We start from the raw sequence: 115,343 nt of genomic DNA, 5'->3' as shown, positions 1-115,343 counted from the left end.
GGGACTCAGGGTGCCCCCCGTCATCCAGACGAGCCCCACCACACTGCACGCGATGACCACGATGTGCAGATCCTCGATCCACCGCGCCCAGGGTTCGGGGAGCTCGGAGCTGAAGGCCGAGTAGCCCAGCAGCGACAGTGCCCAGACCAGACGGAATCCCAACGTCCAGGGACTGGAACCGCCCAGCAGCAGCACGTCCAGACCGTAGAAGCCCAGGATGAGGACGGCCAACACCCTGGCGGTCCGCTTGCTCCACATCCCCCTCGTCGCGGTCACTCCTCTCCTCCCAGCCACGGGATGTTAGCACTCCAAGGACTGTCGTCACGGGAGGAGCCCCCGGGCACGGACGAGGATGCCCAGGGAGAACAACTTGCTCGCCGAGGACAGGAGGAGGGCCCTCCTCGCACGCTCGCGCGGAACCCACACCCGGTTTGAGAGAGGCTTTCCACGGACAGTATGGGTTTTGACAGCGCACTCGAATTCGGAGTGCGGCGGATCACATCGCTCGTGAACCGGGATTGGCAGGCTTTGCGCCGCGCCTATGGGATGCGCTCGTAGACGCGGACATAGTCCACGTACACGCGATGCGGGAACAGGCTCATGTCCACGCCCTGGCCGCCTCCCCACGAACCACCGATGGCCAGGTTCAACAGGAGGTAGTGGGGCTTGTCGAAGGGCCACTTCGCGCTCGTTCCCTCGTTGAGGAAGGTGAAGTACTTCACCGAGTCCACGAAGAAGTCGATGCGATCCGGGAACCACTCGATGGCGTAGAGGTGATAGTCGAGCCAGGGAGAGGACGCCTGGGTATTGCCGCCCCGCGGGCCGGCGGCGGAGCCGTGATAGTAGAACGGCGTGTGGACGGTGCCGTGGATGGTGGTGGGCTGGTAGCCGACGTTCTCCATGATGTCGATCTCCCCGCACGCCGGCCAGCCGACCTGGTCGATGTTCGTGCCCAGCAACCAGAAGGCCGGCCACGTTCCCTTCCCGGTGGGCAGTTTGGCGAACACCTCGATGCGGCCCTGGAGGAAGCTCTTCTTGCCCTTGGTGATGAGACTGGCCGAGGTGATGTCGTGCCCATTCCAACCATCCTTGCGTGCCTCGAGGATGAGCTGGCCATTCTCGCGCCGGGCGTTCTCCAGGCGGCCCTGGGTGTAGTACTGGAGTTCGCTGTTGCGCACGTAGCCGACCTCGTAGCCCCAGCGCGTCGAATCCGGCGGGCCCGAGCCGTCGAACTCGTCCTGCCAGACCAGCCGCCAGTTCGAGGGCGGGGGCGTGCCCGTCTTCACCTCCACCAGGGTGGGCGCCTGCTCGTGCCATTGGCCATCGGCGCCCTGGTGGCTGGTGAAGACCTTCCAGATGCCTGCCTGGTCCAGCGTCCGCGTCGCGGTCAGCGTGACGGACTCCCCCGGCTGCAAGGTGCGCCCCTGGAGCGCGGGCGACAGGTCCGCCTGTGAGCCATCGGGCCGACGCGCCGCGATGACCAGCGTCTGGGTGGCGAAGGGGGTGGTGCCGGTATTCTGGTACGTCACCGTGCCCTGGAGGAGCTCGCCCACGAAGGGAGCGCTCTTGTTGAGCGCCAGGGGCCTGGTCACGCTCAGGCGGCTCGTGGCGGGTGCCAGGAGGGTGATGGTGCGCGGTGATTCCTCGTGCCAGGCACCGCTGCTGTCCTGCCAACTGGCGAAGAGCGTCCAGGTGCCCGGGGCGTCACTCGTGGAGAAGGTACGGCCGGCCGTCAGCGGGAGCGTCCGGCCGGGAGTCAGCGTCCGCGCCCCCGTACCGGGCGACAGGTCCGCGTGGCCCCCCGTGGGGGTCCGCATGGCGATGGCGAGGTTGGCGATGACGAGGTTCTGGCCCGTGGTGTTCTTGTAGGTGACGGAGCCTTCGACGCGCTCGCCCTGGAGGAAGGCGATCTTGTTGAGCGACAGCGGCGCGCTCACCTCGAAGCCCGCGAGCGACTGCTCGACCTGGACCAGGGCCTTCTCCTCCGCGCTGACTCCACAGCCTGCCGCCCACAAAACGGCGAGCATCCGGACCCACTGAAACCTCATGACTCGACTCCTCTCCATACGTACGGCTGGAGGCATCTCCAGGAATCCAGAGAATATCCTTCATCCAAGTAAAACATGGAAGCGGGGTCAGGGTCTGTCACCTTGGGGACGGCCCATCAGGAAGCCCGGTGCCACCACCACCGCACGAGCAAGAACCCGAGCGCTGCCCAGAGGGCGATGATGATGGTGCCAGCGATCCAGTTCGCCTTGCGCGGGTGCGCCTCTCGAAGGGCCTTCTCCCGGCATTCCGCGAGCACGGCCGGAGGGATGAGCCGGCGGACGAGCAGGAGGCCCAGCGGGAGGAGAATCAGGTCGTCGAGGTAGCCCAGGACGGGGATGAAGTCCGGGATGAGGTCCACGGGACTCAGGGCATACGCGACCACCGCCGCCGCCAGGAGCTTGGCGTACCACGGCACCGCGGGGTGTCGGACCGCGAGGAGCAGCGCCGCCACCTCCGCCTTGAGTGCCCGGGCCTTCTGCTTCCACCGCTCCAGGGATTTCATCTCGAATCAGCTCTCGGCGGCCCCGCGGCGCGACGGCTTCGTTGCCGCCGGGCCGCGTCGTTTTGGAGAGGAGGATGGGCGCTTTCTCACCGTCGTATCCGTCCAGCCGAGGACTCGTCCATCCGAGGACCGGAGTTCCAGCCTCTCGACAGGCCTGCCCGACTCATTGTCGACCAACAGGGAGTGCACCTCACCCGGTGCATAGAGATACCGCTCGCCCCATTGGCGCAAGCTCACCACGACGTGGAAGAGGGCACGTCCCTTCTCCGTCAGCAGATACTCCTGATACGCGCTGCCGTCGGAAGCCGGTGCAAGCCGCAGTATCTCCAAGGCGACCAGGTTGCGCAGGCGCGTCGTCAAGATACCCTTGGCCACGCCGAGACTCTTCTGGAACTCGCCAAAGCGTCGCATGCCGTCAAACGCATCGCGGATGATCAGCAGCGACCACCAATCGCCGATCGCATCCAACGACCGCGCCACCGGGCACTCCGCTCCACTCAAACCAGTCCGCTTCATCGGGATGACACTCCAACGGTCAGCACATCTGGTTCCAAGATAGGACTGGACAGCCCGTCGCGCAACTGGTCCTATAATAGAACCACGAACACGAATGGAGCCGCGGATGGGACTCGGACAAGAGGCAGGGCCGCGTGAAGAGAGCCACACCCAGACAGTGGATGGGGCAGGCGCCGAGTGCATCGAGGCGAGGTGTCCGCCAACGACCGGGCTGACTCCGGGCGCCCAGCTGCTCTTCGCGCTCGCGGCCGGGCTCAGCGTCGCGAATATTTATTACGCCCAGCCGCTCCTCGACGCGATGGCGCGCGACTTCTCCATCCGCCCCGCCTCCATCGGGCTCGTCGTGACCGTCACCCAGCTCGGCTACGCACTGGGACTGTTGTTCATCGTGCCGCTGGGCGATCTGGTCGATCGCCGCCGGCTGATCGCCGGCCAGGGCCTGTTGTCCGCGCTGGCATTGGTTGGCGTGGGCAGCGCCCCCACGGCGACCGTGCTGTTGGCGGGAATGATCATCGTTGGCCTGCTCGCCGTGGTCGTGCAGGTGCTCGTCGCCTTCGCCGCGACCCTGGCTTCCTCCGACGAACGAGGGAGCGTGGTCGGGACGGTCACGAGCGGGGTCGTCATCGGCATCCTGCTGGCCCGCTTCGTCTCCGGTCTGCTCGCGGACCTCGGCGGATGGCGTTCGGTCTATCTCACGTCGGCGGGCTTGACCCTGGTCATGGCGGCCTTGCTGTACGGGGTGCTCCCGCGCCACGAGAGGAGAAGCGCCGCCCCGCCCTATCCTGAACTCGTGCGCTCCGTTTTCGTGCTGTTCCGCGAGGAGCCGCTCCTGCGCGTTCGCGCCGTGCTCGCCCTGCTGATCTTCGCCACCTTCAGCGTGTTGTGGACTTCCATGGTCCTGCCACTCAGTGCGCCACCCATCTCGCTCTCCCACACCGGAGTCGGCTTGTTCGGCCTCGCCGGTGTGGCCGGAGCCATTGGCGCCGGACGGGCAGGCCGCCTCGCGGATCGCGGCTGGGGCCAATGGACGACGGGGGCGGCCCTCGCGCTGATGCTGGTGGCGTGGCTCCCCATCGCCTTCACCCACTCATCACTGTGGGCGCTGGCGGTCGGGGTCGTCCTCCTCGATCTGGCCATCCAGGCGGTCCACGTCACCAACCAGAGCATGCTCCTCGCCGTGCGCCCGGATGCCCGCAGCCGGCTCATCGGCGGCTACATGGTCTTCTATTCCATCGGCAGCGCCAGCGGCTCCATCACCTCGACCCTGGTCTATGCGTGGACAGGCTGGCCCGGCGTCTGCGCGCTGGGGGCCGCGATCAGCATGACGGCCCTGCTGTTCTGGGCGGCCACGCGACGTGTCACGTGAACAATCATTGCCGCTCCTCCGAGCGGGCCGAGGCGAGAAGAGGCCGGCCCGCCGCGGTTCCAGCCTTCACCTGTTGACACGGTGAGCCCATACGGGGTGTGCTGGAGTCCCAACCGCCGATGGTTGGCTCGATGGAGGCGTTCCATCACGAAGAAGAACGTGATGATGGTAGCCGTGTTGCTCGCTGGGGTGCTGGGTGGCGGGACGGCGGCGCTGGCGCTCTCGCGGTCCGACATGGCTCCCTGCCCGGTGGACTACACCTGTCGCGACAACAAGGGCCGTTGCATCCCCTGTCCGGAGTAGAAACACCCGCCCGCGAACCAACAAGGCAAGGCATCGCCTGGGTGCGCGGGCACTCTTCAACCCCGCGAACTCGAGAAAGACGCGCCTCCCCGCGGGCTCACATTCCTCCACCGAACTCTCCGTCCAAGAGGAGCCTGGGTCCTTCGGCTCAGGGGAGTTCATGTCGTCACGAGTCGAGGAGCAACTGCTGGCGTTGACCGCGGCCACGGCCTTTCAGCTCGTCTGGGAAGGACTCAAGGGTCTGGGCAAACGCATCGCCGACCATGACAGGGTTCGACGGGGGATGCATGCGTACGCCCGGAACTTCCTGGAGCGGTACGGGAACATCAAGGTCCTCAACATGGATCGGCCTGTTCCCTTGAGGGAAGTCTACGTGGCCGCCCAGGCGATTCCTCCGCGGGCCATGAAGAGCTTCAGCTCGGTGGAAGAGCTCCACAAGTTGTTCCTTCTGCGAGGCAAGCGCTTGTCCTGGCCAAAGGCACGTCCAGGCAGCAAGACAGACTGCCTGGAACATGCCAACAAGTCCCGCTTTCTCAACGTCCTCGGTTCCCCTGGGGCGGGCAAGTCCACCTTCCTCCGCCGGCTCGGCCTGGAGGCGCTCCTACCGCGGCGAACCTGGAGCGTCCCCTTGCTCGAATCGCTCGGCCGCGGACCCGACCTCGGTGCCATTGAACTCAGCCGCTACGAGCACGACTGCCTTCCCGTCCTGATCGAGCTGCGCCGCTTCCGCACGGATGCGATCGATCTCGCCCTGCTCATCCAGAACGAGCTGGCGATCTGTGGCCTGCCCGAGTCCGGCGAGTTGACCGGAACACTCCTGGAGGAAGGACGCCTGCTGATCCTCCTCGATGGCGTGGATGAAATTCCCGACTGTCAGCTCGACAAGGCCATCTCGCACATGAGTGACTTCGTGGACCGATACAGCGGCAATCGCTTCGTCATCTCGTGCCGAACCGCTTTCTACAAGGGATACTTCAGCCGCTTCCAGGATGTGCTGCTGTCCGACTTCGACGACCAGCAGATCGCCAGCTTCGTCCACAACTGGTTCCGCTCCGACACGGATCTCCAGTACCAGCTCGCCGAGGAGTTCTTGAAGACGCTCGGGGAACCCGCCCACGCCTCCGCCAAGGAGCTGGCCCACACGCCCCTGCTGCTGACGTTTCTCTGCCTCACCTACGATGACCGCCAGCGCCTGCCCGCCAACCGGAGCGAGCTCTACCGGCAGGCACTGGAGATTCTCATGGAGCGGTGGGCCGCCTCCAAGCGCATCCACCATGAGCCCGTCTACCGGGAGCTCCATGTCAGGATGGAAGTCCAGATGCTGGCCGAGATCGCCGCGTCAGCCTTTCGCGACGACCGCTACTTCTTCACCCGCCGGGAGCTGACCGACTCCATCACCCACTTCCTCCGCGAGGAGCTCAATGCACCCAAGCACCTGAATGGCGACCAGGTGCTGCAGGCCATCGAGGTCCAGCAAGGACTCATCGTTCAGCGGGCCCAGGACGCCTGGTCATTCTCGCACCTCACGCTTCAGGAGTACCTCACGGCCGTCTGGCATGACGACCCCCAGCGGCTCGTGGAGCTCGTCCGCACGCACCTGTTCGATGCGTGCTGGCGAGAGGTCTTCATCCTCCTGGCGGGAGCGGTCCGACAGGCGGATGAGCTGCTGCTGCGCATGCAGCAGACCGCCGAGAAGCACTTGGGGAATGCCGTCCGGCTCGTGCGCTGGGCGAGCAGCAAGCACGTGCCCCTGGACGATGCGGAGCAGACCGCGGCCCGACGTGCCTTCGCCATGGCCCTCGCCTTCGACATCAGCCAAGCGATAGACCTCGACCGCCTTCTCGTCGAGGAGTTCGACCCCGGGCTCAAGCGCGATTTCGCCGTCTCCCTCATCATCGGCCGGCTCGAGGCCCACGGCCTCGAGTTCGACTTCAATCTTGTTCGCGACCTCATCCGCGACCTCGGCGCCAGCCACGACCTCGTCTACGACTTCAACCTCGACTGCAGCTGCATCTGGGCTCAGTCCAATGGACGGGCTCGAGACTTCTTTGTCAGGCACGCACGGAGTCTGATCAACGCCTTCGCCGTGCTGGCTTCAACCCGGGTCCTCTCGGGAAGGTGGGATGAGGTGGGGCCGCGGGTACAAGCCTTACGTCATCGGCTGAGCTGGGAGGCTTCATTCCATGATGTACTCGAGACGTGGAGACAACTCCTGGGGCTCTTCGTCAAGACGCTGCAACTCCCCCCCGAGCCTCGCGAGCTGGTGGAAGGAAGAGCCAGGCTCGAAAAATACCTATCGGCGTGTCAGTTGATCATCCATTGCAAGAACGCGGCGATGCGCGTCAGCCGCTCGGCCTGGGAGGACATCTGCCAACGGATGCTCAACCCTCCGGCGTAGCTCCCGACTGGCTCCCGTTCCTGGGGGAACGTGTCGCGGTCGTGAGGCCAGTCAGAAGAGCGCGGGAATCGAATAGGGCGCCCAACGCTCCTTCCACGGGCGTGCCTGCTCGAGCTGGTACGCGAGGCCGAGCAGCAACGCATCGGCACCGGGCGCCGCGGCGAAGTGTGTGCCGATGGGAGGACCGTCCCCCGGAAAGTGAAGGGGCACGGACATCCCGGGGCAACCCGCGATGTTCTGGATGGGCGTGTAACCCAGGGCTCGTCCCGTGCGGCGCAGCAGTTCCTCACGCCCGTGAATCGGAGAGAGGTGCCCGATGCGCCACGGCTCGGTGGCGATCGTCGGCGTGAGCACCACGTCGTACCCTCGAGTCGCCTCGCCGTAGGCGCGCACCGCTCGCGCGAAGGCGGCACGCGCTCGTGGCAGCGCGTCCGGACCGCGCGCGAGGAAGGTCTCGACCAGCCCCCAGGTGAACGGCTCGAGCTCGTCGTGTTGCACGGGCTCGTCACGCGTCTGATCAATCCTCTCGACGACGTCCGCGACGGCCGCGCCCGAAACGAGGAAGAACGCGTCGCCCAGCTCGGGACCCTCGAAGAGGGGCGGAGTGATCGGCTCGACCTCGTGGCCGAGCTCGGAGAGCAGTGCCACCGCCTCATCGTAGGCGCGGCGCACCCTGGGCTCCGGCTCCTCGCCCATCGCCGTACGCGTCCAGGCCGCGATGCGCAGCCTGCGAGCAATTGGATCGCGCACGAAGCCGACGGGCGCAGCACTCGAGCGATCCTCGGTGAGCGAAAGGAGCAGCGCGCTGTCACGCACCGAGCGGCTGATGCAGTGATCGCTCGTCATGTCGCCGAAGTCCGAGCTGACGAAGCTCGCGGGCACCGTGCGCCCACGGCTCGGCTTGAAGCCGAAGAGACCGCATGCCGACGCGGGGATGCGAAGCGAACCGCCCCCGTCATTGGCGTGCGCGAGCGGAACGAGCCCCGCGGCGACGGCGACCGCGCTGCCACCGGACGAGCCCGTGGCCGAGCAGGCGAGCTCCCACGGATTGTGCGTCACGCCCTCGAGCAACGTCTCGGTGCTGGCGAGCAATCCGAACTCCGATGCCGCGCTCTTGCCGGCACACACGAGCCCCGACTCCTCGAGCCGTTTGCCATAGGGCGTCTGCCGCTGGGCGACATTGGCCGCGAACAACCGCGAGCCCATCGACCATCGCAGACCGGGCCAGGGCGTGGAGTCCTTCACCAGGAAGGGCACTCCGGAAAATGGCCCCGGACCCGCCGGGAGGGGGCGCTCGCGGGCGACCGTGACGACCGGACGCAACAGCGGGTTCAACGCGTCGATGCGAGCCAGGCACGCGTCGAACAACTCGGCCGCCGAGACCTCGCCCCGAGCACACAGCTCCGCCTGAGCCATGCCGTCGAGGCGAGCGAGCGACGCCAGTTCGTTCGTGTTCACCAGGACCTCCTCGTCTGGACGCTCACCGTCCGGAGAAGTCACGCACCAGCGCCACGACGCGGTCCACCTCGGCGGGCTGGATGTAGAAGTGGGGCGAGAGGCGGATGCGGCCCCGGCGCAGGGAGAAGCTCACGAGGTGCTCGGTGAGGTGCGCGGCGAGCGCCGTCACATCCCCCCGAGGCGGCAGGAAGGTGAGGATTCCCGCGCGGTGCTCGGGGGTGGGGCCGGTGGAGCACCCCAGGGCACGCAGCTCCGCGTCCGCGTGGACGAGCAGCTCGCGGATGCGCGCCGCGACGGCGTCCATCCCCACCTCCAGCAGCAGGCCCAGGGCGGCGTGGAGCGCGTAGATGCCCGCGTAGTTGTGGCTGCCCTCCTCGAACTTCCTGGCATCCGGGCGCAGCTCGAAGTGGGACCGGTTGAAGTTCCAGAGGTCGGTGGTGGAGCGCCAGCCGACGAGCACGGGCCGCACGCGCGGCAACACGTTCCGGTCCACGTAGAAGAAGCCGATGCCCGCCACGCCGATCATCCACTTGTGGCTGTCAGCGCTGAGGAAGTGGATGCGGCACTTCTTCACGTCCACGGGGATGCAACCCACGCTCTGGATGCCATCCACGCAGAAGAGGACGCCCGCGCGCTCGCACAACGCTCCAATGGCCTCCAGGTCCGTGCGGTGGCCCGAGGCGAACTGCACGGAGCTCACGGCGACGAGCCGGGTGCGGGGGGTCAGCGCGGCGGCCACGGCCTCGGGGGTCACCCCGCCCTCGCGCGCTTCGATCTCCCGCACGCTCACGCCGCGGTCGCGCAGGTGCAGCCAGGGATAGACGTTGGAGGGGTACTCGATGGACGCGGCGACGGCGACCTCGTCCCCGGGGCGCCAGTCGAGCCCCTCGGCGACGAGGCCGAGTCCATGGCCCGTGTTGCGCACGAAGGCGATCTCCTCGGGCTCGGCGCCGATGATGCGGGCGGCGAGCGCCCGGGTGGCCTCGGTGCGCGCCTCCCAACCCCGCTCGTAGCGCACGCCGTGCAGCAGCAGATCCTCCGACCACTCCCGGATGGCGGTGGCGGCCCGCTGGCTCGTGGGCGAGACGCCCGCGTGGTTGAAGGCGAGCTGCTCGCGCACGATGGGGAACTCGGAGCGGTAGGCGTCGAAATCAGGGGACGGAGCCATGGCCCGTCACCCTACCCCGCCCCGGCTCAGGCCGGAATGTCCGAGATGTCTCGGGGCTCCACGCGCGGGCGCACGTTCATCTCGTGCCGGAAGCGGGAGGAGGCCTCATAGGCCGTGCGCCGCACGCGCATGATGGAGCCCAGGGGGCGATGCGCCTCGATGCAATGCCAGGGGTTGAAGGACAGCACGTCATCGGCGTAGACGCGGCGCGCGGGGCTGTAGGCGTCCTGACGGGGCAGGGAGATCCTCGCGATGGGCTGGTGGGGCGACAGGCTCTCGGGCCACTCGACCGAGGCGTCCTCCACCGGCATGCGCTCCAGGTCCGTGCACAGCTGGGCCCTCAATTCGTACTCCGCCGGGTGCGCGTCGAAGAAGGCGGTGACGAGGTCGCGCACGCCCGAGGACGGCTCATCGATGTCGAGTTCCCTGCCCGTGAGCCGCCGGAGCTCCGGGGACAAGGGGGCGGCGCTGAGCTTCGCGAGGTAGTCCCCGAAGCGCAGCGCGGCCATGCTGTGGAACGTCTCCCCCAGCGGATGGGTGTTGCGCACCGCCAGAACCTTCACCGTCTCGTTGTGGACGCCGGCCAGCCCCAGCACCTTGTGGGCACCTCGCGCGAGCGTGGAGGTGAGCTGCTTGGAGAACTCGGAAGTGGAGCCACGGCTCTCGGCGAACTGCTGGGCCTTCCAATAGGCGGAGACATCCCCGAACGGGATGACCGGATGATTGACCAGCAGCCAGTCCTGGGTCTTCTCGTCCCGGTGCTCCGGCAGGACCTTGTTCCCCTCCACCCCCAGCATCTTGATGGCCATGCCCCGCAGGGTCGCGATGCGATCGCTCTGCAGCTCTCCCGGCGCCGAGGAGAAGCGCACCACGATGGGGTAGCTGCGCGGCTCGGCGAAGACCCCCTGGCGCAGGTGCTCCGGCAGACCGTCGAGCACGGTCAACGTGCCCACGAGCACCCCATGGCTCTTGGCGTGCGCGTCGCGCAGGGCATGACGGTGGTGCTCGAAGTGAGCGCGGTTCACCCGTCCCATCGACGTGACGATCTTCTGGATCAGCGCGTCCTCGTCCGCCTGGCGGACCTCCACGGAATCGGTGTAGCGAATGTAGTGCGTCATCTCGGGCATCCTTCCACTCCTCGGGCCAGATGGAAGAGTGGAGGAACCCGCGGCGGAACTCTGTCGCGGTGGCGACAGAGCCCCGAGAAAGCTACTTCGCGGCCTTCGCCTTGGGCGCCGGGTTCTTCGTCCACTGGTCCAACCAGCTCAGCACCTCCTCGTGCCACTGCAGGCTGTTGGCGGGCTTGACCACCCAGTGGTTCTCATCCGGGAAGTAGAGCAGCTTGGAGGGGATGCCCCGGCGCTGCAGCACGGTGAAGGTGGACAGGCCCTGCGTGTCCACCACGCGGAAGTCCTGCCCACCGTGGATGACCAGCATGGGCGTCTTCCACTTCGCCACGTGATCGATCGGGTTGTGCTTGGTGAAGCCCTCGGGCTTCTCCCACGGCGTGCCCCCGTGCTCCCACTCGGGGAACCACAGCTCCTCGGTGTTGAAGTACGCCATCTTCTCGTCGAGGTTGCCGTCATGATTCACCAGGCAGCGGAAGCGCTCGGGCTCCTGGCTCTCGAGCCAGTTGATCATGAAGCCGCCATAGCTGGCGCCCAGCGCGCACACCCGGCCGGCGTCCATGAAGGGGTAGCGGGCGAGCGCGGCCTCCAGCCCCTTGCGAAGATCCTCCAGGGGCTTGCCACCCCAGTCCCCGCTGATGGAGTCGGTGAAGGCCTGGCCGTAGCCCGTGGAGCCGTGGAAGTCGACCATCACCGCCACGTAGCCCCGGCCCGCGTACGCCTGCGGGTTCCACCGGTAGTGGAAGTGGTTGCCGAAGCTGCCCTGGGGACCGCCGTGGATGAGGAAGGCCACCGGGTACTTCTTCTTCGGCTCGAAGTCGACCGGCTTCACCACGAAGGCGTGCACCTTCTCGCCATTCCAACCCGGGAAGGAGAACTGCTCGAAGTCGCCGAAGCGGATGCGTGCCAGGGCGTCCGCGTTGACGCGCGTGAGCTGGCGCGGCTCGCTCCCATCCGCGCGCATCACGTACAGGTCCGCGGGTGACTTGAGATCATCGCGAAGGAAGACGACGCGGCCATCCGGCAGGGCGCGGGGATCCGAGCAGCTTCCCTGCCCCATGAGCGTGCGCACCTGACCGCTCGCCACATCCAGGGAGAAGACGGGCTGCTGCCCCGTGTCCGCCGCGGTGGCGAGCAACGACTTGCCGTCCGCGCTCCAGGTGAGCGCGCCCGCCGAGCGATCCCACGACTCGGCGAGGACGCGCTCCGGGCCCTCCGGCCACGCGCGCAGCACCACGCGCAGCCGGTCCGCCTCGAAGCCGGGGCGTGACATGGCGAGGTAGGCGAGCGTCTTGCCATCCGGGCTGAACACGGGCTGGGTGTCCGTGGCGCGGTTCTTCTCGGTGAGCTTGCGCGGCTTGCCGGGACGCTCCACGGAGGCGAGGAAGAGATCCAGGTCCGTGCTCCACGCCTCCGTGCGGCCCACGTCGCGCGCGGTGAAGACGAGCCCCTTGCCATCCGGAGTGAAGGTGAACTCCTCCGGGCCGCCGAAGGGCTTGCTGGGACCGTCCGCGTCCATGCCCGCCATCACGTCACGCGGGGCGGCGGAGCCATCCACCGGCAGCACGAAGAGGTGCGAGCGCCGGCCATCCGCCCAGGTGTCCCAGTGCCGGACGAAGAGCTGCTCATGGACGCGGCCCGTGCTCTTCTTCTGCGCCTGCTCCTTCTGGCGCTGGGGGGTGCACTCCAGCGTGGGGCAGTCGGGGTAGACCTCCAGGGCCACGGCGAGCATCCGGCCATCGCGCGACAGGCGGAAGGCGCTCACGTCCAGGGGCAGCTTCGTGACGGCGCGCGACTCCCCCCCGTCCAGGGGCAGGAGGAACACCTGGCTCGAGCCGCCCCGCGAGGAGAGGAAGAAGAGGCTCTGACCATCGGGGCTCCAGGTGGGCTGCCCCTCGCTCTCCGGAGTGAAGGTGAGCTGACGCGGGGAAGTCCCGTCCGTGTTGACGAGCCACAGATCGGTGCGGCCGCGGTTGGCCTCCAGGTCCGTGGTGCGCAGCACGAAGGCGATGCGCTTGCCATCCGGAGACACGCTCGGATCCTGGATCCGGCGCATCATCACCTGATCCTGGGCGGTGTACGGCTGAGGGGCGGTGGGCGCGGCGGTCAGGGCGAGCGCCGCGAAGAGGGAGAGGGTCAAAGAGGGTCCTCCGTACGGGTCAACCCGTCACGCCCCGGGAGCAGGCCGGGGCGCGCGGCGACGGGACGGTGCCCGGTTCGACTCCCGGTGTCCACCCTCTCGCGCTTACCCGCGGGCCGCGCGCGTGCGGCCCTTGTCCCCCCGTCCGGACCGGGCCTTGGACGCGCGCTTGCCCCCCACCTTCGAGGGCGCCTTCTTCGACGACTTCTTCTTCGAGGAAGAAGTCTTCTTCGAGGACTTCTTCGCGGATGCCTTCTTCTTGGGCTCCTCCTTCTTCAGGGGAGCGAGGATGGTGCCCCGGCAATTGGGAGCGCCACAGCGGCAGACGTAGAGCGCCTCCTCCTCGGGGCCCATGTCCTCGGTGCGCTCGTAGCCGTAGTCGTAGCTGAGCTCATCGCCCACGGCGATGTCGCGCAGGGCGTAGATGTAGATGCGCTCGTCCTCCAGGAAGGCCTGACAGTTGGGAGCGCACGAGTGGTTGATGAACCGGGCGTCGTTGCCCCCCCGCGCCGCGTCGATGACCGTGTCGTCGTCCACGCTGAAGAGGAAGGTGTGGTGGCGCGCCATGGCACTGTCGTCGTAGCGCTCGTCCGCCTCGTCCTGGGTGATGCGCTCGCCGAGGTACTCGATGATGCGATCGCCCTTCTTGATGGGGCGCGTGGCGAAGGCGCCCTGACCCTGGATGGACGAGGGCCGCAGCTCGAAGGGCTGGAGCGCGGGAGGAGAGGACTTACGGGAAGTGGGCTTCTTGGAGGAGGGAGCTGGCATCGGGAGAAAGTAGAGACGCGCTGGACTGGGCGCGGTAGGGTGCCTCGGTCGGACTTCTGAGGAAAGAAAGGCGCTCGACGATGCGTCTGTGGCTCATTCTCGGCGCGGCAAGCGCGTTCCTGTCTGTGGCGGCTGGAGCTTTCGGTGCACATGCCCTGCGCACGAGGCTCCCTCCGGACATGCAAACCATCTTCGAAACAGGCGCGCGTTACCACATGTATCACTCGCTGGGGCTCATCGCGGTCGGTCTGCTCGCGCACCTGCGGCCCAGCCCCCTGCTCAACGGCGCGGGATGGGCCCTGGTGGTGGGCATCGTGCTCTTCTCCGGCAGCCTGTACGCCCTGGCGCTCTCCGGCGTGCGCGTCCTGGGCGCCATCACTCCCCTGGGAGGCGTGGGCTTCCTCGTGGGCTGGGTGCTGTTCGCCCTCGCCGCCTGGCGGCAGGGCTGAGTCCGCCCCTCCTCCTATTTCCGGGGACCCGCACCGCAAGTCGGCCTGGTCCCCTCGCTCCGCTCCCCTGCCTGCTTTCCAGAGAGGTGCCAGGCAGGTGCATCCGCCCCGGGTGATCACCACCGTACAGATGGGAGGACGCACCATGGCGGACGAGCCCGAGCGGATGGAGGACGAGCTACGGCTGTTGCGCGAGCGGAGGCACCGGGCCCGGTGCACCCGCAGCTACTCGCTCTTCCTGGAGAAGCTCGGCGAGCGAAGCAGTCTGCCCAGGGAGCAGGCCCGGCGGGCACTCGTGTCGGTGTTGTGCGCGCTGGAACGACCCCTGCGTCACGTCACGGCGGATGATCCGCGGGCGTGGCTGCCCCTGAAGCTCCAGGAAGCCTTCCAAGGCTGTCCTCTCCAAGGAGACGACGTCCCCGGCCCCTCGGGGATGGAGGCGTTGCTCCAACGCGTGGAGGCGGACATCGGCGCGGACCGGGCCCGGGCGGAGAGTGTGACCCGGGCGGTCCTCGCCACCCTCCGCGCCTGTATCACCGAGGGTGAAGCCCAACAGGTGAGCGACGCACTGCCCGCGGACATGCGGGCACTCTGGGCGCGAGCCTGTTGACCTCCCCCCGCACAACCCCTGCGAAGGAGCCGTCGATCATGAAGACCCTCAAGGACGTGATGACGCGCGAAGAAGAAGTGCTCGAGCCCCGCGCCACCCTGCGCCAGGCCGCGGAGATGATGCGCCGGCTCGACGCCGACAGCCTCCCGGTCTGCGAGAACGGCAAGCTGGTGGGGCTGGTGACGGACCGGGATCTCGTGGTGCGCGGCGTCGCCATGGGACACGACGTGGATGCCTCCCGGGTGTCCTCCGTGATGAGCGAGGACGTCGAGGGACTCTCCCCCGACATCCCCGTGGAGGAGGCCATGCGGAGGATGGAGGACTCGGCCCTGGACAGACTGTGGGTCGTGGACGAGGAGCGCCACCTGCTCGGCCACGCGTCCCGGAGCGTGCTCTTCCCCGACGTGCCCCATGCCCCCACGCCGCGCGAGCTGGAGGAGTTCTTCGGCTCCGGGGCCTCGTGGCACTGAGCCCCCCGCGGCGGGAGCATGAGTCAGGTTTTCTTCCAGTGACTCCTCCCATCAGGTAGGGTCCCGCCACCCGAAGGGGAGGGCCCCGTCCAGGGATTCGGGTGCCCTTGTCCCACGTGGGAGCGCACCCCATGGACGAAACGCCACAGCCCGGTCTCGGCACCCGCCTGAGGATGGCCCGGACCCGATTGGATCTCACCCAGGAGCAGGTGGCCCACGCCGTGGGCTTCGTCCCCACCGTCTACGGGCGTATCGAGCGGGGGGACATGCTGCCGAGCGTCCCCAAGCTCCGCGAGTTGTGCGTCGTCCTGGGCGTCTCCGCCGACATGCTCCTCGCCCTTCCTCCTCCGCCTTCCGGTCCGGACGAGCAGGGGCAGGCCGAGGAAGAGCTCGAAACGCAGCCCGCCCTCCGTCGGCTCGCCATGCTCGTGCGCGCCCTTCCCCCACCCCGCTTCCGGCTGTTCCGGGTGGCGCTCCAGACGCTCCTCGAGCCTTCCGAGGCGGAAGAGCCCGGCGAGTCCTGAGAGTCCGGTGTATCCGGGGCCACGGACAAGCCCTCACCTTCCGTGACGCGGTGCTCGACTTGCCATCCGGGCAGGCTCGTCTGGACGTCTGGTCGTCATTCAGACGACAGAAAGAAGAACGACTGGCCTGGGTCTACGTCCCGATAAACGGTAAAAAAGCGACCGTGTCCGACCTGCCGGTTAGCCCGCCCTCCGTCGCCCCCTCGCCGTCTTCCACGCTCTCCCGAGTCGATGTGCTGGCCGTGGATGACACGCCCGCGAACCTTCGTGCGCTGGAGGTGCTGATGACGGATCTCGGCGCCAACGTCGTCACCGCCGCGTCGGGCGACGAGGCGCTGCGCCTGCTGCTCGAGCGGGAGTTCGCCCTCATCCTGCTGGACGTGCAGATGCCCGGAATGGATGGATACGACACCGCGTCACTCATTCGCATGCGCGAGCGGACGCGGCACATCCCCATCATCTACATCACCGCGTTCAACCGCAGTGAGGTGAACGTCTCGCGCGGCTACGAGCTGGGCGCGGTGGACTACCTCTTCAAGCCCATCGTTCCGGAGATCCTCCGCACCAAGGTGGGCGTGTTCCTGGAGCTGCACCGCAAGAAGGAGGAGGTGCGCCGGCAGGAGGCGCTGCTCAGGCAGGCGGAGAGCCGTGCCCACGCCCAGCAGCTCGCCGAGGCGCGGGCCCACTACGAGCGCTCCCTGTTGCAGCAGGAGGTCGAGCGCGAGCGCAAGGTGTCCGAGGCGCGCGAGCAACGCGCTCAGGAGCTCGCGAAGTTGGTGCAGGAGAAGGAACAGGCCCAGGCGGAGCTGTCCGCGGTGGCGCGCGAGCGCGAGCAGCTCATCCTCGCGCTGCGCGAGGCGGACCGCCGCAAGGACGAGTTCCTCGCCATGCTGGCCCACGAGCTGCGCAACCCCCTGGCTCCCGTCCGCCACGCGCTCGAGGTCTTCCAACTGCGTGCTCCGCAGGATGAGATCCTCCAGCGGGCCTTCGCCAGCGCGGATCGCCAGGTGAGTCACATGACGCGGCTGGTGGATGATCTGCTGGACGTCAGCCGCATCACCCGGGGCAAGGTGGAGATCCGGCCCCGCCTGGTCACCTTCAAGGAGATCGTGGATGGCGCCATCCAGGCGTGCGATCCCTTCATCCAGCAGCGCCACCACTCGCTGAGCGTGAGCCTGCCCGAGGAGCCGCTGATCCTGAACGTGGATCCCACCCGCATGACCCAGGTGGTGGCCAACCTGCTGCACAACGCGGCCAAGTACACGCCCTCCGGCGGACGCATCGAGCTGACGGCACGGCGCGACAACGGAGAGCTCGTCCTCTCCGTGCGTGACAACGGCGTCGGCCTCCGGCCGGACATGCTCCAGCGCGTCTTCGATCTCTTCGTGCAGGTGGATCCGGGCAGCGACCGGGCCCAGGGAGGACTGGGACTCGGCCTCACCCTGGTGCGCAGCCTCGTGGAGATGCATGGCGGACGCGTGAGCGCCCACAGCCAGGGCCTCTCCCAGGGCAGCGAGTTCGTCGTGCGCCTGCCGCTGCCCGCCGAGGCCACCGCGCCCCTGGCGATTCCCAACATGTTGAAGTCCGCCGCCTCGCTCGGCCCGTCCCTGAGGCCGCTGAACATCCTCCTCGTGGAGGACAACCCGGACATCCGCGAGACGCTGCGCGATCTGCTCGAGCTGCACGGCCACCACGTGGCGGAGGCCAGCGACGGGCGCGCCGCGGTGGAGCTGGTCCTCTCCCAGCGTCCCCAGGTGGCGCTGGTGGACATCGGCCTGCCCGAGCTGGACGGCTATCAGGTGGCGGAGCTGGTGCGCGCTTCCGCCGGTGGCGCCGACACCCGGCTCGTCGCCCTCACCGGCTACGGCCACCCGGAAGATCGCAAGCGCGCACTCGCCGCCGGCTTCGACGCGCATCTCGTCAAACCCGTGTCCTCCGAGGACTTGTCCCAGGTGTTGAAGCGGCTGTGCAACGCCGCCTGAGCCCACTCCCATGCCTCGTCCTACCTCCCGCGGCGGTCCGCCCCCCGACCCGTCCGCCCCCCGACCCGCAGCACAGGAGATGTCTCCCACCATGGCCACGTCGTCCGACAAGGCGCAGACCGACACCTCGATCGACGCCAAGCTCCTGCTCAAGACGCTTCAGTCCATCCGCAAGGGGGACTTCCAGGCCCGTATGCCCGAGGATCGCACCGGGACCACGGGGAAGATCTACGACACGCTCAACGAGGTCATCAGCCTCAACGAGGCGCTGACGAACGAGGTCGCGCGCATCAGCCTGGTGGTGGGCCGCGAGGGCCGCATCGCCCAGCGAGCCTCGCTCCCCAACGCCGTGGGTGGCTGGCAATCGTGCCTGGAGGCGATCAACTCCCTCATCACCGACCTGGCCCTGCCCACCACCGAGGTGGCGCGCGTCATCGGCGCCGTGGCCAAGGGCGACCTGACCCAGACCATGGCGCTGGACTTCGAGGATCGTCCCCTCCGCGGCGAGTTCCTGCGCACCGCCCAGGTCATCAACAGCACCGTGACCCAGCTCTCCTCGTTCGCCTCGGAAGTGACGCGCGTGGCGCGCGAGGTGGGTACGGAAGGCAAGCTCGGCGGCCAGGCCGTACTGCGCGGCGTGTCCGGCACCTGGAAGGAGCTCACCGACAGCGTGAACCTGATGGCGAGCAACCTCACCGCCCAGGTGCGCAACATCGCCGAGGTGACCACCGCCGTCGCCAACGGCAACCTGTCCAAGAAGATCACCGTGGACGTGCGCGGTGAGATGGCCGAGCTCAAGCAGACCATCAACACGATGGTGGACAACCTCAACACCTTCTCGGGCGAGGTGACGCGCGTTGCCCGCGAAGTGGGTACCGAGGGCAAGCTCGGCGGTCAGGCCCAGGTGAAGGGCGTGAGCGGTACGTGGAAGGACCTCACGGACAACGTGAACTCCATGGCCAGCGGCCTCACCGCCCAGGTGCGTGACATCGCCAAGGTGGCCACCGCGGTGGCCAACGGCGACCTCGGCCAGAAGGTCACCGTGGACGTGAAGGGCGAAATCCTCGAGCTCAAGAACACCATCAACAAGATGGTGGACAACCTCAACACCTTCTCCATCGAGGTGACGCGCGTGGCGCGTGAGGTGGGCACGGAGGGCAAGCTCGGCGGTCAGGCCCAGGTGAAGGACGTCGCGGGCACCTGGAAGGATCTCACGGACAACGTGAACCAGATGGCCGGCAACCTCACCGCCCAGGTGCGTGACATCGCGGATGTCACCACGGCGGTGGCCCGGGGCGACCTGAGCAAGAAGGTCACCGTGGACGTGAAGGGCGAGATCCTCGCCCTGAAGAACACCATCAACACGATGGTGGATCAGCTCTCCTCGTTCGCCTCGGAAGTGACCCGCGTCGCCAAGGAAGTGGGCACCGAGGGCAAGCTCGGCGGTCAGGCCCGCGTGGAAGGCGTGGCCGGCACGTGGAAGGACCTCACGGACAACGTGAACTCCATGGCCAGCGGCCTCACCGCCCAGGTGCGCGACATCGCCAAGGTGGCCACCGCGGTGGCCAACGGCGACCTCGGCCAGAAGGTCACCGTGGATGTGCGCGGTGAGATCCTCGAGCTGAAGAACACCATCAACAAGATGGTGGACAACCTCAACACCTTCTCCTTCGAGGTGACACGCGTCGCCCGCGAGGTGGGTACGGAGGGCAAGCTCGGCGGTCAGGCGCAGGTGAAGGACGTCGCGGGCACCTGGAAGGATCTCACGGACAACGTGAACCAGATGGCCGGCAACCTCACCGCCCAGGTGCGCAACATCGCCGAGGTGACCACGGCGGTGGCTCGCGGTGACCTGTCCAAGAAGATCACCGTGGACGTGAAGGGGGAAATCCTCGCCCTCAAGAACACCATCAACACGATGGTGGACCAGCTCTCCTCGTTCGCTTCCGAAGTGACGCGCGTCGCCAAGGAAGTGGGTACGGAAGGCAAGCTGGGTGGACAGGCGCAGGTCGAGGGCGTCGCCGGTACGTGGAAGGACCTCACGGACAACGTGAACTCCATGGCCAGTGGCCTCACCGCCCAGGTGCGTGACATCGCCAAGGTCACCACCGCCGTGGCCAACGGCGACATGTCCAAGAAGATCTCCGTGGACGTGAAGGGGGAGATCCTCGAGCTGAAGAACACCATCAACACGATGGTGGACAACCTCAACACCTTCGCCTCGGAAGTGACGCGCGTGGCGCGCGAGGTGGGCACGGAGGGCAAGCTCGGTGGTCAGGCCCAGGTGAAGGGCGTGAGCGGCACCTGGAAGGATCTCACCGATAACGTGAACTCCATGGCCAGCGGCCTCACCGCCCAGGTGCGCAACATCGCCGAGGTGACCACCGCCGTCGCCAATGGTGACCTGAGCAAGAAGATCACCGTGGACGTGAAGGGGGAGATCCTCGAACTCAAGAACACCATCAACACGATGGTGGACAACCTCAACACCTTCGCATCGGAAGTGACCCGCGTCGCCAAGGAAGTGGGTACCGAGGGCAAGCTGGGCGGCCAGGCCCAGGTGAAGGGCGTGAGCGGCACCTGGAAGGATCTCACCGACAACGTGAACTCCATGGCGAGCAACCTCACCGCCCAGGTGCGCAACATCGCCGAGGTGACCACCGCCGTCGCCAATGGCGACATGTCCAAGAAGATCACCGTGGACGTGAAGGGCGAGATCCTCGAGCTGAAGAACACCATCAACACGATGGTGGATCAGCTCTCCTCGTTCGCTTCCGAAGTGACCCGCGTGGCGCGCGAAGTGGGTACGGAAGGCAAGCTGGGCGGCCAGGCCCAGGTGAAGGGCGTGAGCGGCACGTGGAAGGACCTCACGGACAACGTGAACTCCATGGCGAGCAACCTCACCGCCCAGGTGCGTGACATCGCCAAGGTCACCACCGCCGTCGCCATGGGTGATCTGAGCAAGAAGATCACCGTGGACGTGCAGGGAGAGATCCTCGAGCTGAAGAACACCATCAACACGATGGTGGATCAGCTCTCCTCGTTCGCCTCGGAAGTGACGCGCGTGGCGCGCGAGGTGGGTACGGAAGGCAAGCTCGGCGGTCAGGCGCAGGTGCAGGGCGTTGCCGGCATCTGGAAGGACCTCACCGACAACGTGAACTCCATGGCGAGCAACCTCACCGCCCAGGTGCGAGGCATCGCCACGGTGGTGACGGCGGTCGCCGCGGGTGACCTGAAGCGCAAGCTGGCCCTCGCCGCCAAGGGTGAAATCGCCGCCCTGGCCGACACCATCAACGGGATGATCGACACGCTGGCCACGTTCGCCGACCAGGTGACCACGGTGGCCCGCGAGGTGGGTATCGAAGGAAAGCTGGGCGGTCAGGCCAAGGTGCCCGGCGCGGCCGGCACGTGGCGCGACCTCACGGACAACGTGAACTCCATGGCCGGCTCGCTCACCACCCAGGTGCGCTCGCTCGCCGAGGTGGCCACCGCGGTGGCCAAGGGCGACCTGACCCGCAGCATCTCGGTCGAGGCCCAAGGCGAGATGGCCGCCCTCAAGGACAACATCAACCAGATGATCGCCAATCTGCGTGACACCACGCAGAAGAACACCGAGCAGGACTGGCTCAAGACGAACCTCGCGCGCTTCACCCGCATCCTCCAGGGTCAGCGCGAGTTGGAGACCGTCTCCAAGCTCATCCTCAAGGAACTGGCGCCCCTGGTGCAGGCCCAGCACGGCGTCTTCTTCCTCATGGACGGCTCGGACAAGAGCCAGACGCTCCGGCTGCTGTCCACCTACGCCTACCGGGAGCGCAAGAACCTCGCCAACAACTTCCGCATGGGCGAGGGCCTGGTCGGCCAGTGCGCCGTGGAGAAGGAGCGCATCCTCCTCACGGACGTGCCGGACGACTACATCCGCATCAACAGCGGGCTGGGCGAGTCCAAGCCGCTCAACATCGTGGTGCTGCCGGTCATCTTCGAGGGCCAGGTGAAGGCGGTCATCGAGCTGGCCTCCTTCTACCGCTTCAGCGAGACGCACCTGTCCTTCCTGGACCAGCTCACCGAGTCCATCGGCATCGTGATCAACACCATCGCCGCGGGCATGCGCACCGAGGAGCTGCTCAAGCAGTCGCAGAGCCTCGCCGACGAGCTGCGCAGCGGTCAGCAGGAGCTCACCGAGACCAACCGCCGCCTGGAGCAGCAGGCCAAGAGCCTCCAGGCCTCCGAGGAGCGTCTCAAGCAGCAGCAGGAAGAGCTGCAGCAGACCAACGAGGAGCTCGAGGAGCGCAGCCGCCTCCTGCAGGTGCAGAACATGGAGGTCGAGCGCAAGAACCGCGAGATCGAACAGGCGAAGATGTCCCTGGAGGATCGCGCCCAGCAGCTCGCCCTGTCCTCCAAGTACAAGAACGAGTTCCTGGCCAACATGAGCCACGAGCTGCGCACGCCCCTCAACAGCCTGCTCATCCTCTCCAAGCTCCTGTCGGAGAACGCCGAGGGCAACCTCTCCGGCCGCCAGGTGGAGTTCGCCCAGACGATCCACGGCGCGGGCAGCGATCTGCTCTCGCTCATCAACGACATCCTGGATCTGTCGAAGATCGAATCCGGGACGATGAGCGTGGACGTGGACGAGGTGTCGCTCTCCAGCCTGAAGGACTTCGTGGAGCGCACCTTCCGGCAGATGGCCGTGGACAAGAAGCTCGGCTTCAAGCTGGACTTCGCCCAGGCCCTGCCCGCCAACCTCTACACCGACGGGCGCCGGCTGCAGCAGGTCATCAAGAACCTGCTGGCCAACGCCTTCAAGTTCACCGAGGAGGGCCAGGTCATCCTCGACGTGCGTCCGGCCCGCGGTGGCTGGAGCCTGGAGCACCCCATCCTCAACCAGGGTGGCTCGGTGATCGCCTTCTCCGTCATCGACACCGGCATCGGCATCGCGGAGAACAAGCAGAAGATCATCTTCGAGGCCTTCCAGCAGGCCGATGGCACCACCAGCCGCAAGTACGGCGGCACCGGCCTGGGTCTGTCCATCAGCCGGGAGATCGCCAAGCTGCTGGGCGGTGAAATCAAGGTGGTCAGCTCCCCAGGCAAGGGCAGCACCTTCACGCTCTACATCCCCCAGACCTATGTCGCCCCCTCGCTCAGCTCGACCCGACCCGTGCAGCCGAACGGCAACGGCAACGGCCATGGCAACGGGACGACCACGACCCCGAGCCATGGTGGAGCGAGCCTCGGCGCCCGGATGAGCCCGGAGGCGCGGATGCATGCGCTGCGCGCGGAGGTGGAGAACGCGGTCCAGGAGGAAGATCTGTCACGCGAGGAGGAGGTGGAGGACGACCGGCGCAACATCCAGCCGGGAGACCGCACGCTGCTCATCGTCGAGGATGACATCGTCTTCGCCCGCATCCTGCTCGGCCTGGTGCGCGAGAAGGGCTTCAAGGGACTGGTCGCGCTGCGCGGCGACACGGGCCTCGCCATGGCACGGCAGTACAAGCCGGACGCCATCACCCTGGACATCGGGCTGCCGGTCATCGACGGGTGGAACCTGCTCGACCGGCTCAAGCACGACAGCCGCACCCGCCACATCCCCGTGCACATCATCTCCGCGAGCGAGGAGGAGCGCAGCCGCGGCCTGAAGCTGGGCGCGCTGGCGGTGCTCCAGAAGCCCGTCACCCGCGAGACCCTGGGCGAGGCCCTGGGCCGGGTGAAGGGCTTCATCGAGCGGCCGGTGAAGAACCTGCTGGTGGTGGAGGACGACCTGCGCCAGCGCGAGAGCATCGTCACCCTCATCGGCAACGGAGACGTGAAGACGACCGCCGTGGGCAGCGGCCACGAGGCCCTCCAGTGCATGCAGGAGAAGTACTTCGACTGCGTGGTGCTGGACCTGGGTCTGCCGGACATGACGGGCCTGCAGCTCATCGACGCCATGAAGAGCCAGGGGCACACCCCGCCCATCATCGTCTACACGGGCAAGGAGCTCACCGAGGACGAGGAGACGGTCCTCAAGCGCGTCACCGACGCCATCATCATCAAGAGCGTCAAGTCGCCCGAGCAGCTCCTGGACGAGACGGCGCTCTTCCTGCACCGCGTGGAGGCCAACCTCCCCGAGAGCAAGCGGGCGATGATCAAGCAGTTGCACCAGAGCGATCCGGTGCTCGCGGGCAAGAAGGTGCTCGTGGTGGATGACGACGTGCGCAACATCTTCGCCCTCACCAGCGTGCTGGAGCGGCACAAGATGCAGGTGCTCTACGCGGAGAACGGCCGCAAGGGCATCGAGATCATCCGCAACACGCCGGACCTGCACGTGGTGCTCATGGACGTGATGATGCCGGAGATGGACGGCTACGAGACCATGCGCGCCATCCGCCAGGTCAACACCCTGAAGAACCTGCCCATCATCGCGCTCACGGCCAAGGCCATGAAGGGAGACCGGGAGAAGTGCATCGACGCCGGCGCCAGTGACTACATCACCAAGCCGGTGGAGACCGACCAGCTCATCAGCCTGCTGCGCGTGTGGCTGTTCCGCAACGCCGAGCGCGCCCAGAAGGGGTAGTTGGCATGACGGAAGCCAGGCCACGCGCGGAAGGACAGGTCGAGGAAGCTCTCGAGGACATCGAGCTGGATCTCCTCCTCGAGGGCATCCTGCGACGCTATGGCCTGGACTTCCGGGGCTATGCCCGCATGTCGTTACGGCGGCGGGTGTGGAACATGGTTCATGCCCTGAAGCTGGAGAGCCTCTCCGCGCTTCAGGCCAAGGTGCTGCACGACTCGGCGGCGATGGACATGCTGCTGCAACACCTGTCGGTGAACACCACCACCATGTTCCGCGACCCCACCTTCTTCCGGGCGTTTCGCGAACAGGTGGTGCCCCACCTCTTCTCCGCCCCCTTCGTGCGCATCTGGCACGCGGGGTGTTCCACGGGAGAAGAGGTGTACTCGCTCGCCATCCTGCTGCAGGAGGTGGGGCTGTACGAGCGCAGCCGCATCTACGCCACGGACATGAACGTGGCCGTGGTGGAGCGGGCCAAGTCGGGCATCTTCCCGCTGGAGCACATGCGCGAGTACACGTCCAACTACATGCGCGCCGGCGGCACCGCCGCCTTCAGCGACTACTACACGGCCAACTACGATCACGCGATCTTCAAGGCCTCGCTGCGCAAGAACGTCGTCTTCGCACAGCACAACCTGGTGAGCGACGGCACGTTCAACGAGTTCAACGTGGTGCTCTGCCGCAACGTGCTCATCTACTTCGGCGCGCCCCTGCAGGCACGCGTCCACCGGCTGTTGCACCAGTCCTTGCGCCGCTTCGGGGTGCTGGTGCTGGGGCGCGGCGAGACGCTGCGCCACACGGTGCTGGAGAACGACTACGACGAGGTGGACGCCGAGGAGCGCATCTACCGGCGCCGGGCGTGAGGCCGCCCTACTCCACCGGCGCGGGCAGGCGGTACAGCTCGTAGACGTCGTCGTGGTGGTACAGGCCCATGGCCTCGCGCTGCACGATGAGGTACCAGCGCTGCTTGTCCGCCTCGGCCCGCAGCTCCTTGTGCCGCGCCACCCAGCGCGCCCGCTCGGGGCCCCGCGTGCCGGCCAGGGACTGCTCCACCTGCTTCAACTCCTCCAACAACGACTCCACCCGCGTGGCCACCCGCCGGAGCGCGGACACCTTCTCCTTGCGGATTTCCACCTCGATGGCGAGCGTGCCGCCCACGGAATTAGCGTTCGAGGACATGCGGGCCACTTAACGCCCTCCCCTCCCCTCTCGCAACCGCCAGCCGCCCTCAGTGCGGGGCGTCCGCACCCGGCTCGTCGGGCAGTTGCCGCTCGGCCTGCTCGCGGATGACACGCTGGGTCGCCACCTCTTCCTCCTCGGTCCGCTGACGTCGGCGCACCAGGCCCTGGGCCTCGTCCACGAACCAGAAGAGGACCCGGAAGAAGGCGGCGATGACGGTGAGGAGGATGGACGAGAGGAACCAGTTCAGCACCATTCCCACCCAGCCGCCCACCACCACCCGGATGGGATAGGTGCCCGTGAGCGGCACCAGCACGAAGGCCACGTAGTGCGAGGTGCAATAAGGGCAGGAAACCAGGTAGCCGCAGAACCTCTCCTTGCCCCCCAGCCGCTCACGCAGGGGCGCGAAGATGCGCTCCCGGGTGATGGTCTGGGAGATGCCCATGACCACGGCCGATACCGCGAAGAGCTGGAACAGGTCCGCCATGCCCCCAAGGTGGAGATACCCTCGCCGCGGCGCGTCGGCCCCCGGAACAAGGGGACGCCCACCAGGCGGCCGGGAAAGCCCTCCCCTGACCATCTTGCTCGCACCTGTAGGCCCTGGGACGGACACCGGCCCCGGGGGCGCGGCCGATGCGTTCGGGTGCACACTCGCGGGTTGCCCCGAGGGGGCGCCCACTATAACTCGGCGCGATGAGCCGAACGCGCCCCGTGAGCCTGAGCCTCGATGAGTTCCTCCCGTACCGCCTCTCGGTCGCCGCGAACGTCGTCAGCCAACGGATCGCGCGCGTGTACGCGGAGCAATACGGCCTGAGCACGCAGGAGTGGCGGCTCATCGCGGTGCTCGGGGAGGACGGCGATCGCACGCAGCTCGAGCTCGTCAAACGCACGCGGATGGAGAAGGTCCCCGTGAGCCGCGCCGCGCGTTCCCTCGAGGAACGAGGCATGGTGCGGCGCGCCACGAGCGAGAGCGACGCACGCTCACGCCGCTTGTCGCTGACCGCCGCGGGCCGCCGCATCTACGAGCGCGTGGCCCCCGCGGCGCTCGAGGCCGAGGCCGAGGTGCTCGCCGACCTGAAGCCCGGCGAACGGGCGATGCTGCGCTCGCTGCTCGAGCGTGTCGAGCACAGTGCGAACCGCTCTCTGAAGCGAGAGCCGTGACCTTGTCAAACTGGTTTCATCCGTTACTATCTGGGCGCCATGGACACCAGCCACTCTCTCTCGGGCTTCGGGAACGAGCATGCATCGGAGGCCATCCCCGGTGCGCTTCCTGTCGGCCAGAACACGCCGCAGCGCGTCGCGTTCGGCCTCTACGCCGAGCAGATTTCGGGCACGGCCTTCACCGCTCCGCGCGGTGAGAACCGGCGGACGTGGTTCTACCGGCTGAGGCCGAGCGCGACCCACCCGCCGTACCGTCGGACGGAAGCACGTCACCTGCGCAGCGGGCCGTTCGACGAGGTTCCGCCGACGCCCAACCGGCTGCGCTGGAATCCACTGCCGCTGCCCACGGAGCCGACGACGTTGCTCGAGGGGCTGTTCACGATGGGCGGCAATGGCTCGCCCGCCCTCGGCACGGGCGCGGCGATGCACGTCTACGCCGCGAACGCGTCCATGGTCGACACCGCGTTCTTCAACGCCGACGGGGAGCTGCTCATCGTGCCGCAGTCCGGGGCACTCCGGCTCGTGACCGAGATGGGTGTGCTGCGGGTTGCGCCCGGGCACATGGCGCTCATCCCGCGCGGGGTGCGCATGCGCGTGGAGCTGCCGGACGGGCCGGTGCGCGGCTACATCTGCGAGAACTACGGCGCGCCGTTCCGGCTCCCCGAGCTGGGCCCCATCGGCTCCAATGGCCTCGCCAATGCGCGGGACTTCCTGGCACCCACGGCGAGCTACGAGGACATCGAGCGGCCGACGCGCGTCGTGCAGAAGTTCCAGGGCCACCTCTGGGAGACGACGCTCGAGCACTCGCCGTTCGACGTCGTCGCGTGGCATGGCACGCACGTGCCGTACACGTATGATCTCGCGCGATTCAACACCATCAACACGGTGAGCTTCGATCACCCGGATCCGTCGATCTTCACGGTGCTCACGTCGCCGAGTGAGACGCCTGGGACCGCCAACTGCGACTTCGTGATCTTCCCGCCCCGGTGGATGGTCGCCGAGCACACGTTCCGGCCGCCGTGGTTCCATCGCAACGTGATGAGCGAGATGATGGGGCTGGTCCACGGTGTCTACGACGCCAAGGCGGACCAGTTCGTGCCGGGCGGAGTGTCGCTCCACAACTGCATGAGCTCCCACGGCCCCGACCGGAAGACCTACGAGGAGGCGGTGGCCGCGGACCTCGCGCCGCGGAAGATCGACAACACGCTCGCCTTCATGTTCGAGACGCGCTGGGTCATCGCGCCGACGAGCGCGGCGATGGAGAGCCCGACCCTGCAATCGGATTACGACGCCTGCTGGGGTGAGCTCCGCAAGGCCCAGGTGCCCGCGAAGGGCGGCGCCGGACAATGAAGCTCGCCTCCCTGAACGAGGGGAGGGATGGCCGCCTCGTCATCCGTAGAGGGTAGAACGAGGCTCCTGACTCGCCGGGGTCCACCCGCCACGAGCCAGACCTGCCCGGCCGCTCTTCCCGGAGCTGGAAACTTGCTCCGAGCGGGTCCGGGAACTTCATGGAGAGGACCCACGAGCGCAATCCAGGGTGCCGCCTACCCTGGCGAGCGTGGAGTGGAGCGAGGCCGTGCATCGTCGGACGGCACACGTCTCCCAACCCCCGCGGACAATGGTGCCTGGCGCGAGCAGCACGTCCGGCACGACTTCCCCTGCCCACGGTGTTCGGGTCTTGACCGCACTCCATTCGAGGACGGCATCTGCGCCCCGTCCGGGGCACAGTGGTTGCTCGAGACCCATGACGACGTCGCCGCATAGCGGTTCTCTCCATCGGTTCGAGCGGGTGCTCGCATGGCTGGTGCCAGTCGCGAGTGGGCTCGCCGTTCTGGTTGCGGTTCTGGATCTGCTCGGCTGGTCCCTGGCGAGCAGGCTCCTCATCCAACTCGTTCCCTGGCCAGGCGCGGGCATCATGATGCCGAACACCGCGGTGGGCTTCATCCTGAGCGGCACCGCGCTCTGGCTGCTCCACGAAGAAAAGGCGAACCCATGGCGGCGAGGAACAGGTCAGGCCCTGGCGCTCACGACCCTGCTGTTGGGGGGCCTGACCCTCTCCGAGTACATCTCCGGGGCCGACCTTGGAATCGACATCCTGCTCTTCAGCGAGACCGTCCAGCAGCTGACCCCGAAGCTCCCGGGACGGCCCGCGCCCTCGACCGCATTGAGCTTCTGTCTCACGGGGCTGATGCTCCTGCTCATGCATGTCAGGACCCGCCAGGGGTGGCTCCCAGCCCGGCTCCTGGCCCTGGTCGTCATGCTCCTCTCCACCCTGGTCCTCATCGGGTACCTCTACCTGGAGGAGAGCCTGTTCGAGCCCGAACGGCTCGTCTTCCACCTACCGCCCTCCTTGCCCATGGCGGTCCATTCAGCGCTCCTCTTCCTGCTGCTGTCGCTCGGCGTCCTGTCCGTCCATCCCGAGCGAGGGCTGACACGCCTGCTCCTGCGAGACGACATCGGGGGCATCATGGCGCGCCGGCTGCTCCCCGCGACCATCCTCATCCCCCTGCTGGTGGGTGGAGTCCTGCTCCTGGGTGAACGGCTGGGGCTCTACGGGGCCACGTTGGGCATCTCTGTCTTCGTGGTCATCACGATGGCCGCCGTCCTGCTCGTGGTCGGGTGGAATGCGAGCACCCTCTCCCTGATGGATGCGCGGCACCGGTCCGCGGAAGCACTCCGCGACAGCGAGGAGCGATTCCGGACCTCGTTCGAGCACGCACCGATCGGAATGTCCCTGACCGGTCTGGACGGCCATTTCCTGAACGTGAACGGCGCACTGTGCGAGCTCCTCGGTTATTCGCAGCAGGAACTCCTCACCAAGACGTTCCAGGACATCACCTGCGCCGAGGACCTGGAGTTGGACCTGGAGAACGTGCGCCGACTGATCCAAGGAGAGCTCAGCACCTATCAGATGGAGAAGCGCTACATCCACAAGGATGGCCACCTCGTGACCATCCTGCTGACAGCCTCCCTGGTGCGCGACTCTCGGGGTGAGCCGCTCCACTTCATCGCGCAGATCCAGGACATTTCCGAGCGCAAGCAGCTCGAACAGGCGTGGCGCTTCCTGGCCGAGGCGGGTCCGCGGCTCGCGGCCTCGCTCGAGCCCCGGACCACCCTGGCCACCGTCGCGGGGTTGGCCGTTCCCGCGCTGGCCGACTGGTGCATGATCGACCTCTTCGATGAAGGCGGGCGGGTGCAGTGGGTGGAAATCATGGCGGCTTCCCCGGAGAAGGCACACCTGCTGCGCGAGATGATCACCGCCTACCCCCATGACCTGACCCAGAAGGGAGACATCGTCGCCCACGTCCTCCAGACGGGAAAGCCGGCGCTCGTCCCGGAAATCCCCGAAGCGATACTCGAGGCGACGGCGAGGGACGCCCGTCACCTGGAACTGCTCCACCGCCTCGAGTCCCGCTCGGGCATCGTCGTGCCCCTCGCCACGCGAGAGCGCGTCCTGGGCGCGATCATCCTCACGATGTCCGAGTCAGGGCGCCGCTACGGCGCCCGGGACCTCTCCCTCGCCGAAGAGCTCGCCCATCGCGCCGCGCTCGCCATCGACAATGCCCGCTTGCATGAACAGTCCGGGCAGGCCACGCGTACTCGCGATGAGGTCCTCCGGGTCGTCGCCCACGATCTCCGCACTCCGCTGAATGTCATCTCCCTGAGCGCCAGGAAGTTCCTGACGTCTCCACCCGAGAAGAGAATCGCCGACACGACATCGCTCGAGTCCATACAAAAGGCGGTCGACCGGGCAACCCGGCTCATCCAGGACTTGCTGGACGTCGCCCGGATGGAGGCCGGCCGCCTGTCGGTGGAGCGCGGCTTGGAGCAGACCGCGCGGCTCGTCAGGGAGGCCGCCGAGTTGCATCGCGCGCTCACGGAGGAGAAGTCCATCCAGCTCACGGTCGCCGTCGCGGAGGACGCGCCACCTGTCTTCGCCGACCGTGACCGGGTGATCCAGATCCTCTCGAACCTGCTCGGCAACGCGCTCAAGTTCACACCCGCGGGTGGACGGATCGCGCTTCGGGCCGAGCCGGCGGGGCACATGATGCGCTTCTCCGTGAGCGACACGGGCGCTGGGATTCCAAAGGAGAACCTGCCGCACCTCTTCGAGCCCTTCTGGCAGGCCTCCGCGGGAAACAAGCAAGGAGCCGGTCTGGGACTCGCCATCGTGAAGGGGCTCGTCGAAGCCCACGGAGGACGCATCTGGGTCCAGAGCCAACCAGGAAGGGGGAGCACCTTCTTCTTCACGCTTCCCACCGTCATCCCGGCCGCTGAACACTCCTCGCATCACGCATGAGCCCAGGCTTCAACAGCACGGCCGAGCCGGTGCAGGCTGCGGTCTTCATGTGGAGCGTGATGCATGGCCCCCCTCATCCCCTCTCGGCGAACTGGACCCTGGAGGACGCCCTCGCGCGGATGCTGACGGCCAACCCGGCGCGCCGCGACAAACCGGCGCTCCTCACGGATGAGGGCTCCATCAGCTTCCAGGAGCTGGACACGCGGACCCATCGACTCGCACGTGGGGTGCGGACGCGGTTGCGCACGGCGTCCTCGTCCGCGCCCCAGGCGACGCCGCTCGTGGGCGTGTGCATGTCGCGAGGGCCGGCCATGGCCGAGGTCCTGTTCGCCGTGCTGCGAGCGGGCGGTGCCTATCTGCCCCTCGATCCCACCTATCCCCTCGCGCGGCTGGCCCACATCGCCGCCGAGGCGGCTCTCTCGCTCATCGTGGCCGGACCCGAGCACGAATCGCTCGTGCGGCAACTCGCCCCCCCATGCCCGTATTGGGTGTTCGACCCGCGTGCGCCCCTCGACCTGGAGGGAGAAGACTCCGAGCGACCCGAGTCCACCTCCCCGCCAGCGGGCGAGCGGCCCTTCGCGGTGCTCTACACCTCGGGCAGCACCGGACGGCCCCGCGGCGTATGTCTGCCGCACCGGGCGGCGCAGAACCGCTTCCAATGGATGTGGCGGGCCTTCCCCTTCGCCGAGGGCGAGGTGTGCTGTTTCAAGACCCCTCTGGGCTTCGTCGACTCCATCTGGGAGCTGTTCGGCGCGCTCCTACAGGGAGTCCCCGTGGCCATCGCACCCGATGGCCTCGAAAAGCAACCCGAGCGCCTGCTCGCCTTCGCGGCGCGCCACGGCGTGAGCCGGTTGATCGTCGTCCCCTCCTTGCTGCGACTTCTGCTGCCGCATCTGTCCCCTCCACCCGGTGATTCAGGTGTGCCCGTGCCGAAGTTGCACCTGTGGACTTGCAGCGGAGAGCCCCTGCCCTCCCCGCTCGCCGAGGCGTTCCTCGCGCGGCGACCGGGCGACGTGCTGCTCAACCTCTATGGCAGCACCGAGGTCATGGGCGACGTCACGGCGCACGTGTGCCGCGCGGGAGAGGACCCCGTTCCCATCGGGCGACCCATCGACAACACCACCCTCGAGCTGCTCGATGAAACGGGGGCCCCCGTGAAGGTCGGCGAGCGGGGCATCCTCCATGTGCGGGGCGCGAACCTCTCGCTCGGCCATCTCGGCCCCGGTGGGGTCTCGGCATGGACGGAGGAGGGAGGACGCTACGACACCGGAGACCTCGGCCGGATGGTCCGTGACCCCAGCGATGGCGGTTGGATGTTGCTCCACGAGGGCCGCCGGGACCGGCAGGTCAAGCTGCTGGGCAACCGCTTCGAGCTCGCCGAGCTCGAGCGCGTGCTCCTGCGCTGCGAGGGGGTCCTGGCCGTCGTGGCGCTGGTGCGGGAAGACGCGGAGGGGCCCTCGCTGCTCGGCTTCGTCCAGCCGCGCGAGCCTGGAGCGGTGACCCTGGAGGCCTTGCGTGCGGTGTGCGAGGCGGAGCTGCCGCCCCATGCACGGCCCGCCCTCGCCCTCATCGAGCACTTGCCACTGCTGCCCAATGGAAAGCTCGATCGCCAACGGCTGCTCGCGCTCGGGAGAACGGCCGCGGCACTCGGAGAGGATCCCTTCTCGGCCGCCTGGCACGCGGTGCTGCCTCGGGCGCCCATCGAGGAGGACACCGATTTCTTCCAGGCGGGAGGAACCTCACTGCTCGCGGTGGACCTGCTGCGCAGGCTGCGCGAGGCTGGCAAGCCGGTGTCCCTCGAGCAGTTCTACGCGGCCCCCTCGCTCGCCGCGCTGCGGCGGGGAGCCCGCCTGGAAGTCCCACACGGAACGCTCACGGTTCGCCCCTTGGAGGCGGCGCGTGATGCGCTCGGCACGGCGGCGGTGAACCTGCTCGCTGACCGCTTCGACGAGATCGACCCGCTCAAACAGGCGCTCGGAGCGACACGCGCCGATCTGCATGCGTTGTTCGCCAGCTACCTGGATGCCTGCGTGATGGAGGGCCTGTCCTTCGTGGCCGTCGATGGACGCGGGGGACTGGTGGGGTGCGTGGTGGCCGCCGATCTGTCCCGGGTACATACCCACGAACGGGAGGGTCTCTTCGTGGTCGCTCCGCGACTGCGAGCGTTGGACGCCATCATGAGCGCGCTCATGGCGCCCTGGTGTCACCAGCCGTCCGAACCGGGTCCAGGCGAATGGGTCTACGTGCTGCTGCTGGCGGCCACGGGGCAGCGAGAGGTGGCTCGGGTCGCGCGCGAACTCGAGACCACGGTGATCGGCGCGGCCCGCGCACGAGGGTATCGGGGTGTCGTCACGATCAACTCGCATGTCCTGACGCAACACCTGTGTGAGGAGCTGGGCTACCGCACCGAGGCGAGCCTGGACGTGCGTGGGTTCGTCCACGCGGACGCACGCCCTTTCGCCCAGGTGCCCGAGGGCGGCGCGGAGCTGCGGCTACAAGTCCTGCGCTGCCCTTGAGGGTGCCAACGTCGACATCGCCCCCGGAGAAGGATCCTTCCGCCGCACCATCTCCTGGAGTCATCCCATCACGACGCAACCCGATCCTGGGCCCTACGCCCCATGGCTGGCCGCGCGAACGAAGCGCTCCCTCAGCCACTGATGCGAGGGATCGTACTGTGCACGGGCATGCCAACCCATCGCGAGGTCGAATGGCTGCATGGAGAAGGGCAATGGCAGGAGGTCGAGCCCCGATGCGTAGCGTTGGAGAAACCTGCTGGGGAGCGTGGCGACACAGTCCGTAGCGGCGAGGACGAGGGCGACCTGGTTGTAGTTCGGAACGGTGATGGCGACACGGCGCGCCTGGCCATGCCGCGCGAGGACGTCGTCGACCGCGCTATGAAAACCACCCCCCTGGGAGACCATGACATGACTGAGCTGGCAGTAGTCCTCGAGTGTGGGCGCCCTCTGGCCTCTGGGATGCCCCTGGCGCTGGGCGAAGCAGAACCCGTCGGTGAGCAGGCGGCGGCTCTTGAGCGCGTCGGGAATCTTGGCTGAAAGCCCGACGTAGAGGTCGATCTCTCCACGTTCCATCCGGTAGGTCAGATTCTCCTCGGCCGGCGCGACGAAGCTGAGACGGATACCGGGTCCACCAAGACCAAGGACGTCCCGGGCCACGGCGAGACCGATGGTCGTGAAGAAGTTGTCGTTGAGCGCGATCGTGAAATGGCGCTGCGCCTCCTGGGGGTTGAACTCCACGCGGCTCACGACGGCGCTTTGCAGATCGAGCAGCGCCTGGTGCAAGGCCGGCTGCAACTCGAGCGCCCGCGGTGTGGGGGTCATTCCGCGACCCGCCTCGGAAGGAACGAGCAGGGGATCCTTGAACAGCTCGCGCAAGCGGCCGAGCTGGGCGGAGAGTGCTGGCTGACTCACGTTCAACCGGCGGGCCGCACGTGTCACGTTCAGCTCCTCGAGCAACACGTCCAGGGAAATGAGCAAGGGCAGGTCCGCCCGCCGGATATCCATCCCGTCTATACCTCCTATAAACGCGCGCAACTCACGGTGGGCGCGAGGCAAACGTATGTATCCCTCACCGGGGTTCGTACCGAGCCCACGGCATCCCAACAGGAGCAAACATGCGTTTCCATCGATTTCTTCTCGACAGCGTGGTCGCGGCAGCGGCCCTGTTCTCCAGCGCCATGCCACTCACCACCGAGGCGTCGCCGCCGGAAACCGGTACCAGCGTGGCCCAGGCGCGAGCACAGGTACCGGGTGTCTACCGCTACCGCGTCGGTGACTTCCAGGTGACCGCGCTATCCGACGGCACCGTGCCGCAGGACCTGCACGCCCTCCTCAGGGGAACGTCACCCGCGGAGGTCGACAAGATGCTCCACCATGCCTTCCTGAGCAATCCTGTCGAGGCGTCCATCACCGCCTTCCTGATCGATACGGGGAGCCGGCTGATCCTGGTCGATACCGGCGCTGGCGGCTTGTTCGGACCGGGCTATGGCGGCAAGCTCCTCGGCAGCCTCAAGTTGGCGGGCTACGAGCCAGAGCAGATCAACGACATCCTGCTGACGCACATCCACACGGATCACAGTGGCGGCCTCGTCAACGAAGGCAACCGGGTGTTCCCCAACGCCACGCTGCACGCCGGCAGGCCGGACCTGGACTTCTTCCTCAATCCCGCGAACCAGGGCGGCGCCAATGGCTACGACAAGAAGTACTTCGAGGAAGCAGTGAAGACGGTCGGGCCGTACATGAAGGCCGGGAAGGTTCAGGGGTTCACCCGCGAAACCCAGCTCTTCCCCGGCATCAAGGCCATCCCAACCCCCGGCCATACCCCCGGGCATGGCTTCTACCGGGTGGAGAGCAAGGGCGAATCCATCACGTTCATTGGCGACATCGTCCACGTGGCCTCCGTGCAATTCCCGAACACGGCGATCACGATTGTCTACGACGTCAGCCCCAAGGAGGCCGCGGCTCAGCGTGAGAAGCAGTTCGCCGCGGCGGCGGGCAATCGCGCCCTGGTCGCGGCGCCGCACCTGCCCTACCCGGGGATTGGCCACATCCGCGCGGAGGAGCGGGGCTACACGTTCGTCCCGGTGGACTACCGCGATCGCCATCAACCCTGAATGACCGGGCGCGCTCGCTCTACTTCGACACGGTGGACCCGGCGGGGACCAGGATGGACTCGTGGAAGTGCAGATAGCGCCAGCGCCCGTCCCGCTTGGCCAGGACGAAGGTGGCGCGAGTGGGCTGCTCCAGCACGGAGCCCCCCGGTCCAGTCATATAGACCCAGTTGTAATGGCAGAACGCATACGCCATGTCGCCATTCAGGAAGACTCGCAGATCCGTGACGTTTCCACTGTAGACGGAGAAGGGGCTGTTCAGGAAACCCTGGTAGTAGCCTTGCAGCTCCGCCATTCCGAGCAGGGGCTGATCCAGCTCCACCGCGACGTATGACACCTGGCTGCGTGCTTCCCAGAGGCTCAACAGCAGTCCCATGTCCTTCTGGATGAATCCCTTCGCGTAGTCTTCGATCGCCCGGAGGATGGCCTGCTCCTCGACCCCCAGAGTTCCCACGTTCATCGGCGTCACCACTCCCTTGCAACACGGCTCCTCGGCCTTGCTGGAACCCTGGAGTGCTATCACGACCACGAGAACGATGATGAATTGAATGGCTCGCATGTACTTTCCCTCTCGGCCGGCTCTGGCTCGCGGATTGAAACGACGCTTCCTGGATGGACCCATTTTCCGGGCGCCCAACCTGACATCGGATGCGCTCGCATGCAACTGCCAGAACGATGCCATTGCCCGGGAGGGTAATGCGGCGGCTTACCCCTGGTGAAACATCCTGGAATCCCTGAAGGTGTGATTTACTTCACACCTCCCGATGGGAGGGTCAATCCTCCGGGGGAGAGTCAGCGCACACCCAGACGCCCCTTCCCGACTCCGCATTCCACTGTCCGTGAGTCGCGGAGGGCCCCGTCCCCGACTCCGCGTGCCTCCTACTGAACAACGGTTCCCACCAGGCCCGGAGCAGAGGGGGCTTCGTAATGGAAGGAGATGGACTCGTGGAAGTGCTGATAGAGCCATCGCCCGCCACGCTTGCGGAGCACGAAGGTGGCGCGAGTGGGCTGCTCCAGCACCTGCCCCCCCGCCCTGACGCGGTAGACCCAGTTGAACTGGCAGAAGACATACGCCATGTCACCCTTGAGGAAGATCCGTGGATTCGTGACCTCTCCGCCGTGGACGATGAGGGTGTCCAGGAAGCTCTGATAGTACGCGCGCAGTTCCTCCGCCCCGGAGAGGGGCTGATCCAGCTCCGCGGCGACATACGACACTCCCTCCGGGGCCCTGTAATCCCAGAGGTCGAGCAACAGCCGCATGTCCTCTCGGATGAAGCCTTCCGCGTAGCCCTCGACAGCCCGGAGGATGGCCCGCTCCTCGTGCCCCCTCATCTCCGCTGTCACCGGGGGTGACAACGTGTCGCAGCAGGAGTCCGACGCCTTGCTGGAACCCTGGAAACCCATCACGAGAACGAGAACGGCAAAAAATGGAATGGTCCGCATGATCCCCTCGAAGCCAGAATAATCAACACATCGAAGTGACAGTCCCTGAATGGCCCTGCCTCGTGGCACCCATCCGTGTTCCTGCTTGGATGCGAATGCAATCAATTGCCAGAAGGATGCCACGCCACTTCGATGGCCTCGTGGAGCATTCCTCACGATGGAGTTGCTTGTAATTGCTAGAGATGTGAAGGACTTCACACCCCCCAGGTGGGAGGGTCAAACCCTCCCGGAGGAGTCAATCTCTACCCGGACTCGAGGGCAAGGGATGAACGGCGACGCGGAGAGGCGTGGGCCTCGAAGAGCCCGGCACGAGGGAGCGCCAGGAAAAAGCCGAGCCCTTCGAGAGGAAGGGCTCGGCTGGAATCAAGGAGAGGTCGGATCCTCGTTGCTCAGGATGCCCCGAGGATGAGCCGGCCGCACCGGTCGCCGATCATCATCGCGGGGGCATTGGTGTTGCCCGAGGTGACGAAGGGCATGATGGCGGCGCTCGCCAGCCGCAATCCCTTGACGCCACGCACGCGCAGCTCCGGGTCCACCACCGCCAGCTCATCCGTGCCCATCTTGCACGTGCCCACCGAGTGGAAATCGGATTCGGAGTGCTGCCGGAGCGCTTCCACCCACTGCTCGTCGGTAACGACTTCCGGACCGGGAGTGTGCTCCACGTCCTCGACCCAGTCGCGCAGGCCCGGCGCGCTGAGCAACTGGCGGACGAGCTTGTAACCCTCGAGCTGGTTGGAGACGTCCTCCTGCGTGCCCAGGAAGTTCGGGTCGATGACGGGGGCGTCCTGGTGGTTGGCCGAGCGCAGCTTCACGGTGCCACGGCTCGTCGGGTGCAGGTTGATGAGGCCGAAAGCCAGTGCCTCGGAGGGATAGGACCCCCAGCCATAGCGCATGTAGTACGTCTGGACCTGGAACTTCGGAGACCCTGGGCGAGGACCCTGGCCCGTGAAGACGTTCACGTCCATGGTGGTGAGATGGGTGTCGGGCTCGGGCCGCCGGAGCTTCTTCACCGCCACCGAGACGAGGTGGTCATGCAGGTTCTTCCCCACCCCCGCGACCTTCGCCACCACGGGGATGCCATGGGGCTCGAGGTCCACCGGATCACCAATGCCCGAGAGCATCAGCAGGTGGGGCGTCTGGATGGTGCCCGCGCAAACGATGACCTCTCGCCGCGCCTCCACGGACAGCTCGCCGCTGTCGCCATCGAGGATGACGCGCTCGAGCCTCTTCGCGCTGTCGAAGGCGAGGCGCTTCACCCGGGCATTCAGCATCAGCGTGAGTCGGGGATCGGCCAGGTATTGAGACACGAAGGTGGAGAAGGCGTCCTGGCGGATGCCGTCCACCACGTTGAGTTGACTATAGGTGACGCCCAATTGGTTGTCGCCGTTGTAGTCCTCGTTGAAGGGATGGCCGAGACCCACCGCGGCCTGGACGATGGCCTGGGACAGCGCGTTGCGCGCGGTGAGCTCGTTGGAGGGGCGGATGGGTCCAGTCAGGGCCTGGAAGGAAGGAAGGACGCTCGCGAAGTCCCAGCCGCGGCACCCGGCCGCGGCCCAGCCATCGTAGTCGGCCCGGTTGCCGCGCACCCAGACCATGCCGTTGATGGAGCTGCTGCCACCACTCACCCTGCCACAGGAGTAGGACTGGGGCCTGCCCTTCAACGAGGCCTGAGGCTCGGACTTGTAGGCCCAGTCGGTCTCGGCGCCCGGCTGGGTCAACTTGTAGGACTGCGTGAAGTCCCTGATCTCCGGACGATCATGGGTGCCGCCCGCCTCGATGAGGAGGACACGGGCGTCCGAGTCCGCCAGGAGCCTGGCGGCCAGCGTGCAGCCCGCGGAGCCCGCACCGATGATGATGTAGTCATAGTCCCGCGAGTCCGAGCACCCGATGAGGGTCGGCATCCCGAGCGCGGCGGTCGAGAGACCGAGCAACCTCAGCAACTCACGGCGGGAGTACCTGCCCGCGGCCGCTACCTGGAGGAGTTCCTTCGTGTCGGAGGTGGAGCGTGTCTTGTTCCTGCTCATCTGTGCCTGCTTTTCCTGGAGTGGACGTGCGCCGGGGTGCTTCGTACTACGAAAAAGGGGCCCCGCCCCTTCTTCCAGTGGCACCCCGGGCACGCCCCGCCCTTCACTCCAGGCACTCCCCCATCAGTTCGGCGGGCAGAAGACGATGTCGAAGTCCTCGGCGTTGCACGCCGCCATCACCGAGTCATCGCCCGACCACGAGTACGACTGCGAGCACATCGCGTCGAAGTACTTCGCCACGGGGCTGTTGGGGTTGTCGCGGTCGCGGCTCACGCAGGAGATGATCTGGCCGGCGCCGTTACGCAGCTGGCCCTCCGCGGGGCACTTCGCCAGCATGTCCATCGGGCAGCTGCGCGTCTGGCCCGTGCAGGTCGTCCCACCCGCCAGATCGTAGGGAACGATCTTCAGGGGGAGGTTGTTGGCATCCACGTGGCTGAGGTTGAACCAGTCCCAGCTGTTGTAGGAGTAGAACACCTCGTTGAAGCCGAACTCCGCCAGCGAGTGATGCTCGAAGCCCGGGTCCTCGCCCTTGCGGAAGCCCCAGTAGCGCTTGGTCAGCATCATGTCCGTGACGGAGCCGATGGTCCGGCACGCCTCCTGGCCCGAGTTCAGGTCTCCCCCGGAGATGTTGTTGCCGGCGAAGGTGACCGGGAAGGAGCACCGGTTGATGAAACGCAGGCTCGTCTTCCCATCATTGGTGCCCAGACACCCCTTGCCCGTGGACGGAGGCGGTGGGGTGGTGCCTCCATCCACCCGGTCGAAGGTGAAGAGCTGGTTGGCGGCACCGGTATACGTATACTGGACGTACTCCGTACCGTTGTTCGCCGAGCCCCAGTACAGATCGATGGCCAGGTCCGTGTGGCGCGGATGGATGCTGAACTGGTTGTTGCTCCGGCTCACGAACTTGAATTGCTGGTTGCCCCCGCCGACGTACGACCACTGATGCACCTTGGCGTTCAACGCGGTGCTGACATCGATGATGTCGAGCCCCTTGCCGCTGGCGACGTTGATGATCTTCCAGTACCCGTCCGACGTCGGGGAGATGTGGAACTTCTGCGCGTTGTTGCCGTTACAGTCGTACTGCTGCACCTTGGCGCCATCCGCGGTGCTTCCCGAGGCCACGTCGACACACTTGTTCGTCATGACGGAGCGGATGACATAGTCCCCCTCCGTGATGCTCGACACGATGGCCTCGCGCTCGAGCTGCCCGGTCCGCTCCGCGGGCTCCACCTCGGCGACATTGCATCCACCCACTCCCGCCAGGACGCTCAACAGAGACACACAACGGAACGCCGTCTTTCGCGACATGATGTTCTCCTCGTGAGGGAAGAAAGGGGGTTGCTCCCTCTCAGGTCGCTGCCAAAGCAACCTTCATGCCGTTTTCTTGATTTTTAATTATTTCATGTTTTAACGTTTTCATGGACGTGCCCCGTGTTGCGCACGTGACCGTTGTCATTGTCACCTGGTGACACGAATCACCACCCTGATGACTCGAGTCACCAGGGGTGGTGGCCAGGCGCTTCATTCACGCTTCAAATTTCCTCGTGGACTGTATGCACAAGGCCGTGGTGACTCACCGCGGGCCCTCACGCGCCATCCCCATGTGGCCCCACCTTCGCAAGGCTCCCGGCATTACCATTTAAAGGGGTTTTTCCACATGTACCGGTTCATTGTTGGGATGGCGGTCCTCACGCTGTTGGGGGTGGCGCCCGAGGCGCACGCCAGACGCGCGCCGGAGACGCTGACGATTTCGGGCAAGCAGCTCTTGATCAATGGCCAGCCGTTCATCGCCAAGGGAGTCAACTACCAGCCCGTGCCCCGGACAGGTCCGAGCAACTGGCCCGATGACTGGACCATGAACCGGACCGTGGTGTTCAGCGACCTGGCCAAGATGAAGGAGATGGGCGTCAACCTCATCCGCGTCTATGTGCAGTATGACCGGCTGTTCCAGAACTGGGACGAGCAGAACGATCCTTCGTCCGACCCGAGCCGGGTCGACCAGACAGTGCTCGCCAACTACCGCGCCGTGCTGGACGAGGCCGACCGCCAGGGCATCTACGTCCTCATGAACTACTTCCTGCCCACCTCCGTGGACTACCGCGTGGGACAGCAGGTGAAGTTCAACAAGGACGCGCGCACGCGGCACAAGCTGCGCTTTCGCAACATCATCAACGTCTTCAAGAACCGCACCGAGTTCCCCATGGTGTTGATGTGGGCGTTCGGCAACGAGAACAACTTCGAGTGGAACCGCGGGCAGATGACCTCCGAGGCGATGTTCGACTTCCTCGGCGAGGCGATCCGCGAGGCCGATCAACAGGCGGATTCGGCACACCCCTATACCGTGGTCCTCGGGGACAACCCCCAGTTGGACATCCACAACACCAGCCTGCTCAACCGGGCGCCCCTCGTGGATGTCTGGTCCATCAACATGTACAACACGGAGCAGGGCTTCAAGAACATCATCCAGGGCTACTCGCTCAACAAGCCGCTCCTGTTCACGGAGTTCGGCTATGACGCCTGCCAGCACAACAAGGGCTGTGACTTCTCCAACCCGGAGGGGCGCGGCACCCAGGAAGCGCAGTTGCAACAAGCCGCGTTCTACCAGAGCCGTTGGGAGAACACGATGCTGCCCAACCTCAGCGCCAGGAGCACCGCCAACAAGCTGCTCGGCGGCGTAGTGTTCGAGTGGAACGACGAGTGGTGGAAGGACGGAGCCGGCCCTCGTGACGTCCACGACACCGGGGGGTTCTCCAACGCGAACCTCACTCCCGACTGCTTCATGAACGAGGAGTGGTTCGGACTCTCCACCGCCCTCAAGGAGACCGAGACCAGTGGGCGCTACTACCGTTCCGCCTTCACCCAGCTCAAGAAGATGTGGACCGCTCCGGGACTGACGTCCGCCCAGTAGGCCGGCTCGACACCTCCGCGCCCCGGCCTCCTGACCGCCGGGCGCGCTCCGCCTCTTTGCCCGCTGGAGTCGGAGTCACCCCTTCCGCTCAGGAGGGTGAAGCCCCTGCTCAAGGGTTGCCGTGGGACACCGCCTCGATGTTGTTGCCGTCCGGGTCCAATACGAACGCGCCGTAGTAGTGAGGATGGTAGTGCGGCCGCTCACCGGGCGCACCGTTGTCCTTCGCACCGCTCTTCAGCGCCGTCTGATGGAACGCGTCCACCGCCGCCCGGTTCCTGGCGGTGAAGGCCACATGGCGGGGCGAGGCGGGCGTCTTCACCTCGATGAGCCACAGGATGCTCTTTCCGGGGGGGCCGAAGGAGCACATCCGCCGGGTGGGGAACTCCGGGTCCCACGTCGCGGTCATCTCCTGCACGAGGCCATGGCCCAGGGACGCGAGCACGGCCTCGTAGAACGCCTTCGATGTGGGGTAGTCCGTCGTGTAGAAGCTCAGGTGGTCGATCATGGTGGCGGCGTCGTAGCAGAGTATGGGACTGAATCGGGCAGGCTCTCTGTGGGACCGAGCCCTCGCCGACCCGTCCGCACCTCCAAGCCGGGAGGTCGCCAGGATGGGAAACCTCCGCGATCCAGAGTCGACATTCAGGCAGGCGATCACCCGCGTGCTTTCTCTAGGAATTTCAGTGGCTTGTCTTGTGTCCCCACTGGCTGTCCACGGCCCGTGAAGCCCGAACAGCCAGCCCCCATGCATCCATTTTCCAGCCTCCATCCCACTCTGGCTCGTTCGACGCTCCTCAAGATGGGCGCGCGCATCGCGGTCATCATCGCCCTCTCCACGCTCTTCAGCTACCTCCACATCCTGCACACGCTCCGCACCGAGGCCCTCGATCGGTTGCAGCAGCATGTCTCGGAGCGCAGCGAGCGCGAGCAGGCCATCTTCCTCTTGGCGGAGGACAACCACGCCCTCTTCAGGAAAACCCTGACGGAGAGGATCCGGTCCCTCCAGCAACATGAAGAGGAGGTGCGCGTCCGCTTCGACAGCCTTTTCGTGCGGCGACCCGATGGCACGGTCCGCAACCGGCCCGAACTCCTCGATGGCACGAGGATGGCGCAAGTCTTCATTCCCTCACACGTGGTCCTCGACGCCGGGTTTCGCGCCCGGGTGATGGCCGCGTACGACATGCTCAACTGGTACGGCCCCGTCGTCCAGATGCGCTTCACGACGACCTACGTGACCTTCCCGGAGGGCGCGATCGTGGGCTTCCTGCCGACGTTCCCCACCTGGACCCAGGATCTCCCGCCTGATTTCTCGCTCGATTCCTACGAGGACTTCCCCCTCGGCAAGCCCGAGAACAACCCCCAGCGGCGGACCGCCTGGACGGGCACGTACAAGGATAACGTCTCCAACACCTGGATGACCTCGGTCAACACACCGGTGGACCTGGACGGCCGCCACGTCGCTTCCATCGGCCACGATGTCCTGCTCGACGAGTTGATGGCCCGCACCATCAATGATCATCTGCCCGGTGCCTACAACCTGCTCTTCCGCGATGATGGGCAGCTCATCGCCCATCCCGAGCTGAAGCTGGAGGGCACCACCCGCGCCTACAACATCCTGAGCAATGCCGAACAGCCCGAAGCCGCGGCCAGACTGCTCGGCTCCGCGGAGAACGCGGCCCACCTGCGCGCCATCTTCGAGCGGGTGAAGGGCCTCGAGCCCGCTCGAGCCTTGCTGGAGCTGCCGGAGTACGGCGAGTATGTCGCCGTGACGCAACTGCGCGGCCCCGGGTGGCATCTGGCCACGGTGCTGCCCGAGCACGTGGTGTCCCAGCCCGCCATGCTCGCGGCTCGCTACGTCCTGCTCATCGGTATCCTGTCGCTGCTGCTGGAGCTGGCCATCATGTACCAGGTGCTCCAGCAGCAGATCACCCGCCCCCTGCACGCCTTCACCCAGGCGACCGACAAGGTGGCGGCCGGAGATTTCCAGGTGGCGCTGGACACCGCACGCCGCGACGAGCTGGGGCAGCTCGCCCAGGCCTTCCAGCTCATGGCCGACGAGGTGAAACGGCGCGAGGAGGCACTGCGCCAGGCCAACGAGGGACTGGAGCAGCGGGTGGAGGAGCGCACCCATGAGCTCAAGGATGTCCACCTGCAACTGGTGCAGACGGCCCGGCGCGCGGGCATGGCGGAGATCGCCACCAACGTGCTGCACAACGTGGGCAATGTCCTCAACAGCGTCTATACCGCCTCCCAGGTCGCCAAGGAGCGGGTGCACGAGATGCGGCTGGAGCACGTGGTCCGGGTGGCTCACATGCTCCAGGAGCGACAGGCCGATCTCTCCACCTTCCTCACCCAGGATGGGCGCGGGCGCAACCTCATGCCCTTCCTGGACAAGCTGGGGCAGAATCTGCTCGAGGACCGTCAGGAAATCGTGTCGCTGTTGGATGACGTGGGCCGCTATACCGAGCACATCGGCGACATCGTCAAGGTGCAACAGGACTACGCCCGGACTCCGCGCATGCATGACCGGGTCTCCCTGGCGGATTTGCTGGAGGATGCCTTGCGCATCAACTCCGCCGGGATCGTGCGCCACCAGGTGAAGGTGCAGCGCCACATCACGCCCCTCCCTCCCGTGATGACTGACAAGCACAAGACGTTGATGATCCTGGTCAACCTGGTCAGCAACGCCAAGTACGCCATGGACGGGGTGCCACCGAGCGAGCGGCTGTTGACGGTGAAGCTGGAGCAGTCGGCCGCCGACCGGGTGCGCATCTCCATCCAGGACAACGGCGTGGGCATCGCGCCGGAGATGCTCACCCGCATCTTCCAGTACGGCTTCACCACGCGCGAGGAGGGTCACGGCTTCGGCCTGCACTCCAGCGCCATCGCGGCCCAGGAGGAGCTGGGCGGCGCCTTGACCGCCTACAGTGACGGGCTCGGTCACGGTGCTACGTTCACCCTCGAGCTTCCCTATCTCCCCGCCAAACAGACGACTTGAGAAATGCCGTCACGGAGTTCCTCGCTCGCCCGAGCGCCGAGCCCAGGCACGCGACGATGCACCATCCCCCATGCAACGCGGATCCACGCGAGAGCAAGAGGAACGGAGGGTGAGTGTCAACCTGCGTTCCTCGCTCTTCCCGCCAATGCGTGTCATCTCAGCTCAGGAGATGATCGCCGAGCAGGTAGCCAACGGTCATGGCCAGCACCAGCAGCGCGCCTTGCAGTTTCGGCGGGGCGGGCAAGGGAATGTCGAGCAGGCGGCAGCCGGCGCCGATGGCCAACGCCAGGACAGGACCGACCATGAGCTGCATCATGTCCGCGTCTCCTTGGTATCACCGCTGGGCCCGCCGCAGTCGTGGCGATGTTGCGCGGGGTGCGCCGCGATGAAATTGTCGGCCAGCAGGTAACCGCTCGTCATGGCGACAACGAGTGAAGCGCCAACCAGCATGGGCGGCGCGGGCACCGGAATACCCAGCCAGCGGCAACCCAAGCCGATGGCGAGGCCGAGCAGCAGGCCAACACAGAATTTCCAGCTCAAGGGACGTTCTCCAGCGCGACGAAGTGAGAGCTTGATGGCGTGGCGCCGACGAAGTGGCGCACGGATGGCGGCTGCGCGTCGAGATGCAGGGCGCGAAGCCTGTCCTGCAAGCGCTGCTCCTCGTGGGTGACACGCTCATGCTGGCGGAGGTGTTCCAGCCAGGAATCGACGATGAAATATTCGAGAAAGCGACCCGGCCGCGCCGCGTCCTCCATCACCCCCCACTGCACGGCACCATCGCGCCGACGAGTGCCTCCGAGCAGGTGGATGTGATGCAGGAACTCCTCGCGATTCGCCGACTCGATGACGTATTCCACCGTCACGAGCACCGGACCTCGGGCAGGGTCGATCTTCGCGGCCACGGCCGGCCGCGGCCAATGCGCGGACGGGGTGGTATCCCGTGCCATGGCCACGCTCAGACGGAAGCGCAGCGAGAAGACACCCGCGAGTACCGCCAATACCGCCGCCACCGTCAGCGCGAACCCGGTGCCGGCGTGTTGCGCGAGCGTCCCCCAGATCAGGCTGCCCCCCGCCATGCCCGCCGAGAAGACCATGATGTAGAGCGACAGCGCCCGGGCGCGAACCCAGGCGGGTACCGAGACATGCGCGGCTGTCTGCAGCGAGGACAGCACGGTGATCCACGACACGCCGTTGGCCAGCATCGCCACGCAGAGCAGCCGCAGATCTCGGATGCCCGCCAGGGCCAGCATGGTGAGGGCGTAGATCAGGGTCGCGGCTGGCACCAGCCAGTCGGCATTGAACCGTTCGCGGAGCTTCGGCAAGGCGATGGCACCACCGATGGCACCCGCACCGATGAACCCCAGCAACATTCCATAGGTGCCCGCCCCGGCGGAGAGCTGCTGTCGAACCACGATCGCCAGCTGCGCGGGGAGGGCACTGGCGAACACGAAGAAGCAGGCCGACTTGACCAGCACCGACCGGAACTCGCCGGCTTGCACCGCATAGCGCAACCCCGCGCGCAGTGCGCCACCGAAAGACTCGGTGGGCAGGGTCGAGACGGACTGCGCCGGCTTCCACCGCCACAGGACGAACACCACGCCCAGGAACGACAGCGCATTCAGTGAGAATGCCCAGGCCGCGCCGAATCGCGCCACGACCAGCCCGCCCAGGGCGGGGCCGATGGAGCGCGCGATATTCATACCGATGGAGCTCAATGCCACTGCCGGTGCCAGCACCGTGCGCGGGACCAGGTCGGCGGTGGTCGCGGCCTGTGCTGGCATCGCCATCGCCGCGCCCGTGCCGAGCGCGAATGTCAGACACAGCAGGGACCATGCACCGAGCCGGCCGGCATGTGCCTGCAGGGCGACCAGGGTGACCACGAGGAGCATCCACAGTTGCACCCCGAGCAGGTAGCGCCGACGGTCAACGATGTCCGCCAGCGTGCCGGCAACGAGCGCGAACGCCACGACCGGCAACGTCGTCGCGGACTGCACTGCCGCGACCATGAGCGGTGAGCCCGTCTGCTCCGACATGAACCAGGAGGCGGCGACATCCTGGACCCAGGTTCCGATGTTGCTGGTCAGAACCGCCAGCCAGAGCGCACGGAAGCTCGGATGGCGAAGTGGTGCCCATGCACCAATCGCCGGAGCATCAGAAGGCATAGCACAAGCACCCCAGTGCACCCCAGAAGTCGCGCAGCCCGCCGCCCGGCGTCGGGTGGTGTGCGGCATGATCCTTGCCATGACCATGCACGGCACACGACGTTCCGTGTGAGTGCGAATGCCGTTGCGCTCGAGCGAACATGGAAAGGGCCTGCGCCTGGGTGCCGCCCTGGTAGCCACCAAACCGGCTCACCGGCGACCAGTCCGGCATGGGCTTGGGCAGCGAGGGGGCGAGCGGGCCGAAGTCACCACCGCCGTGAACCACCTTGCCACCCACCACGGTCAACACGCTGGTGATGTCCTTGATGGCTTCTTCCGGCACATGAAGGAAGTCCGAGGATAGCAGTGCGAAATCGGCATATTGGCCAACCTTCAGCAGGCCCTTGCGATCCTGCTCATGGGAGAGCCACGCGCTGCCGTGCGTATACAGGCGCAGGGCTTCTTCTCGCTCCAGCAGGTTGTCGTCGCCATACATCGACAGACCGCCCACGGTGCGGCCGGTGACCAGCCAGTACAACGCCACCCACGGGTTGTAGCTGGCCACGCGCGTGGCATCGGTGCCGGCGCCAACCGGCACGCCCGCCTCCAGCATCTTGCGCACCGGCGGAGTGTTCCGGGTCGCCGCGCTGCCGTAGCGCTCCGCGAAGTACTCGCCCTGGTACGCCATGCGATGCTGGATGGCGATACCGCCCCGCAGGGCGCGCACGCGCTCGATATTGCGGTCGGAGATGGTCTCGGCGTGGTCGATGAACCAGTGCAGTCCGTCGAAGGGCACCTCGCGGTTCACCTTCTCATAGACATCGAGCACGCGACCGATGCTCTCGTCGTAGGTGGCATGGATGCGGAACGGCCAGCGGCGCTGCGCCAGCAGGCGAACCACGTCTTCGAGCTCGCCCTCCATGCCCTGCGGAAGCTCCGGGCGCGGTTCACGAAAATCCTCGAAGTCCGCCGCCGAGAAGACCAGCATCTCGCCCGCGCCGTTGTGGCGCAGCATGCCGTCGCCCTGGTACGGCGTCAGCATCCGCGACCACTTGTCGAAGTCCGCGAGCTCGCCCCCCTTCTTCTGGGTGAACAGGTTGTAGGCGATGCGCACCGTCAGCTCGCCATCGGCATGCAGCTTCTGGATGATTTCGTAGTCGTCCGGGTAGTTCTGGAAGCCTCCGCCGGCATCGATCACCGAGGTGATGCCCAGCCGGTTCAGCTCGCGCATGAAATGGCGGGTGGAGTTGAGCTGGAATTCCGGCGGCAGCTTCGGTCCCATCGCCAACGTCGCGTACAGGATCAGCGCATTGGGCTTGGCCAGCAGCAGGCCCGTGGGATTGCCGGCATGGTCTCGCTCGAGCCGTCCACCGAGAGGATCCGCACTGTCCTTGGTGTAGCCGACCGCGCGCAATGCGGCGCGGTTGAGGAGTGCTCGGTCGTACAGATGCAGGATGAAGACCGGGGTCTCCGGCGCGGCCTCGTTGAGCTCCTGCAGCGTCGGCAGCCGCTTCTCGGCGAACTGATGCTCGCTGAAGCCGCCCACCACCCTCACCCACTGCGGTGCCGGTGTCCGTGCCACCTGCTCCTTGAGCATCGCCATCGCGTCGGCCAGCGTGCGCACGCCGTCCCAGCGCAGCTCCATGTTGTAGTTCAGGCCACCGCGGATCAGATGGAGGTGGCTGTCATTGAGGCCGGGAATGAGGCGCCGACCCCCGGCATCGATGATCCGGGTCCTGGCGGTGGCATGCGCCATCACCGTGGCCTCGTCGCCGATTGCCAGCAGGTTGCCGTCGGCGACGGCCAACGCCGTCGCCGACGGGTTATCCCGGTCCAGGGTGGTAATACGAGCGTTTCTGACGATCATGTCGGCCATCGGTACAATCCTTTCCATTCCGGCGACTCGAGCCGGAGACAACCATTATCGCCTACGACATCCGATGGCCGCACGGCCATCAGTGACCGCCTTCGGATGCGCCGAACATCGTCTTGGCGTACTGCAAGCCGATTCCGTAACCGCCACCGTGGGTCTTGGCGATGCCGGTGGTCAGGCCATACGTGGCCTCCCGCGCCCAGTCGCGCTGCAGCTCGAGCAGGTACTGCAAGCTGGTCATCGGAACCGCACCGGCCTGGATCATCCGCTGCACCGCACGCTCGTGCGCCTCGTCGGACACATCACCGCAGGCATCGGTGATGACGAACGTCTTGAAGCCCTGGTCGACCGCCGACACAACGGGACCCACGATACACACGCCCGTCCACAGTCCCGCGAACACCAGCCGCTCCTTCTCGAACGCGTTGATCTGGGCGATCACCTGCCGATCTTCCCAGGCATTCATGGAGGTGCGGTCGTAGACCTTCGCGCCAGGAAACGCCTCGGTGATCTCCGGGAACAACGGCCCCGAGAAGCTCTTCTCCGCGACCGTCGTCAGCAAGGTCGGGACGCGGAAGCCAGCGGCGGCCTTGGAGATGAGCGCGGTGTTGTTGCGCAGTTGCGCGATGTCGATCGAATGCGTCGCGAAGGTCATCTGCGACTGGTGATCGATCAGGATCAGGGCATGGTCGGTGGGCGACAGGAGGCCCTTTCCGGGCGTGGGGGAGGCTTTGGGCGTCATGGGATCGTTCCTCTTCGGGTTGGGTTATGCAAAACAGACTAGAGCGTCAGGCTTCGAGAAAAAACACCCGAAAGCGCAAGACGCGGGTCACCCGAAAGGGGGAGCGAACGCCCACCGGCTCGCTATTCATCAACGCGGGTCTTCTTGCGCGGCGGCAGGGTGACAACGCGTCTTCCGAACAACCACGCATCCACCGAGTGAGCACCGGGTCCGAGGAGCGCCAGTGCACCCGCGGCGAGCAGCCTGATACCCGCTTCAGGTAGGGTCGCACCGCCCATGATCATGAAGTCGTAGAAAGAGAACAGGACGCATGCGACCGCGAGAGTAGGTGTCAGGACTCCCAGGCAGAGTCCGATGACCAGGAGCGCGAGCATCGCATGCATCAGCGGTCCGCCGGAGGGGAGGAGCAGCAGTGACAGGGCGACCGACAGGCGCAGCAACAGCAGTCCGACCCCGGGGCCACCTTCGGGAAACATGGAGAAGAGGCGTTGCACCGGTCCATATTACCCCCCTGGTGCAGCGCGATTGTATCTGAGATAAGGGAGCCCAGCCTCCCCATTTCGGGGGATTCCAACGAGGGCGATGACGGGTATCCAGCGGTCGTTCGCTGGTCGACCCCAACAGGACGAAGCCGATGCTTCCACGACGAAGAGCGATGATTCCAGGTGGAACGGCCTCGCGGGGCGGCATGGACCGCGCCGGTCGCCCGGCGGAGGGCACTGAGCGATGAGCTCCACGAACCCGCCCATTCGCATCCTGATTGTCGACGACCATCCGCTGCTGCGCGAGGGGCTCAGCAGCATGATCGCCGGACAATCGGACATGATGCTGGTCGCCGAGGCGGAGAATGGAGAGCAGGCCCTGCAAGCCTTCCGCAACCATCTGCCAGACATCACGCTGATGGACGTGCAGATGCCCACGATGAATGGCATCGATGCGATCACGGCGATCCGCACCGAGTTCCCCACCGCGAAAATCATCGTCCTGACGACCTACAAGGGCGACATGCAGGCGTTGCGCGCCATCAAGGCTGGCGCATCCGGATATCTGCTCAAGAGCATGTTGCGCAAGGAGCTGGTGGACACCATCCGCAGCGTGCATGCGGGACGGCGCCGCATCGCCGCGGACATCGCCACCGAGATGGCCGAGCACGTGGCGGACGACGAATTGACGGCACGGGAATGTGATGTCCTGCGCCTCGTTGCCAGCGGCAGCGCCAACAAGGAAGTCGCCGCCCGGATGGGCATCTCCGAGGAGACGGTCAAGACCCACATGAAGAACGTCCTGACCAAGCTCGGTGCCAAGGACAGGACGCATGCGGTGGTCGTTGCGCTGAAGCGGGGAATCATCGATATCTGAGCATGGCCGCGCGGCGGCGGCGGCTCGTATCCGTTGAGGTGTAGGATACCGATGGTGGGGACGAGGCGCAGGGGAGCCATCAGGTTCTGGCAGCAGGCGCTGTTCCTCGGGCTCGTCGCGGTGCTTCCGTTCTTGGCGGACACGGCGCGGGCGTTCAGTCAGGACCGACGCCTCTCGCAGTTCCACCACACCCGGTGGACGATCAAGGAAGGAGTTCCCGGCCAGATCTCCGCGATCGCCCAGACGGAAGACGGGTATCTGTGGCTCGCCGCGGCCGCTTCGTTGTACCGGTTCGAGGGCATCCGCTTCGAGCGGTTCGAGCCACCCTCGGGAGATCCCTTCTCCAGCATCCAGACCTTGTACGCCCCGCCCGGCGGTGGGCTGTGGATCGGCTTCCAGCTCGGCGGCGTCGCGTTCCTGAAAGAGGGACGATTGACCCGGTATCGTGGCACCGAGGGCGCACCGACCAGGTCGGTTTCCGCCTTCGCCACGGATGGGGACGGCAACGTCTGGGCCTCCGAAACGCGTGGAGGACTGTTCCGTCTGTCCGGCACGCGCTGGGAACAGGTCGGAGAATCCTGGGGGTACCCGGGCAGCAAGTCCCGGTACCTGTTCGTGGACCGGGACGGCACGCTGTGGGCCGCCACCGAGAAGACCCTGTTGTATCTGCCGCGCGGCGCGCACAGGTTCGTTCCCACGGGCGCCAACGTGGGGTGGGTGCTCCAGTTGAGGCAAGCGCCGGATGGAAGGATCTGGATGACGGAATCGGGCGGTGACGTGCGGCCGATTCCGGTGCCCGGCCATGGACAGACAGAGAATCCACCCACCCTGCATGTGGAGTCGGCGGGCATGCTGTTCGCCCGCGACGGGAGCCTGTGGCTCACCACCCTGGGTGATGGGGTCCGCCGAATCCCCCATCCCGAACGATTGTCGGCCGGCGACGCGGCGGCGGTGGGTGGGGCGGTGGAGTCGTTCACCGAGCAGGACGGCCTGAGCGCGGATTACGCGTGGCCAGTGATCGAGGATCGCGAGGGCAATGTCTGGATGGGCACCAGCGGCGGGCTCGATCGCTTCCGCACCAGCTCGATGGTGCTGGCGGAGTTCCCGCGCGGTTCGCACGATTTCGCCCTGGTCGCGGGAAGTGCCGGCGAGATCTGGGCGGGTACCAGCAACCGTCCGCTGATGCGCTTGCGCGACGGCGAGGTCTCGTTCGAGCAGCTCGGTTCCCCGGTCCGCTCCGCCTACCGCGACGAAGAGGGCGTGGTCTGGCTGGGAGCGGACAACGGCCTGTGGCGGGTGAAGGACGGCGGCCCGAGTCACGTCACGCCACTGCCGGATCCGCTCGCGCAGGTGCAGGCCATGACTCGCGATCGTCATGGCACGCTCTGGGTGTCCCTGACGACCGGTGGACTGAGGCAGTGGAGGGATGGCCATTGGCGCTCGGTGGAGGAACGGCTGGGTGACTTGGACGGTGAGAGCATCCACAGCGCGATGACCGATGGTCGCGGGCGGGTATGGCTGGGCCATCAGCGGGGCATCATCACGCGGGTCGACGGCGAAGAGGTCCGTCGGTTCACCGAGGATGACGGGCTCAGGCTGGGGGTCGTCGCCGCCCTGGCCGCCGGACGCCAGTATGTGTGGGTCGGCGGCCAGTTCGGACTGGCCTTCCATGACGGCGAGCGCTTTCGTCCACTCGTCGCCGACGGTGACGAATCGTTCCGCAGCGTGAGCGGCATCATCGAGCGCCCCGATGGCAGCCTGTGGGTGCATTCCGTGCCGGGGGTCTTTCACATCCCGGCGGGGGAGGTCCGGCGCGCGGTAGGCGATCCCGGCCATCGCGTGCGCTACGAGCTGTTCGACTTCCTCGACGGGCTTCCGGCCAGGCCAACGCTGCTGCGTCCGCTGCCCACGGCGGTCGCGGGCGACGACGGGCGCCTATGGTTCGCCACCAGCAACGGTGTGGTCTGGATCGATCCCGAGCGGATCGCCCGCAATCCGTTGCCTCCACCGGTATCCATCCTCTCCGTGAAGGCCGATGACCGCCGGTACGCGCCGACATCGGACGTGACGCTTCCGATCCATCCCGCCAACCTGGAAATCGACTATGCCGCGCTCAGCCTGTCCATTCCCGAGCGCGTGAGCTTCCGCTACCGCATGGAAGGCGTGGACGAGCACTGGCGGGACGTCGGTACGCGGCGCACCGCCTATTATGGCAACCTGGCGCCGGGGCGGTACCGCTTCCACGTGATCGCATCGAACAACGACGGCGTGTGGAACGAGCGCGGCGCGAGCCTCGAGCTCGTCATTCCGCCCGCGGTCCACCAGTCCTGGTGGTTCCGCACGCTGTGCGTGGCGGCCGGACTGCTGCTGCTCTGGCTGCTGTATCTGCTGCGTCTGCGCCAACTGACCGCGAAGATGCGTGGCCGTCTGGAGGAGCGACACGCGGAGCGCGAGCGGATCGCCCGGGAACTGCATGACACCCTCCTGCAGAGCGTGCAGGGGCTGGTGCTCCGGTTGCAGGCCGTCGCCGAGCAGCTCCCCGAGCACGAGCCGGCGCGGCAGGCGATGGAGAAGGCCCTGGACCGCGCGGACGAGGTACTGGCCGAGGGCCGCGACCGGGTGATGGATCTGCGCTCGTCCGCCCACGAGGGTCGCGACCTGTCGGACGCGCTCGCGCAGGTCGGGGAAGAGTTGGCGGAGAACTTCCCCATGTCGTTCCGTCTGCTCGTGGAAGGTGTGCCGCGAGAGTTGAACGCCACCGTGCAGGTGGAACTCTTCTTGATCGGCCGAGAGGCATTGATCAACGCGTTCCAGCACTCCGGGGGCACGGCCGTGGAAGCAGAGTTCCACTACGACTCCGACGAGTTGCGTGTGCGGCTCCGGGACGACGGCGCGGGCGTGGCCCCGGAGATTCTCGAGATGGGCGGCCGTCCTGGGCACTGGGGCATCGCGGGGATGCACGAACGGGCAGCGAGGATCGGGGCCACACTCCAAGTGTGGAGCCGGACCGATGCCGGCACGGAAGTGGAATTGAAGGTCCCGGCCGCGATCGTCTATCGGCGGCGGCCGAAAGCGGCCTGGTGGAGCAGGCTGAAGGATGCCGCCCGCCTGGGACGAGGGCGATAGCGGCGCGCGCGCCGAGGCGGATACGTCAGGAGGCGGCGCCTGCCCGGGCACGTGGCACTGGCTGGGCGTCGAGGAAGGAGCGCAAGGCGGCCGCGAAGGGCTCCGGCCGCTCGAAGAACGGGAAGTGCGCCCCCCCCTCCTCGGCGGTGAAGATCCGCAGCTGGGCGCCGGGGATTCGCTCGGCGCTCCACTTCTGCGAGGCCGGATTGACATGGCTGACCTCGCCGGCCATCACCAGCGTCGGCACGTCGATGCGTGGCAGCACGTCGCGCCAGTCCTGCATGATGTGGTCCAGCAGCAGCCGTGAACCGAAGCCACCCTCGAGCTTGAGGTTCTCCTGGTAGAGCCACGCCAGGTCCTCGCTGGAGAGCTGTTTGGTGAGCATGGAGACGAGGAAGTCGCGCCGCACGGCCGCCGCGTCGGGACCGAAGACGCCCTTGCAGAAGGCCTCGGCACCGGGGAAATCCAAGATGGCACCCACTTCGGTCGCCTCGGCCTCGTTCAACCAGGGGAGAACCGTGCAGGCACTGGGCTGGTCGATGATGACGAGTGAACTCACCTTCGCGGAGCCGAACAGATCCAGGTAGCTCCACAGCACCGACGCCCCCATGGAGTGACCCGCGAAGTCCGCCCGCTCGATCCCCAGGTGCGTCAGCAGTTCGTCGAGATCACGCGCGAGCCGGGCGATGCGAGCGCCGTGCGTGGGGTGGCCGGATTCCCCATGGCCACGCTGGTCGTAGCTGACGACACGGTAGTTCCTGGCGAGCATGGGAATCACCCGATCGAACATCGCGCGCGACTGTGACCAGCCGTGCAGCAATACCAAGGTGCGCTCGCTCGAACTCGAGCCCGCGAGGTGGTAGTCCAGTTCGCATCCATCGGCGGTGGTGAAGGTGCTCATCATGTCTTCCTTGGTGGTGCCCTTGGTTCAAGGCCAGAGACGTCCGGTCCACTCGCACCAGTAGCGCGTCAGACATTGGCGGGAATCACCCGAAAGCACATGCAATGATTCACCCGAAAGAGGGAACGAGCGCTCACCGTTGCACTCCACGAACAGGAACGAGGGATGGGACGGCATGCAACCCGTGGATGGCCCCTTCGTGCGGGCGGTGGGGCCGGGTGTGCTAGCCAGGCCGCCTCGAGAAGTACCGGAGGATCGAGGTCCCCCTGTTCGCGGCCATAGAATTTTCCAAGAATCCGTTAAAGCTAGAGGCGTCTCACGGCTCCGTCACGGCGACCACGGGTTCCCCACCATGCCCGTGGGAGGAGTTGAGAGGACATGGCAGGGTCGGGAAGAAAACCACGCTCCGAATGAAACAAGGTTGTGTCGGTTGACAAACCGACAACGCCTGCCTTAGAGATCCTTCCCGCTTTCCTCTGGATTTCTAGACGCTTCCGGTATCAAGGTGTGCGGTAGCACGAAGAAAGCGACGGGCTGCACGCGAGCACTGGCTCGACGGTAGCGGTTGCCGGTGTCACGGGTGCGGCAGGGGGCGGCGCGTCGTCGACGGACGCGCGGTGGCACTCAACATCAAGGAGCACCGATACATGCGAAAGTCGTCTACGTGGCCAGTGGGCGGAGTGCGCCCGCTGAAGGCCATGGTGGTGGGTTGTGCCCTCGTAGCGCCTCTGTCCGCCATCGCGGGCCCGTCCAACGCGAACAAGCCGCCTGCCTCCGCGCGCGGCGTCTCGCTGCCTCCGGCGGTGCTGGTCAGTGATTCGCGGGACGTCGCCGCGGGTGACGCCAGGGGTTACTCGCTCGTGACGCCGGCCGGGCTCGTGATCCACCGCACCAACCGGCCTGTCCTGGCGCTGCGCTCCATCCAGGTTCCCGACACAGCCATCCAACTGCATACGTGGCAGGAATCGCAGACGAACGGGGCGCGCCAGAACTACACGGCCTATACGCGCGGCGGGACGGAGGCGATTGGTCGTGTCAGGGATACCAGCTACCTGGTACGTCTGGACGCGACGCAGTTCGACCCGCTCCAGGTCACGCAGCCGCTGGCCACCCGTCTGCTCGCCGCGGATTCGGACAACACGCTGCACCTGGTGCAGTTCCTCGGGACGCCACTGCCGGAGTTCCGCGAGGCTCTCGAGCGCCAGGGCGGCAAGGTGCTGCGCTTTCTCACGGACCACACCTTCGTGGTGGACATGGACGCGGACGCGCAGAAGCGCGTAGCGGAGCTGCCCTACGTGCGCTGGGTGGGGCCCTACCACCCCGAGTACCGGCTGGAGCGCGAGCTGCGAGACTCCCTGATGGGGCTAGCGCCGGAGCTGGCACCGCAGCGCTACTCCATCATGCTGGGTGAGAGCGGCGCCGGGCGGCAGGAAGAGGTGGCCGCCCTGGTGCGGAAGCTCGGTGGCACGGTGGAGCTCATCGAGCCGGGAGGTCTGCGCGTGGAGGCCACGCTCACCGCGGCCCAGCTGCGCCAGGTGGCTCGCTCCAACGCGGTGCAGTTCATCGACCGGTGGGGTGGTCCCGGTGGCGTGGACATGGACATCGTCCGCGACGTGGGCGGCGCCAACTACCTGGAGGGGCTCAAGGGCTGGACGGGCCAGGGGGTGCGCGGGGAAATCTTCGACACCGAGCTGCTCACCACGCATCAGGAGTGGGCCACCGCCCCCATCATCCACAGCACGGGTACCACGGGCTCGCTCCACGGCAGCAGCTGCTACAGCAACAACTTCGCCCGGGGCGCGAACCCGGCCGCGCGCGGCATGATTCCCAGCGGCCAGGGCATCTTCTTCCGCTACAGCGAGTCCACCCAGTTCGGCGGCACCAAGTCCCGCTACGACATCAACAAGGAACTCATCAACCCGGCCGGGCCCTACCGCGCCGTGTTCCAGACCTCCAGCGTGGGCAGCGCCCAGGGCACCGCCTACACCACCATCTCCGCCGAGGTGGACGACTACCTCTTCAAGCACCCCATCCTCAGCACGCAGTCGCAGAGCAACACGGGCAGCCGGAACTCACGCCCGCAGGCATGGGCGAAGAACATCGTCTCCGTGGGTGCGGTCCAGCACCAGAACACCGCCAGCCGCGCGGATGACCGCTGGAATTACACCGGCAGCATCGGGCCCGCGGCGGACGGCCGCATCAAGCCGGACCTGTCCTACTTCTACGACTCCATTCAGTCGGCGACTGGCAGCGGCAGCGCCAACTACACCCAGTTCGGCGGCACCAGTTCCGCCACACCGCAGACGGCGGGCCACTTCGGTCTGCTCTTCCAGATGTGGCACGAGAGCGTCTGGAGTGGCTTTGGCGGCAAGGCGGACGTGTTCGACAGCCGCCCGCAGATGGCCACCGCCAAGGCGCTGATGATCAACAACGCCTACCGCTACAACTGGCAGGCCGGCGGCTCCAACTCGGACATCGACCGCTACAAGCAGGGCTGGGGCACCGCCGACATCCGGCGCCTCTACGACCGCGCCCCGAAGACGAGCGTCATCGACGAGACGGACCTCGTCACTCCGCTGGGTGTCAAGACGTACGACGTCACCGTCCTGAGCGGTGAGACGGAGCTGAACGTCACGCTCGTCTTCACCGACCCGATGGGCACCGTCGGCGCGGCCCAGGCGCGCGTCAACGATCTGTCGCTCCGCGTGACGGACCCGAACGGCACCGTCTACTGGGGCAACTACGGCCTGACGACGGGCAGATTCTCCACCCCCGGGGGGACGTCCAACACCATCGACACGGTGGAGAACGTGTTCCTCCAGAACCCCGTGGCCGGCAAATGGAAGGTGGAGGTGCTGGGCGACGAGATCGTCCAGGACGCCCACGTGGAGACGACCGCTCTGGACGCCGACTACGGCCTGGTGGTCAGCGGTGGCGTCATCGTGGTGGGTGAGCCCCGCTGAAGTAGCCCCCGCTCCACCCACCTCCCAGGCGGGCTCCGGTGGTGCCGACACCGGAGCCCCAAGGAAGGTCCCCCCCGCCATGTTGCTCCCAGGCTGGAAGTGGAGGCGGCGGGAATCCAACCCGCCGCCAGATTACCGGGCGCGCCGGTCCTGGCGATCGCGCGCCTCGGTCAGCTTGCGGCGCGAGGCCTCGGTGCTCGTCTCCGGCGGCACCAGCGCGTGCGGTCCCCGGCCGATCAAATCCTCCCGGCCCGCTTGAATCAACGCCTCGCGCGCCAGCGGCCACTGCTCCGGGTTCCAGTAGAGCAAGAGCGCCTTCTGCAGCTTCTTCTCGCGCAGGCCCCGCGCCGTGTACACCGGCTCCATCTTCAGCGGATCCAACCCCGAGTAGTACATGGCCGTGGCCACCGACATGGGCGTGGGGATGAAGTCCTGCACCTGGCGCGGCCGCTTGCCGTTCTGCTTGAGCCACAGCGCCAACTCCACCATGTCCTTCAGCTCCGAGCCCGGGTGCCCGCTGATGAAGTAGGGGATGTCGTACTGCTCCTTGCCCGCCTCCTCGCTCGCGCAGGCGAACATCGTCTGGAAGCGCTCGAAGCTCTCGATGCCCGGCTTCTTCATCTTCTCCAGCACCCGCTTCGACACGTGCTCGGGCGCCACCGAGAGCTGCCCGCCCACGTGGTGCGCGGCCAGCTCCTTCACGTACTCCGGGGAGCGCTCGGCCAGGTCGTAGCGCACGCCGCTCGCGATGAAGACGTGCTTGATGCCCTCCTCCTGGCGCACCTGCTTCATCAGGTCGATGAGCGGCCCGTGGTCCGTGTCCAGGTTCTCGCACACGCCCGGGTGCACGCACGACAGCTTGCGGCAGCGCTTCTCGATGTCCTCGCTCTTGCACTTGAGCTTGTACATGTTGGCCGTGGGGCCACCCAGGTCCGTGAGCGTTCCGCGGAAGTCCCCCATGCGCCGCAGGGCCCGCACCTCGCGCAGCACGCTCTCCGCGCTGCGGCTCTGGATGACCCGCCCCTCGTGCTCGGTGATGGAGCAGAAGGTGCACCCACCAAAGCAGCCGCGCATGAGCACCACCGAGTGCTTCACCGTCTCGTAGGCCGGAATCGGCTCCCGGTACATGGGGTGCGGCACGCGGTTGAACTTCAAGTCATACAGCTCGTCCATGGCCACCGACGCGCTGTCCCCCCTGCCCGCCCCGTCCTCCAGGGGAAGCGCCGGCGGGTTGAAGTAGACGGCGCGGTTGCCGTGGCGCTGCGCCAGGGGACGCCCGTTGCCGGGGTTGGTCTCCATCTGGAAGTCGCGCGACATGCGCGCGAAGGCCTCCTTGTCGGCCACCACCTCCTCGTACGAGGGCAGCACCACCGTCTTCTGGTCCGCCGCACGCCGGGCGGGGTCCGCCTCGTGCGCCTTCATCGTCTCGTCGTTGATGAGGTAGGCCGTACCCCGCACGTCCCGGAGATCCTCCACGCGCTCGCCCCGGTCGAGCCGGTCCGCGATCTCCCAGATGGGGCGCTCGCCCATGCCGAAGACGAGCAGGTCCGCCTTGGCGTCGAAGAGGATGGCGCGCCGCACCTTGTCGCTCCAGTAGTCGTAGTGCGCGATGCGGCGCAGCGACGCCTCGATGCCCCCAAGGACGATGGGCACGTCCGGATACGCCTCGCGGCAGCGCTGGGCGTAGACGATGGTGGCCCGGTCCGGCCGGGCGTTGGTGCGCCCCCCGGGGCTGTACTGGTCCTCCGAGCGGTTCTTCTTCTGCGCGGTGAGCCGGTTGAGCATCGAGTCCAGGTTGCCCGCGGCCACCCCGAAGAAGAGCCGGGGCTTGCCCAGTTCCTTGAAGGGCTCGGCCGAGTGCCAGTCCGGCTGGGTGATGATCCCCACCTTGAAGCCACGCCCCTCGAGGAAGCGGGCGATGAGCACGGGGCCGAACGCGGGATGGTCCACGTACGCGTCACCCGTGACGATGATGATGTCGAGCTGTTCCCAACCCCGGGCCTTCATGTCGGCGCGGGTGACGGGCAGGAAGGGGTGGGCGTAGCGGATTAGAGTGGCCATGAGCGGAGTCCCTCACCTCCCCTAACCGCTCAGGGGGGCGGGAAGCAAACACCCGGGCTCCAAAAATACCTTCGGACTCCCCTCCCCCGGCCCCCAACGACACCCCCTCGCTCGGCTCCCCCGCGGACAGGCCGGGGAAACGGGGACGCGGGCAGAAGGCGCTTGAGCGTCCTGGCCCTCCTGGGGGACACAGGCGGAGCCCATGACCGCCCCGCCCAAGACCATCGTCTTCGACCTCGACGGCACGCTGGTGGACTCGCTGCCGGACATCATCGCCAGCTTCCAGTACGCCCTGGAGAGCCAGAAGCTGCCCGTGCCCTCGAACGCGGAGGTCCGCGCCCTCATCGGCCTGCCCCTCGAGGACATGTACGCGCACTTCGCGGCGCCCGAGCAGGTTCCCACCCTGTGCGCCCTCTACCGCGAGCACTACCCCCGCAACTTCGTCACGCGCTCGCGCCCCTTCCCCGGTGCCGTGGAGCTGCTGCGCACCCTGCGCGAGCGCGGCTACACGCTCGCCATCGCCACCACCAAGCGCACCGACATGGCCCGGCGCTTCGTCGAGGCGCTCGGGTTGACGTCCGCCGTGGATCACATCCAGGGCACCGACGGCTTTCCCCACAAGCCCGCGCCGGACGTCATCCAGCGGGCCCTCGCCGCGCTCGGCTCCGAGGGCCTGTGGATGGTGGGAGACACCACCCACGACATCCTCGCCGGACGCGCCGCGGGCCTGCGCACCTATGCCGTCACCTGGGGCAACCACGGCGCGGATGAGCTCGCCACCGCGAAGCCGGACGAGCTCCAGGCCGATCTCTCGCGGCTGCTCGAGCACCTGCCCGCGCGCGCCTGACGCGCCCATGCACGTCACGCGGAGTGCGCCGCCTCCTCCTCGTGCACGTGCGCCTTCTGCTCCCGGTACTCGGAGATGTGCGCGTAGACGTGCTCCGGGAAGCGCAGGTCCTTGTAGACGTTGCCCGCGTCCGGGTCTTCCGGATTGGGGATGATGGGGAAGTCCTGCTGCGCTTGGAACTGCAGCACCTTCTCCCTCCGGGGCGGGCTGTAGTCGCGCGCCTTCACCTGCTCGATGAGCGAGAGCGCCTGCGCCTCGTCGCACGCCGGATCCTGGAGGAGCAGTTGCTTCAACTCCGCCTCGTCCAGGAAGTGCCGCGCCACCATGGCGAAGACGAGCCGGCCGAAATGGCCGATGTCCTTGCCCGCCTCGAGCGATTCCAGCAGGTGCCGCATCATCCCGTTCTCGCGCAGGGCCTCCTGCCCTGGGGTTCCCGCGCGCTCACCTTGTGTGTCCGTCATGGCTGAAGTCCCTTTCCATGAAACCAGCTGGGCCGGTTTCATCTGAAATTATGTTCAGCACGGCACCGCGACCCTGCACCTGCCCGCCCCCATCCCATGTACCGGATGCATGGAGAGCGAGCGGGAGGGGGGGCGTTCAGCTCGGGCGCGAGGAGAGCTCCCCCGCCAGGGCCGGCTCGGCCCCGTCCGCCGCGCCAACGGGGGACTCGGGCACGGGCGTGGTGAGGGCCTCGAAGGTGGACTCGTACTGGGGGTGGTTGGTGCCCAGCAGCCAATCCCACACGTTGAAGTAGAGGCCGAAGTTCCACTTCATCCGCTGGTGGTGCTGGTGGTGGTGGGTGGTCGTGTTGAACCACCGGCCCACGGGCGAGCGCAGGAAGCCCCGCGGATACAGCTCGAAGCCCAGGTGCCCGATGACGTTGATGAAGAGCTGGATGGTCAGGAAGATGAGGAACGCGCCGCGATGGACCGGCAGGGTCAGCAGGATGAGCGGTCCGATGCCCGCCTCGATGACGGCCTCCAGGGGGTGGAAGGCGTAGGCGGCGAGCGGCGAAGGATCGTGCGACAGGTGATGCACCTTGTGGACGTACTTGAAGATGGGCTTCCAGTGCATGAAGCGGTGCGTCCAGTAGAAGTAGGTGTCGTGCACCAGCAGCATCACCGGAATGGACAGGACGAACCACACCGGCCCGTGGCGGTCGTCGGTGTAGAAGCGCGACAGCCCGGCCTGGGCGAGCGCGTACATCCACACGCCCACCAGCCCGAAGATGGCCAGGGAGCCCAGTGAATAGAAGATCTCCCGGCGCGCCTGCTTCTCGCTCACGGGCCCGGGGCCCAGCCGCCGGGACAGGAACCGCCGTGGCGTGCGGCGATGGAAGAACACGAACGCCGGAAGGGCGAACACCACGTAGCGCAGCAGGTTGAGGAAGAACGCACCCAACGCGACGTCAATGGGGGAACGCGGGGGAAGCATGGGCATCAGTGGTCTCCGGAGGAACAACAGCCTAGCGCCGCGTTCCCCAACAAAGTATCCCGGGCCCCCCGTTGTCTCCCGGCATCAACCCCACCCCCTTCCGAGGAAATTCCAGCATGGATCTCGAACTGCGCAATCGTCGAGCACTCGTCACCGGCTCCACCTTCGGCATCGGCTTCGCCATCGCCAAGGGACTGGCCGCCGAGGGCGCCCACGTCTTCATCAACGGCCGCAAGAGCGAGTCGGTCGACAAGGCGATCGCGCGCATCCGCCAGGAAGTGCCCGGCGCCCAGGTGGAGGGCGTGGCGGCGGATGCCACCACCGCCGAGGGAGCCCAGGCGGTGTTCGCCCGCGTGCCCGCGGTGGACATCCTCGTGAACAACCTGGGCATCTTCGAGCCCAAGCCCTTCTTCGAGATTCCGGACGCCGACTGGATGCGCTTCTTCGAGGCCAACGTGCTCAGCGGCGTGCGCTTCTCGCGCCACTACGCGCCCGGCATGCGCGAGCGCGGCTGGGGCCGCATCCTCTTCATCTCCAGTGAGTCCGCCCTCAACATCCCCACGGAGATGGTCCACTACGGCATGACGAAGACGGCCCAGTTGAGCATCTCGCGCGGGCTCGCCATGGAGCTGGCGGAGTCGGGCGTGACGGTGAATGCCGTGCTGCCCGGCCCCACGAAGACCGAGGGCGTGCAGGACTTCCTGCAGAACCTGGCGAAGTCCAAGAGCCAGACGGTCGAGCAGACCGAGTCGGACTTCTTCCGCACCGCGCGTCCCGGCTCGCTCTTGCGCCGCTTCGCCTCGCCCGAAGAGGTGGCCCACCTGGCCGTCTACCTGTGCAGCACGCGGGCCTCGGCCACCACCGGCGCCGCGCTGCGCGTGGATGGCGGTCTCGTCAACAACATCGGCTGAAGCACGGCGGGGAGACGGCCCCTTCGGACCCCGGGGATGTTATGTCCCGGGGGCCATGCCCACCCTCTCCAGCCTGACCCAGTCCCTGAGCCAGCTCGCCTCCTCCGAAAACCTGCGCCTCCTGTGGAACGTGCTTCGCCACGCACCAGGAGGCGGAGTCCTGATGGGGCAGCTCATCGGCAACATGGCACCGTACACGGGCACCATCCGCCCGGAGGTGCTCTCCCTCGAGCCCGGCTACGTCCGGGTGCGCATGAGGGACAGGCGCGCGGTACGCAACCACCTGCGCTCGGTGCACGCCATCGCGCTGATGAACCTGGGCGAGGTGGCCACCGGGCTGGCGGTGCTGTCCTCACTGACCGGGGGCATGCGCGGCATCATCACCCACCTGGAGATGGACTACCTGAAGAAGGCGCGCGGCCCCATCTCCGCGGAGTGCCACGCACCCGCGACCACGCCCGGCGAGCGCAAGGAGTACGACGTCCAGGCGGACCTCACCGACGCGGCCGGCGAGGTCGTGGCCCGGGCCCGCGCCCGCTGGCTCATCGGCCCCGCCATGCACTGACCCGGCCCGGGAGCGGCGGGCCGCTCCGCTCGGTCCGCACATGCGCCCACGTCGTCATTCTCGGCATTCGAGACGTGGGAGCCCTCCTGGCGAACACGGGGATGTTGCTCGCGAGGGGCGGGACCTCTATCCAGGGGTCCATGCGAGCCCATCCTTCCCTCCTCTTCTGTTGCGCGTCGGTGCTGCTGCTGCCGGTCAGTGCGTGCCGTGACGAGCCCGAACCGGGCCCGGAGCCGAGCTGCACCGAGGCGCTGCTCCCGCTGCAGAACCCGCGCGCCCATCCCCTGGGAGAGACCTTCTACCTGCCCCGGCTGAAGCAGGACGCGCGGTGTCCCTCCACCCTGGAGTGGCGGCTCGTCTCCGCGCCCGAGGGCAGCCGCAACACCGCCTACACGCGGGGCGCTCCCGAGCCGCGCTTCACTCCGGATCTGCCCGGCGACTATGTCCTGAGGCTGGGCGAACTGCGCAACTCCGAGGTGCCGCTCCACGTCGTGGCCCGTTCTCCGGCCGAGCGCTTCCGCAACCACTACCTGACGCCCCTGTCCGGCGTGGTGCGTGTCGGGGAGGAGCTGTGGACCGCGAACGGTGCGTCCTACACGGTGAGCCGTCTGGCTCGGGTGGACGGCACGCATTGGAGCCAGCAGGGCGAGGTGACCGTGGGCGCGTGGCCCTCGTCGCTGGCCTGGCGCGAGCCGCTGCCCTATGTGCTCGTCGCCCAGCGCGGCAGCGACACCGTGGGCTTCATCGACAGGGAGCGCGGCGTGCTCGTGGACTCCCTCTGGGTGGGGGACGAGCCCTCGGGTCTCGCCCTCTCGCCGGACGCCCGGCGGTTGTACGTGTCGCTGGCCACGCAGCGCCAGGTGGCGGTGGTGGACCTCACGGTGCGCGAGGTCGTGGCACATGTGGAGGTGGGGTTCGATCCCCGGGCCCTGGCGCTTTCCCCGGACGGCCGGCGGCTCTTCGTGGCCTCGTACCGCTCCGGCAACCGCGTCAAGGACGCGCGCGGCACGTACGGGCCTGAGGACGACCAGGACATCTCGGTCGTCGACACCGAGTCGCTGACGACGATCGCCACCGTGGACGGTGTGTCCGCCGATCTACGGGCCCTGGCGCTCTCCGCGGACGGTCGCGAGCTGTATGTCGCCGCGACCGATGGAGACCCCGAGCCCTCGCAGGCGGACGCCACGGCGAAGCCCTTCGTGCACGAGGTGGTGGTGGTGGATGCGGACGCGGTGGTGCCGGGCGTGCTGCGGCGCGCCGATCTGACGCGCCAGGCCGGCTCCGGGGGCCCCGTGGTCAATCCCGCGGGGGTGCTCGCGGTGGGGGACACACTGTGGGTCTCCTCCGAGTCCTCGGACGTGGTGGTGGCGCTCGACCGGAACACGCTCGCCGAGAAGGCCCGGGTCTCGGTGGGCCCAGGAGCCCGGCAGCTCGTGGCGCTGGATGCCGAGGGCACGGTGGCCGTCCACTGCTTCCAGAGCTTCGAGCTGTGGGTGCTGCGCGCGGACGGGACGGTGTCCCAGAAGGTGAAGCTCGCGGAGGATCCGCGTCCCGCGAACGTGGCGCTCGGCGAGCGCGTCTTCACCCGGCCCGGTGGGGGCTTCGCGGCGAACCACGCCTGCTCGAGCTGTCACGTGGAGACGCAGAACGACGGCATGGTGTGGCGCTTCGGACCGTCCATCTGGCACAACGTCCGGCCGTTGCAGTTGCTGGACGCCACCACGCCGCTGGAGTGGGGCGCCTACGTCTCCAGCTCCGAGAACTTCGGCTACCAGGGGCCCGCCTCCATCGTGTCGCGTCCGGCCACGCCGGAGGAGGCGCTCGGACTCCAGGCCTTCCTGGGCTCGCTGCTCGGCGCTCCCAGGGCCACGGGCCACACCCGTCTGGATGGCAGCTACACCGAGGCGGCCCTGCGCGGACAGGCGCTCTTCGAGGGCAAGGCCGCCTGCTCGGGTTGCCACACGCCGCCGCTGTACACGTCACGCGGTTATGTCGCACAGGGCAAGTCCGGAGAGCCGGCCGACATCCCCTCGCTCCTGGGCACCTACCGCCATGGCGTCTACTTCGTGGGCGCGAAGGCCCGGAGCCTGGAGGCCGCCCTGGAGGTGGCGATCGACTACGTGAAGGTGTCGCTCAGCACCGAGGAGCGCGCGGATCTCCTGGCGTTCCTGCGCGAGCTGACGCCGAAGGGAGGGGCTCCCCTGGGCATCTGGCCGGACATCGACAGCGACGAAGGAGTCTACCCGGACGTGCGCCCATCCGTGGCCTTCGCGGACCCCGTGGATGACGCCCAGGGGAAGACGGCCGCCGAGGTGGCGGCGGAGTACGTGGTGCTGGAGGACGCGCTCGGCCATCGCGTGTCCGGCGCGGTGGAGGTCCAGGGCGGACGGCTCACGTTCGTGCCGGCGGCGCCGCTCGCGCCGGGGGCCCGCTACCGCTTCCGGGTGCTACCAGGCCTGCCGTTCCTCTCCGGAGGCTCGCTCTGGGGCGAGTTCGGGAGCGAGTTCACCGTGGCGAAGCCGGCCGCGGGCAGCTGGCCGCGGACGATGCGCATGACGGTCCAGGTTCCGGGGCGCGGGGGAACCACCCCCGTGGACTTCGTGCTCGAGACGGCCGAGTCCTCCCGTCCGGGTGGGCTCACCCTGACGGTCCTTCCCCAGGGCTCGGGCAACCAGCAGCGTCAGCAGGTCTGGTCACGGCTGGATGGAGACCAGTGGCGGGTGCAGCCCTTCGCGATGCCGCTCTTCGGCAGCAGCGTGGCGGATGCCTCGGAGGTGGTGGGCTCGGTCACGCAGGTGGATCCGTCCAACCAGAGCATCACCCGGGTGGAGGGCAAGCTGCGCATCCGGGGGCCCGGCATCGACATGAAGGACGTCGCGTTCTCCATCGTTCCGCGATAGCGGCGCTGGAGCGAGGCCCTCTCACCCGTGCGTGGGAGAGGGGGCCTCCAGCGGGAAGTGGCCGAGGGGACGAGGAAGCAACAATACCGGCATCACCCAGGCACCTCGCGCGACCCCGTCCGCTCTGGTGGCGAGCGCGGACGTAGCGTTGGAAGCAACAACACCGGAATCGCCGCTGCTCCAGCGACAACAACAAGCGCGTTCCAGCACAACCCGCAACCCGCTTTCCCTCTGTAATCGATGGAAAGCCGGGGACCGGCACGGACTCTGCATCAAGACACTCCGCCCAGAATGAATCCGGGTGGAAGTCCCCCCCCTTTGGAGAACAACCCCATGCAGATGTCCAAACTGGTAGTGAAGGCGATGTCGGTGCTCGCGATCGTCATGCTCACGGCGTGCCCCCCGCCCACGGCGTCGGTGAAGGGCGAGTACTACAGTGACACCGTGCGGGGCACGGGCTACACGTTCTCGGCCACCTTGACGTGGAAATTCCTGTCCAACCAAGGCGGCATCACCCTCAGCGAGGGCAGCTCGGAGATGGCCGTCGTCCTCAAGGGCTCCAGCACCCGGCCCCCCAAGCTCAAGAGCAACGTGACCACCCTGACGGTCTACTCCTCCAAGGGTGAGGCGATCGCCCGTGGCCAGTTCCCGCTCGTCGAGCTGGAGCCGGGGGTGTACGTGCTCGCGGACCCGAGCAAGGTGGACGCCTGGCTGTCTCAGTTCGCGGACGTGGGCTCGGTGCAGCTGCTGGTCGACAGCGAGGACCCCCGCGCCCCGTTCCAGTTCGCCCTGTACGGCGGTGGCCAGGAGCTCGCCTTCACGATCGTGGGCAAGTAGTCCGAGGGCCGCCCCTCTTCGTCCGGGAGGCTCGTCGGCCTCCTGGATGACGCCCTGGCGAAAGGGCAATCCCGGTACAACACACAACCCGCCTTCCCGTTGTCGTCACCCTGCTTTGGAGAACAGCCCCATGCAGATGTCCAGGCCAGGCGGAGTGCACCCCCTCTTCCTCCTCTGGCTGCTGGTGGTGGGGGGCCCCCCCGCGTGGGGGGCGGCACCGCCGCGTTCCAGCTCATGCGCCCGCGCCAGCGCCACCCTGTCGCGCGTCGCCGTCATGGGGGCGAGTGTCTCGGCCGGTTTCGGCTGGGGACGTCAGGAGGGCCGTGGCAGGACGCTCGCCGACCTCCTGGACGACACCGTGGCGACGGAGCACACGCCCGTGCGCAACTTCGCGAGCATGTGGTTCTTCAAGAACCCACTCGCCGCCGGCCAGCGACAGGTGGGCCAGGTGCTCACGTACGCGCCGACGCTGACTGTCGCCGTGGACTTCCTCTTCTGGTTCGTCCATGGCGCGGAACTCGACGAGGCGCAACGTCTGGCCCGGCTGGAGCAGGGACTGGCGTTGCTCGAGCCGCTTCCGGGGCCCATCCTCCTTGGCGAGCTGCCAGCGATGACCGCCGCCGTGGGCAAGGCACTCGAACCCGGCATGCTCCCCTCCCCGGAGACGCTCGCGAGGCTCAACCGGCGTATCTCCGAGTGGGCACGCCCACGCGACAACGTGGTCCTCCTGCCGCTCGGGACCTGGCTGGTGCGCTCGCCGGACGGCAGTCTTCAGGCGGATGGGCTGCATCCGACCCGTGAGGGCGCGAAATGGATCGCCGCGCGGATGATGGACTCGTTGTTCGAGGCGTGTCCCGCCCCCGGGGTGCACTGACCGGGCGTTGGCTCGAGAGGCGCTCGAGTACATGTTGGGGGCGTTTCCCCTCCCTTCGGTGGGGGCAATGTCGCGGCGTGGCTTGGTACTCCCCTCTCGTTGTGGTTCAGACCACAACGCTGACTCCTCAGGAGGTTCAACCATGGGTACCCAGCAAGTGGGCGCGAGCCTGAGCCGAGGGTTCGCTCGAGCCGTTTCGTTGTTCTCCGCCATATCGATGTTGGTTTCGTTCACCGCCGCCGCCCAGACGCCGATGCGCGACGTCCTGCTGGTCGGCAACAACTGGGACGGGACCGCCGACGTCATTGACGTGCGGACCTACCAGCGACTGAAGCGCATCAACGTGATCCCGGACCAGAGCGAGCGGATGCTGGAAATCCTCGCTGACCCGGCGCGCCTGACGTACTTCCTGCTCATCCGTGAGCAAGTGGGCGAGGGCCACGATCAATTCGTGGATGACATGTTCGCCTCGAAGGACGGGCAGATCATCTACGTCTCGCGACCCAGCTTCGCGGACGTCGTTGCCATCCAGGTGAGCACCGGCAGGATCCAGTGGCGGACGCGGGTCGACGGTCAGCGCGCCGACCACATGGCCATCTCGCCGGATGGTACCCGGCTCGCCGTCTCGGCATCGACGGCGAATCGCGTGAACATGATCGACACCGCCACGGGGAGCATCGTCGGCTCCTTCTCCACGGGGGACAGCCCGCACGAGAACAACTACTCCCGCGACGGCAACAAGCTCTTCAATGCCAGCATCGGCTTCGTCTACACGCCATTCGATACCCCAGACATGGACGGCACCAAGGGCGAGCGCTTTCTCCAGATCGTCGATGCGCGCACGCTGCAGGTCCTCAAGAGGATAAACGTGCGCCAGAAGCTCGCCGCGCTCGGGATGCCCGACATGAGTGCGTCGGTCCGGCCGATGGCGCTTTCTCCCGACGAGCGGTTCCTCTACTTCCAGGTGTCGTTCTTCCACGGCTTCGTGGAGTACGATCTGCAGGAGGATCGCGTGACGCGGCTTGCCCACCTGCCGGTCTCCGAGGAGACCCAAGCGCTGCGCCGTGACCAATACATCCTCGACTCCGCCCACCATGGACTCGCGATGAACGGCGATGGGACCAAGCTCTGCGTGGCGGGAACGATGTCCAACTACGCGGCGATCGTCTCACGCGAGACGCTCCGCTACCGCATCCACCCGCTCGGCGCGCGGACCTACTGGGCGACCACCAGCGCCGACGGACACTACTGCTATGTCTCGGTGGCTGGCGACGACACCGTGTCGGTCATCTCCTACGCGACCGAGCAGGAGGTGGCCCGCATCCCCGTCGGTGACCACCCACAGCGTGCGCGCACCGCGAAACTCGCGGCGCCGCTCTTGCCCTGAAGACGGCACGACAACGCCATCCATGGCGAGAGCTTGACCCATGTTTGGCGCGCGGAACGGAGGCTCACCTCATGAAGAAGAAGCCTGTTGAGAGTGCTGGCTCCACGTCGACCCGGCCGCCATGGGCCGAGCGCTCGGGATGAACACGCTCGCGCGGGCCGCGTAGTCCCGGCGTCGCCGAGTCGCGCGTCCGGGCGGCCCCGGGGTGGTTGTCCCAGCCCGGGGCCATTCCCATCATCAAGGACAGGTGTCTCCCCGGGCGACGCGCCACGCGTCGGAAGGATGGACGCATGTCGAAGGACCAACCCTCGAGTCCCGTGGCGACGCTCCGCCATCTGGCGCTGTCGCTCGAACGCCTGGTTGCCCACGAGGCCGCGAAGGGCGTGGTGCGGGGCGCGGCGGACGGCCTGCGCAAGGAAATGCCGGGACTCGACGGGCAACTGAGCACGATCGTCCAGGACGCGCTGACGGTGCTCGGTCGGCTGCTCCACGAAGCCGCCGAGCACGAGCGGGTGGATCCGGAGGCCACGGCGCAGACCATGGCGGCGTCGGCCATGCAGGGGCTGTTGGATGTGCTGGAGCGGGAGTGGCAGGACGGCGGCATGCCGCTGCACTCGCTCGTCGAGCGGTTCAACCTCCTGCTGGACGAGATCATCGACTTCACGCACTCGCGCACGGATGAGATCCGCACACCGAGGGAGCGCGCCCAGGCCATGACCGAGGCGGTGGTGGACGCGGCGCTGGGACGGGTGCACGACGCGGTACCGGTGTTCGCCGAGGACCTGCGGGCGGCGGGTCCGCTGGGGGAGGAAGTGGCGTCGGCGGTGGGACGGGGGCTCGTGACGGGCCTGGGCACGCAACTCCAGAAAGACGCGGACGTGCTCGGGGGCGTGGTCCACCGCGCGGGCCAGGACGTGGTGCGGGGCATGGCCGCTGGCGTGCGGGAGGAACTGGCGGCCAGTCCGGAGCTCTCACGAGAGACGCTGGGCGCGACGCTCGAGGCGCTCGCCGAGCGCACGGCGGCCGCGGCGGTGCGAGGAGCGGGCGGGGCGCTGACGGAACAGATGCGCACCTGGACTCAGGAAGCGGATGCCCTGGCCGTGCGGCGGATGTCCCGGGACGTGACAGCGGGAGTGCTGGACGCGCTCGCGGAGCGCCTGCGTCAGCCCCTGCTGGCCATGGTGAGCGCGGGCGGAGTCATGGCCCTGACACTGCTGGCGGCGCGTTGGCGCCGGGCCTAGACGAAAGCGCTTGCCTGGCTCAGTCAGAACCGCATGGCGTGATGTCGAGTCTCGAGCAGTCTCACGGCCCCAGCAAACCACCTCTGCTCCAGCACCCCTCCCTCGCGGATATTACGCCGCCGGACCTTTTGATCATCAAAAGGTGGACCTCGCACCGCATGTGGGGGCGGACCTGGGGGCGACGAAGATAGGCACCAGACGAACGGTCCTTTCGGCGGGCACCTGGCCCCGACACCGGAGTCGAGTTGTGTCAGGGTGCCGGCCGTGGACATCCTGGAGCAAGCACGCGTTGAGTGGTTCGCAGTGGCGTTTGGCATCGTGGTGGGCATCACGATGGTGTTCGTCCCCTATGAGTTCGGGGCCGCGATGTTTCAATACATCTATCCGCACATCCGGCTGCTCGGGAGCCTGTTCCTGGTGGGCTCGGCGATGATGCTCGTCGCGCTCATGTACCCGGCCTGGCCCGCCTTCGTGGGAGGGGTGGGCCGTGCGTTCCTGCTGGGCGCGGTCGCGGTCTACTGGTGGGCGGCCGGCGTCCTGCCCGTCAGCCTCACGGGCTCCGTCCTCTACCTGTTCCTGATGGTCGCGCTCGTCGTGGAGCGGAGCACCCTGCGCCGGGGGCGGGGTCTGCTGCCGGTGTTCATCGCCGCCCTGGCGCTGTGCTTCGGAGGGGTGATGGTCTGGTCACCCCAGGAGTTCCTGCGCTTCGCCATGGCGGGGCTGGGCCCCTACGTGCGGTGGGTGGGCGTCCTGTTCTTCATGACGGGGGCGTTGCTGGCCGTGGGGCTGTGGCGCCGCGAGCCGCTCTATTGCCGCCTGGCCCTGGGCGGCCTGAGTCTCCTGTTCCTGCAGATGGTGATCGCGGTGGCGACGCGGGGCTCGTGGTCGGGGCTGAGCGTGTACTCCGTGCTGTCCCTGTCGTGCGTGCTGCTCGTGACGGTGCGCCGGTGGCCGACGCTGGTCGGGGTACGCTGGCGGCTCTTTCGCGGCATGGCGCTGGCATCGGTGCTGCCCATCGTGGGCGTGGGCGCGGTGGCGTCGTTCCTCGCGCAGAAGGCCCTCGAGGAGGAACTGCACGGCAAGGCGCAACAGGTGGTGGCCGCGGAGAAGGCGTGGCTGGAGCAGACGGCCATCATCGCCAGTTCGCTGTTGCGCGTGCAGGGCCAGGACCCGGGCTTCATCGCCCTGGTTCGCGACGGGAACCGCGAAGGCATGGAGGAGCGGGTGTCGCTGTTGGCGCACCAGTCCGGGCTGTTCGACGCGGCGTGGCTGCTGGACGAGGCCGGGGACACGCTGGTGTCCTCCGGGTGGCTGAACCGGGAGGGCGGCAACTTCGCGCACCGGGCCTACTTCCAGGACGCGCTGAAGGGCGGCGCCCAGGTGCTGCTATCGCGGCCCTTCCTCACCCGCTCGGGGCAGCCGTTCATCGTCTTCACCGTGCCCATGGACCTGGGCGCGGGCCGGCGCGCCATCCTGGTGGGCGGGCTGTCCCTGCGGCGGTTGGGATTGCAGCCGACGCTGGCCTCGCGCAGCTACCACATGGAGATGTTCGACCGCCGGGATGGCAGCCTCCTGCGGGAGACGGAGCGGGGCGACGTGCTCACCCGGTCGCCGGTGCTGGAATGGCTCGGGGTGCAGACGCTGGCGCGTCCGGAGGGAATCCTGGAGGTGTTCGACGACGCGGGGCGCCGGCTCGTGGTGGCGCACGCACAGGTGGAGGGGACGCCGTGGACGGTGGTGGTGACCGCGCGGCTGCGCGAGGCATTCGCGCCGGTGACGCGCATGGGCGCCTGGGTGGTGGCCATCGCGGTGCTGGCGGGCGCCATCGCGCTCCTGTTGTCGCAGTGGGTGGGGCGAGACGTGGCGCAACGGCTGGAGACCCTCCGAGACGGCTTCGCCGTGCTGGGTACACCGTCGGTGGAGCAGCACGTGCCGGCCCGGGGAGACGATGAGATCGCGCAGCTCGCCCTGGGCTTCAACGAGATGGCGACGCGCATCGACCGCACGCAGAAGGAACTGCGCGAGGCCATCGCCAGCCGGGACCAGTTCCTGTCCATGGCGAGCCACGAGCTGCGCACGCCGCTGACGCCGCTGAAGGCAACGCTGGAGCTGCTCATCCGCCAGTCCAGATCCGGCCCGGGGATGAGCCCGGAGCGACAGCGGGACACCTTCGTGCGGCTGAACCGGCAGGTGGACCGGCTGACGCGGCTGATTGGTGACATGCTGGACGTGTCACGGCTGCAGTCCGGGCGATTCACGTTGAAGGTGGCGCCCATGGACGTGGGGGCGCTGGCGCGCGAGGTGGTGGAGCGCATCCAGAGCGCGCGACCGGAGCGCGCGCGCCAGTTGACGCTGGAGGTCCCCGCGCAGCCCCTGGTGGGCCGGTGGGACGAGCAGCGGTTGGATCAGCTCCTCACGAACCTGGTGGAGAACGCACTGCGCTATTCGCCGCCGGACATGCCGGTGGTCGTGCGGGTGCGCGAGGAGGCGGACTGCGTGCGGTTGGAGGTGGAGGACCGGGGCATCGGCATTCCGCGGGAGAGCCTGCCGCAGCTCTTCACGCCCTTCTTCCGCGCGCACAACGCCACCGAGCACTACGCCGGGGGACTGGGGCTGGGGCTGGCCATCTGCCGTGAAATCGTGGAGCGCCACGGGGGCAGCATCCAGGCGACGAGTGACGGGCCAGGCCAGGGCACCTGCTTCACGGTGAGGCTGCTCCGGGAGGCCGTCGCAAACGCGGCCTGATACGCAGTATCAATGCTCGTCTCGGCGCCCGAAGCTGAGTCTTCCGCGAATCGAGCTCCCCGTTCTCCATCGTTGCGCGATAGCGGCGCTGGAGCGGGGCCCTCGCTCCCGTGCATGGGAGCGAGGGCCTTGGATCAAATCTTGGTGATGCGGAACCAGTTGAAGTTCCAGCCACCCGCCTGGGCGTAGATGCCGACGTTGTAGGTGCCCGCCGTCACGGTGACCGTGTGCGAGATGGTGCTCCAGGACTGCCAGTCACCCGTCGCCGGAATGTCCAGCGTCCCGAGGACCGTGGCGCCCGCGTTCAGGTCCAGGGACAGGCGCCCTCCGGACGGGCTGGCGACGCGGTACTCCACCCTGTAGGTGCCGGAGGAGGGAAACTGGATGCCGTTGTACGCCAGCCAGTCCGCCGTATCGATGTAGCTCACGTTCGAGCCCCCGCCCGAGTCGGAGGTGGCCTCGGTGCTGACGCCACTCATCGAGCTGTAGGCCTCCGCCTGGATGAGGGTTCCAGGAGTCGATGGCCCCTGGCTCACGACGAGCGAGGACACCTTGTCGTTCCAGTCATCATCGATGAGCGACGCATCGTCCGCCGTCTTGATGAGGCTGGCCCCTCCGAAGTTGTCATCGGCGTACAGGGTGACCTGGTAGCCGCTGGTGACCTTCAGCGAGGTGATGTCGTCATTGCGCACGCCCCAGGCATTCAGGGCGGACAGGGTGTAACGGCCCACGGGCAGGGCCGCCCCGTAGCCCCCGAGATTGAGGTCCTGGAACACGGAGACGGCCGTGGGGCCTGGCTTGGTGTAGGTGAAGGGGAAGTCACGCTGCGCCTGGACGAACTGCGTTTCCCACTCCGCGGGCCATCCAAAGGCAGAGGTGGCCTGGGTCTTGAGATTGACGCCCGCCGCGCCGCTCCAGAAGTGGACGAACTCGCCCCAGTTCATTTCCCGCGCATAGTCCTTTCCATTCCTCGGGAAGTACTGCGCGAGCAGGACGAAGAACCGGTTGAGCACCGACGCGCCGCCGTGGTTCTTGTAGATGGGGTAGAACCAGTCCCGGAACCAGTGCGTGTTGGCACGGGGGAAACTGTCCGTCTTGTTGATGACGTCGTTGTACACGCGGTTCGCATCACTGGTGCGACCCAGCGCCAGGTAGACGTCGTAGATGAAGATCTCCGCCCACTTGCTATCGCCCCACCGGTTGAAGGCGGGTGAGCCCTGTACGCCCTTGCTCCCAAACTCCACGATATGGGAAACCTCGTGGGTGACGATGTCCAGGTCCCAGCCGGTACCGCTCGTCCAGGCCGTGGCGGAGCCGCTCCCCACGTCGATCACGTTGCGGTAGTCGTGGTCCGCGTCGAAGTACGTGGAGGGATGCCCTCCGCCGTACTTGCCCGTGTGGAAGATGGCGTAGAGCTGCATGTCCGGGCCGAAGTGCCCGTAGGTCTTCTTGGTGTACTTCCACACGTCGCGCACGAAGCTGTTGGGCCAGGTGATGGACCGGTTCACGTCTGGGTCGAAATAGATGGCCACGTCATTGTCCTGATAGACGCGGGAGACGGTCTGGTTGTGTTCGAACCAGTGCTCCGTCCAGGTCGCGGGCGCGTTCTGTGCCAGGACAGGAGTGGCGGAGAGCAACGGCAATAGGAAGCACAACGAAGCAGGCAGGAGTTTCATGAGGGCCCATCCTCGAACATCACCAACGAGAAATGCGAATCATTTATTGTTGAGTCAAAGCCGACCTGTTTCTCATACGCGCGCGAGCAAACCCGCGTTGATGAATCGATGAATCATGGTCCGGTGAGTGTTCGCTCCCTCTTTCGGGTGATTTCCACCAAGGCCCGATGATTCATCATCCCGAGGAGGAGCGCCGAGTCGCAACCCGCGCCGTCTCCCCTGACCATCAAGAAAGCCTCCTCCCACCATGCAAGCCAGCGACTACAACCCCATGTTGCCCGCGGTGCAGGCCGATCCCTACCCGTATTACGCGACGCTCCGCGAGAACGCTCCCGTCTACTTCAACGAGCAGCTCGGCTGGTACATCGTCAGCCGCTACGAGGACGTCATCGCCATCACCAAGAACCCGGCGGTCTTCTCCTCCGCGCGAGCCGTCGTGCGGCCAGAGCAGCTCGACGCGGCGGAGAAGGTGGCGCCCACCGCCGTTCGCGCTTTCCGCCGGGGCATCCTCCTCAGCGAGGATCCGCCCCTGCACACGAAGACCCGGAGCGTGGTGACCCGGGCCTTCACCCCCAAGCGCGTCGCCGAGATGGAGCCGCGCATCCGGCAACTCGCCCGCGAGCTCATCTCCCAGCTCCCCCGCTCGGGCGAGTTCGATCTCATCAAGGACCTGGCCGAGCCGCTGCCCCTCATCGTCATCGCAGAGATGATGGGCGCGGAGCCGAAGCTCCGGCACGAGTTCAAGCGCTGGTCCGACAATGCCGTCGCCACCTTCTACGCGCTGGCCCGTGGCGCGGAGTTGTCCGGCATCGAGCGCACCTCTCAAGAGATGCACGACTACATGTCACGGGCCCTGGAGGCGCGCCGCCAGCAGCCCCGGGAGGATCTCATCCAGGCGCTGCTGGACAACGGCGTGCGCGAGGGCCTGCTCTCCGTGGACGAGGCGATCGCCTTCTGCCGGCTGCTGCTCGTGGCGGGCAACGAGACCACCACCAACCTGCTCGGCAACGGCATGCACGCGCTGCTGAGCCACCCCGATCAACTGGAGCGGCTCACGCGCGAGCCCACGCTGATCCCCAACGCGGTGGAGGAAATGCTCCGCTACGACTCGGCCGCGCAGGTGTTCTTCCGCAAGGTGACGCAGGACGTGGAGGTGTCCGGCACGCACATCCCCGCGGGCGCCAACGTCCTGTTGCTCTTCGGCTCCGCCAATCGCGACCCGCGCAAGTTCCAGGATCCGGATCGCTTCGACGTGACGCGGAACGTCACGGGCCATGTCGCCCTCGGCCACGGCATCCACTTCTGCCTCGGAGCGCCCCTGGCGCGGCTGGAGGCCCGGGTGGTCCTGGAGGAACTGCTCACGCCCGACCGCCGGCTCTCCCTGGTGCCGGACCAGCACCTGGAGAACGTGCCGAACTTCAACGTCCGGGGCCTCAAGTCCCTGCGGGTCCGCACGGAGCCCGCGCCGGACGCTCGCGCGAGCGCCTGAGCGGAAGGTAGAGGATGCTCAGCCGTTCCGCCAACGCTCGACGACTTCCGGGTTCTCCTGGAACCAGCGAGCAGCGGCCTCGGCGGGGGACTTCTTCTCGACGTTGATCAAGTAGTCGAGGTAGGTGACCTCGGCATTGCCGAGATGCATCCGGCGCAGCATGCGCAGCGCCTCCGGATGGAGTTTCGAGAGCTGTTCCTTGCGCAGGAGGAGTGTCGCCTCGTCCTTCCCGCGCAGCAGCCCCTTGGGCTCGGCAAGCTCGCGAATGCGGTAGCGGTGGTGGAGGTGCTGCGGCTGCCAGAGCGGGACGACGACCCAGCGTTTCTCCTCCACGGCGCGAGTGAACGCGTCCTCGCAGTCCTGCTGCGTCCCGTTGCGGAACTCGTAGCCGGCGCTCCCGAGACCATAGGCTTGCATGATCTCCACGGAGAAGCGGCTGATGCCAGCGCCGGGCCCGATGCCCTGGATCACCTTCGTCATCCGCTCGGTGACGTCTGGCTCGAGGAGATCGGCGACAGCCGACACGGCGTCCTCGGGCACGTAATCGGGTACGCCCCAAAACGCATAGGGGTTGTAGAGGACGGAGAGCTTCTCGACCTCGTTCTCGAAGGGAGCGAGATACGCACCGTGACTCCCGGGCAGCCACGCGGAGGACAGGAGGTCGACCTCCTCGCGCTGCATGCGCGCGAACATCTCCTCGTGCAGCGCGGTGTTGAACTCCACCGGGTGGCCATGGTCGGTCAGGATCCGTGCGACCACCGCCGCCGCGGCGGCGTGGAACGAGAGATCGATCTGTCCGAGCGTGAGGGTCGGCTGCGTGAGGACGCGCTCCTCGGAACCACAACCGGCGACCCACATGGCGCCCACGGTGCCCAGCGTACTTTGGATGAATTGACGTCGATTCAAGGCGGTTCTCTCCTGAGAGGGCCTGGCGACTGCGCGCCGACTCCTGTCAGGAGCGAGCCCGCGCGTTCACCGTGGCCTCACCCTGCCCGCCCGGACGCGATAGAAAAAGGCGTCGCCAAGACGAGGACTCATGACGCGGGGGAACGAATGTGCCCGCGCGTCCCACTGGCACGCGCGCGAAGCGCCCCCAACAAGGGGGATGCTACATAAGTTGGGACACCTTCAGGCTGGTTTGAGCGGGCTCGGGTGGTGAGGTGTGGAGCCTCGGACTGTGCCCTTTTCAGCAGGCCACCGCGGTTTGAGCCTGCCCCGTTTCAGTGCCGTGATGATGGACAAGGACAACCGCCCGAAGTGGAACCCGCGCTCGCCGAGGTGCGCGACGCGCTGACTCAGGCCCACCAGCGACCCACCTCCAGAAGGGTCCGAACGACCTGGGCCAACTCCTCCTCTCCGCCCAGCGCGTGGAGGACGGGAGCGAGCACCTGGAGCTGCTTCAGGAACTCCGGACGGGCCTGGCTCGCGAGCCGAGAGAGCGCATCCGTCCAGAGACGGTACAGCTGCTCCCTCGGGAGCCGGCACAGCTCCGGCACCAACTCCGGGAGCGGGTCGTCCCAGAACATGCCTGTCCTCCCTGGAATGGCAAGCCGCAACGCCTCCTCCAACAACGCGTATCGCTGCTCCTGTGGCAGACGCGAGGCAATGGCGCCCAACGCCGCCGCACGGTGATCGTCCCTCTCCTCAACCCCCTTCGCGACCGCGACCAGTTCTGGGAGCATGCCGTCCGGGGCCTGGGCCGACGCCCGAACCACCGTACTGGCGCGGAAGGTCTCAGCATCCATGGCTGCCCAGTCGAGCGCATCACGGATGATCCGCTCTTGATGCCGCGGCAGGTAAGGCAACAAATCCACCAAGAACAGCGCCCGCCACCCTATGAGGGAAATCACCTCGGCGAAGTCAATAGCCTTCTCGCCTTGCACCTCGGCCAGGGGACCCGCGAGTACCTGCACCACCCGATCCCGGCGTATTCCCTCTTGAGCGAGGGCCGCGTTCACCACATCGACAAAATACTTCCCTCGCAACTCGCTGGAGAGCCGCGGCCACAGCTCCGCAAATGCCCAGAACTGGTATTCATTCCGCACAGGGAAGATCCACTCGAGAACACGAGAGACAAGTGAATCATCCAGGCTGGGAGCCAAACCCGAGACGACCAGGGCCCGCCACCCATCACCGATGGTCTTGTCACTCAGCGTGTCGACTACGGTCCGCTGAAGCCCTGGAGAAAGCCGCGGACCAAGTGCCCGGAAATAAGACATGACTTGATTGGGATTCGCGTCCCTCGAAGTTGCCTTCCACATCTCATCGAGCCACTCATCTGGGACGAAGGGAGCGATCTCCGCCAGTGCGTCGAAAGACAGCTTATCGACGGGAACTCGGAACTCGATGTCCAGCAGCAACTCCCTTATCGAAGGTGAGGCCAACGCCGGCCCCAGACTGGAGAGAAAAGTATTTGTACGCAATTCCAACTCATCCCGAGATGTGAATTCTCGCAGTACCTCCTCCAGCGCGTCACGCCGCTTCGCTTCGGGCAAGAATCGAATCAGACCGGTGAGAGTGTAGAGCCGAGTCGAGCCCCGAGCCAGATCTCTCGCCTCCCAAACCGAGAACTGCATCTGGCTGCGTTGTGGCTCGGACAGCAGGTCACCAAGGGCAGCCGCGACCGTGAGCACCTGCTCAGCGTCGGATATCGCGAACGCTGCTTGCCTCATCTCCTCGATCGCTAGTCGCCGCTCGGGCTCGGGCATCCGGGGTACGATGGCAGCCAATACCTCTGCCCGAGTCTCGGGATCCTCCATCTCTTGGGCGAACCGCCACGCGTCGAGCAGCAAACCCAGCGGTAACAGAGGTGCGAGGGCGACGAGCAGGTACGCTCGGGCCTCCATGTAGTTGAACCCGGGGATGCACTCCACCAACCTGTTCAGTTGCCGCTCATCAAGGTCGGAGGGCAATTCCAGTTCAGCATTGCGGCTCTCCAAGTGCTTCACCCATGCCTGGGACAGGACATGTTCACGGTCCGGATCGGGATATTCATCTGAAGGCGTCGCGGCCAGTGCCGACAAGGCGTAGACGACTTCGGATGGCCGGGAGTCGCGTCTCCCGGCGAACAGATTCCACCCACGCATCCGGCGCGCCTGGACTCTTTCCCAATCCGCCGCGTCCTCGACTTCCTTTTCCAAGGACTCACGTGCTCCCTCTCTCAAAATCGAGTTCAACAGCGCTCGTGCCCGTTCGAGAATGGCCGGGCGCAGGGAGCGAGGCTGACACTTCGCCAATGACACCAGGGAGCTGATGCGAAAGGCCACGTCTTCGTGGGTCTCCAGCGTCTCCACGATAGTGGGCAAGAATGAAGCGGCGACACGTGAGTAGACGCGCTCCAGGGGGTTGCTGAAATGGAAAGCATTCCGCTCCAGGGCGAGCGCCATCTCGAGCGCCTCGTGCAGATACACGTCCCGCCTTGACTCGGGAGCGCAGTCCACGATCGCCAGCAGGGCGTCCATTCGCTTGGGCGCATCCGGGATGTTCCGAGCGTACGAGTGGGCCTCCTCCAGCGTCCACCAGCGCGTCGAGATGAAGGCCTTCATCTGCGCGGAGCTGAGGTTCTTCGCGATCGAGTGGATGCTGGAGCGGACCACTCCGCACCGCACCTCCTCGGCAATCGCCAGGGGTTGCCTGGCAGAGAGCCGCGCCTCATTGTCCCGCTGGAGGGCCTTCCGGACCCGCTCGACGTCGTTGAGGAATCCCGCGTAGGCCCGCTCGCGCGACTCCACGGCCCGGAGCCAGGCCTCGCTCACCAATGGGAAGAAGTCCTCCGCTCCCCGCTCCTCGCGCTCCAGGTGCGCCCCGTAATAATGGATGAGGTAGGCAGACACGTCCTTCGGATTCATGCCTCCGGACTCCAGAGCCTTCAGCGTGCTCCGGCCCCAGTCGAGGAACCGGGACGTCCAGGCCCGCCGCTCGTCCTCGCTCAGGCGCGACTGGAGATACGTCGCCAGCCGGGGATGCGTGAAGGCGATCCCCTGCCGCTGACCATCTCCCACGATGAGCCGCGCCACTGGCCGGAGCGTCTCGTCCAGCCGCAGCCCGCTGCCGAGCCCCAGCAGTCGCAGCAGGTCGTCCCGCCGCAGCGGTCCGAGCGCACAGGCCAACGCTCCCAGCAAATCGTTGACCGCGCTCTCGCGCAGTGGGGCTTCGTCCCCCCACAGATCCCGCTGCTCGTCCCACCACCCGTTGAAATACCCCTCCAGGCCGGGCTGGAGGGAGCGGAGTTGCTCGGGCACCGCTTCCAACTCCGGGCGTCCGGAGAGCTGCTCGAGGTAGAGCCCGAGCAGCAGCGGGTCGCCCTGCGTCAACCGGTGCAACTCCTCCACCATGGGTGGATGATTCGCCAGCCGGTCCATCGGGGGATTCAGCCCGCCGAGTGCCTCGGAGATGCCCCGCCGATCCAGGGACTCCAACACCATGGGCACCACCCGCCCAGGCTGGGTCCAGCCCAGCACCCGACTCCAGCTCTCCACGTCCCGGTTCGTCATCTCCCGGGCGGACAGCACGATGCGCAACCCCGGTGACGGCGGGAAGGGAAGCAGGGTGGGTCCGAGTGCCAGGTCAGCTGCCTCGTCGAGCCCGTCGATCACCAACAGGAGCAGGCGTCCCCCATCCAACCGCCGGGAGAGCGCGTCCAGGAACAAGCGCCGCCAGACATCCACGGGAGTGTTGAAGTCCGAGGGAATGGGCTCGCCGTGCAGCCACGCCAGCCGGGCGCCGAGCGCCTGGAAGAGCTGCCCCGCCAGGTTGGTCTGGAAGCGCACGCTCACGGGGAAGTACGCGACGGCCAGGTCCTCTCGCCTCGCGAGTCGGCACACCCAGTGCGCGAGCAGCGCCGATTTGCCGCGCCCGCCGGGAGCGATCAGCAGCCGGTAGGGCGGTTGGCCCTCGCCATCGAGCCACTGGTCCAGTTCCGACAACGCATCCGACCGTCCGCCGAAGGGCGTGCCGCCACGAGCCTCAGGGCCGACATAATGGGTGAGGAAGCCCTGGATGCGGTGCGCGAGATCGTTCGGCAGCTCGCGGATGCCCTCCACCAGGGCTTGGAGGGGATCGTCGAAATCGGCCACCCGTGCCTTTTTCGTGGAGCGGCCACGGGGCGCCTTCGTGCTCCTCCTGCGGAGGGACACCTGTTCGGGGCGAGTCCCCTGGTCATCCTCCAGGTCGAACTCGTGGACATCTTGAACGAGACGCCAGGAGCCATCGTTCCTGCGGAGGGCCTTCCGCGGCCAGAGTCGGAGGGAGCCGTGGCCCTCACCGAACTCGAGCTGTCCCACGGTGTAGCCATGCCGACGCGACTCCTGGGCGGTCCCCCACTGCTCGAGCCCGAACAGAGAGGGAGCCTGAATGTCGCGCCTGGGCTCGCGACCGCCTTCGGCGACCATCCTCGCGCCGCCCTCGTGCATGTGGCCGAACAGGTGCGCGAAGAACCTTCCCGGAGAGGCGATCTCTCCGCGCAGCACCTGCCGCGCCTCCGCGTCCAGCCAGTCGGGAGGGTGGTGGGTCAGCAGCAGACAGGCATCGTGCGAGCCCACCCAGGCGGGTCCGTCTCCACCACAGCTCTCATGGAACTGAGGGAGCCCGACGGCGAGCCTGCCGTGGAAGTCCTCGCCAGTGAGCTGCAGGAAGGCGGTGTTCAGGCCAAGAATCCCAAGCCGCACGCCTTCCTTCTCGAAGGTCGCGGAGAAGTCGCCGGGAAGCAACCCATGTCGCAGGGTCTCCAGCCGAGGCAACTCCGTCTCCCGCCACCACTTCTCGTAAGAGGCGAACGCTCCCTGAACCACCTTGCGATAGGAGGATGCCGCCTCAGTCCAGAACACCTTCTGCACATCGGGGTACTCGCGCCAACGTCCGAGGACCCTCACCTGTGCATCGGTCTCCATGGAAGAAGGCCGGGAGAGATCGTGATTACCGGGCACGACGAGCAGCTTCGGATCGGAGCCGAGTCCTCGCAGGTGAGCGAAGAGCTCGTGCAGCGTCTCGTCGAAGCGGGCGAACTCCTCGGCGCTGCCCCGCTGGGTGAGGTCGCCCGTGAAGAGCACCAGGTCACAGGGTCCACACAGCGCGTGGAGCTTCTCCAGATCCTGGAAGAACAGCTCGCGCACGTTGGGCCACAACCAGCTCTGACCGGCCATACCCTGGTGGAAATCGCTGAGGTGGAGCCAGCGCAGCACGCTCATGAATGAAGGGCCCTCGGTGGGATGCCCGGGATGTTACCTGAGCCCGGAGCCCTGATCCCCCCTCCGCTCAGTCCGCCGCGCTGCGTGCCATCTCCTGCTCGGGTGCTGGCTCATCGGCCCCGCCGTGCACGGACTCAGTGGCCGGCGTCGGCGCCGGTGCCGGCATCTCCAGGCGAGGGGAAGACATCGTCACAGGGGGGGAGTTCTCCCCCGTCCGAGCCCGTCGTGCCCCCATCCGCGTCCGTCAGTCCTCCGTCCGCCGCGGGCGAGGCACAATGGGACGGAGGCTCGTAGTCGTAGCAGTGGTAGCGATCCGAGCCACCGTCCGGCGCGGGCGTGTCGCAGGGCGGCATGCCGTAGCAGGCCATCAGCGTGATGGCCGCCATTCCCGCGCTGGCCAGGCCCGCGAGGGCCGTCAGCCCCGTGCCACCACGAGGTACGGTCTCCGTCAGGGCCGCGCCACAATGCACGCACGTGGCGCTGCCGGGGGGGACGAAACCGCGACACTGCTGACAGGCGGAGAGAGAGGTCATTGGCGTATCCTATGTGCGGGGCCACCCGCATGGTGGCCGGCGCGCGGGGCCCTCAGCGAAGCCCATGCCGCGCGCAAAACGCCGGAATCATTTAGCCTCCCGATTCCACCCCCTGACAAGCCCGTCAGGGGGGAGGCGGGCGTGCCCGGTTCTTGCTCCAACCGAGGGGATGTCCATGCTGCGCCGACTCGATGTCACCCGTCCCGACCACCACCCGGCCTACGTGGTCTGGGAGCTGACGCTGCGCTGTGATCAGCCCTGCACCCATTGTGGATCGCGCGCGGGTACCCAGCGCCCCGACGAGCTGTCCACCGCGGAAGCCCTGGACGTGGTGCGTCAACTGCGCGAGATGCGCACACGCGAGGTGGTCCTCATCGGCGGCGAGGCCTACCTGCACCCGGGCTTCCTCGACATCATCCGCGCCTTGAAGGAGGCGGGCATCCGTCCGGGGCTGACCACGGGCGGACGCGGCATGACCGAGGCGCTCGCGCGGCAGGTGGCCGAGGCGGGCCTGTACGCGGCCTCGGTGAGCATCGATGGCCTGGAGCCCACGCATGACCTGATGCGGGCCGCCCCGGGCAGCTTCGCCTCGGCCACGGCGGCGCTCGGCTTCCTGAGCGCCGCGGGCGTGCGCGTGGCGGTCAATACGAACTTCAACCGGCTCAACCAGGCGGACCTGGAGCCGCTCTACGAACACCTCAAGGGCCTGGGCCCCCGCGCCTGGCAGCTTCAAATCACCGCGCCACTCGGACGCGCCGCCGACCGCCCCGCCCTGCTCCTGCAACCGTGGGACTTGCTCGATCTGCTGCCGCGCATCGCGGCGCTGAAGCAGCGCGCCTTCGCCGACGGCATCACCCTCATGCCCGGCAACAACCTGGGCTACTTCGGTCCCGAGGAAGGAGTCCTGCGCTCGCCGGGCCCCGACGCCTCGGACCACTGGCGCGGCTGCATGGCGGGCCGGTACGTGATGGGCATCGAGTCCAACGGAGCCGTGAAGGGCTGCCCCTCCCTGCAGACGGCACACTACGTGGGCGGCAACCTGCGCGAGCGGCCCCTGCGCGACCTCTGGGACAACGCGCCCCCCCTCGCCTTCACGCGCACTCGCACCGTGGAGGACCTCTGGGGCTTCTGCCGCACCTGCCCCTTCGCCTCCACGTGCATGGCGGGATGCAGCTTCACCGCGCATGCCCTCTTCGGCAGACCGGGCAACAACCCCTACTGTCACTACCGGGCCCGGACCCTCGCGAAGCAGGGCGTGCGCGAGCGGCTCGTCCCCCAGGCCCCCGCCCCGGGCAAGCCCTTCGACCATGGGCTGTTCGACCTCGTCGTCGAGCCCCTGGATGCGCCGGATCCCCGTCCGCCGACCCCGCGCATGCTGGTGAAGCGGTTGAAGTGGCCCGAGGCCCACACCCCCCAGGCGGTGGGTGCTCGAACGGACCCCACCGGGTGAACCGTCAGGCCCAGGACTCGCTCGATTCGAACAGGCGGGCGTCGGTGTCCTTCTCGTACGGCATGCCCCTGGGCGTGTGGAGGACCTCCATCTGCATGCCCCACGGCGTCAGGAAGTACACCCAGCGGTCCCCGGCGATGGGCCCCTCGGTGATGGTCTCCGGCTCGCCGAGGATCTTCACGCCGGGCACCGACCGGAGGTAGTCCACCGCGGCATCCACGTCCTCGACGCCGATCGCCAGGTGGTGGCCGCCCCAGTCGCTGTTGCGCGGCAGTTCCCGCCGCTGGTCCGGCGACGTGTACTCGAACAGCTCGAGGTTGCTCACGGGCCCGAAGCGGAGCATGGCGATGTGGGTCGAGGCCCGCGGGTGCACGTTGAGCTGGCGAGTCATCCAATCACTCGTCCGATCCTCGACGGGGCCAATCCGATACAGCAGCTCGGCCCCGAGGACGTTGACGAAGAAGTCGACCGCCTGGTCGAGGTTGGGAACGGTATAGGCGAGGTGATGGACGCTGCGCGCGCCGGGAATGCCCTTGCTGGTACGGCTCATGGTGGATGCCTTTCTCATGCCACGGGTTTACGCAGGGGGAGGGATTGGGTGATGGCGTGGGGCATCACGGCGAGCCAGAGCAGCTCCAGTCCGTCGCTCCCGCTGGTGATGCGGGCTTCCGCCCCGGCGGGCACGAGCACCAGGTCTCCCGTCACGAGGGGTTGACCCGAGAGTTCGGAGCCCGGCGCCAGGAGCCGCCCCACTCCGGCGATGACGAACCAGGCGCTCTCGGTGCCCTCACGGCCTCGGAGCGCGAACTCGGTGCCCGGAGCCAGCCGCACGTAGTCCAAGGCCTCGCACTCCGAATGCAACATCCCGCGCCGGGCCAGACAGCGCCAATGGATCTCCTCGCCCCGCTCGCGTGTGTGCGAGGTCTTGTCGATGGTGGAGAGGATCATCGCGCTCCACCTCCCGGCACATCGAGGATCGCCTGGAAGTACTCCAGCCCGTCCGTGCCGGCGGTGACGGTCATCCCGGTCCCCAGGGGCAGCGTGATGGAGACGCCATACTTCAAGGGGACGCTCGCCCCTCCCGAGGAGCTCTCCCCGGAGCCACGCAGCGTGAACAGGGTGTGCTCCACGCCCTCCGCGGACAGTTCCGCCCGCTGTCCGGGCTCCAACCGCACCAGACGGATGCAGCGCAGCGGTCCGGTGAAGACGGGACGTGGATCGATTTCAGGGGTCTGTCTCAGGTTGAGCACCACGGCGTTCGTCACGTCGCTTCCTCCAGAAGGGGTTGGATTCGTGTGGGCCGAGCCGCGAAACACCTCCGCGGTGGCCGGGCTCAGCAGCTCGATCACGAGCCAGCCCAGGCCCTCGTCGCCGACGTTGCGCAGGCCATGCTTCGTCCCGAGGCCCGTCAGGATGAGGTGGCCCGGGCCCACCGGGTACGGCTTGCCGTCGAGCGTCATCTCTCCGCGGCCCGAGAGGATGAAGTAGACCTCCTCGGTGCGCGTGTGCACGTGCTCCCCGCTGATTCCACCCGGGGGGATCCACGCCCACTCCACCGCCTCCCACGAGCCGAACAACCCGGCCCGTCGCGCCAGACACTTCCACTGGGAGAGCCCCGTGGTGCCGTGCACGCCGTACACCACGGAGGGCTCCTGCAGATCTCCGATGATCAGTCCCTCACGCATGAGCGGCCTCCAGCAGGGGCGAGGAGCCGCCATCCAGCTCCCGCAGGGTGGCGAGCGCCGCGCGCAGCTCGGACGGCCGCACGTCATTGACGAAGCACGCCGCGCCGATGCCCATGGCCAGCGGCAGCCGCTGGAGCCCGTCGCGGTGACGGACCGTGTCGGCCAGGGCTTCCTCCAGCACCGCCGGCTCGCAGATGCGGTGATACACCGGCAGCTCCAGCTTGCGCATGAGCGCGAAGATGCGATCGCGCTCCTCCACGCTGATCAGCCCGCGCTGCACGGAGAGGATCGTGGTCAGCGCCATGTCGATGTTCACCGCCTCGCCGTGCAGCAACTCCGGCAGGGCCAGCATCTCGACCGTGGGGCTGAACGTATGGCCATAGTCGACCACCCGCTCCAGCTTGTGCTCCCACAGGTTGAACTCCAGCTCCTCGATCATCCCCGTGATGGCCCGCTCGATGACCTGCGCCGCGGCCTGAGCGCTCTCGGGCGTATGGCCCTGCATCCGCTCGTCGATGAGCGTGGTGCCGTGACGATCGAGCAGCTCGAACAGGGTGCGATCCTTGATCAGGGCGATCTTGAGGATCTCCGCGAGGCCGTTGACGAGGTGCCGGGTGTCCAGCGTGCGCAGGAAGCCGCGATCCAGCAGCGTGTCCTTCGCGGGGAAGTACGTCCCGAGCCGGTTCTTGTGCGCGGCATGGTTGACCCCCGTCTTCGCGCCTACCCCGGCATCCACGAGGCCGATGAGCGTGGTGGGCACGCGCACGTACGGCGTGCTGCGACGGTAGAGACTCGCGGCGAGCCCGACGATGTCCATGAGCACCCCGCCGCCCATGGCGATGATGGGCTCGTGACGACGCGAGAGGCCAAACGCGTTGATGGCCTCCACCACGGTGAAGACGGCGTCCATCGTCTTGAGCGTCTCGGAGATGGGCAGCGCGAGGATCTGATACTTCACCCCATGGTGCTGGAGGTAGTGGCGAAGTTGCACGCCATAGAGGTGGTCCACGGCGGCATCGATCACGATGAGCCTGCGGATGGTGTCGGACCGCCGGGTCGCGCCCGCCTCCAGCAGCGCCCGGTTGTCCAGGTCGAGCAGGCCATCCACCATCCGCACCTGATAGTGGACGGGCAGGGCCGTGCTGACGATCCAGTTGCGTGACATGTCTCGATTCAAGTTCCGACTCCTCTTGCTGTGTTTTTGTTTTCCTGGTGGAGGGCGCGGGCCTCGGATGTGATGTCAGCCGTTGCGCGCCGAGAGGATGAAGCGCGAGGCCTGCTCCCCAATCATGATGGTGGGGGCATTGGTGGGGGCGGAGGTGATCTCCGGCATGATCGACGCGTCCGCCACGCGCAGGCCCTCGAGGCCATGGACACGCAGCCGCGGGTCCACCACCGCGCGCTCGTCCACGCCCATGCGGCAGGTGCTGGTGGGGTGGAAGAAGCAGGTGGTCGCCTTGCGAATCCACTCCACCATCCCGGCGCGGCCGAGTGGTCCGGGCATGAGCTCGCGCTTGCGGAAGCGGTCGAAGGCGCGCGAAGCGCCCAGCTCCCGGGACAGCTCGACGGCGACCCGCAGGGCCTCGACGTCCGCCTCGTGGCCCAGGTAGTTCATGTCGAGGATGGGCGGAGCGGAGGGGTTGGCGGAGGCCAGCCGCATGCGGCCCCGGGAGGCGGGACGAACCAGGCCGGGGACGATGGAGTAGCCGTTGTCGGGCAGGGGGCCCAGTTCGTCGGTGACGACGGGGAACTGGTGGAGGATGGGTTGGATGTCGGGGCGGGAGAGCCCCGGCTGGGAGCGCCACCACAGGGTCGCCTCGGCGCCATTGCCCCGAGGCGGTGGCAAGGGAATGCGGCTCTCGTAATTGACGCCCGCCACCAGGATGTGGTCCTGCAGTTCCTGGCCCACACCCGGCAGGTCGTGCACCACGGGGATGCCCAGGAGGCGGAGCTCGTCCGCCGGCCCCACCCCGGACTGCATCAGCATCTTCGGGGAGTTGATGGCGCCGGCCGACAGCACCACCTCGCGCACGGCGCGCACCCGGCGCACCTGGCCTCCATGACGAAACTCCACGCCCGTACACCGGCGGCCCTCGAAGATCAGCCGTGTCACCTCGGCGTGGGTGAGCACCGTCAGGTTGGGCCGGCGCATGGCCGGGAAGAGCAGTGCCTGGGCCACGCTGAAGCGCTCGCCGTCGGCGACGCTCAGGTCGAAGAAGCCCGCGCCCTCCATCCGCGCGCCGTTGTAGTCACGCGTCGTCGGGAGGCCCGCCAGCTGGGCGGCTTCCATGAAGGCCCGGGCGAGCGGATGCGGATCGACCGTGCGGAAGATGCGCAGCGGGCCGCCCACGCCCCGGTACTCGTCCTCGCCACCGGAGTAGTCTTCCAGGTCCTTGAAGACGCGGCGGACCGTCTCGTCATCCCAGCCGGGATTGCCCTGGGCGGCCCAGCCGTCGAAGTCCAGACGGTGGCCCCGCGCCCAGACACTGGCGTTGTTGCTGGCGCAGCCTCCCAGCATCTTGCCCCGAGGACAGGGGACGACCCGGTCCGCGGCGTGTTGCTGGGGCACCGTCTGGTAGCGCCAATCCAGCTCGGTGCCGAACAGGTGCCGCCACCGCGACGGGATGAACACGTCCGGATGGGTGCCGGGGCCCCCGGCCTCGAGCACCAGCACCTGATTCGCCGGGTCCTCGGAGAGCCGGGCGGCCAGCACACAGCCAGCCGAGCCCGCGCCAATGACGATGAAGTCGTGGGCCTCGCGGGGCTGCTCGCGCAGCCGACGCTGGTTCTCACAGGCGGCCAGGGCGTCGTCGGCCAGTCCCGCTGCCCGCGCCTCCGTGACGCCTGCCTCCTTGGCGGCGCGCAGAAAGCCCTCCCGGTCCAGCTCGCCACTGCGCACCTGGTGAACGAGCAGCCCGAGGCCGCCCTTGCCGTCTTGATCCATGGTCTCTCCCGTGAGGAATGGGTCCCTCAGAGGAGGAGTGCGCGCCTGGCCGTTGTGAACGGTGAGCCGCGCCAACCGCATCACATGCGCCACGGCTCCGCTTCAACCGTCAGTCCAAAACAAGATGCATGGGGCGGAGTGCTTCACGGTCCGCTCGCCAAGGACGGGGGCGCTCTACGCGTGGGAGCTGGAGCGCGGGCGCGAGAACTGGCGGGTGCCCGTGCGCGGTGATCGGGCGTTCAGCCTGATCGGTGTCTAGGGAGCGCCGGGCCTCGGGGGAACGGCAAGCCCGTGCTGGAGCCTGTAGGCGACTGGTACGAGGTAGGCGAGTGCGTGCCACGTGAAGGCGGTCCACTCCGCCCGGGGAGAGAGACTGTCCTCGAGGAAGCGTTGCCAGCGCTGGCGCGCTTGCAGGACGCGGCTGGCACCCAGGTGCTGCTCGACCTCCTCGATACTCGGCAGCAGGGCATCAATGACGTGTCCCTGTGCCCGTCCGGCCAGCTCTTCGAGCTTCAGGATTTCGATCGTCGCCTCGCCCTTCTCGGTGAGACCGAAGGGAGACCAGATCCATTCACGCCGGTGGAGGTGTGTGAACCCGGGTCGCCACGTGATGTGGTCGAGCGGGTCTTCGCTCCCCGCCGGATCGAGCAGCAAGGCCTGCTCGCCAGACACATCGACGATGGGCGAGGGCAGTGGGCGCGGCAGAGGCGCGGTGGGAACGGCCGCGGGGACTGTCGTGGGACGCAGCGGGAAGTAGTTCGCCTTGTGGGCTCTGTCGTTGCACCGTGCGCACGAGAACAGCAGGTTGGACCACGTCCAGGTGAGCCACCAATAGTGGCCCTGGTCGACGTGCTTCATCGTCGCTTTCGGCAGATGCCTCCAGGCGCCGTCCTTCGGACGGTAGTGCTCGACCGGCGCGCTACTGAAATCCGTGTGGCGCTCGCACCAGGCGCACTTCTCGTGTTGAGCGAGGAACAGCGCCTGCTTCGTCTTCTCCGTGCCATATCCGGTCAACTTCTTCGTGAGGGCCTTCGACAGAGCGCCGCGCCGGTTGAAGACCTTCGCGGCGGCTCTCAGCCGCTTCGGCGCCGCGATCTTGAGGCCCCTGGGTTCCGCGCCCCGGTCGATGCGGATCATCGAGTGGTCCCCCAATTCGTCTTGAGCTCTTCGAAGGCTTTCTTTCCCTCGGCTGCTCCGAGGCGCTGGGTGAACTCCTTGCGAACATCGTCACGCAATCGCTTCAACTCCCTCTGTTGCTCCGCCGACGGGGCTGGATGTGCCGAGAGGATCTGGAGACGCCGCAGTTTTTCCCCGATCGGATTGGGCGTGGTGCCCTCGAGCCCGAACCAGGTCCTGTACAGCTCTCCACCCGTCATGATGCGTGGATCGGGCTGGAGCTCGGTGTCCTGGATGCCGGGGTGGAACCGCCCATCTTCACGCGACCAGCCACCCTGGACGATGTCGCCGGTCTCCTCGTCGACGACGAGCCGGACGACCTCGTGTGGAGCCAGCGACGAGAGCACGACGGGCGAGTGTGTGGTCGCGACGAACTGCATGTTGGGAAACACGCGGCGCAGAGCGGGGATGAAGCTGGCCTGCCAGGTCGGGTGCAGGTAGAGGTCAATCTCGTCGATCAGGACGAGACCTTCCATGTCGGTCGTGTCGAGTTCGGTCTTCGATTCGAGCAGCACATGGCCGATGAGGTCGGCGATCCACGCGAAGGTCGACTGGTAGCCATGGGAGAGCGCTACCCCCGCGACCGCGACCGGAGCCTGGCCCCTGGCCATCACCTGGTAGAAGCGGTCGCTCTCGATGAGCGAGGTGCTCGACCGGGCGCCTCCCTTCCCCCGCAGTTCGAGACGCGCGAGGCTGGGGAACAGATCTGCACCTCCGAGCTGGACCGCCTGATTCAGCATGCGACTGAATTGGCGTGATGTCTCTCCGAGCCTGCGGCCCTCTTTCTGGTCCTTCTGCAAGAAGTGGTTCGCGAAGCCGGTCGACACGAGCTGTATCTGCCGGAACAAGGGCTCCAGTCGCTCGATGGAAGGACGCGCCAGGGTGGGGATCTCAAGCGCATTGGGGAGCGCGCGCGAGATGCCGTAGCCCGCGACGAACCAGAGAGGCGTATTCATGGCGCGGGCCTCCGCGAGCGGGTCGGGATGCTGCTCCTTCTGCTTCAAGGGCTTGCTGCCGTAGAAGGAAGAGGCATCGAGCGAGGTCGAGCCGGCCTCGAGACTGACCCGGGAGCGGAGGAGCGGCTCCCGCGGCTTGTGTCCGCTCGTGGGTGGCAGATGCGGGTGGATCGCCTTGCCACCCCCAAGCGACATGGGGCCAAACGAGAACGTCGCGTCGATGGACATGCGACTCTCGTCGCGCCGGTCGGACATGTGCTTGACGGTTGAACCCGCAAGCCCGCTCACCTCCTTGTATCCTGCCGCCGCCAGGGCGATGGCCTGGAGGAGCGTCGTCTTCGCCGTTCCGTTCTCTCCGATCAGCACCGTCCACATGCGCGGCTGGTCACGGTGCGTGAAGTCGAGCTCGAAGCTCCTGAGCCGCTTCAGGTGCTCGACCTTGAGGTGGCGGATGTACATGGGTGGAAGGTCACACGTGGGGATGCCTGCCGCAAGAAGCTGGTGGAGGAATACGGGCTGACGGAGTCGCCTGGAGATGCGGCCCTCCGCGCAACGTGTCGTGACGGGGAGGGCGCGGCACGGCGAACGACTAGGGCCCCAGGGTCGATGTCCTCCGCGAGTCCACGTCCTCCTGCATGCGCTTCATCCTCCCAAGAAACATCAGCACGTCTTGAGGGACGGATGGGACTTCCTGGGGGACGGGTGGGAGCGACCTGAGGGCCTCGAGCACGCGACCGAACCAGAGATTGGTTTCGGGCTTTGCCCCCTCCTTGAGAGGCCTGCACCCCTGAATCAGGCACCCCTGGATGAAGAGGCCCTGGCATTGCCACTGGTAGGCTTCGACTTCGGCCTTGAGCCCCTCCTTCACGGTCTTCCCCACGAAGGTGAAGACCTGGGCGAGCACGCCCACGGTTACAAGGGCCTCCGGCGTCAACTCCTTCCCGGCCAGGGTGTGGAAGGCGTGCTGGAGACACGCGACATAGGCCTGGGCGCTCTCCTCGGGAGGTAAAGCGAACAGCGGCGCCCAGGGGTGCGAGGGGCTATCCCGGGGGAGGAGAACCCACTGATGGAGCAGTTCCTTCGCCACGGCAAATTCGGAGAAACCCTGCCCCTTGAAGAAGTGCTCGATTCGGGCCGAGACGGTCTCCACCGCGGCAACATCTCTCAGAAGCTCCACCCACTTCCCCATGGGCGTGGCGATGACGTGCTTCCAGCTCTCGTCAGGGATCTTCTCCAGCATGGCTCCGCGCAGCGTCGGCCCCAGCGGGGACTCCCCTCCGGCGGTGAACAACTGGTACAGCAGGTCCTCGCGCACCTCCTCAGCGAGGCTCTCCGTCCGCTCCAGCAAGGACCCCTGCGCCACCGTTATCAGCTTCAGCAGGGACATGAAGAGTCGCCCCAGCTCGTCCTTGCCGACCACGTCCGCCAGCGGTTTCACCACGAGGGACAACTGCCGCGCCTTGCGCAGGTCGTCACTCACCTCGGAGAGGTCCATGCCCTTCTTCTGGGCGATCACCCGGGCGATGTCATCCACCCGGTGCTCTGGGATGATTGCCGCGTCCTTCAGCCACTGGTCCACCGCCTCCTTGGTCACGTCCAACGCTTCGGCGAGCGCCATGCGGGTGATGCCCGCCGACTTGAGCGCCTCACGCAGCGCGTGCGACAGGAGCAGGCGGTGAGCTTCCACCTGCTGGCGATCGACCAGGTCAGGGGGATAGCACATCGTGGTGTGGTTCAGCCGGAGCATTCCGGAGATGCGCATGGCCAGCTCCACGACAACCAGCCGCAGCGCGACCGTGGTCGTGAACGCGGTGGGCTCGGCCGGCAGCGCGTGTTGGAGCCGCCGGCAGAGATTGTCCCACCAGACCGCGAGATTCAGCAGGAGGCCGAGGAGGGCCTCGGACTCCTGCGCCAGCGTGCGGGTGTCACCCTCTGCGTGGAGGCTCGCGTCTATCTTGCGGACGAAGCTCTCCACCATCTCCTCCACGATGGCGCGGCGGGTGCTGCCCTTGATGTGCTCGCCCTGACAGAACTTGCGCCAGGTGCGGTCCTGGGCGCTGCGCGTGGGTTGCCAGTCACAGAGGCGCGCCAGCGCGCCGAGAATCTCGCTGCTCCTGGGAAGGAGCCCCTGCCGGAATTTGCGCTTCATGGTCCTCCTTCCCCGGGCTGTACCTCTGAAAGCTCGGGTGTTATCGACCCGAGCATCCTGAGACGTCCCAGGCCTCAGCGCAGCGAAGCGGTTCTGGCAAGCCGCCATTCCCCCGTTTTCACGAGGCATCCAGGTCGAGGTGAAGGCGCTCTCGGCGAAGGATACGCCGGATGGAACTCAGGACGGTACGGGAGACTTCGGCGCCAGGGTGGGAGATGACCACCGTCAGCGCAGCCCCCCGGGGCGTGGTCCACTTCTGGTGGGAGCCCCCGCGCAGGGGGGTGGCGCGGCACCCCAGGCGTGCGAGCGCCTTCATCAACTCACGGATTTTCGGACGATAGGACATGGAGCACCTCCATCGGCCGAGGCTTCAGCCGAGGGGCTCCTTGTCCGCGTTTCATGCGCTCGAATCAGCGCAGCGAAAGTGGCAGCCGCGAGGCGCGGGCGTGCCACTTCCGCTTCGTTGCGGCTGTATTCACGGGTTGCTTCTGAGCCGGGCCACAGCAGGCACGCCCAGCGCGAACGTCCCGCGCTCCAGCTGGAGACGGGACGAGCAGACGTGGTGGACGGGAGCCGTCGTCAGGCGATACCGGCATCGGCGAGTGTCCGCAGGAGCGATTCACGGGAGAGCCGCGCGATCTCCGCGGGCGACCGACCGTCGTTCGTCGAAGAGAAGACCTCCGGGTTGACCTGCCTCAGCGCGTCCTTCTCGGCGAGGATCCGCAAGAGCTCGACCAGCGGGAACTCGCCCTCGCCCGGCCAGTCGCGCGCGAAGCAGTTGGTCTCCAACGTCACGCCGGGCGGCAATGACAGTGGGCCGTCGTTGAGCTGGACGACGTGGATGCGCTCACCGGGAACCTCGCGAAGCATCTCGGGCGTCGAGCCGCCGCGGACATAGTGAAGCGTGTCGAAGACGATGCCCGCGTTGGCATCCCCGGAGTCGGCGACGATCGACCAGGCGTCACGGACCGTTCGCACACCCCACATGGGTATATTCTCCATATCGAGGATGACACCGCTCTCCGCACCACGTCGGGCCGCGGCGGCGAAGTGCTCGACCACCTCGTCGTGGGTATACACGCCCGCGGCGAAGGTGGCGTTCAGGCTCGCATAACGGATCCGCAGTGCCTCGCAGATCTCGAAGAACTGCGAGGCCGGGATGTCGAAGTCCCGCACGTACTGCACATCCATGTTCGTGGGCAGCCACAGCGGGTTCCAGTTGCTGAGCGGGTCGAGCCGGGTGATCTCGACGCCGGCGTCGGCGGCCATCTCGAGCATCTCCTCCGCCGTCCGGCGCTCGAGTTCGGCTCGCGCCTGGTGGGGGTGCATCGACAGCTGGCCGAAGCCGGCAAGACGAGTGGCCTCCAGCTGCTCGGCGTACGACAGGTGTCGCACGTTGGCGAAAGGCATCATCAGGGCACCATGGATCCGGGGACCCGGCGAAGTCGTCTCAGCCATTCCTGTTCCTCCCGGCATCGCTCCCCGCTCGTTTGATCGCTTGCCGCTGGAGTTTGGGAACAGCTGGCTCTCACAGGCAGCCAGGGATTCGTCGGCCAGGATGGCCGCCCGCTCCTCCGTGACGCCTGCCTCCTTGGCGGCGCGGAGAAAGCCCTCCCGGTCCAGCTCGCCGCCGCGCACCTGATGAACGAGCAGCCCGAGGCCGCCCTTGCCGTCATGCTCCATGGTCTCTCCCGTGGGGAATGGGTCCCGCATGGGAGGAGTGCGCGCCTGAGCGTTGTGAACGGTGAGCCGCGCCGAGGCATCACATGCGTCACGGCTCCGCTCCAACCGTCAGTCCAAACAAGGATTCAGCTCAGGAGCGGACGGATGCACTCAGCGATGGAAGCATGGAACGAAACCGCGGCGGGCGGCGAGCAAGTCAGGGACATCCCCGAGCCGTGCACGGTGATCCTCTTCGGCGCGTCCGGAGATCTGGCGGGACGCAAGCTCATCCCCTCGCTCTTCCGGCTCTTCCAGGAGGGACACCTGCCCGTGGAGTTCACCGTCGTCGGCGTCTCGCTGTCCCCGATGGGACACGAGGAGTTCCGCGCGGGGATGCGGCTCGCGGCCGCGCGGGCGCTCGGAGCCGACCGGGTGGACGAGGCGGCGTGGAACCTGTTCGCCCGGGGGTTGTATTACATGACGTTGGATGTCTCCTCCGCCCAGGACTATGCGCGGCTGGGCGAGTTGCTCGGCCAGGTGGAAGTAGAGCGGCGGACGCGGAGCAACCGCCTCTTCTATCTCGCGGTGTCACCCACCCTCTTCGGTGAGGTGGTGGAGCGGCTGGGAGCCTCGGGCCTGTCCAGGCCCCACGCGAGCGGCTGGTCCCGCATCGTCGTCGAGAAGCCCTTCGGCACGGATCTCTCCAGTGCGCGGCGGCTCAACACCCGGATGCACCGGTACTTCGACGAGGAGCGCATCTACCGGATGGATCACTACCTCGGGAAGGAGATGGTGCAGAACCTGCTGGTGCTCCGGTTCGCCAACGGCATCTTCGAGCCCCTCTGGAGCCGTCAATACATCGACCACGTCCAGGTGACGTGCGCCGAGCCGTTGGGCGTCGAGGGACGGGGCGGGTACTACGAGCACGCGGGTGTGGTGCGGGACATGATCCAGAACCATGTCTTCCAGGTGCTCTCCCTCATCGCCATGGAGCCGCCCGCGAGCCTCGAGCCCGAAGCGGTGCGCGACGCGAAGGTCCAGGTGTTGGAGACGGCGCGGCCCTTCACCCCCGAGCGCATCCGCGCCGAGTGCGTGCGCGGGCAATACGGACCGGGCCTCATCACCGGCACTCCCGTCTGTGGATACCGTCAGGAACCCGGTGTCTCGCCTACGTCCGGCGTGGAGACCTACGCGATGCTCACCATGCGCTTCGACAGCCCGCGCTGGGCCGGCGTGCCCTTCTACGTGCGCTCCGGCAAGCGGCTGAAGGAGCGCGCCACCGAGGTGGTGGTGCAGTTCAAGGAAGGCCAGGGAAACCTCTTCGGCACGGAGCAGCGCGAGGGGATGTCCGCCAATCAGTTGCTCATCCGGATCCAACCGAACGAGAGCGTCACCCTGCGCGTGGCGATGAAAGCTCCCGGGCGCGAGGTGCGCGTGCGCGACATGGACATGAGCTACGTCTACGCCTCCCCCCAGGAGGGACCACCGCCCGAGGCCTATGAGCGGCTGCTGTTGGACAGCATGCTGGGGGTCTCCACGCTCTACACGCGGGAGGACATGGTCGAGCGGGCCTGGGAGCTGGTCATGCCCGTGCTGGACGCCTGGTCCACGGAGGGCGCCGAACCGAACTACGCCGCGGGGAGCTGGGGCCCGGAGGCGGCCAGGCGTCTGCTCGAGAGCCATGGGCGCACCTGGAACGAGCGGTGAGGCGGTCTCCGAGGGGGGGTGAATCACAGCTTCCGCCTTCACACTCAGCCATCCAACCTTGGAGGCACACAACATGAAAAAGAGTTGGAGTGGACTGGTCATCGCCTGCGCCCTGGCCTTGGCAATTACTGGAGTGTGCGCGGAAGCAAAGGAAGCCAGACACGGAGGGAGTGGCGGCTCCAAGCATGAGAACACGCAGCTCCTGAAGAGCTTCCCGGCCATGAACGACCCCAGCATCCGCGGCATCACGGAGTTGGTGGAGTTGCGCGGGGCGACCTTCTTCGGCCGGAGCCCCGATACCGGGGGTCCATCCCTCTGGAAGAGCAATGGCACCGCCAAGGGCACCGTGCTGGTCAAGCAGTTCCCCGCGGTGGCCGGCGCCAGCATCGGCGAGTTGACCGTCGCGGGCGGGCGTCTCTTCTTCGTGGCGGATGACGGAGAGCACGGCGCCGAGCCCTGGATCAGCGATGGCACCTCCCAGGGCACTCGCATGCTCGCGGATCTCACCCCGGGACCCGGCTCCTCGTCCCTGCAAGAACTGGTCGCCGTGCGCAACACCCTGTTCTTCTTGCGGACGTATCCAGGGACCCCGATCCATGAGGAGTTGTGGAAGAGCGATGGCAGCGCGACCGGGACCGTGCGCGTCAAGGATCTCGGTACGGTGGCGAGCGGGGGGATCGCCATCGGGCTGACCGCCTCCGGCGACACCCTCTTCTTCAGCGGGTTGGATCCGGAACACGGCCGCGAGCCCTGGAAGAGCGATGGAACCGAGGCGGGGACCACGCTCATCAAGGACATCAACCCGGGTCCCGCCAACTCCTTCCCCAACTTCCCCGTCTCCATCGCGGAAGGAGTGAACTACTTCGCCGCCACCGATCCCGTCTACGGACGTGAGCTGTGGAGGTCCGACTCCACGGAGAGCGGCACGGTGCTCGTGGAGGACATCGCTCCCGGTCCCGATAGTTCCCGGCCGCGACCCTTCAGCGTCTTCAAGGGGCAGCTCTACTTCACCTCGAGCGAATCGCCCGATGGGGCCTTGAGGTTGCGCAAGATCCAGCCAGGCCAGGCCCATTCGGAGCACATCACCGACATCCCCAACCCCTTCGGCCCCGGAGCGCCCGCGCCGCAGGAGCCCCTCGTCACCAACGCCGCGGAGGCGGACGGCCAGCTCTTCATGACCGTCTACTTCCCAGGCCTCACGAGCCCCACCCCTCGGGACGCCCAGCTCTGGTGCACCAACGGCACCTCGAGAGGGACACGGCTGCTCCACAAGCCGCTGTTCATCTCGGACCGCTACCGGCCGCCCAATCTCATCCCCATGGGTGACCGCGTCCTCTTCACCGGCTCCAGTCCGGAGGCGGGCGATGAACCGTGGGTGACCGATGGCACCGTGCGAGGCACGCGTGTGCTGCAGGACCTGCTGCCCGGGTCCAACAGCTCGGCGCCCCTGGTCCTGACGCGCTCGGCCGGGGAAGTCTTCTTCGTGGCCCAGGGCGCCGACCGCGGCGAACAGCTCTGGAAGCTCCCGCGCCACAAGCATCACCAGGCCCGCCGGGGCACGCGCTGAACCCTCCGCGCCCTGCTCCACCCAACCTGGAGACGAACACGAACGAGGCGGGCCTCCGGGCCCGCCTGGAGAGACGGCACATGATGAAGCAGGAGTATCGAACCGCGCTCATCGCGGGAGCCCCGAGCCAGCTCGCACGCGAACTGGCGCTCTGGCTCGGCGAGAAGGGAGTGCGCGTCTACGTCGCGGCGCGCGACCCGGAGGAGCTGGAGCCCTACCTCGCGCGGGCCCGGGACTCCGGCGCCCAGCTCATCCCCGTGGAGCTGGACACCACCCGCGTGGAGTCCGCACGGGAGCGCATCCTCGCCCTCGACGAGGAGTGTGGCGGGCTGGATCTGGTGGTCGCCGCGGGCATGTACGAGGAGACGAGCGCCCGGAACTTCCCCTGGGAGAGCGCGCACCACCTCCTCCAGATCAATGTCACGGGCACGGTGGCGCTCCTGTCGGCGGTGCTGCCACGCATGTTGAAGCGTGGCCGTGGGCACCTGGTGGGCATCTCCAGCCTCGCCGCGTACCGGGGCCTGGCCAGGCGCTCGGCCTACTCGGGCTCCAAGGCGTTCATCTCCAATTTCATGGAGAGCCTTCGCGCGGAGCTGTGGAACACCCCGCTGCGCATCACCTGCGTCTACCCCGGCCACCTGCGCAACCACCACGCGGTGCGAGCCCATCCCGAGCCCTTCGCCCTGGAGGAGAAGGACGCGGCGGCACGCATGGGACGCGCCATCCTCCAGGGCAAGGCCCGGTGCGCCCTGCCCTGGCAGCCCGCCCTCGTCATGCGCTTGATGCAAGTGATTCCCGGAGCCCTCTTCGACAGGCTCGCCCGCCACATGCGTTGACACATGGCACCGTCACACCTGTGCGCTGGCTCGTCTGTCTGTTCATCATGAACACAGACACCAAGGGTCCTCGCATCACCGCGCGCTCGTTCTTCCGGGAGCTGCGCACGTACGGGTACACCCCCGACCAGATCATCCGGATCATCAACGAGTTGCTCGATCTGGTCACCCACTGCGTCCAGAAGGGGCAGCGCCCCAACACCCTCGTGGACACCTCGGGGGAGGAGCGGCTCTTCCCTCGAAACGCACGCTGAGAACCGCTCATTCCACCAGCGTCATCACAACAGAAACCACGGCAATCCATCCACATGTCACCGCCCAGGCGTGGACAGGGATTTCGCCTCGAAACTCCTTCCTTTCACAGAACGAGCCTCCCATGAACAACAACACGTCCACCCGCGATCTTCATCCCACGTTCCTCGGCCTGAGCTCGGCGTTCCCGAAGAACGCCTATCTCCAGAAGGATCTCTACGAGACGTTCGGCAAGCAGATGTACGGGGAGATCGCCGCGCTCGAGCGCATCATCCGCCGGGTCCGCGTGAAGCGCCGCCACCTGGCCCTGGACCCGAACGAGATGCTCAAGCGCAAGGTCGGGCTCGGCGAGCGCATGGCCATCTTCGAGCGGGAAGTGCAGGAAGTGGGCGGCCGCTCGCTGGAGGCGGTGCTGCACAAGGTGGATCGCGAGACCATTGGCAGCTTCGTCATGGCCAGCAGCACCGGCTACATCGCACCCACGCCGGACCTGCTCCTGGCGAGGAATCACCACCTGCCCTCCCGGCTGCGACGCACCTTCGTGGGCAACATGGCCTGCAACGGAGGGATGAACGCGCTCAACGTCGCCCTGGACAGCCTCATGGCCCGCCCGAACGAGCGCGTGCTCCTCAACTGTACCGAGTTCAGCTCGCTCCACGTCCGCCCCGAGGAGTCGAACCGCGAGCAGCTCGTCATCCACGCGCTCTTCGCCGATGCCAGTGCCTCCACGGTGATGGGCATGGAGCCGCCGGGTGTGGGGCCCCAGGTGCTGGACTTCACCTCCACGCACCTCTACGACGCGGTCGACCTGATGACGTGGCGCCTGGTGGACGAGGGCTTCCGGATGACGCTCTCGCCCGAAGTGCCCGGTCTCATCCGCGAGCACGTCGACTCGCTCATCGGAACCCTCACCGCGAGGGCCGGCCTGAGCACGGGTGACATCAAGCACTGGGCCATCCACCCGGGTGGTCCGAAGATCGTGGAGGTGCTCGGCCAGAAATACGGACTGAGCGACTCCCAGCTCCGCTCCACCTGGCACATCCTCGAGGAGTACGGCAACTGCGCCTCGGCCACCGTCTACCTCGTTCTGGAGGACATGATCGCCCAGGACAAGCCGCAGCCGGGTGAGTATGGCGTGATGCTCGCCTTCGGCCCCGGGCTGACGATGGAAGGGGCGCTGCTGCGCTTCTGAGCACACCAGCCTCGGAAATGGCTGGGCCTCTCCAGACCGCCAGCGCCAGCTCAAGGCACTCGACGGACAAGGGCAGGTGCTGCTGGGCTCGGTGCCCCACCATCAACCTGCCCCAGGAGGGTCACGGCACCTCCTCGACCCTCTTCGTTACCGACCCCTGTCGCCTTTGTCAGCAGGGAGCGGGCATGGGCGAGGGAGCTGGCGGAGAGGTGGGAGAGCGGCTCGGTCGCCAGGGCTCGCTCCAGCGCCGCGCGGGCCGCGGCGGGCGCATGGAGCGCGAACTGGCACTCCGCCACGCCCACCAGTGGTCCGAAGAGTTCCGGGTGGTGCGCGGGCACCCGCCTCTCCTCCAGGGCCAGCGCCCGCTGGTAGTACCGCAACGCCTGGCGGTGCTGGCCGCCCTTGAGGTACCAGTCGGCCAGATCCTCCACCACGGTGGAGAGCGCCCAGACATCATCGACCTCGCTCTTCTCCGCCAGGGCCAGTGCCCTCTGGAGATAGGGCAGCGACTCCGCGCGCTTGCCCTGCGCGAGCAACACCTCGCCGATGCCGCTCAGGGGATTGATGAGCTGATAGGGCACCTGCTGCTTGGCGGCCTCCGCGATCCGCAGTGCCCGCTGGTAGTGCGCTAGCGCCTCGCCCAGGCGGCCTGAGGCATGGAGGGCCCCCGCGGCATCCACCAGGCTGGCGGCCACATCCGTGTGCTCGGGACCGAGGATTTCACGGCGGATCTCCAGGGCACGCTCGTAGGCGGACAGACACCGTGCGTGGTCGTGCAGGTGGCAGTAGCTCGCGCCCAGGGTGGCATACGTCATGGCCACATCGAGCGTCTTGCGCTGCGAGCCCACCTCGCGTGCCTCCAGGGCCCGTTGGAGGTAGTCCACGGCGGCCTGGTCGTCGGCGGTCTTCTGTGCGAGGATTCCCAGGTTGTGCAACGCATTGCCCGTCTCCAGGTGATGCGGTCCCAGCGTCTTCGCGTAGAGTTGCTGCGCGTGCGACAGCGCCTCACGAGCCTCGGGTAACCGTGCGGCCTTGGTGAGCGCCGCCCCGAGGTTGTTGTAGGCCGCCGCCACCTCCGGGTGCTCGGTCGAGTAGACCTGCTGGCGCAGCACCACCACCTGGCGGAAGTTCTCCAACGCCTCGGCCGTCTTGTCCTCGCGCATGGAGATGGCACCCAGGGCGTTGGTCACCATGGCCTCGATACGCGCGTCCCCGCCCATGCGCTCCAGGACGGCACGAGCGTGCTCGGCCCACTCGCGGCCCTGCTCGAAGTGCGACTGGAGCATCGCCGAGCGCACCAGCCGGGCCAAGGCCGAGGCCAGCACCTCGTCATGGCGGCCCGCCTCCGCGGCCCACACCGCCTGATGGAGCGAGGACTCCGAGGACTCCAGGTCCCCCACCTTCTCTTCCAGGGCGCCGCGCAGCTCGAGCACTTCGGCCTGCAGGGGGCGATAGCGCATGGCCAGGGCCTCGTCAGCCACCTTCCGCGTACGCGCCAGGGCCGGGTCGAACTGGCCGCTGTCGAAGAGGGCCCGGGCCTCGGCGAGCTGTGCCCGGAGCCGCTCCACCTTGTGATGGGTGGCCGCGTCCTCCGGTGGCCGGATGGTGGAGCGCAGCATCTGCACATTGGCGCAACTATCGAGGGGCGGCAGTGCATGGGCGGCCTTGGCCGCCTGATCCACCAAGGAGGCATCGGCATGGGCGTAGAGGTCGGTGAGGGCGCGCAGCGATTGCAGCCGCCGATCCAGACACTCCATACGCAGGGAAAGCACCTCATCGGATTGCTCACCGCGCACGCGCGTGGCCTCGCACGCCTCGACATGCATGGCCATCCAGTCGCGCGTGTAGGTGTCCAACACTGCCGAGGTACGGGCCCAGGACTCGTCCGCGTTGGGCTTGCCGGTAGCATGGAAGACCTGGCCGAGGGCCTCCTTGCGAACGCCTTCCCACAACCCCGCCAGACGGCGGGCACCGCCACGACACAAGGGCTCGGTGGGCAGGGGGCGAAGCAAGGACGGCAGGACGACCAGCAAGGCCAGCATCGCCGCCATGGCCCCCGTGCGCAGCCATACCCAATGCTTTTGGGGAGAGTCCTCCAGCGCCGCGATCAGTTCCGACATGGAGGCCGGGCGCTGCTGAGGATCGGCCTTCAACCCCCACAAGATCGTGCGAGTCACCCACTCCGGCACATTGGATTGAGCAGGAGGTTGCTTGATCTGCCCCTCGAGTTGGGCACGGGTGAGTTCGGCGATGTTGGTGGCGTCGAAGGGCAACTGCCCGTAGAGAGACTGGTAGAGGGCCACGCAGAAGGAGAACAGATCGCTCCGAGAGTCGGCGGCCTTGCCCAACAGCTGCTCGGGAGCCATGTACGCGGGAGTGCCCATCAGCGTGCCTGGTACGGTGAGCCCACTGGACCAGACATCCGCCGCCCCGTGGGTGGGGTTCGCCTGCCTCGGGTCGAGTGAAGACTCCGCTCGCGCCAGCCCGAAGTCCGTCACCCGCACCCGCCCATCCTTGCCCACCAGGACGTTGTGCGGCTTGAAGTCGCGGTGGACGATCCCCGACGCGTGCGCCGCGGCAAGCCCCCGGCCAGCGGCCAGATAGGCCATCAAAATCTCATGCCACGTGCGAGGCTGCCGTTCACCCCATTGCAGCAGCGTCTGCCCCTCCACCATCTCCATGGCGATGAAGAGTGAGCCCTCCGGAAGGTTGACCGCGTCGTAGATGGCCACCACGTTGGGGTGGTTGAGCCGTGCCATGGCCTGGGCCTCGCGCACCATGCGGGCCTCGAGCTGAGGCACGCTGGGCACCGACCCGTGACGCACCAACTTGAGGGCCACACGCCGATCCAACCGCGAGTCATAAGCGGCGAGTACCACCCCCATCCCACCCTGTCCGAGCAGTTCCAAGACGGTGTAGCGTCCCGCCAGCGGGGGACCTCCCGGCGACAAGGAGAGCCCGGGATGCGCGACTTGTTCCACGCCGGGCCGCGGCGCACCAGGTTGTCCGCACGTGAGGGTCCTCTCCAAGAACTGGGCGTCGGGGGAAGCCTTCTGATCCACGTCATCCACGTGCGCGCGTCCGGTCACGACGACCTCCTGGAGGACAGCCTTTCACGACGGGAACGTCCGGTGCGCTATCACCAGGACTGTTCTTTTCTTGAAAGACTATTCACCCCCCTGCCGCCAGGAAGTGATCCCATTCACACTGGACCCGTGAGGCAGATCACAACCCGTGCCCGGGCGATGTCAGGCGGCCTCGCGCGTCCTCGCCGCCGCGAGCTGGGGCTGTCCGGCCGTGGCGGGCTTCGCCGCGCGAGCGAACTCCATCGTGCCATCGTCGACCCTGCCGAAGCGCAGCGTGAGCAGATCGAGCGCGTAGTTCTGATAAAGCCTCCACGGCCGCCTCGAGCCCTGCTTCGGCATCAGCCCGAGCGCCCGCTGGACGTAGCCCGACGAGAAGTCCAGGAAGGGCTCCTCCTCGACCGAGGCGTCGCGGCGCGGCGTGCAGTGCGTGTAGCCATGCCGCCGCATGTGATTGAGCAGCCGGCAGACATACTCGAAGGTGAGGTCCACCTTCAGCGTCCACGACGCGTTGGTGTAGCCGAACGCGAAGGCCAGGTTGGGCACGTCGCTGAACATCATGCCCTTGTAGGTGAGGCTCTTCGACAAGTCACGCCGCTCGCCGTCGAAGCTGAACTCGATGTCGCTGAGCAGTTGCAGCTTGAGACCCGTGGCGGTCACGACGACATCCGCCTCGAGCTGCTGGCCGGAGCGCAGTGAAAGGCCCTTCTCGGTGAACGTCTCGATGTGATCAGTGACGACCGAGGCGCTGCCCTGCTTGAGCGCGTTGAACAGGTCCGCGTCCGGGACGAGGCAGATGCGCTGATCCCACGGATCGTAGCGCGGCGTGAAATGGGTCGCGACGTCGTAGTCGGGGCCCAATTGCTCGCGCACCAGAGCGATGAGGTTCTTCTTGGCCCACTGGGGCCACTTACGCACCAGCCTGAAGGAGAACAGACCGCCGAGCACGTTCCTCCAGCGCGTGAGCGCATAGGCGAGCTTCACCGGCAAGCGGCGGCGCAATGCGTTGGCGAGACGGTCCTCGGCCGGGCGCGAGACGACATACGTCGGCGAGCGCTGCAGCATGGTGACGTGCGCGGCCTTCTTCGCCATCTCCGGCACGAGGGTGACGGCCGTCGCGCCACTGCCAATCACCACGACGCGCTTGTTCTCGTAGTCCAACGACTCCGGCCAGAACTGCGGATGGACGATGCGGCCCTGGAAGCGCTCCTCCCCGGGGAAGTCGGGCCGATAGCCCTCGGCGTAGTCGTAGTAGCCGCTGCACATGAGCAGGAAGTCACAGGTGTAGCGCACGAGTTCCTTGCCAGGCCCACGCTCGGCCTCCACCGTCCAGCGCGCCTCCTTCGAGGACCATGAGGCCCGCTTGACGTGGTGCCGGAAGCGGATGTGCCGCTCAATCCCATGCTCGCGCGCCGTCTCCCGCACGTAGCGCAGGATGGACGGCCCGTCGGCGATCGCCTTCGCCTCGACCCACGGCCGGAACGCGTAGCCCAGCGTGTGCATGTCCGAGTCCGAGCGGATGCCGGGATAGCGGAACAAATCCCACGTCCCGCCGATCGCCTCGCGCCCCTCGAGGATCACATATCGCTTGTCCGGGCACCTGGTCTGTAAGTGATAGGCCGCGCCGATACCGGACAACCCGGCCCCGACGATGAGCACGTCGTGGTGCTCCACCGGAGCGTCCGCCCTCGCGGCCAGGCCGCCCGACGTGTGTTCGTTCAGGTCCGCGCGGCCAACCATGAGAACTCCCTGCTCGAAAGAAGTGACACCGCTCATTGTCAATTTGTATCTGACAACGAGTCATGTCAATAGATGGACCCATGCCCCCCAGCATGGCGGATCAACGACTCTATCGCGGCTCCTCCGCCGAGGAGCGCAGGGCGCAGCGGCGCGAACAGTTCATCGAAGCGGCCATCCACGTCTATGGCGCACAGGGGTATCGCCACGCGACGGTGAAGGCCGTCTGTGAGGCGGCCGGGCTGACCGAGCGCTACTTCTACGAGTCGTTCTCCAACAGCGAGGAGTTGCTCGTCGCCTCGTTCCAGGCCGTGAAGGACTTCCTCTTCGGGGAGTTGGAGAAGGCGAGTGCCGGGAGCTCGGGAGAAGCCCTCGAGCGCACCCGCGCGATGCTCCAGGCCTATTACGAGCTGCTCCAGGGCAATCCCCAATCGGCGCGGGTCTTCCTCGTGGAGATCTCGGGAGTGAGCCCCGCGGTGGACCGGGCCCTCGTCGCCGCCCTCGAGGCCTTTGGAGCGCTGATCACCCGGACGCTCACGCCGCGGGAAGGAGGCGGCGCGGCGGACGATCCCCTGCTGCGCGCGGGCGTGGTCGGAGGCGTGCTCCACATCGCCTTGAGCTGGATTTCGAGCGGCTACACGCGGCCGATTCACGAGGTCGTCGGCGCCGCCCTGCGCTTGTGCCTCGTACTCAACCCTGGAGCCGTGAAGCCAGGGCGTGGGAGTGGCGTTTAAAATACCCTGGAGAGCCGCAACGACCCGAGACCGCCGTGGTCCCAGGTCGCCTTCTCGCCCGGCCCCGGAGGTTCCCATGGTGTCCCCCGTGTTTGGCTTCGCCGATCTGCACTGCCACGTGATGGCTCACCTCGGATTCGGCGGGCATCTGCTCGCGGGCTTCCCGGATGGAGACATCGAGCGGGCGCTGTCCCGGTGTGATCTCCACCTGCACGGGGCCTGGGGACTGGGGCAGTTCGGCCGGGACTGGCCCCTGGTGCAGGCGTTCATCGAGGGGGGCTTCGGCCACGGCCCCTGTGGCCATGGCACCTACGCGGACTGGCCCTCCTTCAGCACCATGGCGCACCAGCAGGTGTTCGTGGACTGGCTCAAGCGCGCCCATGACGGGGGGCTGCGGCTGCTGTGCAGCGTGGCCGTGCACAACGAGCTGCTCGGCGAGCAGATGCAACGGCGCGGGCAACCCCTGGACTCGGACGAGCGCTCCATCGAGAAGCAGATGAGGGAGCTGCGCCGCTTCACCGCGCGGCACGCGAGCTGGATGGGGCTGGCCCTGAGCGCCGCCGAGGCCCGACGGCTCATCACCGAGGGCAAGCTCGCCGTGGTGGCCGGGGTGGAGGTGGACTCGCTGGACAGCCTGCGCGGAGACCGGGCGGCGCTCAACAAGCAGCCCCTCACGCCCGAGCACCTGCCGCGCATCTTCGAGTGGCTGCGCGAGCAGGGCATCCGGATGATGACGCCGCTGCACCTGGCCAACAACAGCCTGGGGGGCGCCGCCGTCTACGACGACAAGTTCAACCTGCTCAACCACTACCTGCGCGGCCGCTTCTTCGACGTGGAGGGCAGCAACCAGGTGAGCTTCCGCATGGGGCAGGACCTGGGCTTCGAGACGCGCGCGGCCATCACCGTCTACGAGGTGTTGCATGGGGCGCGCTACCCGGGAGGTTATGCCCTCAACGCGCCGGGCCTGGGCCACATCAACCGCAAGGGGCTCACCCCCGTGGGCGAGGCCTTCCTGCGCGAGGCCATGCGCCAGGGGTTCATCCTCGACGTGGACCACATGTCCACGCACTGCACCAACGCGGCGCTCGCCCTGGCCGAGGGCCGCGGCTACCCCGTGGTCGCCTCGCACTGCGCCTTCCGCGACCAGGCGCTGGAGCCCCACGAGACGAGCATCAAGGGCAAGCGCGCCCACGAGGGCATGAAGACGCGCGAGCAGGCGCGGCGCATCCTGGAGCTCGGGGGGATGCTCGCCCCCATCACCAACCAGCACGAGCTGAAGGACTTCCCGGGCAGCAGCGTGGCCAATGACTGCGCGCGCTCGTCCAAGACGTGGGCGCAGTCCTACCAGTACGCCGTGTCCCTGCTGCGCGAGGTGGGCCGGGGCGGCGTGGCCATGGGCACCGACTTCAACGGCCTCAACCAGCAGCCCGGGCCCCGCTACGGGCCCCACGCCGCCCATGGACTCGTGGACGACTCGCTGCGCGTCAAGCGTCGGCGCCCGCAACAGATCGCCCAGTTGAACGCGCCTCCCCTGCCCTACACGGGCACCATGTACCGCACGGACGTGCCCTTCGCGCGCTCGCGGGCCGGCTCGCGCGAGTTCGACTTCAACACCGAGGGCCTCGCCCATATCGGGCTGGTGCCGGACTTCATCCGGGACCTCGTCCACGTGGGCATGAAGGACGAGCAGTTGGATCCACTCTTCTCCTCGGCCGAGGCCTTCCTGCGCATGTGGGAGTCCTGCGAGGCGAGGGGCGCGGCGCTCGTGGCCGGGGAGTTGCTGGAAGCTTCCATCCCCCGGCTCTCCTAGTACGCGAGTAGCGGGCGAGGAGGGAGGCGCATGTTGCCGCCGCGCTCCGGGGCCTCACCTTTGGTGTCGAAGCACGCACGAACCGGAGGCTGGCGCATGTCGCACGCGAACACGGATGTGGAGACGCTCAATTCATTCCTGCGCGGGGAGTTGTCCGCGGTGGAGACCTACCGGCAGGCCATCGGCCACGTGTCGACGGACCGGCTGCGCGATCCGTTGCAGGACTGCCTGAGAGATCACGAGCAACGGGTCGCCGCCATCCGCGAGCGCATCACGAAGCTGGGCGGCCAGCCCTCCGAGGGCTCGGGCGTGTGGGGCGCCTTCGCGAAGATCGTCCAGGCGGGCGCGGACGTCCTGGGAGAGCAGTCGGCCATCCAGGCGCTCGAGCAGGGGGAGGACCATGGCCTCGCCGACTACCAGCGCGACATGGACAAGACGCATGGGGAGGCGCGCCGCTTCGTGCGCATGGAACTGCTGCCCGCGCAGAAGCGCACGCATGACCGGATGAGCAAGCTCAAGAAGACGCTGCACTGAGCGCGCCCGGGGGGAGACGGGAAGCCGTCCTCCTCCCGAGCCTGTACAATGGGCGGGAATGGAGAGCCCGCCCCGCCCCACCTGTCCGCGCTGCGGAGAGCCCCGAATCCTCGCGCCCGAGTGCCCACGATGCGGCGTGCTCTACGCCAAGGCCCGAGCCCGGGCAGCTCCCACGCCGCTCCCCGATGCCGCCACCCAGGCGCTCCCCTCCCCCCTCGTCCCTCCGACCGAAGGAGCCGGTGTGCCCGGGGACCGTCCGGAGCCGGCGCTCACCTGGCACGGCGACCTCGAGGACGCGCGGGACGAACTGCGGCTGCGCCTGTTCGCCCTTCCCGTCGTGCTGCTCGGCATGTGGCTGCTCGTGAGCAACCCGACGGGCCACTTCCTGCTGCGCACCTTCCTCTCCATGTGGATCCACGAGCTGGGCCACGCCCTCACCGCCTGGTTCTGCGGCATCCCGGCCATCCCCGGACCGTGGAAGACCCTCGTCTGGGAGACGCGCACTCCCCTCGTCTTCGCGGGGCTGGCCTTCCTGCTCATGGGGCTCGTCTTCCGGGGCATCCTCCTGCGCAGCCGGCTCTGGGTGGCCGCGGGAGCCCTCGGACTCCTCCTCCAGTTCGCGGGCACCGTGCTGGGCAGCCCCACCACGTCCCGGATGCTCATCACCTTCGGAGGCGACGGCGGCAACCTCGTGCTCGGCACGCTCCTCATGATGACGCTCTACCTGCCCCGGGAGTCCGCGCTGCGCCGGGGCTGGCTGCACTGGGGCTACCTCCTCATCGGCGCCGCGTCCTTCGTGGACACCTTCCATGAGTGGTGGGGTGCCCGGACGGACTTCGCGATGATTCCCTTCGGCATCCAGGAGGGCAACTTCAGCGACCCGACCGTCCTCGTGGACCAGTACGGCTGGGACGAGCTGATGCTCATCCAGCGCTACACCCGGTTGGGGCTGGCCTGTCTGGCGGTGCTCGCCCTGGCCTACGCGGTGGGGCTGTGGCGGGCCCGCACCGCACTGCGGGCCCTGGAGCAGCCCCCCGGCGCCTAGGGGCTCCGGGTCTTGCGCACGTCCACGGCGGTGGCGCCCGAGGGCCCGCCCTGCGTGAGCAGTTGGATGGAGTGGACGCGCCGCTCCACTTCCTGGGCATCGAGGAAGATGGACAGCATGTCGCGGATGGTGGGCAGCACCCGGGCGAGCGACACAGGGGTGAGCAGCTGAGGATCCACCCCGGCCTTGCGGCACGCGCGCGTCATCGTCGAGGGCGCGATGACGGGAGACAGACCACAGCGCGCCACCACCGCGTCGAAGAGCGAGCCCGTATGCCCCGCGGGAGGATGAGCGGCGGCGGGCGCATGCGACGCGGACAGATGCGCCGAGGGCGAGACCGCGGCGGGCGTCACCGGATGAGGATGAGCGTGCGTGGGCGGGTGCGCATGCACGGGAGCGTGCCCGTGCCCGTGCGCGGGAGCGTGCGTGGCGGAGTGGACGGCGGGGAAGGAGCCGGAGGGAGTGGTGAGCCCCTCGGACTCCGCGCGGCGCCGCAGCTCGGTGCGCACCTGGGCGCGCAGCACCTCGATGTCCTCCGTCTTCGAGCAGAAGGCATCCACCTTCACCGCGAGCGCCTCGGAGATGAGCTTCGCGTCGAAGCCGGACGTCAGGCCCACCACGGCCACATGGGCCGTGCCATCCAGGCTGCGCACCGAGCGCACCCACTCCGGCCCATCCAGCCCTGGCATCTCCAGGTCCAACAGGATGCAGTCCACCGGCTGGGCTTCCAACAGCCGCATGGCGTCCATGCCTGTCTCCGCGATGATGACGTCATGGCCGTCCTTGCGCAGCGCGTCCGCGGCGCGATGGCGGAAGTCGATGCGGCCATCCACCACCATCACCCGGCGGCGCCGGCCCGCCGAGACCAGCCGGGGTGTGCCGTCCGACTCGGGCACCTGCGTGAGCTCGTGCGCCTTGCGCACCACGTAGGCCGGATCATAGGGCTTGCCCACGTAGTCATTGGCGCCGTGGGACAGGCCCTTGAGCCGCTGCACCACCGCCGCCTCGGTGGACAGCATCAGCACCGGCAGGTTGGCGGTGCGCGTGTCGCGCCGCAGCTCCTCCAGCAGCTCCACGCCGTCCCCGTCCGGCAGCAACATGTCCAGGATGAGCAGCTCGAAGTCATGCTCGCGCAGGGCCTTGCGCGCCGAGGCGAGGCTGTCGCACAGGGTGGTACCAAACCCCGCGGCGCTCAACACCCCGCGCATGTCCGCGCGCACCGTCGCGCTGTCGTCCACGATGAGCACACGTGCCTTCATGCCGTTCCTTCCCTCGCGTCCGCTCGCGCGAGCGCCGTCAGCAGGAGCGGAAGCGCCGTCAGCCCCACCACATGCTGTGCCGCGCCCAGCCGGATGGCCTCGCGGGGCATGCCGAATACCACGCACGTCGATTCATCCTCTACCACCGTGGTGGCCCCCGCGCGCCGCATCGCTCCCAGCCCTTCCGCTCCGTCTCGTCCCATGCCCGTCAGTAAACATCCGATGGCCGACGCGCCCAGTTCCCGCGCCACGGACTCGAATAACGTGTCCACCGAGGGACGGCAGGAGTGGCGCTCGGGTCCGTCTTCGAGCCACAACCGCCCACCCCGGACCACCATGTGCCGATTTCCCGGAGCCATGCGCACGCACAGCCGGCCCGGCAGCGGCAGGGCCTCACCGTCCACGGCCTTGCGGACCTGCAAGCCGCTGCGCGCCTCCAGCCACTCCACCATGGCGGTGTCGAACTGCTCGGTGGTGTGAAGCACCAGCAGCATGGGCAGGGGGAAGCCCGGCGGCAGCGCGCCCAGCAGGAAGCTCACGGCGGCGGGTCCCCCGGTGGAGGCCCCCACGACGAGCAACCGGGGGGCCTGGGCGAGCGTGGGCACCGCCGGCACCACGGGCGGGGGGCGGACCGGCTCACGCTGGAAGCGGGCCCTCACGTGGGTGATGACGCGCACGCGCGCCGCCATCCGCACCCGCTCCAGGAAGGTGCGCGACCACTTCGCGTCCGGCACGCCCGAGGGCTTGTCCACGGCGTCCACCGCCCCCGCGGCCAGCGCGTCCATCGTGCGCTGGCCCTCGGTGCGGCTCTCCGCCGCCGAGAGCACGACGATGGGGGTGGGGCAATGGGCCATGATGAGCTCGGTGGAGCGCAGCCCATCCAGCTTCGGCATCATCAGGTCCATCGTCACCACGTCCGGCCGCAGCCGGTGGCAGTGCTCGAAGGCCTGCTGGCCGTCGAGCGCCTCGCCCACCACCTCGAACGTGCCATCCGCCGTGAAGAGCTCCGCGAGCCGGCGGCGGATCGTCAGCGAGTCGTCGACGATGAGGACACGCAGGCGCTTCATGAGACGGGCCTCCGTCCCTGGGCGGCGCCTTGCGCCGCCAGCCGCGCCACCGTCTCCAGGAAGCGGTGCTGGTGGAACTCACCCTTGACGATGTAGGCGGACACGCCCGCTTCCCGGCTGCGCCGCAGATCCTCGTCCGTGGCGAGCGAGGACACCATGAGGATGGGCAGGGACTGGAACTCGGGGGTGGCGCGCAGGTGGCGCGTGACGTCCAGACCGGACATGCCCGGCATCTCCACGTCGACGATGAGCAGCGAGTGGCCGCCGCGCTTGATCTTCTCCAGGCCCTCCTCGCCGGAGGCGGCCAGTTCCACCTGGTAGCCCGCGGCCTCGAGGATGCTCTTCTCCAGCATGCGCGTGGTGACGGAGTCATCCACCACGAGGACGCGGTGGCGCGTGAGGGGACGTACCTGGGGCGCGCCGCCCGTGGTCCCGGACTGGATGCGGCGCACGAGTCCCGCGGCATCCAGGAGCAACAGGGGCACGCCCTGCTCGTCGAAGCTGGCCCCGGCCACCAGTGGCAGCGCGGGCACGGTGGAGGGCAGGGGCCGGCTCACCCGGCGGGAGATGCCGAGCAGCTTGTCCACGCCCACCGCGGCCCGGCCCCCGGTGCCCGCGTCGAGCACCAGCACGGACCAGGCCCGGGGCCGTTGCGCGCCCGCCCCCGCGCTGTCGAGCGCATCCACCAGGGGCAGGAAGGACAGCACCTCGCCCTCGTGGGAGATGCTGCCCCGGCCCCCCGTCCAGGTCACGGCGTCCCCCGGCAGGTGGAGCGCGCCGCCGAGCGACTCCAGGGGAAGCAGCAGGCGCTGGCCACCGGCCGCCACCCCCAGCACCTCCAGCGAGGCCAGGGTGAGGGGCACCTCCAATTGGATGCTCGTGCCCAGACCCGGCCGGGAGGAGATGGACACCTCGCCCTTGAGCCGACGCACGGTGTCGCGCACCACGTCCAGGCCCACGCCGCGGCCAGACACGTCGGTGATGGAGCGGGCCGTGCTGAAGCCCGGCCGGAAGAGCAGCTCCAGGAGCCCCGCGTCATCCAGGGTCTCCACCTCGTCGAGCGTGGCCACGCCGCGCTCCAGCGCCACCTGACGCACCCGCCCCAGGTCCACGCCCCGCCCATCGTCCTCGCACAGGAAGGACACGCGCCCGCCCCGCCGCCGCACCTCGAGCTTGAAGGTGCCCGAGGGGGACTTGCCCAGGGCCCGGCGCTCGTCGGGGTTCTCCAACCCGTGGTCCACGGCGTTGCGCACCACGTGCAGCAGCGCCTGGCGCACCGCCGACAGCACGTGCCCGTCGATCTGGATGTCACCGCCCTCGGCGCGCACCTCCACCTGGCGGCCGAGCGAGGAGGCCACGTCGCGCGCGGCCAGCTCCAGGGGGCCGAAGAGCGTCTGCGCGGGAACGAGCCGCAGGGTGTGGGCCCCGTCGCGCAGACGTCCCAGCTCCGACTCCACCTGCCCCAGCCCGCCGCCCAGCTGCCGCCCCGCCTTGCCCAGCGAGGAGCGGATGCCCTCGGCCACGGCCAACACCCGCGACAGCCACCGGGCACGCTCGGCGGCCGTGCCGCTGGAGGCCACCGGCGAGGTGAGCTGCTCGATGAGGCCATTGGCCCCCTGCTGCGCATGGGCGAGCGACTCCACCACGCCGCGCAGACCCCCGAGCTGCACCACCGCCTCGCTCAAGCCCTCCAGGAGCGTGTCCAGCCGCTCCAGCTCCACGCGCACCACCTCGGACGAAGACGAGGGGGCCTCGGCGAGGCGGATGGCGGACTCTTCCTGGGAAGCCTCCTGCTCGGGCGCCGGCGGCGGCGCGTCCAGGGCATCCAGGGCGACGGCCATCTGCCCCACCAGCCGCAGGAACTCGTGCACGCTGTCGGCGGGCAGCAGGTTGCCGCTGTCGCGGTAGGGCGAGAGCGCGTCCTCCACCGCGTGCGCCATCTCCGCCAGGCGCACCTGCCCCACCACGCGCGCCGCCCCCTTGAGGGTGTGCGCGTAGCGGAAGAGTTCGGGCACGGCCTCCGCACCGCCCTCGCCGTCGTCCAGCGCGAGCAGGCCCTGGGTGAGCTGCTCCAGCAGCTCCCGGGCCTCGATGCGGAAGTAGAGAAGGGGATCACTTTCCAGGCTCATGCGGAGCGCGAGGCCTCCTCCAACAGTTGGCGCACCAGGGCGTCCACGTCCAGCACGGGCAGCAGCGTACCGCCAGGCAGTGACACGCGGGTGGCGAGCAGGGGATGGGGCGAGGAGGCGACGTCGTGGTGACGCTGCTCGGCGGAAGCGCGCAGCTGGCCCTCGAAGCCCGTCGCCGCGAGCCCCACGCGGCGCGCGCCTCCGGCGATCAGCAGCCAGCCCGGCGCCTCCCCCGAGGCGAGCCCCAGCAACGCCGAGAGATCATGCACCGCGAGCAGTTGGCCCCGGAGGCCGACGAGCCCCAGCAACGAGGCCGGAGCCCCGGGCAGGCGCACCAGGCGGGGCATGAGGTGCAGGCCCGAGAGATCCCCGAGCCGCACGGCCAGGGAGGTGCGGCCCACGCGCAGCCGCAAGAGGGCCTCGCCGGGCTCGCGCTGGGCCGGAGGCGGCCGGGAGAAGGACGAATCGAAGCTGTCGCGCAGCTCCTCCAGCCGCAGGGTCCCCCGCTGGGATGACGCACTCATGGAACCTCCGTACACGCCTGCAGTTCACGCAAGCCCACCTGCAT

General features: G+C 67.5%; 88 protein-coding genes and 1 pseudogene (2 of these 89 running past the window's edge). 41 read left to right on the top strand and 48 right to left on the bottom strand.

Going from position 1 to position 115,343, the window contains the following annotated elements:
* The 4 genes from D187_RS28480 to D187_RS28465 form a co-directional block, all read right to left on the bottom strand.
* Window positions 1–276, bottom strand: the start of a protein-coding gene (locus tag D187_RS28480) for a sensor histidine kinase (RefSeq protein WP_002625519.1). The gene continues 1,017 nt to the left of window position 1, outside the view; only the first 276 of its 1,293 coding nucleotides appear in the window; its start codon is at window positions 274–276; its stop codon lies beyond the left edge, outside the window.
* Between the two features lie 263 nt (window positions 277–539).
* Window positions 540–2,048: a glycoside hydrolase family 16 protein gene (locus D187_RS54160; protein WP_002625518.1), complete on the bottom strand. Its 1,509-nt coding sequence runs from the start codon at window positions 2,046–2,048 to the stop codon at window positions 540–542.
* Window positions 2,049–2,164: 116 nt separating this feature from the next.
* Window positions 2,165–2,551, bottom strand: a complete 387-nt coding sequence (locus D187_RS28470) for a DUF1232 domain-containing protein (protein WP_002625517.1) — start codon at window positions 2,549–2,551, stop codon at window positions 2,165–2,167.
* Between the two features lie 6 nt (window positions 2,552–2,557).
* Complete coding sequence (locus D187_RS28465; RefSeq protein ID WP_002625516.1) at window positions 2,558–3,067, bottom strand: winged helix-turn-helix transcriptional regulator; 510 nt, start codon at window positions 3,065–3,067, stop codon at window positions 2,558–2,560.
* A gap of 106 nt (window positions 3,068–3,173) precedes the next feature.
* Between D187_RS28465 and D187_RS28460 the strand changes: the two genes are divergently transcribed.
* The 3 genes from D187_RS28460 to D187_RS50495 all read left to right on the top strand — a co-directional run bounded on the left by D187_RS28460 (window position 3,174) and on the right by D187_RS50495 (window position 7,134).
* Complete coding sequence (locus tag D187_RS28460) at window positions 3,174–4,433, top strand: MFS transporter (protein ID WP_002625515.1); 1,260 nt, start codon at window positions 3,174–3,176, stop codon at window positions 4,431–4,433.
* A gap of 159 nt (window positions 4,434–4,592) precedes the next feature.
* On the top strand, window positions 4,593–4,736 hold the full coding sequence (locus D187_RS55535; RefSeq protein WP_162159699.1) for a glycoside hydrolase family 32 protein: 144 nt from the start codon (window positions 4,593–4,595) through the stop codon (window positions 4,734–4,736).
* 160 nt (window positions 4,737–4,896) lie between these two features.
* Window positions 4,897–7,134: an NACHT domain-containing protein gene (locus tag D187_RS50495; RefSeq protein WP_002625513.1), complete on the top strand. Its 2,238-nt coding sequence runs from the start codon at window positions 4,897–4,899 to the stop codon at window positions 7,132–7,134.
* 51 nt (window positions 7,135–7,185) lie between these two features.
* Here D187_RS50495 and D187_RS28450 read toward each other — a convergent pair whose 3' ends face one another.
* The 5 genes from D187_RS28450 to D187_RS28430 form a co-directional block, all read right to left on the bottom strand.
* The gene (locus D187_RS28450) at window positions 7,186–8,592 is read right to left on the bottom strand and encodes an amidase (protein WP_002625512.1); all 1,407 of its coding nucleotides are present in this window, start codon (window positions 8,590–8,592) and stop codon (window positions 7,186–7,188) included.
* A 22-nt stretch (window positions 8,593–8,614) separates the two neighbouring features.
* Complete coding sequence (locus D187_RS28445) at window positions 8,615–9,760, bottom strand: aminotransferase class V-fold PLP-dependent enzyme (protein ID WP_002625511.1); 1,146 nt, start codon at window positions 9,758–9,760, stop codon at window positions 8,615–8,617.
* Between the two features lie 26 nt (window positions 9,761–9,786).
* On the bottom strand, window positions 9,787–10,878 hold the full coding sequence (locus D187_RS28440; protein ID WP_245591851.1) for a catalase family protein: 1,092 nt from the start codon (window positions 10,876–10,878) through the stop codon (window positions 9,787–9,789).
* Between the two features lie 91 nt (window positions 10,879–10,969).
* The gene (locus D187_RS28435; RefSeq protein WP_002625509.1) at window positions 10,970–13,027 is read right to left on the bottom strand and encodes a dipeptidyl-peptidase 5; all 2,058 of its coding nucleotides are present in this window, start codon (window positions 13,025–13,027) and stop codon (window positions 10,970–10,972) included.
* A 105-nt stretch (window positions 13,028–13,132) separates the two neighbouring features.
* The gene (locus D187_RS28430) at window positions 13,133–13,795 is read right to left on the bottom strand and encodes an SET domain-containing protein (RefSeq protein ID WP_002625508.1); all 663 of its coding nucleotides are present in this window, start codon (window positions 13,793–13,795) and stop codon (window positions 13,133–13,135) included.
* A gap of 80 nt (window positions 13,796–13,875) precedes the next feature.
* Between D187_RS28430 and D187_RS28425 the strand changes: the two genes are divergently transcribed.
* The 7 genes from D187_RS28425 (at window position 13,876) to D187_RS28395 (ending at window position 25,237) form a co-directional block, all read left to right on the top strand.
* Window positions 13,876–14,244 (top strand): DUF423 domain-containing protein, encoded by a 369-nt coding sequence (locus D187_RS28425; protein ID WP_043431740.1) that lies wholly within the window; start codon window positions 13,876–13,878, stop codon window positions 14,242–14,244.
* A 145-nt stretch (window positions 14,245–14,389) separates the two neighbouring features.
* Window positions 14,390–14,854 (top strand): DUF2267 domain-containing protein, encoded by a 465-nt coding sequence (locus D187_RS50490; protein WP_002625506.1) that lies wholly within the window; start codon window positions 14,390–14,392, stop codon window positions 14,852–14,854.
* Between the two features lie 38 nt (window positions 14,855–14,892).
* A complete protein-coding gene (locus D187_RS28415; RefSeq protein WP_002625505.1) occupies window positions 14,893–15,324 on the top strand; it encodes a CBS domain-containing protein in 432 nt (143 codons plus the stop codon).
* A gap of 131 nt (window positions 15,325–15,455) precedes the next feature.
* Window positions 15,456–15,848, top strand: a complete 393-nt coding sequence (locus tag D187_RS28410; protein WP_002625504.1) for a helix-turn-helix transcriptional regulator — start codon at window positions 15,456–15,458, stop codon at window positions 15,846–15,848.
* Between the two features lie 242 nt (window positions 15,849–16,090).
* A complete protein-coding gene (locus tag D187_RS28405) occupies window positions 16,091–17,830 on the top strand; it encodes a response regulator (RefSeq protein ID WP_162159697.1) in 1,740 nt (579 codons plus the stop codon).
* A 91-nt stretch (window positions 17,831–17,921) separates the two neighbouring features.
* Window positions 17,922–24,377 carry a HAMP domain-containing protein gene (locus D187_RS28400; protein ID WP_002625502.1) on the top strand — a complete coding sequence of 2,152 codons (6,456 nt, stop codon included), beginning with the start codon at window positions 17,922–17,924 and terminating at the stop codon, window positions 24,375–24,377.
* Between the two features lie 5 nt (window positions 24,378–24,382).
* A complete protein-coding gene (locus D187_RS28395) occupies window positions 24,383–25,237 on the top strand; it encodes a CheR family methyltransferase (RefSeq protein ID WP_002625501.1) in 855 nt (284 codons plus the stop codon).
* Window positions 25,238–25,244: 7 nt separating this feature from the next.
* Here the strand turns inward: D187_RS28395 and D187_RS28390 are convergent, their stop codons facing one another.
* Both D187_RS28390 and D187_RS28385 read right to left on the bottom strand, forming a co-directional pair.
* Window positions 25,245–25,553 carry a hypothetical protein gene (locus tag D187_RS28390; RefSeq protein WP_043431739.1) on the bottom strand — a complete coding sequence of 103 codons (309 nt, stop codon included), beginning with the start codon at window positions 25,551–25,553 and terminating at the stop codon, window positions 25,245–25,247.
* Between the two features lie 49 nt (window positions 25,554–25,602).
* Window positions 25,603–26,040 carry a hypothetical protein gene (locus tag D187_RS28385; protein ID WP_002625499.1) on the bottom strand — a complete coding sequence of 146 codons (438 nt, stop codon included), beginning with the start codon at window positions 26,038–26,040 and terminating at the stop codon, window positions 25,603–25,605.
* 206 nt (window positions 26,041–26,246) lie between these two features.
* Here D187_RS28385 and D187_RS28380 point away from each other — a divergent pair, with 206 nt between their 5' ends.
* The 4 genes from D187_RS28380 (at window position 26,247) to D187_RS28365 (ending at window position 33,530) form a co-directional block, all read left to right on the top strand.
* On the top strand, window positions 26,247–26,714 hold the full coding sequence (locus tag D187_RS28380) for a MarR family winged helix-turn-helix transcriptional regulator (protein WP_043431738.1): 468 nt from the start codon (window positions 26,247–26,249) through the stop codon (window positions 26,712–26,714).
* A gap of 39 nt (window positions 26,715–26,753) precedes the next feature.
* A complete protein-coding gene (gene hmgA, locus D187_RS28375) occupies window positions 26,754–28,064 on the top strand; it encodes a homogentisate 1,2-dioxygenase (protein WP_002625497.1) in 1,311 nt (436 codons plus the stop codon).
* A gap of 394 nt (window positions 28,065–28,458) precedes the next feature.
* Window positions 28,459–31,014 (top strand): sensor histidine kinase, encoded by a 2,556-nt coding sequence (locus D187_RS28370; protein WP_002625496.1) that lies wholly within the window; start codon window positions 28,459–28,461, stop codon window positions 31,012–31,014.
* Entirely contained in the window at window positions 31,011–33,530 is a 2,520-nt protein-coding gene (locus tag D187_RS28365; protein ID WP_002625495.1) for a non-ribosomal peptide synthetase, read from the top strand. The genes D187_RS28370 and D187_RS28365 overlap by 4 nt, the downstream gene beginning before the upstream one ends.
* Before the next feature lie 93 nt (window positions 33,531–33,623).
* On the opposite strand, the gene D187_RS28360 is transcribed toward D187_RS28365, so the two are convergent.
* On the bottom strand, window positions 33,624–34,535 hold the full coding sequence (locus tag D187_RS28360; protein ID WP_002625494.1) for a LysR family transcriptional regulator: 912 nt from the start codon (window positions 34,533–34,535) through the stop codon (window positions 33,624–33,626).
* A 110-nt stretch (window positions 34,536–34,645) separates the two neighbouring features.
* Here D187_RS28360 and D187_RS28355 point away from each other — a divergent pair, with 110 nt between their 5' ends.
* The gene (locus D187_RS28355; protein WP_002625493.1) at window positions 34,646–35,644 is read left to right on the top strand and encodes an MBL fold metallo-hydrolase; all 999 of its coding nucleotides are present in this window, start codon (window positions 34,646–34,648) and stop codon (window positions 35,642–35,644) included.
* A gap of 19 nt (window positions 35,645–35,663) precedes the next feature.
* Here the strand turns inward: D187_RS28355 and D187_RS28350 are convergent, their stop codons facing one another.
* The 4 genes from D187_RS28350 to D187_RS28335 all read right to left on the bottom strand — a co-directional run bounded on the left by D187_RS28350 (window position 35,664) and on the right by D187_RS28335 (window position 40,416).
* Entirely contained in the window at window positions 35,664–36,200 is a 537-nt protein-coding gene (locus D187_RS28350; RefSeq protein WP_002625492.1) for a YybH family protein, read from the bottom strand.
* A gap of 320 nt (window positions 36,201–36,520) precedes the next feature.
* The gene (locus D187_RS28345; RefSeq protein WP_043431737.1) at window positions 36,521–37,084 is read right to left on the bottom strand and encodes a YybH family protein; all 564 of its coding nucleotides are present in this window, start codon (window positions 37,082–37,084) and stop codon (window positions 36,521–36,523) included.
* A 389-nt stretch (window positions 37,085–37,473) separates the two neighbouring features.
* Window positions 37,474–39,108, bottom strand: a complete 1,635-nt coding sequence (locus tag D187_RS28340; RefSeq protein ID WP_002625490.1) for a GMC family oxidoreductase — start codon at window positions 39,106–39,108, stop codon at window positions 37,474–37,476.
* Window positions 39,109–39,231: 123 nt separating this feature from the next.
* A complete protein-coding gene (locus D187_RS28335) occupies window positions 39,232–40,416 on the bottom strand; it encodes an RICIN domain-containing protein (protein WP_002625489.1) in 1,185 nt (394 codons plus the stop codon).
* Window positions 40,417–40,765: 349 nt separating this feature from the next.
* Between D187_RS28335 and D187_RS28330 the strand changes: the two genes are divergently transcribed.
* The gene (locus D187_RS28330; protein ID WP_002625488.1) at window positions 40,766–42,016 is read left to right on the top strand and encodes a cellulase family glycosylhydrolase; all 1,251 of its coding nucleotides are present in this window, start codon (window positions 40,766–40,768) and stop codon (window positions 42,014–42,016) included.
* 109 nt (window positions 42,017–42,125) lie between these two features.
* Here the strand turns inward: D187_RS28330 and D187_RS28325 are convergent, their stop codons facing one another.
* Entirely contained in the window at window positions 42,126–42,521 is a 396-nt protein-coding gene (locus D187_RS28325; protein ID WP_002625487.1) for a VOC family protein, read from the bottom strand.
* Window positions 42,522–42,812: 291 nt separating this feature from the next.
* On the opposite strand from D187_RS28325, the gene D187_RS28320 reads away from it, so the two are divergent.
* Window positions 42,813–45,011, top strand: a complete 2,199-nt coding sequence (locus D187_RS28320; RefSeq protein ID WP_020918343.1) for an ATP-binding protein — start codon at window positions 42,813–42,815, stop codon at window positions 45,009–45,011.
* 157 nt (window positions 45,012–45,168) lie between these two features.
* Here the strand turns inward: D187_RS28320 and D187_RS28315 are convergent, their stop codons facing one another.
* The 6 genes from D187_RS28315 to D187_RS28290 all read right to left on the bottom strand — a co-directional run bounded on the left by D187_RS28315 (window position 45,169) and on the right by D187_RS28290 (window position 50,261).
* Window positions 45,169–45,327: a DUF1427 family protein gene (locus tag D187_RS28315; protein ID WP_020918342.1), complete on the bottom strand. Its 159-nt coding sequence runs from the start codon at window positions 45,325–45,327 to the stop codon at window positions 45,169–45,171.
* Window positions 45,324–45,551: a DUF1427 family protein gene (locus tag D187_RS28310; protein WP_020918341.1), complete on the bottom strand. Its 228-nt coding sequence runs from the start codon at window positions 45,549–45,551 to the stop codon at window positions 45,324–45,326. Before D187_RS28310 ends, D187_RS28315 begins: the two co-directional genes overlap by 4 nt.
* Window positions 45,548–47,173: an MFS transporter gene (locus D187_RS28305; RefSeq protein WP_020918340.1), complete on the bottom strand. Its 1,626-nt coding sequence runs from the start codon at window positions 47,171–47,173 to the stop codon at window positions 45,548–45,550. Before D187_RS28305 ends, D187_RS28310 begins: the two co-directional genes overlap by 4 nt.
* Entirely contained in the window at window positions 47,163–49,028 is a 1,866-nt protein-coding gene (locus D187_RS28300; RefSeq protein WP_002625482.1) for an amidohydrolase, read from the bottom strand. Before D187_RS28300 ends, D187_RS28305 begins: the two co-directional genes overlap by 11 nt.
* 79 nt (window positions 49,029–49,107) lie before the next feature.
* On the bottom strand, window positions 49,108–49,767 hold the full coding sequence (locus tag D187_RS28295; protein ID WP_002625481.1) for a hydrolase: 660 nt from the start codon (window positions 49,765–49,767) through the stop codon (window positions 49,108–49,110).
* Between the two features lie 122 nt (window positions 49,768–49,889).
* The gene (locus D187_RS28290; protein WP_051256579.1) at window positions 49,890–50,261 is read right to left on the bottom strand and encodes a hypothetical protein; all 372 of its coding nucleotides are present in this window, start codon (window positions 50,259–50,261) and stop codon (window positions 49,890–49,892) included.
* 232 nt (window positions 50,262–50,493) lie between these two features.
* Here D187_RS28290 and D187_RS28285 point away from each other — a divergent pair, with 232 nt between their 5' ends.
* Together D187_RS28285 and D187_RS28280 are read left to right on the top strand one after the other, a co-directional pair.
* Window positions 50,494–51,126 (top strand): response regulator, encoded by a 633-nt coding sequence (locus D187_RS28285; RefSeq protein WP_002625478.1) that lies wholly within the window; start codon window positions 50,494–50,496, stop codon window positions 51,124–51,126.
* Between the two features lie 51 nt (window positions 51,127–51,177).
* Window positions 51,178–54,252 (top strand): sensor histidine kinase, encoded by a 3,075-nt coding sequence (locus D187_RS28280; RefSeq protein ID WP_002625477.1) that lies wholly within the window; start codon window positions 51,178–51,180, stop codon window positions 54,250–54,252.
* 25 nt (window positions 54,253–54,277) lie between these two features.
* Here D187_RS28280 and D187_RS28275 read toward each other — a convergent pair whose 3' ends face one another.
* Window positions 54,278–55,156: an alpha/beta fold hydrolase gene (locus D187_RS28275; RefSeq protein WP_051256578.1), complete on the bottom strand. Its 879-nt coding sequence runs from the start codon at window positions 55,154–55,156 to the stop codon at window positions 54,278–54,280.
* 644 nt (window positions 55,157–55,800) lie between these two features.
* On the opposite strand from D187_RS28275, the gene D187_RS28270 reads away from it, so the two are divergent.
* Window positions 55,801–58,116, top strand: a complete 2,316-nt coding sequence (locus tag D187_RS28270; protein ID WP_043431736.1) for a DUF8729 domain-containing protein — start codon at window positions 55,801–55,803, stop codon at window positions 58,114–58,116.
* Window positions 58,117–58,248: 132 nt separating this feature from the next.
* On the opposite strand, the gene D187_RS28265 is transcribed toward D187_RS28270, so the two are convergent.
* Window positions 58,249–60,177, bottom strand: a complete 1,929-nt coding sequence (locus D187_RS28265; RefSeq protein ID WP_002625474.1) for a YgiQ family radical SAM protein — start codon at window positions 60,175–60,177, stop codon at window positions 58,249–58,251.
* Between the two features lie 202 nt (window positions 60,178–60,379).
* Between D187_RS28265 and D187_RS28260 the strand changes: the two genes are divergently transcribed.
* Window positions 60,380–61,024: an HAD family hydrolase gene (locus D187_RS28260; RefSeq protein WP_002625473.1), complete on the top strand. Its 645-nt coding sequence runs from the start codon at window positions 60,380–60,382 to the stop codon at window positions 61,022–61,024.
* Window positions 61,025–61,038: 14 nt separating this feature from the next.
* On the opposite strand, the gene D187_RS28255 is transcribed toward D187_RS28260, so the two are convergent.
* Together D187_RS28255 and D187_RS28250 are read right to left on the bottom strand one after the other, a co-directional pair.
* Window positions 61,039–61,485, bottom strand: a complete 447-nt coding sequence (locus D187_RS28255) for a hypothetical protein (protein ID WP_002625472.1) — start codon at window positions 61,483–61,485, stop codon at window positions 61,039–61,041.
* 136 nt (window positions 61,486–61,621) lie between these two features.
* Window positions 61,622–62,464, bottom strand: coding sequence for a sterol desaturase family protein (locus D187_RS28250; RefSeq protein WP_002625471.1), 843 nt, complete (start codon window positions 62,462–62,464; stop codon window positions 61,622–61,624).
* A 110-nt stretch (window positions 62,465–62,574) separates the two neighbouring features.
* Between D187_RS28250 and D187_RS28245 the strand changes: the two genes are divergently transcribed.
* The 8 genes from D187_RS28245 to D187_RS28210 all read left to right on the top strand — a co-directional run bounded on the left by D187_RS28245 (window position 62,575) and on the right by D187_RS28210 (window position 73,918).
* Window positions 62,575–63,369: an SDR family NAD(P)-dependent oxidoreductase gene (locus D187_RS28245; RefSeq protein ID WP_002625470.1), complete on the top strand. Its 795-nt coding sequence runs from the start codon at window positions 62,575–62,577 to the stop codon at window positions 63,367–63,369.
* Window positions 63,370–63,424: 55 nt separating this feature from the next.
* Entirely contained in the window at window positions 63,425–63,934 is a 510-nt protein-coding gene (locus tag D187_RS28240) for a hotdog fold domain-containing protein (protein ID WP_002625469.1), read from the top strand.
* Between the two features lie 140 nt (window positions 63,935–64,074).
* Window positions 64,075–66,834 carry a hypothetical protein gene (locus D187_RS50485; protein ID WP_020918338.1) on the top strand — a complete coding sequence of 920 codons (2,760 nt, stop codon included), beginning with the start codon at window positions 64,075–64,077 and terminating at the stop codon, window positions 66,832–66,834.
* 333 nt (window positions 66,835–67,167) lie between these two features.
* Window positions 67,168–67,671 carry a hypothetical protein gene (locus D187_RS28230; RefSeq protein WP_162159695.1) on the top strand — a complete coding sequence of 168 codons (504 nt, stop codon included), beginning with the start codon at window positions 67,168–67,170 and terminating at the stop codon, window positions 67,669–67,671.
* Between the two features lie 130 nt (window positions 67,672–67,801).
* A complete protein-coding gene (locus tag D187_RS28225) occupies window positions 67,802–68,545 on the top strand; it encodes an SGNH/GDSL hydrolase family protein (RefSeq protein WP_002625466.1) in 744 nt (247 codons plus the stop codon).
* Window positions 68,546–68,687: 142 nt separating this feature from the next.
* Window positions 68,688–69,932: a YncE family protein gene (locus D187_RS28220; RefSeq protein WP_002625465.1), complete on the top strand. Its 1,245-nt coding sequence runs from the start codon at window positions 68,688–68,690 to the stop codon at window positions 69,930–69,932.
* A 290-nt stretch (window positions 69,933–70,222) separates the two neighbouring features.
* Entirely contained in the window at window positions 70,223–71,173 is a 951-nt protein-coding gene (locus tag D187_RS28215; protein WP_002625463.1) for a hypothetical protein, read from the top strand.
* A gap of 303 nt (window positions 71,174–71,476) precedes the next feature.
* Window positions 71,477–73,918, top strand: a complete 2,442-nt coding sequence (locus tag D187_RS28210; protein ID WP_002625462.1) for a sensor histidine kinase — start codon at window positions 71,477–71,479, stop codon at window positions 73,916–73,918.
* Window positions 73,919–74,052: 134 nt separating this feature from the next.
* Here D187_RS28210 and D187_RS28205 read toward each other — a convergent pair whose 3' ends face one another.
* A complete protein-coding gene (locus D187_RS28205) occupies window positions 74,053–75,594 on the bottom strand; it encodes a carbohydrate-binding protein (protein WP_002625461.1) in 1,542 nt (513 codons plus the stop codon).
* 247 nt (window positions 75,595–75,841) lie between these two features.
* On the opposite strand from D187_RS28205, the gene D187_RS28200 reads away from it, so the two are divergent.
* Window positions 75,842–77,083 (top strand): cytochrome P450, encoded by a 1,242-nt coding sequence (locus D187_RS28200; RefSeq protein ID WP_002625460.1) that lies wholly within the window; start codon window positions 75,842–75,844, stop codon window positions 77,081–77,083.
* 18 nt (window positions 77,084–77,101) lie between these two features.
* Here the strand turns inward: D187_RS28200 and D187_RS28195 are convergent, their stop codons facing one another.
* The 3 genes from D187_RS28195 to D187_RS28185 form a co-directional block, all read right to left on the bottom strand.
* On the bottom strand, window positions 77,102–77,989 hold the full coding sequence (locus D187_RS28195; protein ID WP_002625459.1) for a glycine betaine ABC transporter substrate-binding protein: 888 nt from the start codon (window positions 77,987–77,989) through the stop codon (window positions 77,102–77,104).
* A 389-nt stretch (window positions 77,990–78,378) separates the two neighbouring features.
* A complete protein-coding gene (locus tag D187_RS28190; RefSeq protein ID WP_002625458.1) occupies window positions 78,379–83,268 on the bottom strand; it encodes a metallophosphoesterase in 4,890 nt (1,629 codons plus the stop codon).
* A gap of 134 nt (window positions 83,269–83,402) precedes the next feature.
* Entirely contained in the window at window positions 83,403–83,801 is a 399-nt protein-coding gene (locus D187_RS28185) for a hypothetical protein (RefSeq protein ID WP_002625457.1), read from the bottom strand.
* A 175-nt stretch (window positions 83,802–83,976) separates the two neighbouring features.
* Between D187_RS28185 and D187_RS28180 the strand changes: the two genes are divergently transcribed.
* Window positions 83,977–85,251 carry a radical SAM/SPASM domain-containing protein gene (locus D187_RS28180; RefSeq protein WP_245591850.1) on the top strand — a complete coding sequence of 425 codons (1,275 nt, stop codon included), beginning with the start codon at window positions 83,977–83,979 and terminating at the stop codon, window positions 85,249–85,251.
* A gap of 4 nt (window positions 85,252–85,255) precedes the next feature.
* On the opposite strand, the gene D187_RS28175 is transcribed toward D187_RS28180, so the two are convergent.
* From D187_RS28175 to D187_RS28155, 5 genes are all read right to left on the bottom strand, one after another.
* Window positions 85,256–85,801, bottom strand: coding sequence for a VOC family protein (locus tag D187_RS28175; protein ID WP_002625455.1), 546 nt, complete (start codon window positions 85,799–85,801; stop codon window positions 85,256–85,258).
* Window positions 85,802–85,815: 14 nt separating this feature from the next.
* The gene (locus D187_RS28170; protein ID WP_002625454.1) at window positions 85,816–86,199 is read right to left on the bottom strand and encodes a cupin domain-containing protein; all 384 of its coding nucleotides are present in this window, start codon (window positions 86,197–86,199) and stop codon (window positions 85,816–85,818) included.
* On the bottom strand, window positions 86,196–86,936 hold the full coding sequence (locus D187_RS51705) for a cupin domain-containing protein (RefSeq protein ID WP_002625453.1): 741 nt from the start codon (window positions 86,934–86,936) through the stop codon (window positions 86,196–86,198). Before D187_RS51705 ends, D187_RS28170 begins: the two co-directional genes overlap by 4 nt.
* A complete protein-coding gene (locus D187_RS28160) occupies window positions 86,929–88,113 on the bottom strand; it encodes a sedoheptulose 7-phosphate cyclase (RefSeq protein WP_002625452.1) in 1,185 nt (394 codons plus the stop codon). The genes D187_RS51705 and D187_RS28160 overlap by 8 nt, the downstream gene beginning before the upstream one ends.
* A gap of 63 nt (window positions 88,114–88,176) precedes the next feature.
* Entirely contained in the window at window positions 88,177–89,880 is a 1,704-nt protein-coding gene (locus tag D187_RS28155) for a GMC family oxidoreductase (protein ID WP_043431781.1), read from the bottom strand.
* A 136-nt stretch (window positions 89,881–90,016) separates the two neighbouring features.
* On the opposite strand from D187_RS28155, the pseudogene D187_RS58215 reads away from it, so the two are divergent.
* Window positions 90,017–90,109 (top strand): annotated as a pseudogene (locus D187_RS58215) (LysR family transcriptional regulator); the annotation flags it as partial.
* Window positions 90,110–90,135: 26 nt separating this feature from the next.
* Here D187_RS58215 and D187_RS28150 read toward each other — a convergent pair.
* The 5 genes from D187_RS28150 to D187_RS28130 form a co-directional block, all read right to left on the bottom strand.
* Window positions 90,136–91,017 carry an HNH endonuclease gene (locus D187_RS28150; RefSeq protein WP_002625449.1) on the bottom strand — a complete coding sequence of 294 codons (882 nt, stop codon included), beginning with the start codon at window positions 91,015–91,017 and terminating at the stop codon, window positions 90,136–90,138.
* Entirely contained in the window at window positions 91,014–92,471 is a 1,458-nt protein-coding gene (locus D187_RS28145) for an AAA family ATPase (protein WP_002625448.1), read from the bottom strand. The genes D187_RS28150 and D187_RS28145 overlap by 4 nt, the downstream gene beginning before the upstream one ends.
* 130 nt (window positions 92,472–92,601) lie before the next feature.
* Window positions 92,602–94,161, bottom strand: coding sequence for a helix-turn-helix domain-containing protein (locus D187_RS28140; RefSeq protein ID WP_002625447.1), 1,560 nt, complete (start codon window positions 94,159–94,161; stop codon window positions 92,602–92,604).
* A 118-nt stretch (window positions 94,162–94,279) separates the two neighbouring features.
* Window positions 94,280–94,507: a type II toxin-antitoxin system HicA family toxin gene (locus tag D187_RS28135; RefSeq protein WP_002625446.1), complete on the bottom strand. Its 228-nt coding sequence runs from the start codon at window positions 94,505–94,507 to the stop codon at window positions 94,280–94,282.
* A 233-nt stretch (window positions 94,508–94,740) separates the two neighbouring features.
* Complete coding sequence (locus D187_RS28130; protein WP_002625445.1) at window positions 94,741–95,844, bottom strand: sugar phosphate isomerase/epimerase family protein; 1,104 nt, start codon at window positions 95,842–95,844, stop codon at window positions 94,741–94,743.
* Between the two features lie 144 nt (window positions 95,845–95,988).
* On the opposite strand from D187_RS28130, the gene zwf reads away from it, so the two are divergent.
* The 5 genes from zwf (at window position 95,989) to D187_RS28105 (ending at window position 101,377) form a co-directional block, all read left to right on the top strand.
* On the top strand, window positions 95,989–97,530 hold the full coding sequence (gene zwf / locus D187_RS28125) for a glucose-6-phosphate dehydrogenase (RefSeq protein WP_020918335.1): 1,542 nt from the start codon (window positions 95,989–95,991) through the stop codon (window positions 97,528–97,530).
* A gap of 220 nt (window positions 97,531–97,750) precedes the next feature.
* Window positions 97,751–99,097, top strand: coding sequence for an ELWxxDGT repeat protein (locus D187_RS28120; RefSeq protein WP_051256576.1), 1,347 nt, complete (start codon window positions 97,751–97,753; stop codon window positions 99,095–99,097).
* A gap of 80 nt (window positions 99,098–99,177) precedes the next feature.
* Complete coding sequence (locus D187_RS28115; RefSeq protein WP_002625442.1) at window positions 99,178–99,933, top strand: SDR family NAD(P)-dependent oxidoreductase; 756 nt, start codon at window positions 99,178–99,180, stop codon at window positions 99,931–99,933.
* A gap of 47 nt (window positions 99,934–99,980) precedes the next feature.
* Complete coding sequence (locus D187_RS28110; protein WP_043431778.1) at window positions 99,981–100,187, top strand: hypothetical protein; 207 nt, start codon at window positions 99,981–99,983, stop codon at window positions 100,185–100,187.
* Between the two features lie 122 nt (window positions 100,188–100,309).
* The gene (locus D187_RS28105) at window positions 100,310–101,377 is read left to right on the top strand and encodes a type III polyketide synthase (protein WP_002625440.1); all 1,068 of its coding nucleotides are present in this window, start codon (window positions 100,310–100,312) and stop codon (window positions 101,375–101,377) included.
* 50 nt (window positions 101,378–101,427) lie between these two features.
* On the opposite strand, the gene D187_RS28100 is transcribed toward D187_RS28105, so the two are convergent.
* A complete protein-coding gene (locus D187_RS28100) occupies window positions 101,428–104,466 on the bottom strand; it encodes a serine/threonine-protein kinase (RefSeq protein WP_002625439.1) in 3,039 nt (1,012 codons plus the stop codon).
* Window positions 104,467–104,625: 159 nt separating this feature from the next.
* Window positions 104,626–106,200 (bottom strand): flavin-containing monooxygenase, encoded by a 1,575-nt coding sequence (locus tag D187_RS28095; protein WP_002625438.1) that lies wholly within the window; start codon window positions 106,198–106,200, stop codon window positions 104,626–104,628.
* An 80-nt stretch (window positions 106,201–106,280) separates the two neighbouring features.
* Between D187_RS28095 and D187_RS28090 the strand changes: the two genes are divergently transcribed.
* The 4 genes from D187_RS28090 to D187_RS28075 all read left to right on the top strand — a co-directional run bounded on the left by D187_RS28090 (window position 106,281) and on the right by D187_RS28075 (window position 110,320).
* Window positions 106,281–106,931, top strand: a complete 651-nt coding sequence (locus tag D187_RS28090) for a TetR/AcrR family transcriptional regulator (protein ID WP_043431733.1) — start codon at window positions 106,281–106,283, stop codon at window positions 106,929–106,931.
* A gap of 76 nt (window positions 106,932–107,007) precedes the next feature.
* Window positions 107,008–108,741, top strand: coding sequence for a membrane dipeptidase (locus D187_RS28085; RefSeq protein WP_043431732.1), 1,734 nt, complete (start codon window positions 107,008–107,010; stop codon window positions 108,739–108,741).
* 96 nt (window positions 108,742–108,837) lie between these two features.
* Window positions 108,838–109,275 carry a DUF2383 domain-containing protein gene (locus tag D187_RS28080; RefSeq protein ID WP_002625434.1) on the top strand — a complete coding sequence of 146 codons (438 nt, stop codon included), beginning with the start codon at window positions 108,838–108,840 and terminating at the stop codon, window positions 109,273–109,275.
* A 241-nt stretch (window positions 109,276–109,516) separates the two neighbouring features.
* Window positions 109,517–110,320: a hypothetical protein gene (locus D187_RS28075; RefSeq protein WP_002625432.1), complete on the top strand. Its 804-nt coding sequence runs from the start codon at window positions 109,517–109,519 to the stop codon at window positions 110,318–110,320.
* On the opposite strand, the gene D187_RS28070 is transcribed toward D187_RS28075, so the two are convergent.
* The 5 genes in view from D187_RS28070 to D187_RS28050 are tightly spaced (each overlapping or abutting the next) and all read right to left on the bottom strand, a layout consistent with a single transcriptional unit that may run on beyond the window.
* Complete coding sequence (locus D187_RS28070; protein WP_002625431.1) at window positions 110,317–111,579, bottom strand: response regulator; 1,263 nt, start codon at window positions 111,577–111,579, stop codon at window positions 110,317–110,319. The genes D187_RS28075 and D187_RS28070 overlap by 4 nt on opposite strands.
* Window positions 111,576–112,646: a chemotaxis-specific protein-glutamate methyltransferase CheB gene (cheB, locus tag D187_RS28065; protein WP_002625430.1), complete on the bottom strand. Its 1,071-nt coding sequence runs from the start codon at window positions 112,644–112,646 to the stop codon at window positions 111,576–111,578. Before cheB ends, D187_RS28070 begins: the two co-directional genes overlap by 4 nt.
* Window positions 112,643–114,775 carry a hybrid sensor histidine kinase/response regulator gene (locus D187_RS28060; RefSeq protein WP_002625429.1) on the bottom strand — a complete coding sequence of 711 codons (2,133 nt, stop codon included), beginning with the start codon at window positions 114,773–114,775 and terminating at the stop codon, window positions 112,643–112,645. The genes cheB and D187_RS28060 overlap by 4 nt, the downstream gene beginning before the upstream one ends.
* Entirely contained in the window at window positions 114,772–115,299 is a 528-nt protein-coding gene (locus D187_RS28055) for a chemotaxis protein CheW (RefSeq protein ID WP_002625428.1), read from the bottom strand. Before D187_RS28055 ends, D187_RS28060 begins: the two co-directional genes overlap by 4 nt.
* Window positions 115,296–115,343 carry the end of a CheR family methyltransferase gene (locus D187_RS28050; protein WP_002625427.1) on the bottom strand. Its footprint extends 1,344 nt past the window's final position, so only the last 48 of its 1,392 coding nucleotides appear in the window; the start codon falls outside the window, past its right edge; it ends in the stop codon at window positions 115,296–115,298. The genes D187_RS28055 and D187_RS28050 overlap by 4 nt, the downstream gene beginning before the upstream one ends.

Source organism: Cystobacter fuscus DSM 2262, assembly GCF_000335475.2.
Taxonomy (GTDB): Bacteria; Myxococcota; Myxococcia; order Myxococcales; family Myxococcaceae; genus Cystobacter; species Cystobacter fuscus.
Note: the sequence above shows the minus strand (reverse complement) of the source record. Positions and strands in the feature narration are given on the sequence as shown.

Excerpts from the sequence above, each read along its gene's own strand:
- D187_RS28285 (WP_002625478.1), top strand. The coding sequence starts at position 50,494 with ATGAGCTCCACGAACCCGCCCATTCGCATCCTGATTGTCGACGACCAT.
- D187_RS28280 (WP_002625477.1), top strand. The coding sequence starts at position 51,178 with ATGGTGGGGACGAGGCGCAGGGGAGCCATCAGGTTCTGGCAGCAGGCG.
- D187_RS28070 (WP_002625431.1), bottom strand. The coding sequence starts at position 111,579 with ATGAAGGCACGTGTGCTCATCGTGGACGACAGCGCGACGGTGCGCGCG.
- D187_RS28215 (WP_002625463.1), top strand. The coding sequence starts at position 70,223 with ATGTCGAAGGACCAACCCTCGAGTCCCGTGGCGACGCTCCGCCATCTG.
- D187_RS28200 (WP_002625460.1), top strand. The coding sequence starts at position 75,842 with ATGCAAGCCAGCGACTACAACCCCATGTTGCCCGCGGTGCAGGCCGAT.
- D187_RS28060 (WP_002625429.1), bottom strand. The coding sequence starts at position 114,775 with ATGAGCCTGGAAAGTGATCCCCTTCTCTACTTCCGCATCGAGGCCCGG.
- D187_RS28335 (WP_002625489.1), bottom strand. The coding sequence starts at position 40,416 with ATGTCGCGAAAGACGGCGTTCCGTTGTGTGTCTCTGTTGAGCGTCCTG.
- D187_RS28255 (WP_002625472.1), bottom strand. The coding sequence starts at position 61,485 with ATGACGGACACACAAGGTGAGCGCGCGGGAACCCCAGGGCAGGAGGCC.
- D187_RS28270 (WP_043431736.1), top strand. The coding sequence starts at position 55,801 with ATGCGAAAGTCGTCTACGTGGCCAGTGGGCGGAGTGCGCCCGCTGAAG.
- D187_RS28465 (WP_002625516.1), bottom strand. The coding sequence starts at position 3,067 with ATGAAGCGGACTGGTTTGAGTGGAGCGGAGTGCCCGGTGGCGCGGTCG.
- D187_RS28365 (WP_002625495.1), top strand. The coding sequence starts at position 31,011 with ATGAGCCCAGGCTTCAACAGCACGGCCGAGCCGGTGCAGGCTGCGGTC.
- D187_RS28180 (WP_245591850.1), top strand. The coding sequence starts at position 83,977 with ATGCTGCGCCGACTCGATGTCACCCGTCCCGACCACCACCCGGCCTAC.
- D187_RS28055 (WP_002625428.1), bottom strand. The coding sequence starts at position 115,299 with ATGAGTGCGTCATCCCAGCGGGGGACCCTGCGGCTGGAGGAGCTGCGC.
- D187_RS28170 (WP_002625454.1), bottom strand. The coding sequence starts at position 86,199 with ATGATCCTCTCCACCATCGACAAGACCTCGCACACACGCGAGCGGGGC.
- D187_RS28080 (WP_002625434.1), top strand. The coding sequence starts at position 108,838 with ATGTCGCACGCGAACACGGATGTGGAGACGCTCAATTCATTCCTGCGC.
- D187_RS28135 (WP_002625446.1), bottom strand. The coding sequence starts at position 94,507 with ATGTCCTATCGTCCGAAAATCCGTGAGTTGATGAAGGCGCTCGCACGC.
- D187_RS28325 (WP_002625487.1), bottom strand. The coding sequence starts at position 42,521 with ATGATCGACCACCTGAGCTTCTACACGACGGACTACCCCACATCGAAG.
- D187_RS28145 (WP_002625448.1), bottom strand. The coding sequence starts at position 92,471 with ATGTACATCCGCCACCTCAAGGTCGAGCACCTGAAGCGGCTCAGGAGC.
- D187_RS28425 (WP_043431740.1), top strand. The coding sequence starts at position 13,876 with ATGCGTCTGTGGCTCATTCTCGGCGCGGCAAGCGCGTTCCTGTCTGTG.
- D187_RS28445 (WP_002625511.1), bottom strand. The coding sequence starts at position 9,760 with ATGGCTCCGTCCCCTGATTTCGACGCCTACCGCTCCGAGTTCCCCATC.
- D187_RS28355 (WP_002625493.1), top strand. The coding sequence starts at position 34,646 with ATGCGTTTCCATCGATTTCTTCTCGACAGCGTGGTCGCGGCAGCGGCC.
- D187_RS54160 (WP_002625518.1), bottom strand. The coding sequence starts at position 2,048 with ATGAGGTTTCAGTGGGTCCGGATGCTCGCCGTTTTGTGGGCGGCAGGC.
- D187_RS28105 (WP_002625440.1), top strand. The coding sequence starts at position 100,310 with ATGAACAACAACACGTCCACCCGCGATCTTCATCCCACGTTCCTCGGC.
- D187_RS28460 (WP_002625515.1), top strand. The coding sequence starts at position 3,174 with ATGGGACTCGGACAAGAGGCAGGGCCGCGTGAAGAGAGCCACACCCAG.
- D187_RS28300 (WP_002625482.1), bottom strand. The coding sequence starts at position 49,028 with ATGGCCGACATGATCGTCAGAAACGCTCGTATTACCACCCTGGACCGG.
- D187_RS28360 (WP_002625494.1), bottom strand. The coding sequence starts at position 34,535 with ATGGATATCCGGCGGGCGGACCTGCCCTTGCTCATTTCCCTGGACGTG.
- D187_RS28240 (WP_002625469.1), top strand. The coding sequence starts at position 63,425 with ATGCCCACCCTCTCCAGCCTGACCCAGTCCCTGAGCCAGCTCGCCTCC.
- D187_RS28155 (WP_043431781.1), bottom strand. The coding sequence starts at position 89,880 with ATGGATCAAGACGGCAAGGGCGGCCTCGGGCTGCTCGTTCACCAGGTG.
- D187_RS28315 (WP_020918342.1), bottom strand. The coding sequence starts at position 45,327 with ATGATGCAGCTCATGGTCGGTCCTGTCCTGGCGTTGGCCATCGGCGCC.
- D187_RS28330 (WP_002625488.1), top strand. The coding sequence starts at position 40,766 with ATGTACCGGTTCATTGTTGGGATGGCGGTCCTCACGCTGTTGGGGGTG.
- cheB (WP_002625430.1), bottom strand. The coding sequence starts at position 112,646 with ATGAAGCGCCTGCGTGTCCTCATCGTCGACGACTCGCTGACGATCCGC.
- D187_RS28430 (WP_002625508.1), bottom strand. The coding sequence starts at position 13,795 with ATGCCAGCTCCCTCCTCCAAGAAGCCCACTTCCCGTAAGTCCTCTCCT.
- D187_RS28090 (WP_043431733.1), top strand. The coding sequence starts at position 106,281 with ATGCCCCCCAGCATGGCGGATCAACGACTCTATCGCGGCTCCTCCGCC.
- D187_RS28205 (WP_002625461.1), bottom strand. The coding sequence starts at position 75,594 with ATGAAACTCCTGCCTGCTTCGTTGTGCTTCCTATTGCCGTTGCTCTCC.
- D187_RS28120 (WP_051256576.1), top strand. The coding sequence starts at position 97,751 with ATGAACGACCCCAGCATCCGCGGCATCACGGAGTTGGTGGAGTTGCGC.
- D187_RS28320 (WP_020918343.1), top strand. The coding sequence starts at position 42,813 with ATGGGCGCGCGCATCGCGGTCATCATCGCCCTCTCCACGCTCTTCAGC.
- D187_RS28440 (WP_245591851.1), bottom strand. The coding sequence starts at position 10,878 with ATGACGCACTACATTCGCTACACCGATTCCGTGGAGGTCCGCCAGGCG.
- D187_RS28385 (WP_002625499.1), bottom strand. The coding sequence starts at position 26,040 with ATGGCGGACCTGTTCCAGCTCTTCGCGGTATCGGCCGTGGTCATGGGC.
- D187_RS28390 (WP_043431739.1), bottom strand. The coding sequence starts at position 25,553 with ATGTCCTCGAACGCTAATTCCGTGGGCGGCACGCTCGCCATCGAGGTG.
- D187_RS28345 (WP_043431737.1), bottom strand. The coding sequence starts at position 37,084 with ATGCGGACCATTCCATTTTTTGCCGTTCTCGTTCTCGTGATGGGTTTC.
- D187_RS28245 (WP_002625470.1), top strand. The coding sequence starts at position 62,575 with ATGGATCTCGAACTGCGCAATCGTCGAGCACTCGTCACCGGCTCCACC.
- D187_RS28275 (WP_051256578.1), bottom strand. The coding sequence starts at position 55,156 with ATGATGAGCACCTTCACCACCGCCGATGGATGCGAACTGGACTACCAC.
- D187_RS28410 (WP_002625504.1), top strand. The coding sequence starts at position 15,456 with ATGGACGAAACGCCACAGCCCGGTCTCGGCACCCGCCTGAGGATGGCC.
- D187_RS28260 (WP_002625473.1), top strand. The coding sequence starts at position 60,380 with ATGACCGCCCCGCCCAAGACCATCGTCTTCGACCTCGACGGCACGCTG.
- D187_RS28470 (WP_002625517.1), bottom strand. The coding sequence starts at position 2,551 with ATGAAATCCCTGGAGCGGTGGAAGCAGAAGGCCCGGGCACTCAAGGCG.
- D187_RS28230 (WP_162159695.1), top strand. The coding sequence starts at position 67,168 with ATGCAGATGTCCAAACTGGTAGTGAAGGCGATGTCGGTGCTCGCGATC.
- D187_RS28175 (WP_002625455.1), bottom strand. The coding sequence starts at position 85,801 with ATGAGCCGTACCAGCAAGGGCATTCCCGGCGCGCGCAGCGTCCATCAC.
- zwf (WP_020918335.1), top strand. The coding sequence starts at position 95,989 with ATGCACTCAGCGATGGAAGCATGGAACGAAACCGCGGCGGGCGGCGAG.
- D187_RS28265 (WP_002625474.1), bottom strand. The coding sequence starts at position 60,177 with ATGGCCACTCTAATCCGCTACGCCCACCCCTTCCTGCCCGTCACCCGC.
- hmgA (WP_002625497.1), top strand. The coding sequence starts at position 26,754 with ATGGACACCAGCCACTCTCTCTCGGGCTTCGGGAACGAGCATGCATCG.
- D187_RS28225 (WP_002625466.1), top strand. The coding sequence starts at position 67,802 with ATGCAGATGTCCAGGCCAGGCGGAGTGCACCCCCTCTTCCTCCTCTGG.
- D187_RS28150 (WP_002625449.1), bottom strand. The coding sequence starts at position 91,017 with ATGATCCGCATCGACCGGGGCGCGGAACCCAGGGGCCTCAAGATCGCG.
- D187_RS28140 (WP_002625447.1), bottom strand. The coding sequence starts at position 94,161 with ATGAAGCGCAAATTCCGGCAGGGGCTCCTTCCCAGGAGCAGCGAGATT.
- D187_RS28190 (WP_002625458.1), bottom strand. The coding sequence starts at position 83,268 with ATGAGCGTGCTGCGCTGGCTCCACCTCAGCGATTTCCACCAGGGTATG.
- D187_RS50495 (WP_002625513.1), top strand. The coding sequence starts at position 4,897 with ATGTCGTCACGAGTCGAGGAGCAACTGCTGGCGTTGACCGCGGCCACG.
- D187_RS50485 (WP_020918338.1), top strand. The coding sequence starts at position 64,075 with ATGCGAGCCCATCCTTCCCTCCTCTTCTGTTGCGCGTCGGTGCTGCTG.
- D187_RS51705 (WP_002625453.1), bottom strand. The coding sequence starts at position 86,936 with ATGCGTGAGGGACTGATCATCGGAGATCTGCAGGAGCCCTCCGTGGTG.
- D187_RS28380 (WP_043431738.1), top strand. The coding sequence starts at position 26,247 with ATGAGCCGAACGCGCCCCGTGAGCCTGAGCCTCGATGAGTTCCTCCCG.
- D187_RS28305 (WP_020918340.1), bottom strand. The coding sequence starts at position 47,173 with ATGCCTTCTGATGCTCCGGCGATTGGTGCATGGGCACCACTTCGCCAT.
- D187_RS28370 (WP_002625496.1), top strand. The coding sequence starts at position 28,459 with ATGACGACGTCGCCGCATAGCGGTTCTCTCCATCGGTTCGAGCGGGTG.
- D187_RS28350 (WP_002625492.1), bottom strand. The coding sequence starts at position 36,200 with ATGCGAGCCATTCAATTCATCATCGTTCTCGTGGTCGTGATAGCACTC.
- D187_RS28250 (WP_002625471.1), bottom strand. The coding sequence starts at position 62,464 with ATGCCCATGCTTCCCCCGCGTTCCCCCATTGACGTCGCGTTGGGTGCG.
- D187_RS50490 (WP_002625506.1), top strand. The coding sequence starts at position 14,390 with ATGGCGGACGAGCCCGAGCGGATGGAGGACGAGCTACGGCTGTTGCGC.
- D187_RS28415 (WP_002625505.1), top strand. The coding sequence starts at position 14,893 with ATGAAGACCCTCAAGGACGTGATGACGCGCGAAGAAGAAGTGCTCGAG.
- D187_RS28295 (WP_002625481.1), bottom strand. The coding sequence starts at position 49,767 with ATGACGCCCAAAGCCTCCCCCACGCCCGGAAAGGGCCTCCTGTCGCCC.
- D187_RS28095 (WP_002625438.1), bottom strand. The coding sequence starts at position 106,200 with ATGGTTGGCCGCGCGGACCTGAACGAACACACGTCGGGCGGCCTGGCC.
- D187_RS28185 (WP_002625457.1), bottom strand. The coding sequence starts at position 83,801 with ATGACCTCTCTCTCCGCCTGTCAGCAGTGTCGCGGTTTCGTCCCCCCC.
- D187_RS28115 (WP_002625442.1), top strand. The coding sequence starts at position 99,178 with ATGATGAAGCAGGAGTATCGAACCGCGCTCATCGCGGGAGCCCCGAGC.
- D187_RS28340 (WP_002625490.1), bottom strand. The coding sequence starts at position 39,108 with ATGAGCAGGAACAAGACACGCTCCACCTCCGACACGAAGGAACTCCTC.
- D187_RS28400 (WP_002625502.1), top strand. The coding sequence starts at position 17,922 with ATGGCCACGTCGTCCGACAAGGCGCAGACCGACACCTCGATCGACGCC.
- D187_RS28220 (WP_002625465.1), top strand. The coding sequence starts at position 68,688 with ATGGGTACCCAGCAAGTGGGCGCGAGCCTGAGCCGAGGGTTCGCTCGA.
- D187_RS28110 (WP_043431778.1), top strand. The coding sequence starts at position 99,981 with ATGAACACAGACACCAAGGGTCCTCGCATCACCGCGCGCTCGTTCTTC.
- D187_RS28130 (WP_002625445.1), bottom strand. The coding sequence starts at position 95,844 with ATGGAGCATGACGGCAAGGGCGGCCTCGGGCTGCTCGTTCATCAGGTG.
- D187_RS28395 (WP_002625501.1), top strand. The coding sequence starts at position 24,383 with ATGACGGAAGCCAGGCCACGCGCGGAAGGACAGGTCGAGGAAGCTCTC.
- D187_RS28085 (WP_043431732.1), top strand. The coding sequence starts at position 107,008 with ATGGTGTCCCCCGTGTTTGGCTTCGCCGATCTGCACTGCCACGTGATG.